Origin of the sequence: Blautia sp. HCN-20427, assembly GCF_037890365.1 — a bacterium.
Lineage (GTDB): Bacteria > Bacillota > Clostridia > Lachnospirales > Lachnospiraceae > Blautia.
Window position 1 is genome coordinate 1 of sequence record NZ_JBBKBX010000001.1, and the last position, 115,343, is coordinate 115,343.

The window sequence follows — 115,343 nt, forward strand, 5'->3', positions numbered from 1 at the left end:
AGAAAAAGCCGCCGCATTACTGCGACAGCTCCTTCATTTCCTCAATCTTCTCTTTGTTATTCCGTAAATGTTCAATCATGGCTTCTCTGGCTTTTTGAGAATCATGAGCACGAATGGCATCCACAATCATCTGGTGGGTTCGGATAGTGTCCAGGGCCAGCGACAGGTCTGTAACATGAATAAACACAGACACACCTGCCTGAATCACCGGAATCAGCTTTGGCGTTACAGAATTTTTGCTGTATTTTGCTACTTTTTCATGGAACTCAATATCCTTTTCCATGTGCTGCTTTCTCTGTCTGCAAAGCACTGCCACCTCATCCGCTGTTTTCTGCAGTTCCTCTACTTCTTCTTCTGTGGCTCTCTCTGCCGCCAGCGCAGCAATCTCAGGCTCAATAATCATACGGATTTCGCATAAATCCATAGCCAGCTTCTTTTTGTCTTTTACAAAAGCAAAACCAAAAGGATCATCGACCACACCCGGATGATGGCACACGAAAGTACCTCTTCCTCTTTTTATCTCTACTACATTTCTGGATACCAGAATTTTTACCGCTTCCCGGATAGTGCCTCTTCCCACACCAAGCTGTTCTGCCATTTCAAATTCATTTGGCAGTTTATCACCAGCGTGCAGAGCCCTGTCGGTAATCAGATTAGCAATCTGCTCAGATACCTGCTCCGGCAACAGTTTGTTATTATTTTTCACTGACTCTAACATATATTTTTCCTCAATTTCCTATAACTGCATACCTATGCAAGTTCTTATTATATCAGTCTGCCAATGAAAAGTCTACTTTTACTCTGCAAAAACAGGAAAGAAACGATTTACATCATCAATCCCGGAAGGAACCCCTGGAACAAGGATAAAATGGACACAAAAATCAAAATAGCCACACCCGCTATAAACCCGCCGATACTCCAACCTCGGATTGTATCCGGTACGGAAATCCGGAAGAATCTGCTAATAGCCCAGAAACCGGAATCATTTGGCAAAGATAAACCGATACCGCCTGCACAAATGGCAATTGCACACAGAATAGGAGAAACTCCGCATGTGGCAATGGTACTGGATAAAATCGCTGCGGTTGTCATAAGGGCTACCGTTGTAGAACCCTGTGCGCAGCGGATAATTTGTGCAATCAGGAAACAGAGCACCAGAATCGGAATATTGAACTGAGACAAGGAACCGGCCACATAGTCTGCGATTCCCGTAGCCTGAAGAATTTTACCAAAAGCTCCGCCTGCACCTGTAATCAGAAGAATCAAACCTACCTGATCAGCTGCTTCTGTCATAATATCCGTAGCTGATTTTTCAATATATTTCCGGGAAATCAATGCTGCATATACAACACCTGCCATCATAGCAAAGTTTTTGTCGCCGATAAATTTTACAACAGGCGTTATCGCTGCGTCGTCTCCAAGCGCCAACGGCACAAAACTTCCCAGCAGAATCAGGATAATGGGAACCAGTAAAATGGACAATGCTTTTCCTGCGCCCATTTTCTTTCTGCCTGCAGCTTTGTTCATCTCTGCTTCTTCTTCGTCCAAATCTTCAAAGGTATAAAAATGATTGTTTTTGTGATCCTGCTTGTTCAGAAGCATACCATAGAAAATACCGCCGGCCAGCATACCTACAAAGGCAGAAATCAGAGCATAAAAGAAAAAGATACCAATTTCCACGCCCAGCTCTCCAGCCACAGCTAAAGGCGGGGCTGTCGGAAGTACCAGCGCAAAAGTACAGGTCGTTGCCACCGAAATCGCACAGGAAAAGGTAACCATGGAAATGCCTGTTTTTTTGGACAATACCCGAAGCATCGGTGCAAACATAATGTACACCACATCTCCAAACACCGGAATACCGGTAATAAATCCTGAAATTGCCACAGCAACCGGTGATTTTTTCTCTCCGAATATACCTAAAATTCCGTTGGAAATAGATTCGATACCGCCGGATTCAAACATGAATTTTCCCAGCATAACACCTAAGCCGGTTACCATACCAATACTGCCCAGAGTGCTTCCGAATCCGTCCGTAACTGTACTTGCCACATCCGGCAGCGGCATGTTCACCAATACCCCTGTACCAAATGCCGTCAGCAAAAGTGCAACAAACGCATTGAGTTTAAATTTAATAATCAGCAGCAGCAATACCACAATGGCAAGAATAAAAATGCCGATTAACAGTGGCCCTGATACCATTCCTCCTGAAAACATAATCGTTTCCTCCTTTTTCTTTTCCTTTTGATTGTTAATAGTAAGACGTATGACCTCTTTATTCCATACAAAGAATGTAGCATATAAGACGTCATACGTCAATAAGGAAACGAAATTATGTTGAATAATCATAAATTTATCGTTTAATTTTTATATATTTTGCACAACTATTTACGCAAAGTATTCCGGATACTTTTCAAAAATTTCTGAAAATCCTTTTCGGTAAGTTCCCAGATGTCGGTCGTAAAAATTTTTCCATTCAAAATCCGGTGCCATACCCAGAAGCAAAATCTGAAAAATTTTCTTATGCTCTTCATAAATATTTTTCAATTCGGTATGGTACATAATGGCATCCAGATACCGAATCCGGTCATAATGGGTACTGACTTTTTTCACTGCATACCAGGTGCGGGGTTTTCCTGCCATCTGGTACAGCAGATGGTGGAAAGAATCATCCAGTTTAAAAAAAGTATCTATCTTATCCTTCTGATGAAGGGCCGCTTTCTGTCTGTCCAGATTCTCTCTGAGTTCTGCCGCCTGCCCGGAAGAAATATTTCCCGCCATATGGGCTATAAGCTCCGGCTCTATAAGTGAGCGCAAAAAATATCCCTCCTTTAAAATGTCCAGTTGTATTCTGGAAATTTTAGAACCGCTTTGAGGATACACATCTACCAGATATTCCTCTTTCAGCATTAATACCGCTTCATGTATGGGTGTTCTGCTGGTATGAAAAAGTTCGGCTAATTCTCCTTCATTAATGGTTGTCCCCGGCAAAAGCTGCAGAGTCATAATATTATCCCTTAAAACACGGTACGCATACTCCCGGTTATTTTCTTTTTCTATTCTTTTTGACAGTATTATGGGCATATTTCTTCTTCTCCTGTTTTCCTTTCTTTCAGAATCGTAGCACAGGCCTCTTCTTCCGTCAATGGTCCGGTTGGAAGTATCTTTTTATCATAATACGTCATATGTTTTGTGTAGATTCTACAAGATATTCCCCTTTTTCTTGTAGGGATTTCATATTGCACTTTTTATGAGACTCTGCTATAGTGACTGCACAAACTGATATATCAGTTATCTGACCATCTTTATTCCAATTTCTTCTATATGGTACATATTTTATTTTAGTACTATAGATTATCGCAGCAAACTAATATATTAATATTATTTATGATGAAGGAGTATGGAATTATGAAAGCTATCAAAGTAACCGAACCATTTAAAGTAGAAATCGTAGATGTACCAAAACCAACTATCCAAAAGAAAGATGATGTCCTTGTACGGATTACCTCCGGGGGCATCTGCGGCTCTGATATTGGTATTTACAATGGAACCAATTCTCTGGCTACTTATCCCCGGCTCATTGGACATGAATTTGGCGGCATTGTTACCGAAATAGGCGAAAACGTAACTTCTGTAAAAGTCGGAGACAAAGTTGCCGTAGACCCGGTAAGAAGCTGCGGTCACTGTTACGCCTGCCGTATCGGAAGACACAATGTCTGCTCTTCTCTTGAAGTCATGGGCGTTCACAGAGATGGGGGCTTTGCCGAATATGTAACTGCACCTGAATCAAACATTCATCTCTTCCACAAGGATTTTGACGAATCTCTCCTTGGTCTTGTGGAGCCGTTTACCATTGGAGTGGAAATCAACCGCAGAGGACAGATTTCAAAAGGAGACAAGGTATTGATTATGGGATCCGGTCCCATTGGGATCTGTGCCATGCAGGTGGCTAAGAGAAACGGCGCTCAGGTTATTATGACAGATTTAGTCAAAGAACGTCTGGAAAAGGCAGAATCCATGGGCGCAGATGAAACGGTTCTGGTTTCCAATGAAAACCTGGAAGAACGGCTGATGAAATTTACAGATGGAGAAGGAATTCCCGTTGTTGTGGATACCGTATGTATTCCTTCCTCTTTTGAGCAGGCCGTCCAGCTGGCCTGCCCTGCCGGACGCGTGGTTTGTATCGGTCTGAAAAACCAGCCCTCCCAGATTACCATGGCAGAAATCACGAAAAAAGAACTGACTATTGTGGGTTCCCGCTTAAATAACAACTGCTTTGATGAAGTGATTGCCGGATTTGAAGACGGAACTCTGAAGCCAGAGCAGCTGATGACCAAGGCGTACAACTATAAAGATATTATGGAGGCCCTGACTATGATTCAGGAACATCCCCAGGATGTATTAAAAATCGTATTAAAATTTGAAGACCGATAAGAAAATGCCTTTTACGGCAGATTGGAGTTTCTATGAAAGAAATCTACTTAACCGATGAAACAAAGGGGCTTTCCCCAAAAGAAGTGAACCAGGCTTTAGAAGCATTGCTGGCACAGTTTCCCCATGTAAAAAAAGTACTGATTATTCCTCCGGATTTTACCCGCTGCTACTCTTATGCCGGAGAACTTACCCGGATGCTCTATGAAAAGCTGTCGCCGAGAGCCGTGGTTCATATTATGCCTGCTCTTGGCACACATATGGAAATGGATAAAGAAGAAAAAGAAAAAATGTTTGGAAAAGACATTCCTGACGGAGCCTTTCTGGTTCACCACTGGCAAACCGATACAATTTCTATTGGAACCGTTCCAAAAGAAGTGATTGAAGAAATTTCCCAGGGACTATATTCTACAGAAATCGAAGTGGAGGTCAATGAAAAACTTATAAACGGCAGCTATGATCTCATTCTCTCCGTAGGCCAGGTTGTTCCCCATGAGGTCGTAGGTATGGCAAATTACAGCAAAAATATTTTCGTAGGTGTAGGCGGACGGCAGATGATTAACAAATCCCATATGCTTAGTGCCATCTGCGGTATGGAAAAAGCTCTGGGCGTAGCAGATTCTCCCGCCCGGAAAGTCTTTGATTACGCACAGCAGCATTTTCTGGACGGCAGGCTTCCTCTGGTCTATTTGCAGACGGTAACCACTTTAAAGAAAGAGGAGGTCTGCTTAAACGGACTTTATATCGGTTCATCCAGAAAGCCTTTTGAACACGGTGTAGCATTGTCCACAAAGCTGAACATCTGCCATGTAGCGCGCAGAGCCAAAAAACTGGTTACTTATTTAGACCCCTGTGAACTGAAAACCACCTGGGTGGGAAACAAAGGAATTTACCGCACCCGCATGGCTGTAGCAGACGGTGGAGATTTGATAATTCTCGCACCCGGGGTCAAGTCCTTTGGTGAAAACGAGGAAATGGACCAAATGACCAGAACATATGGATATAAAGGACGGGACTATGTATTAGAACTGTTCCGAAAAGGTGTCTTTGAAAACCGTATTATGGCGGCTGCCCACTTAATCCAAGGTTCATCCGACGGCAGATTCCGTATCACTTACTGTACCAGACCGGAAAATCTCAGCAAAGAAGACATCAACCGCGTTGGTTACGACTGGATGGATTATGAAGAAGCGGCAAAGCTATACAATCCGGAGACACTTAAGGAGGGGTGGAATACCCTGGAAAACGGAGAAGAAATCTACTTTGTGAAAACACCTGCATTGGGGCTTTGGAAAGCAGACGGTGTCTCTCCAAAATGTCTGTAAAAAACCCTGATAAAATAACTGGTGTCCTGAAAACCACATCGGTTTCCAACCTCTTTTACGGAAAGTTCAGACTTTAACAGCCACACCCTTGCCTGCTCCAGACAATCTCGCACAACATTCCCGAAGTACCATACCTCAAAAGAGAAAACAGGTGAAATTCCTGTTTTCTCACTGAAAAGCCAGCCAAACCGTTCCAAAAACCATACAGCCCAGGCCAACCCCCGCTTTCTTTGACAATTTTTCCCCAAATACCACTGCGGAAAACAAAATAGTAACCAGAATACTCAGTTTATCAATGGGCACCACCACACTGGCAGGCCCTTCCTGCAAAGCCCGGTAATAGCACAGCCAGGAAGCCCCTGTAGCCAGACCGGACAGAAGCAGAAATCCAAACTCCCCTTTCTCTATCTGCTTAACCTCCCTCTGTTTTCCGGCAGCAAACACCATAATCCACGCCATAAACAGCACTACTGTGGTTCGGATGGCTGTGCCCAGATTGGAATCTACATGCTGAATTCCAATTTTCCCAAGAATGGCTGTCAAACTGGCAAATACTGCGGACAGAACAGCATATACCAGCCACTCTCTGCCCTTTGTATGATTTTCCTGCCCTTCTGCTGCCTTTGGTGCAATCATCAGCAGCGTTCCTGCGCCAATCAAAATTACGGACAGCGCTTTCTTCCAACTCATCCCTTCTCCCAGAAATATCAGAGCCAGCACAATGGTCAGCACCGTGCTGGATTTGTCAATGGGAACCACCCGGTTTATATCCCCTTTTTGCAGTGCATGGAAATAGCACAGCCAGGAGGCCCCCGTGGCCAGACCGGACAGAATCAGAAACAAAAATGTTCTGCCGCTGATTTGTGCCATTCCTGTTTCTGCCCCTGTAAGAAAAACCATAAGCCAGGAAAACAGCAGTACCACGATCGTACGAATGGCCGTTGCCACATCGCTATCCGTCTTTCGGATTCCGCATTTGGCAAGAACGGCTGTCACTCCGGCAAAAAAGGAAGAACCTATTGCATAAAATATCCACATATTCCTGTCCTCCAAAACAGTTTTTAACAGTTTCTTTGTCCTTCTCATTATAACGCAGCCTGCCGTATGTGCAACAGCCTTTTCCTAACTACTCTGCCCGCAGCAGCTCCACCACGCTTCTCTTGTTCCATATTTTATCCGTCATGGCGGAAATGCACACAGACAAGAAAAGGGAAATCCCAAACACTACCAGCGCAGGAACCAGAGTAAAATGGTATTTCATATACCAGATTCCTGCAGTAATTCCTTTTACCAGGGTCATGGACAAAATCGCGCTGATAAAAAGCCCCATCATTCCTGCCAGCACTGCATAAAGCACTCCTTCACAAATCATCAGCTTTCTGAGCTGCTTTTTCGTCATGCCGATGCTTCTCATGGCAGCAAATTCTCTCTGTCTGGCAATTACACCTGTCAAAATCACGTTGACAAGATTTAAAGTTCCGATACTGCCCAGAATGACAGAAACCACAATTCCTACCATACTAAACGTAGTCTTTATTTCCTTAAATTCTGCTTCCGCCGTCAATCGGGTAAGTACCGACAGATTGTTTCCCTCGGCAATCTTCTCCACCTTCTCATAAAGGGTATCAAAGGAACCTTCTTTTGCGTCAAAGAGGCAGTGAATCGGATTCTGCATTTCCGGAAACATCTGCAAAAATACCGACTCCGGAAAGGCTATGGCTTCATAACCACCGCTGCTGTAGCTCATCTCCTGTGCCTGCTCCACTCCTACCACTGCCAGAACCGTATATTCCTTTACTGTTCCTTTGATTTCAGCTTCAATAATATCACCTGCGTGAAATTCCTGTGCCTCATAATTATATTCTCCCGAATCTCCCAGACTGCCCGCCATCACTACATAATCTCCGCTGCAAAGTTTTTCATAATCCATCGTTCCCTCTATTACAGCTGCTCTGGCCAATGCATTTTCATTGTATCCATATAACATGCGATTTCGTTCAAAAACCTGGCTGTTTTCTGATGTTTCTTTTCCGTTCACACGGAGGATCTTTCCCAAATCCTCTCTTTTTTCCGTCCTCTTTTCTTCCGGAAGCATATATGTATACACTTTTCCAAAATCCTGTACGCCTTCCAGATTTTCCAGTTCTCTTACAGCACTCCCCTTCACCACTTTTTTGTACTCCTCTGTACCAGGCTTCAGAAAGTCCCTGCTGCGAACATCAATATCAGAAATTACCATTCCCTCCACAAACGTTTTCTCATCCATATTGCCGGTATAATTTAAAGCGCAGTTTAAAAGTACGGCGCTGAAAGAAAGGGATAATACTACCAACAGCGTCTTTCCCTTATTTCTGCTTAAATTGGCCACCGCCATGGCCCCCAGCGGAAAACGGGTTTCTTTTCCTCTTCTGTGGGTCTGCTTATTTTGCACACCGCTCTGATATTTCAATGCTTCCACAGGAGAAATTCTTCCTGCAATCTTTCCCGGTCTGCTGCAGCTGATACGCACCGTTACAAAAGTAAACAGCGCGGCCAGCAGCCATATCCACCAGGAGGGAACGATAAACTCTGTTTCCGCAAAATTTGTACTTGCCATAACCAGGGGCAGCAGTCCATTTCCCAAAAGCCATCCAAGTACCAGTCCTGCGGGAATTCCCACCAGAGAGAGGATACTTCCCTGCCGGATAATCATGTAACGAATCTGTTTCGGCGAAGTTCCAATGGTTTTTAACTGTCCATACAAGCGAATGTCTTTCTCCACAGAAATTTTAAAAATATTGTAAATGACCAGATAACCGGCAAACAAAATCAGCAGAATCCCGATTCCTATCAATATTATAGTCTGGGGAGACTGTTGTGTAGACTGCTCGTAAGCCGGGCTTACATGGTGAATCAGATATCCCTCCTCGCCTTGTTTGGCTTCCGGGTCATATCCCATTTTCTCAATCAGGTTATCCAGCCGCTCCTGTATATTTTTATCACTGTGAAAACTCCCCCTTACACTGTAGCTTTCCCCTTTTGTCTCCATCTTTTCAGCCAGTCCTTTGGAAATCAGCAGGGAGGCGTTCTGCTCATGACTCCTTCCTTCCCAGACACCGCAAAGGGTCATTTTCTTTTCCAGCTTTTCCTCTCCTATAGAATACTGCAAAGTAACGGTGCTGCCCGGTTTGGGGGAAACTCCCAACAGCTTAAGAATTTCCGTATCACAGGCAATTTCATTCTCCTTTTTAGGATAATGCCCCTCTGTTAACTCCATAAAACTGTTTTTTGCCGTAGTTTCATCTACCCATCCTGCCAATGCGTGAATGTTTCTCAGTTCCTGGTTATTTACATTAGCCACATAGTGCTCTACTCCGGCTTCTGAAAACACGGAATCCTTTGCCAGAGTCTCTGCTTCTTCTTTTGACAGACCTTTTAAGGACACCATAAAACGGCTTCCTGCCTGACGAAGCATCTGATTTTTCATGGATACCTGCGTACCTTCCATAACCGTAGTCAGCCCCATAAAAAGAACCGCCGTCAAAATAATGGCAAGTACCGCAATCCCATTTCTGCTTTTATTGGCTTTCAGGCAGCTTCCCGACAAGTTTTTCATAAACTTCCGATTGTTATTTTCCAACAGCTTCATACTTCCTGCCCCCTTATTCTGTAATCTTTCCGTCTTCAATATGAAGCATTCTGTCCGCTATCTGAGCCAATTCCGGATTGTGGGTAATCATCACCAGCGTCTGCCCAAACTCCGTTGTAGTCATTTTTAAAAGCTGCATGACCTCCAAGGAGGTGCGGGTATCCAGATTACCGGTAGGTTCATCTGCTAACAAAATAGCTGGTTTTGCCGCTAACGCTCTGGCAATGGCTACTCTCTGCTGCTGTCCTCCGGAAAGATTATTCGGCAGATTATCCAGTTTTTCCTCCAAATGCAGAACCCTGATAATTTCCTTTACATAGGTTCTGTCTACCTTGTTCCCATCCAGTTCTATCGGCAGCACAATGTTCTGATATACATTCAGAATGGGCACCAGATTGTAATTTTGAAATACAAAACCAATATTCCTTCTGCGAAAAACCGTAAGCTGCTCATCATTCATTTTTGCAATTTCTTTTCCTCTGATTTTCACACTTCCCGAGGTGGGAACGTCCAAACCGCCCAGCATATTAAGCATAGTAGATTTTCCGCTGCCTGATGTACCAATTACAGATACAAATTCCCCTTTTTCCACTGCAACGCTTACTCCATCCAGGGCTTTTGTCACATTTGTCCCCTGTCCGTAATATTTTTTCAAATCCTTTGTTTCTAAAATATAATCCATCTTAGTACCTTCCTTTCCTTTGATGCTATCAGCATACAAAAAAATTATCTCAAACTGTTCTCAAAAAAGTAACAGAATTGAGATAATTTCTTTTTCTGCTTTCACTGCTCTACAGGCAGGTGGATACAAATAGCCGTTCCTTCTCCAACTCTGGAGTGGGCTTCCACAAAACCTTTCTGGAGCATGACAATCTCTCTGGTCAGATAAAGCCCAATGCCTATACCTTCTGTCTCTGCAGACTCCGGTTCCCTGTAAAAACGTTTAAAAATATGGGGAAGTCTGTCTTCCGGAATACCTCTTCCATTGTCCCGGATTTTTATTCTCACGAAAAAATCTGTCTTTTCCGCTGAAATCCACAATTTTCCTCCCTGTCCGGTGTACTTAATGGCATTGTCCAGCACATTAAACACGGCTTCCTGTGTCCATCTTTTATCAAAATACGCCCGAAGGCTTTCCTCACAGGAAACTTGGATTTCAATTCCTTTTTCCTCTGCCTTTAAGGCAGCATCACAGATAGCCCTTGCCAGAAGTTCATAGACAGAATGTTCTTTTGGCTGCACCTTAATCAGTCCTGTTTCCATTCGGGACATTCGAATCATGCTCTGCATAAAAAACTCCAGCTTATCAACCTGATGTTCCGAGGCCTGGAGAAATCTCTCCCTCTGGTCTTCAGAAATCCCCCTTCTCTCCAGAAGATTGTGATACATACGAATACCTGCGATAGGAGTCTTTACCTGATGGGAAATGTCGGAAATCATGGATTCCAGTTGTTCTCTCTGGCGAAGGTTTTCCTCCGATTTCATTTCTATGATTTCATAAAGGCGACGCATTCTCATCTGAATTTTACCCATCAGCGTTTCCTGACTTTCCTGGAATACAATATTCCTCTTGCCTGCAATCATGGCTTCCAGGCATTCCATGATTTGTGAAGTATACGAAAGAACTCCCCTTCTGGCATAAAACACCAGAAACAGCCCAAAGAGAAAAAAGAAAAAAGAAAACGCCAGCAAAATAATTTCCACTTTTATTTCCCGCCTTTCCACTGATACCCCATTCCATACAAAGTTTTAATGTAAGAGCGCACAGGGGTTTCTATCTTCTTTCTTAAACGGTTGATATTGACAGCCACTGTATGTTCATCCACAAAGCTCCCGCCCTGGTCCCAGATTTTTTCCAGCAGCAGCCCTTTTGTCATCACCCGGTCTGCATTGGCAATAAGAAGCCGTAAAATCCGATATTCCGTGGGCGTCATAGAAAGGCTTTCTTCGCCTTTTACAGCCGTCATTTTATCAAAATCTATTTTCAGATATCCATCGTCATACACAGCCCTGTCTGCCGTCTTTCCACTTTTCCGCAGAGCTGCCTGAATTCTCCTGTGCAGAATGGGCATTTTAAAAGGTTTTGTGATATAATCATCCGCACCGCAGTCAAAGCCCTTCATCTCGTCCCGTTCCATATCCCTGGCTGTGAGAAAAATAACGGGAATATCCTGTTCTGCCTTTACGGCCCTGCAGAAATCAAAGCCGTCCCCATCGGGCAGATTCCCGTCCAGCAAAATCAAATCCACTTCTTCCCGTGTAAGAATCTCCATGCCCTCTCCCAATGTAAATGCAGAACAGACCCGGTAATTTTCCAATTCCAAGTCACAGGTGAGCCCGGTATTTAAGTCTCTGTCATCCTCAATCAGCAATATCTTTTTCATGTTCCTCCGTTCCCTTTTTCATCCTGTTTTTTCTATATTACATCATAGCATTTATGTTTTTCCCGGTCAAAGGGTAAAAGTCGTTAAAATTTAAACAATTTTTATAAAATCTATATTTTTTTTATTGATTTATTGAGGTAAATATGTATAATAGAAAAGAGAACCAGGTTACTGGTTTCTCTGAAAAGGAATATCACGGAAGCCTGTTTTTCAGGCTGAATTCCGGTGATTATTATGAAAGAAAAGAGAGGTACATGTAAGATGGCAGAATTGAATTTAAGCAAGTACGGCATCACAGGAACGACTGAAATCGTTCACAATCCTTCTTATGAATTATTATTCGCTGAAGAAACAAAACCGGAACTGGAAGGTTTTGAAAAAGGTCAGGAAAGTGAACTTGGCGCAGTGAACGTAATGACAGGTGTATACACCGGACGTTCTCCTAAAGACAAATATATTGTTATGGATGAGAACTCCAAAGATACTGTATGGTGGACTTCTGACGAATACAAAAATGATAACCATCCGGCTTCACAGGAAGCATGGGCTACTGTAAAAGACCTGGCTATCAAAGAACTTTCCAATAAAAAACTGTACGTTGTAGACGCTTTCTGCGGCGCAAACAAAGATACCCGTATGGCTATCCGTTTCATCGTAGAAGTTGCTTGGCAGGCTCACTTTGTTACAAATATGTTTATCCAGCCTACAGCAGAAGAACTGGAAAACTTTGAGCCTGATTTCATCGTATACAACGCTTCCAAAGCAAAAGTAGAAAACTACAAAGAATTAGGATTAAACTCCGAAACAGCTGTTATGTTTAACATTACAAGCCGTGAGCAGGTTATCGTAAATACATGGTACGGCGGAGAAATGAAAAAAGGTATGTTCTCTATGATGAACTACTACCTGCCGTTAAAGGGTATCGCTTCCATGCACTGCTCTGCAAACACAGACTTAAACGGTGAAAACACAGCTATCTTCTTCGGTCTTTCCGGAACAGGTAAAACAACTCTGTCCACAGACCCGAAACGTCTTCTTATCGGTGATGACGAACACGGCTGGGATGACAACGGCGTATTCAACTTTGAAGGCGGCTGCTACGCAAAAGTTATCGATCTGGATAAAGAATCCGAACCAGATATCTACAACGCAATCAAACGTAACGCTCTTCTTGAAAACGTTACTCTGGATTCCGAAGGAAAAATCGACTTCACAGATAAGAGCGTAACAGAAAATACTCGTGTATCTTATCCGATTAACCATATTGAAAACATTGTTCGCCCTGTTTCTTCCGCACCGGCAGCAAAAGAAGTTATCTTCCTGTCTGCAGATGCATTTGGCGTACTGCCTCCAGTATCTATCCTGACACCGGAACAGACTCAGTACTACTTCCTGTCTGGATTTACAGCAAAACTGGCTGGTACAGAACGTGGAATCACAGAGCCTACACCAACTTTCTCAGCTTGCTTCGGCCAGGCTTTCCTGGAACTGCACCCAACAAAATATGCAGAAGAGCTTGTTAAGAAAATGGAACAGAGCGGCGCAAAAGCATACCTGGTAAATACAGGATGGAACGGAACAGGAAAACGTATCTCCATCAAAGATACCCGTGGTATCATCGATGCTATCTTAAACGGAGATATCTTAAACGCTCCTACTAAGAAGATTCCTCACTTCAACTTTGAAGTACCTACAGAACTTCCTGGTGTAGATTCTAACATCCTTGACCCACGCGATACTTATGCTGACGCTTCCGAATGGGAAACAAAAGCAAAAGACCTGGCTCAGAGATTCGTTAAGAACTTCGCTAAATACGAAGGAAACGAAGCTGGTAAAGCATTAGTTGCTGCTGGTCCTCAGGAATAATTTCTGAATAATTTAAAATTCTTAGAAAAAGGCTGCTGCGGCAGTCTTTTTCTGTTTGTGTAAACGGCCTGTTCAAAAAAGGAATCCATAGACAGCTTCTGTTCTCCTGCTGTCTTGGATTCCTCGTTCTTTTTCCATAACCTGAGATTATTTCATAAGCACTTCTCTATATTTTTCCACCATATCCGCATACTCTGTTTCTGTCAGAGTTTTTTCAGCAGGATTCATGGCAAAGGTTCCGCCCCATTCATACTGGTCTTTATATTTCGGTACCAGATGAAAGTGCAGGTGATGCCCTGTATCTCCGTACGCTCCGTAATTCACTTTATCCGGGTGGAACAGCTGATGTACCGCCTGGGCTACTTTGTTAATATCTTCCATATAAGCTGCTCTCTCTTGTGCTGTCAGCTCTGTAATTTCGCTCACATGTTTCTTGTGGGCTACAATCACTCTTCCCGGATGGCTCTGTTCTTTGAACAAATATACTTTAGAAGTCTCGAGTTCACATATTTTAATTCCGAAGGCATCTACCAGTGTTCCCTCCATGCAGTACGCGCAATTTGTATCTTTCATACTTGTCTCCTTTTCTCCTTACATTCTCTCCGGGGCGTCAAATCCCAGCAAATCAATACAGGTTTCCAGGACTTTCTCTGTCAAGGCCAGCAGACGAATCCAGGAAGTCTGTTTGCTTTGGTCTTCCTCTGCCAGAATTCTGGTGTTGTGATAAAAGCTGTTAAAAGCATTTGCCAAATCATAAATATAGGAGCAGATTCTATGAGGCGCTTTTTCTTCAAAAGCAGGTTCAATAATGGAATTGAATCTGGAAAGTTCCAGCATCAATGTCTTTTCACTGTCGCTGACTGCATCCTGAATGCTTCCCTGTTCCGGATTTTTGCCTTCTTCTGCGTAACGGTTTAAGATAGACTTGATACGCACAATGGTATACAAAATATACGGACCCGTATTTCCTTCAAAAGAAGTGAAACGGTCAATATCAAATACATAATCCTTGGAAGCCTGGTTAGACAAGTCTCCATATTTAATGGCAGATAAGCCAACCAGCTGCGCCGTATGCTCTGCATTTTCGTCTTTTACACTGCGGTTTTCCACAATTTTTTTGTACATTTCTTCATTGATTTCCGCAATGAGACGTTCCAGACGCATAACACCGCCTTCTCTTGTCTTGAAAGGCTTTCCGTCTTTTCCATTCATGGTACCAAATCCCACAAAGGAAAGCTTTGTATCTTCATCCACCATGTTCGCTTTCTTTGCACAGCGGAACACCTGTACAAAATGCAGTTCCTGACGTTTATCCACCACATAAATAATTTCATCCGGATGAAAATCTTCCATACGCTGCACAATCGTGGCCAAATCGGTGGTATTGTACAGAGACGCACCGTCTGATTTTAAAATCATACACGGCGGGATTTCTTTTGTGTCAGACTCCTCTTTCACATCTACCACCAGGGCGCCCTGGTCCATATACGCATATCCGTTGTCCTTCAGGTATTTTACCATATCCGGAATGTAGGCGTCTGCGTCAGCCTCACCTTTCCAGAGGTCAAAATCTACTTTTAATTTGGCATAGTTCTTCTTCAAATCTGCCACAGACACTTCCATAATGTGTTTCCACAGGGCACGATACCCTCTTCTGCCCTGCTGCAGCTGCAGAGTCGCTTCTAAGGCTTCACTTTTATAAGCTTCATCTTCTTTGGATTTGCCGCTGGCTGTTGGATAGATTTCCTCCAGTTCGCTTACGGTAAATGGTGGTTCTTTAGGATATTCTCCTTCATAGCTTTCATCAAAGTACACCAAATCCGGCTGTCTTTTGGACAGTTCTGTAATAATCAGCCCCATCTGCAGACCCCAGTCTCCCAGATGTACATCACCAATCACTTTATGTCCCAGAAAACGTCCCATTCTCTTAATACTTTCACCAATAATTGCGGAACGCAGATGTCCTACATGAAGCGGTTTTGCCACGTTTGGTCCGCCGTAGTCGATGACAATGGTTTTGGGCTCTTTACTCTCTTCTACAGACAGTTTGTTATCTTCCAGCATGTCATTTAAATACCCTGCCAGATAGTTTTTGCTTATCTTGATATTGATAAATCCCGGATTGACAGCCTCTATGGTTTCAAAGATTTCACTGTTCTGCAGTTTTTCCACCACATCGTTTGCAATCATAATGGGGGCTTTTTTATATGTTTTCGCTGCCGCCATGGCGCCGTTGCACTGGTATTCACAGAGGTCCGGACGATTGGAAACCGTTGCCTTTGCAAATTTTTCATCATATCCGGCTGCCAGAAATGCCTCTTTTAATACTGCTTCTATATGTTCAACAATTCTCTTCATGTACTTTTACTCCACTTCCACTTTTTTTGAAACTGCTACCGCAAGAGCGCCCTGTCCAATATGGCAGGCTACGCTTAAAGACAGAGGGTCCATATGCACAGGCATACCGGGGAACTGCTTTTCCAGCTCTTCCTTCCACTCCAGCGCTTCCTCGGGATTTCCCGCATAAGCCGCTTCCAGACACATCAGCCCTTTTTCCGTATATTGGCGGAATCTGCCTTCCAGGTCTGCCTTCATAGCCTGCAGCATGGTACGCTTCGCCTGCTTCTTTCCTCTGGCTTTTGAAAACGCATCCAGCTTATCCCCCTGAATCTGCAGAACCGGCTTTAAATTCAGCACGGTACCAAGGGCTGCCGCCGCAGGTGTGATTCTGCCGCCTTTTTTCAAATATTTCAACGTTTCCAGGGTAATATAAATACTGGATTCTCCCGCTTCCCTTTCCAGAACTTCCTTAATCTCTGCCGCACATTTTCCGGCCTTTGCCAGAGCCATGGCGTCCATAACCGACTGTCTCTGGGTTACAGAAATGCGCTGATTATCCACCACCTGCACTTTTCCGTTAAATTCCTTTGCCAGAACAAAAGCGGTCTGACAGGAATTGCTCAGCCCGCTGGACATGGGAATATGCACGATTTCTTCACAGTCTTTCAGCAGTTTTTCCCATGTTTCCATAACATCTGCAGGAGAAGGCTGAGAGGTAGAAATAGCCGCATCCTTCTCCAGATGTCTGTAAAATTCCTCCTGGGTAAGTGTGATATCTTCAAAATATAATTGTTCATCAATATAAAATGGCATGGCAAGCACGGTAATTCCCAGTTCCTCTGCCTGTTTCTGGGTAATGCCGCTGTTGCTGTCCGTTACAATTTTGACTCTTGTTTTCTCCATGGTTTTGAGCTCCTTTTCTATTTTAAGTCGCTAGTTCTAATGATACCATAGAGCCTGTTTAAATACAATCCTTTTTTACATTCTCCGCAGGGCTTCAATAGGACTTAAATTCGCCGCTTTAATGGAGGGAAGCAGTCCGAATACGATTCCGATAACCGTGGAGAACACCACGGCACCTACGGCTGCCGGAATACTGATAACCATGGGAGTTCCGGACATTTTAGCAATTCCTGCCGCCAGAATAATTCCCGCAAACACGCCTAAAATTCCACCGATACTGGTCAGCACCGAGGCTTCTGTAAGAAACTGCCCCAAAATTCTGCATTTATTGGCTCCAATAGCCTTTTTCAAACCGATTTCACCCGTCCGCTCCGTCACAGACACCAACATAATATTCATAACGCCGATTCCTCCTACCAGAAGGGAAATGCTGGCAATCCACAAAAGCTGACGATTGGTGCTCTCGCTAATCTGCTGCAGGCCTTTGGCCTTTTCCATCATATCCTTTGCTTCGTACTTTATGGTACCTGTGGACGAGGTAATCGATTCATTTAAAATTTTAGCTGTTTTCTTTCCGGCTGCGCTCATCTCTTCCGGAGAAGGCGCTTTAACGGAAACTATCTGCGGCTCATCATACTGATATACCACCGGCCAGGCTGCAGACGGCATAAGAACCACGCCGCCGCTGCTGCTGTAATAGGTATTATATTCTTCTATACTGTTAATCACAGGCTCAAATTCTTCCACTTTCTTAATAATGCCTGTTACCGTAAAGGGTTCTCCCTGAATTTCCACGGTTTTCCCTACTTCTTCTCCCTTTTCAAAGAGACTGCCTGCTGCGGTTTCATCCATGAGAATCACTTTGCTGTATTTTTCATAATCCTTATCTGAAAATCCCCGTCCGCGAATCACCTGATACCCACAGGTATCCAGATAGTCTTTGTCAATGCCCAGTACATTTCCGCCATTGATGCTTTTATCCTTATAATAAATCCCGCTGGCATACTGCCTTGACTGATAAAGCGTTGCATTTTCCACTTCTTTTAAATCCAGAATTTTTTCCTTTTGTTCCTGCGAAATCACAGGCACGCCTTCCGGGATTCCCTGATATTCAATCTGATATTCACTTCCGTTATCACTCAGATAAATATCAACCACATTATCCCCTTCACCGATAAGATTTTTCTTAATCTGCTCATTGGTTCCTTTGATGGTAGACACAATGGATATCAAAGAGGCAATGCCGATAATAATACCCAGCATGGTCAAAAAGGAACGCATTTTATGTGCCCAGATTCCCTGGAACGACAATCTTATATTTTCAATCATGTATCTGCTTTCCTTTCTTAATACATATTATAAAGCTCTGAAATTTCACTTCTCTTTACTTTTGCCCCGTCTTTTACCTTTTTCCCATAGGGAAATGCCAGATAGTCTTCTTCGGTAATGCCTTCTTTGATTTCCACCAATTCTCCATAGAAAATCTGGCCGGTTTTCACTGTCTGCTTTTCCAGTTTTCCGTTTTTCCCTTCTTTGTATACAAAGTCTTTTCCGTCTTTGTTTCGGATAAACTGTTTACTGATAAAAATCCCCTGAATACTGTTGTCTTCCTGAGGAACATCCAGGCTTACCATTTCGTTATCCTTTAACCCTGTGCTGTCCTTGATAAACGCTGTAAATGGATAATAAGACATTTCCCTGTCGCCGCCCATAGAATAATTATCCTGGGGATAAGGAGAAACTTCTTTCACTTCTGCCTCAAATCCCATCATGGATTCATATCCCATTCCGGTCAGTATCTGCCCCGCTTTTACCTTATCCAGTACATTTTCGGCCACCACACCCTGTATGTAAACGCCGCCGCTGCTTTCTACTACCATAAAGGGTTCTCCGTCAATTTCCCCCTTTGCAGGGTCTCCTACTGTTTTTACCACACCGTTTACCGTACTTTTCACGGTTTCTTCCTGAAGCTGCTGTTCCACCTTCTGAATTTTCAGTTGGGCTTCTTTAATATCCAGCGCTGCTGTGGAAATTTCTCTTTCTTTTTCTCCAATGGCTTTTTCCAGTTCTTCTTTGGAATAACCGCCGATAATGTCTTCTTCCGGCATCATATTTCCCATACCATCAGGCAGTTCTTCCCAGGTATCATCCTGGGGCTCCTGCGGAAGCAATTCTTCCCACTGATTCCTCCCAAGGCTGGTAGCAAACCAGGCAGACGGCTCTACACTGTTTTCCAAAACGCTTCCATCCAGTGTCATAGAAGCCAGCAGCACACCATCTGTACAATCCTCACTGCGCACTTCTAAAATACAGGAATACGGGTCTCTCACCCGTTCTCCGGATTCATCAAAGCCTGCAAGCTGATTGAGAAAAGCTCCCTGAATCAGCACATTCTGTTTACACAGATAAACGTCATAAGCGCTGTTTTCTCCCATTCTTTTATAGGGAATGGCATTTTCTATAATGGCATCGTCATCGGGAAATTCGGTGCTGGGAAGTGTCACATCACGATAAAGCCGCTGGTAAGCACCGGAAGGTTTTTCTGTATCCGGCGTTTCCTGGTTCGCTCCGTTATCCGGAGTCTCTTCCCCATTTGGAGGTGTGACGGTTTCTCCGCTTCCCTCTTCTCCCTGCTCCCCAGGCGGATTCTCTCCCGGGGGTGTGGCCGTGCCGTTATCTGTTCCATTTCCTGCCCCGGTATCTTCCCCTTCCGAATTTTCCGGGTTGGAAGGCTGCTCTGAAGTCTGGTTCAGAGGCTGCAATTCATAACTTTTCTTTGTGGATGCCATCTGGCTTTTATCTTCTTTTAACTTCTGCAGTTCCTGCTCCAGACCCTTTTTCTTAATTTCCAACTGCTGTTTATTTAACTTTTCCATTTCCAAGTCCAGATTTACCAGCGTCATATCATAAGATAAAAGAGGGTCGCCTTCTTTTACCTCCTGCCCTTCTTTCACAAAAACCTGGGATACAATCTGTTTGTCTGCAAGATGCACCTGCTGGGATACGTTGGAGGAAACAGAGCCTTCCAGACTGGGCATATCTCCGAATACAGACTGAGAAAGCTCATTCATAGAATACACACTGACCGTTGCTTTCTGCAGCTTTGTCACTCCAAACCAGATACCTGTCCCGGCTAACAAAATACCTGCCGTACTGATGACCGCTATTTTTATTTTCTTTTTATCCATAGCTTTCCCCTTTCTTTCAGATTCCCGGAAGGAAATTTGATTCCTTTTGTAAGCCACCTAATGCTACATCGTTTCCTTCCTCTGAAGTTTCTGCCGGCTGTTCTTCACCCTCCGGTACTGTTTCGCCTTCCGGAACCATTTCGCCTTCCGGCAATACTTCTCCCTCCGGAACGGATTCTCCCTCCGGCAGAACTTCTCCGCCCGTATCGCCGCCCATGGTGCTGTTTTCTATCTCATGGGTGGTTTTCATACCTTCTTTTAAAAATTCCTGGGGATAAGCCACATAATCTGAACTTTTCAGACCTTTTTCAATCTTATACTGCATCATATTCTCATCATAGGTTCCAAGCACCACGGTTCTTTTCTCCAGTGTGCCTTTCCCGGTCTCTGCCCATACATAAGGCTTCTTATCTATATCCGCAATAAAAGCTTCATCCAGCCAAATGCCTTTTTCCCTTTCTTCCAGTCCGTTGTCCTGCTCAATATACACATGCTGTCCCAAAAGCAGTCCTTCCGAAGATTCCAGTTCTACATAGAAGGGATAGGAGGTTGAGGTATTCTGGGAGGCTTCCTCTGAAGACATTCCATACATCATGTTATTGCTGCTGTTATTGGGATTTTTCGTATCCACCGCTGTGTATGTCCCTCTCCAGGTCATATTTTCATCCACACGGGAACGGATAATGGCCGGCTGTCCCTCTACAACCTGAGAAACATTCTGCTCATTGACCTTTCCTTTGATACGGTATTGTCCCGTAGCCAGAATTGTCATAAAAGCCTGGCTGGAATCGCTGTACATGTTGCTGTTGGAACTATTTTCATTGTTTACAGATTTTACAACGCCTTTCATATCACTTTTCACGGTAGAATTCTGTATCTGGCTCTGGAGGCGGTTGATTTCTACCTCTTTTGCTTTTCTCTCATATTCGCTTTTTTTCAAGTCCATTTCCCCGGATTGTATCTGGGTCGTATAAGAAAGCTGTTCATCCTCTGACGCATTTTCTTTATCTTTTTGCAGTTGGGCAATCTGGGCTTTCAGATTTGCCATATCATTATCTGCTCTTTCCAAATCCAACTGGGCCTGCTGCAAATCAGCTTCCAGTTTTTCTGTATCATATGTAAACAATGCGGTTCCTACATCCACCTCATCTCCTGCCTTTACCAGGACTTCTTTTACTTCTCTTTCCGAATCTTTTTGAATATCCTGGGTTTTCTGGGATTCTACCACGCCGGACATCCGCTGGATTCCCGCCATTTCATTCATAGAGGAAACGCTCATGACATAAGCCAGTTCTTTCCCGTCTTTTTCTTTCTTATTGTGGCTGAAAAAAATTCCTGCTGCCAGCCCTCCGATGCATACTGCTGCACAGACACCTGCTATGATTTTCTGTTTTTTCTTCATATGCTACCTCTTTTCTTTTTCAGATTTTTTATTGCATATCGTTAATTTTGTCCGTTTATACCCCTAGTATATCAAAAAATAGCCGGGATGTCCCCGGTTTTTTTCTTAAAATTTACGCATTATTTTACATTTTTCTTACGATTCTATGGATTTCTGTTCCTGCATTGTGTTGCAAGTTATACACAATTTTGATAAACTAATGAAATACACTTGAAACATCCTATTTCAGGTTATACTACAAAAGAAAAAGAAAACATGGAGAACTGATATGACCCCCAGAAAAACAACGCTTTTTTTATGCGTCTGCTGCTGCCTGATTCTATTCTTCCTTTCCGGCTGTGATTCCAAAGAGGAAAAAAATGTGAGAAAAGCCTTGGAAACAGAATTGAACCAGTTGAAGGACTCTGATTCGGAGATGGCCCGGCAGTATATGCAGACAGAAGATATGGCTTTGGTCTTCCAGAATAAGGACGGCCTTTCGGAAGACATTGCGTATATTTTCCAGCTCTTTTATAAAGACTTCTCTTATAAAATCGGGAAAATTTCCATTACAGAAAATAAAGCCGTTGTTCATACAAAATTAAAGATTATGAACAGCCAAAAACTGGCCAAAGATTTTGCCCGGCTTTCTCTGGAAAAGAATATCGAACAAGAGGCCAGCCCCAGTGAAGTACAAACTTCTGCTGCAGATTCCTACACGCTTTTAAGAGAATTATTGGAATCCAAAGATTATAAAACCCAGTCTGTTTCCGCAGACATTTCTCTGAAAAAAAAAGGAGACACCTGGAAGGTTATCCATACCGCCAAGTTAGATGAAACTCTGACGGGAAATTTCTTTTCCTATGTCACCAGTTCCAATCTCCTCTCTCCTTCTGAAATTGTAGAAACACATTTCCATACAATGAAGGAGTTTGATTCGGAACAATTAAAACATTATCTGTCTCTTGACACTCTGACAGACACAGAAGATTCTGAGAAGAACACCTTGATACAGGCTGTCACGGAACAAATTCATCAGTCTTTTGACTTTAAAATCAAAAAAGAAACCATTGACGGTACTTCTGCGGTTGTACAGACTGCCATTACCAGTGCGGACTTTGAACAGATTCTGCAGACTTATCAGGAAGAACTTTCCAAGTGGCTGAAAACTTCTGCAGCTCTTGCAGGCGGTTCTGAGGGAAGAAGACAGAAAGAATACGAACTTTTGCTTTCCTGTATGGAACAAAATAAGGCCGTAGTTTCTCACGATGTAGAAATTCCTTTGGTAAATGATGGAGTAAACTGGAAAATTCAAATGACTCCTGAGGTTTCTCAGGCTGTTTTTGGAGATGTACAGAACGCACTGAATACGGTTTCGGAAAGCAAAAACTAATTGCCCAAAATGAAAAACATAAGAAGAGAGTCCCGCCAGGCGCGGCCATCATGGCCACATCCAGAGGGACTCTCTTTTTCTGTTCTTTTATTCTGCTGTTTCTTCTTCCTGTACACGAATGGCAATGCCCAGTTCTTCCAACTGCTTTTCGTCTACCATATCCGGCGCCTCTGACATGAGGCAGGAAGCGTCTTTCACCTTCGGGAAGGCAATGACGTCACGAATGGAATCTACCTTTGCCATAAGCATAACCAGACGGTCCAGACCATAAGCCAGTCCTGCGTGAGGCGGAACGCCATATTTAAAGGCATCTAACAGGAAACCGAACTGCTTCTGCGCTTCTTCCTTTGTAAAGCCCAGAGCTTCAAACATTTTTTCCTGAATGTCGTCCTGATGGATACGCACAGAACCGCCGCCGATTTCATTGCCGTTCAAGACAATGTCATAGGCTTTTGCACGAACTCTGCCAGGGTCTGTATCAATATACTGCAAATCCTCTTCCATAGGCATAGTAAACGGATGGTGCATAGCAGTAAATCTCTGGTCGTCCTCTGACCACTCTAAAAGTGGGAATTCTGTAATCCATACGAAACGATATTCGTTTTTATCCAGAAGGTTCATCTGTTTTGCCAGTTCCAGACGCAGTGCGCCTAAAACATCCCATACCAGCTTTGTCTTATCTGCGGCAAAGAGCAGAAGGTCGCCGTTTTCTCCCTGCATAGCAGAAATCAAGGCTGCCATTTCCTCTTCCTTCATGAATTTGGCAAAAGAAGATTTCACTGTGCCGTCTTCTCCAATGGCAATATAAGCCAGACCTTTGGCTCCGTAGCCTTTGGCAAATTCTACCAGCTTATCAATTTTCTTACGAGGCATAGCTCCCTGTCCCTTGGCATTGATACCACGCACACTGCCGCCATTTTCCAAAGCGCCTTTAAACACTGCAAATTCACAGTCTTTTACCACTTCGGAAACATCGGTCAGTTCCATGCCAAACCGCAAATCCGGCTTGTCAGAACCAAAGCGGTTCATGGCTTCCTGCCAGGTCATTCTCTGAATAGGCAGCTGTACTTCTATATCCAGAACCTCTTTAAACAGGAACGCCAACATTCTTTCGTTTACGTCCAGAACATCTTCCACATCTACAAAAGACAGTTCCATATCAATCTGGGTAAATTCCGGCTGGCGGTCCGCACGCAAATCTTCGTCACGATAACATCTGGCCAGCTGGAAATAACGGTCATAACCGGAGCACATCAAAAGCTGTTTAAAAATCTGGGGAGACTGCGGAAGCGCATAAAAACTTCCCGGGTGCACACGGCTCGGCACCAGATAATCTCTGGCTCCCTCCGGCGTACTCTTAATCAGAGTCGGTGTCTCAATTTCCAGAAACCCTTCTTTTGCCAGGAACTGACGAACCAGGGTAGACACCTGAGAGCGCAGCATCATATTTCTCTGCAAATCAGGTCTTCTCAAATCCAGATAACGGTATTTTAAGCGCACTTCATCTCTGGTTTTGCTGTTTTCTTCAATAGGAAACGGTGGTGTCTCCGCTTCAGATAAAACACGAAGTTCCGTAGCCCGCACTTCAATTTCTCCGGTAGCCAGATTGGTATTTACCGCACCGGAACGTGCCTCTACATGGCCTTTTACCGCAATCACAAACTCACTTTTCAAGCGTCCTGCCTTTTCAAAGCCCTGCTCGTCAATATCTTCGTTTTCAAAAATAATCTGCATGATACCGGAACGGTCTCTTAAATCTACAAACACAATTCCGCCTTTATTCCGGCTTTTCTGCACCCAGCCCATTAAGGTTACGGTGCTTCCGATATCCGCTTTCGTCACTTCTGCACATCTATGGCTTCTTTTCAGCCCATTCATTGATTCTGCCATGATAGTATCTACTCCTTCTGCTGTTTCCGATTCTTATAATTCGGAATCGTTGTATACTTCTTCTATAATAGAATATCCTTCTTTTTCCAGCTGCTCTTTCTGGAATTTCTTATTCTTCTTTGCATAGACAATATTCACGCTCTGTCCGGCAGCACGCTCTTCTCCGGCTTTTTTCATCACTGCCAGAATCTTGTCAGAGGACAGCTTTTTGTCCAGAAGGTAAACCTTCTTCTCTTTTGTTCCCGGAACTTTAAAGCCTTTCTCCATCAGCAGCATAACAATACGCTCAAATCCAATGGAAAATCCCGTTGCCGGTGTTGGTGTTCCTGTGAACTTGCCAATCATCTCATCGTAACGGCCGCCGCCGCCTACGCTGCCTGCAAAACCGTCAATGGAAATTTCAAAAATCGGTCCGGTATAATAGGACATACCGCGTACCAGCGTGGGGTCGAATTCCAGATTAAAGTTGGCTGTCTTAGCCTGCATGACACTCTCGATAATCGTGGTCAAATCCTCTGCCACCTTCGGATCTAAAAATCCTTCCAGCTTTTCCTTGCAGTAAGCCACACCGTCAACGCCGGCACCCATAGCCTTGAACAAATCCATATATTTTTCTACGCCTGCCTGGTCAAAACCGGATTCCACCAGCTCTGCTGCCACGCCGTCCATGCCGATTTTATCCATTTTATCCAGAATGATAAATACCTGGGTAAAGGATTCCTCCGGAAAACCGCTGTAAGCTGCCATGGCCTTTAAAATTCTTCTGTCGTTGATACGAATGGTAAAGCTGTCGAAATCCAGCTTTCCTACCAAAGTGGAAGTTGCCAGAATAACATCAATTTCAGCCAGGAAAGTCGGCTCGCCCAGAATATCAATATCACACTGCATAAACTGACGGAAACGGCCTCTCTGAGGACGGTCTGCACGGAATACATTTCCGATGTGCAGAGCCTTGAATGGCTGCGGCAGTTCATTGGCATTGTTGGAATAGAAACGGCACAGTGGAACGGTAAGGTCATAGCGCAGACCACTGTCCACCAAATCATTTTCTTCCTTGGCCTCACTGATTTTCAGCTTTTCTCCTCTTTTCAGAATACGGAAAATCAGTTTTTCATTGTCCCCACCCTGCTTACTGGTCAGATTCTCAATGTGTTCTACGCAGGGTGCTTCCATGGAGGTAAAACCAAACTGTTTGTAAGTTTCCTTAATCAGTCCGATAACATAATCGCGGATTTCCATTTCCTGAGGTAAAATATCTTTCATTCCTGTTACTGGTTTTTTCTTTAACTGCATCTCTTTTTCTCCTCTCTTTTATGATTCATGGACGACTCTCTGAAATGCAAGAAATATCTGCATATCAAAATTTTTCACTTCATCTATCATCATCCTGACAGCCGTCTGGCTGTCAAAGGCGTCCCGGTAAGGGCGTTTCTCCGTAAGGGCTGCATAAGTGTCGCATACCCGCAGAATCCGGCTTCCCAAAGGGATTTCCTCTCCCCGCAGATTTTCCGGATAACCGCTGCCGTCAAAATTCTCATGGTGGTAATAAACTGCTTCCAGAACAAAGGAAGAATATCCTTTGTTTTTCAGTGCTTCATATCCCAGCTGGGTATGTCTGCGGACATATTTGATTTCTTCAATTACCAGGGGATTTTTATCTCCGGACACATACCGGGAAAGCCGCAGCTTTCCGATGTCATGAAGCATGCCTGCCACAGCCAGTTCATAGCACACATCTTCTGCAAGGCTCATCTGCCTTCCCGTCTTATAAGCCAGATTGCTGACCTGTATCCCATGATTGATTTCTGTCTCCAGGTCATAGCGGATAATCTTTTCACTCATTTCAGCCATGTCTCGATTCCGACTCTTTTCCGTTCTATCATTTCATCGATGCGGCTGATGTAGCCTGCCACATCTTTTACATTTTCCGTCCGTTCAATACGCGCTCCGTGCTGGAATACATATTTGGTAGACGCACCGGCACCGGCCGCCAGAATCGATTGTTTCTCCTCCATTATAAGTATATTGTAAATTCCGGCTTTGTCAACTTTTGCATAGCCGGTATTTTCCAGATTTCCGCACATATTTTTCTGACGGTACAGATAATAGGGAGACATCTCACAGGATCTGGCGTATTCCATAGTCATATCCATGATTTCCTGATTGTTCTCCAGTCCCATTTCCCGGTACTGCTCCTGAAACAGCTTCAGCCGTGCCGCTCGTTTTACTGCCAGTGAATGGACGGTAAGACTGTCCGGATTCAGCTTTTTCACTTCTTCCAGTGTATGCCGTACGTCTTCCTTCTGTTCTCCCGGAAGACCGACAATTAAATCCATATTGATGTTATCAAATCCACATTCCCTCGCCAAAGCGAAGGCGTGTCGCGTATCCTCCACCGTATGCTTTCTTCCGATAATATCCAAAGTCACCTGGTTCATGGTCTGGGGATTTACGGAAATTCTGGTGATGGGAAACTTCCGGATGGCCTCCAGTTTCTCTCTGGTAATGCTGTCCGGACGCCCGGCTTCAATGGTGTATTCTTTTACCTGATGTACCGGAAATTTTGCCTGAATATGTCCGAGCAGCCTGGTCAGCTGATAAGGCTCTAAGGTTGTTGGCGTTCCTCCTCCGATATAAATGGTATCCAGCACTCTGTCCTTCATGGCTTCGGCAATAAAGTCCAACTCTTTCAAAAGAGCATCCAGATAACTGTCTACTTTTTCCCGCCATCGCTCTAATGGAGAGGAACTGAAAGAACAGTACAGGCAGATACTGGGGCAGAAAGGAATCCCCACATACAGACTGTAGCCCTTTTCATAGTCAATATCCTTCAAAATATCACGTTCCCGATTGGCAATGGCAATGGCCAGCGCTGTCTTTTCGTTGCTGGTAAAATAGGTATTTCTCATATATTCTGCGGTCTGTGCATTGCTCATACCGGACTCTATCAGCCCCATAGCAATCTTCGTGGGACGGATTCCTGTCAGATTTCCCCAGGGAAGCGCCTGTCCCGTTTCCTGCACCAACAGCTTATAGAGCACCTGTTTTAATTTATTTTTTCTTGTTTTTCTGTCTTCTGTTTCATCGTAAGGCAAAAAATCTTCCTGCTCTTTTCCGGCAAACTTCAGACGGATTTTCACCTTTTCTCCATATTCTATGGAAATCAACCTGTCATATGCCCTGGTTTCCTCCTCCGCGGTACAATACATCTCTATGTCTTCCTGGGGATAAAAGGCCTTCACCAGGGTATAGGCATCATATTCAAATTCTCTTTGATTAAACGCAATTCCAATCATATACGTTGGTCTCTTTCTCTCTATTTTCTACAGATAAGGATTATTCTTTCTCTCAAATTCTGCATCTGTAGCTTCTCCGTGTCCCGGATAAATTTCTGTGCTGCCCGGAAGAAGATGAAGCAGACGGTTTAAACTCTGCCGCATGCTGCTCATACTGCCTCCCGGCAAATCGGTTCTGCCGCAGCTTCCGCAAAAAACAGTATCACCGCTAAGACAGACACCCTCGTCTTCTATCCAGTAACAGCAGGAACCCGGTGTATGTCCCGGAGTCAGCAGCATTTTTACAGAAAAGCCGCCTGCCTCAAAAACAGCGCTGTCCTCCAGGTACACATCCGCCTTTACCGTATACGGCACGCCTGACCAGTCTGCAGACAGATTGCTGTATGTATCTGCCAACAGCCCTTCCTCTGCCTTCGCTGCATAAACCGGAATTCCGTAATGCTCTCTCAGTTCATTAGCTGCACAGATATGGTCATAATGACCATGGGTAAGCAATATGGCCGCTGGCTTTCCCTGCAGTTTTTCCAGCGCATAAATAATTCTCTCAGCTTCGGCTCCCGGGTCTGCGATAACAAGTTCCCCTGTTTCTTTATGTTTCAGAAAATAACAGTTGGTCTGTACCGGCCCAACCACGATTCCTCTCAATATCAGATTCTTCATACAAAACTCCTTAACCGGCAGTACGCTCAATATCCTTAACGCTGTCTATCTGCCTGATTTTCTCAATCAAACTGTTCAGCTCTTCCTTGCTTTTGACTTCAAAACAAATATTAATCGTTGCCACTCCCTGTTTGCTGGTTCTGGTATTCAGTGCCGAAATATCAATTTTCCGCTCTGTAAAAATCTTGGAAATATCCACAATCAATCCGGTGCGGTTATAGGCAAACACATTTAAATCTGCCATGTAACGCTCTTCCGTCTCTTGTTCCGGCACCTGCCATTCCGCATCAATCAGACGGTTCCTATCCTCTGCAGACATATTCATCACATTGATACAATCGGTTCGGTGAATGGTTACCCCACGGCCTCTGGTTACATATCCCACAATTTCATCTCCCGGAATGGGATTGCAGCATTTGGAAAACCGCACAGCCACATCGTGAATACCTTTTACCACAATACCGCCTTTGGCCTTTCCGATATGCAGCTTCTCTTTATGCTCTGCCGTAGCCTCCAGCACCTTTTCGTCCGTCAGCTCTGCCTTATGGTCCTTATTATAGACTTCCAGCAGCTTGTTGATAATCTGACCTTCCTTTAAGCCTCCATGGCCTAAGGCTGCCAGCACAGAATCCCAGTCTCTGAAACCGTATTTCTTCATAACCGCTTCCTGGTATTTGGGTTTTTGAATTTCCCCCAGAGCAACTGCTTTTACTTTTGCGTACTGTATCAGCATTTCCTTGCCCTTCAGGATATTATCTTCTTTTAATTCCTGCTTGAACCACTGGTTAATCTTATTCTTGGCCTGGGTGCTTTTTACTACTTTCAGCCAGTCCCGGCTGGGACCTTTGGAATTCTGGGAAGTGATAACTTCCACCCGGTCTCCGTTCTTAATCACATATTCAATGGGTACCAGTTTGCCGTTCACTCTCGCCCCTACCATCTTATTGCCCACTGCGCTGTGGACACTGTAGGCAAAGTCAATAGGCGTAGAGCCATTTGGCAGAGTCTTTACATCCCCTGCAGGGGTGAAGCAATACACACTTTCGGAAAATAAATCCAAATCACTCTTTAACAGACTTAAAAACTCCTTATTGTCAGACATATCTCTCTGCCATTCCAGAATCTGCCGAAGCCAGCTCATTTTTTCTTCTTCCGACTGTGTAACACTGACTTTTCCGTTATTGGAAACCTCTTTATATTTCCAGTGGGCCGCGATACCGTATTCTGCAGTCCGGTGCATTTCAAAGGTCCGAATCTGAATCTCAAAAGGCTGTCCCGTAGGACCGATAAGTGTGGTATGCAAAGACTGGTACATATTGGGCTTCGGCATGGCAATATAGTCTTTAAACCGGCCGGGAATAGGCTTATACATTTCATGGATAAGCCCCAGCGCTGCATAACAGTCCCTCACCGTGTCCACAATAATGCGGACCGCAAACAAATCGTATATCTGGTCCAGGGTTTTATCCTGATTCACCATCTTCTTATAAATACTGAAAAAATGTTTGATTCTGCCATCTATCTGCGCATGAATACCCGCGTGGTCAATATGGCTGCGTACATCGCCCACAATCTGGTCAATAAAAGCCTGCCGTTCGCTCTTCTTCAGATTGATTTTTTCCACCAGTTCATAATAGACTTCCGGGTGCAGGTATTTTAAAGACAAATCATCCAGTTCGATTTTCACCTTGGAAATACCCAGCCGCTGAGCAATGGGTGCATAGATATCCATGGTCTCTCTGGCTTTTTCCTTCTGCTTATGAGGCGGCATATATTTCAACGTCCGCATATTGTGCAGACGGTCTGCCAGCTTAATCAGGATAACGCGGATATCCTTTGCCATGGCTAAAAACATCTTACGCAGATTTTCCGCCTGTACTTCCACCTTATCTGCTGAATAATTCAACTGTCCCAGTTTTGTAACGCCATCCACCAGAAGTTCCACCTCTGCACTGAATTCTTCTCGTATCTGCTCAGAAGTCATAACCGTATCTTCTACTACATCGTGGAGAAGGCCCGCCACAATGGTTTCTTTATCCAGTTCCAAATCTGCCAGGATAATTCCCACACAGAGCGGATGAATGATATAAGGTTCTCCGGATTTACGCACCTGTCCTGTATGGGCATTATTGGCAATGTTAAAGGCTTTTTCTATCATGGAAATGTCCGTAGACGGATGGTATTTCCTGACACTGGAAATCAGTTCTTTATACAGAACCTCCGGACTGGTAAAATCCTCCATTGTCTTTACATTGGCGTCTGCCTGTCTGATTTTTTCTACTTCCTCTTCTCCCAGGGTGGACTCTCTTTTCTCTTCCATCACGCAACCATCACCTCTCGTTCATCACCTGATTTTATTTTCCTTCATAACGAATAACTGATGCAACATTATATTTGCTCAGACGTTCTCTTCCCTTTAATCCTGCCAGTTCCATAAGGAAGACAATTTTCACAACTTCGCCGCCCAGTTCTTCTACCATGTGCGCTGCTGCTTCAATGGTTCCGCCTGTGGCAATCAAATCATCTACAATGGCTACCTTCTGTCCCGGTTTGATGGAATCCTTATGCATCTCCACCACGGCGCTGCCGTATTCCAGTTCATAACTCTGCTCAATCGTTTCACAGGGCAGTTTTCCTTTCTTCCGAACCAGCACCAGAGGCTTATGTAAATTATACGCAATGGGTGCTCCAAAAATAAATCCTCTGGACTCCGTTCCCACAATGACATCCACTTTGCTGTCCTCCAGCAGCTTCTGCATGGAATCCACAGCCAGAGCAAAACCGTCTGCGTCCTGCAAAATACTGGTAACATCCCGGAATATCACACCTTCCTCCGGAAAATCCGGAATACTTCTTACATACTCTTCTATTTTCTTTTCTTTACAATTTTCCATGTTCTCTCCCTGCCCTTTATATCGAATCCTGTCATATATCAGATTTTTATGTGGTTTAGTATATCATCTTTTTCTGGCAGAATCAAATTTTATTTTTACCGAATATTCTGAATCACCATTTCTATACTTTCCCGTCCCCGAAATACATTCACAGACGGATAATAAATCACATCCCAGCACTCTTTTTCCCGGAGTTTTTCCAGAAAGCCATCCCCATCGCCAAACCAGATACACTCTGCTGTAAATCCAAATTCGTCTTTCCCCTGCATCTTTACCACATTTCTGTTTTTCCCGAATACTCTGCAATCTGCAAAACGCAGCTTCTTCTGTGCGAACACCGGCTTTGTATTGCCTTTTCCAAAAGGCTCCAGCTGGGAAAGCTGACGAATCAGAGGAATCGTCACATAAGACATGGGCATAGGCACGTCAATGACAATTTTTTCTATCATATCCTCCTGGGTCAGCACACAGTTTTCATTTAATTTTCTGCGAAAGGCTTCCACATTCTCTTCCGGCAGGGAAAGGCCTGCAGCCATAGGGTGTCCTCCGAATTTTGTCAGCAGTTCTTTACACTTTACCATTTCCTGAAACATGTGATACGCTTCAATGGAACGCCCGGAGCCTTTCACCCCCTCTTCCGCCCGTGTCAGTACAAATACCGGCCGTGTGTATCTCTCCCGGATTCTCCCGGCAATAATCCCGGCCAGGCTTTCATGACAATCCGGCAGATAGATAACCAGCACCCGGTCATAAAGCAAATCCGTAGTTTCCACCAGTTCCACTGCCTGTTCAACCCCTTTTGCCGTCATATCCTTCCGGCTGTCGTTGAGATTCTTCAAATCTTCCGCCAGTACAGAGGCTTCTTTGACATCCTGAGAAAGCAGAAGCTGCAATGCCCTTTTTGCTGTGCTCAGCCGGCCGCTGGCATTCATACAGGGGCCCAGAATAAATCCGATGTGATATGCCGTGATTTCTCTGTTTTCCAGATTATTGACCCGTATCAGAGCTTTTAAACCTTCATTTTCCGGATTCTGCAGTCTTCTGAGTCCATCCTTCACCAAAATCCTGTTTTCATCCACCAAATCCATCACATCCCCTACCGTGGCAATGGCTGCAAAAGGAATCAGTTCTTCCGCTTCTTTAAAAGGAATTCCCAGTTTTTCATAAAGGCCGCAAATGACTTTAAAAGCTACCATGCCCCCGCAGATTCCCTTAAAAGGATAACCGCAGTCCTCCTGTTTGGGATTGACAATGGCATCTGCATCCGGCAGAAACGTACGGATACTTCCGTCTTCCTGTTCTTCATAAGGTACCTCATGATGGTCCGTCACCAGCACCGTCATGCCCAGCTCTTTTGCATAGGCAATCTGCTCTATGGCGCTGATGCCGTTGTCGCAGGTAATAATCGTATCTGTTCCGACTTCTTTTGCCAAATCAATCAGTTCCCGGCTGATACCGTAGCCGTCTTTCATCCGGTCCGGTATATCCACATCCACTGCTGCCCCGGCCCGCTTCAGCCCCTTTAGAAGAATATAAGTAGAACAAACACCATCAATATCATAATCTCCGATAATCCTGATTTTTTTCTGCTCTTTGATTTTTTCTGTCAGGATGTCCAGAAGAGACTCCATTCCTTTCAACAGCTTCCAGGAATGAAGCTCCGTTATTTTCCCGTGCAGATAAGTATCGATTTCCTCATCGGTAATCTGTTCTCTGTTCCGGATAAGTCTGGCCACCACCGGGTCTATCCCAAATTTATTTGCAATCTGCTGAAAGTCTGCCTTCTTGGCAGACACTACCCATTTTTCCATAAATTCCTCCGCTTCTGTATTTTCTAAACAGGAAAGAGACTGCCGCATTTCCTGCAGCAGCCTCCCGTCTGAAATTCTATTTCTGTTTCTTTATTTTTGTCTTCATCACATACCACAGGGCTCCTGTAATACATACGGAAGAGTAACCGCCGCATACAATGCCTACCATCAGAGGCAGGGCAAATTCGCGGATAGAAGAAACTCCCACAATAAACAGCAGGAATACCATAATAAACGTGGTCAGTGAAGTGTAAATACTTCTGGTAAGCGTCTGTGTAATGCTGGCGTTTACCAGGGTTTCCAAATCTTCTTTCTTTCTTCCTGCAGCCAGATTTTCCCGGATACGGTCAAAGATAACAATCGTTGCATTGATAGAGTAACCCACAATGGTCAGCATACATGCAATAAAAGTATTGCCCACGGATACTCTGGCAATGGCATAAAATGCAAACACAACCAATACGTCATGTATCAGGGCAAGAACCGCACTGCTGGCAAAACGGATATCCTTGAAACGGAACCAGATATACAGCAGCATCAGCACCGTTGCCATAATTACCGCTTTTGCCGCATCTGTACGCATTTCGCTGCTGACCGTAGAAGAAATACTCTCTGATGTAATCTTTTTGGCGTCTACGCCAAATTCATCTACCAACGCATTTTCCAGACGTTCTCTCTGTTCTACGTTCAAAGTCGTTGTTTTGATAATGACCTGATTGCTGTCCACGACTTTTGTAGCCTGTACATTTTTGTCTCCCGTTATTTCTTCTACCAGAGGCGTTACCTGGGAATCAATGTCCGCAATAGACATATTCTCATTAAAGGTTATGTTTGTAGAGGTACCGCCCTTAAATTCCAGGCTGTATTTCAGCGCTTCTCCTGTGCTTCCCTTAAAGGCCATCATAGCAATGGGACCGCTTACAATCATGAGGATTGAGATTGCAAAAAAAACTTTCTTTTTCTGCAGGAAGCGGATAGGCGTTCTCTCTTTTCTCTTTCCGTAGAATTTCTCATCTTTGATTCCTACTGCATAAGCCGCGTACATCACATACCTGGAAATCACCAGTGCAGTAAACATGGACAGTACAATACCAAGAGCCAATGTCTGTGCAAATCCCTTGACAGAGCCGGAGCCCATCCAGTTTAAGACAAAAGCAGCGATTAATGTAGTAATGTTTCCATCAAAAATAGCAGAAAATGCCTTTTTGAAACCGTTCTGCAGCGCGGTTCTCACACTTTTCCCCGCTGCAATTTCTTCCTGGATACGGGCATAGATGATAACGTTTGCATCCACAGCCATACCAATGGAAAGAATAATACCCGCAATGCCCTGCAGCGTCAGTGTCAGGTCAAAGGCATTTAAAGCAATCAAATCCAGACACACATAAATAATCAGGGCAATACCGGACACCAGACCCGGAATCCGATACACAACAATCATAAAGAGAATAATCAAAGCAAGACCAATGGCTGCCGCAAGCAAACTGGTGGAAATAGCTTCTTCCCCCAACTGTGCTGCAACCACACTGGAACGCAGTTCCGTCAGTTCCAGTTTCAGACCGCCGATACGAATGGTAGAAGCCAGATTTTCTGCTTCCTCTGCACTGGCCATACCATCAATCTGTGCATTTCCGTCTTTGATTTCAGACTGTACATTAGGAACGCTGACAAAACTTCCGTCATAATAAATACCAATACTGTCTTTTCCCGCTTCATATGCACTTTTCGTAGCTTCGGCAAATTTCTTTGTTCCCTCTTTTGTAAAAGAAAGACTGACCACATTCACCTTATTGCTCAGGTCATCCTGAGATACAGCTGCTTTAGCGTCCTTTACATCTGTACCGGTCAGAACAATACCGCCGTCTGCCTCAATCTCTTCGATGGTTTTGTTCAGCTTATATTCTCCCGTTGCAGTGTCATAACTATAGTTTTCGTTGCCCTCAGAATCCTTGTGGGCAATAAAATACAGGGAACCTGGTTTCCCAAGTTCTTCCAGAATCTTATTGGCATCGGTTACACCGGGAATTTCCACGATAATGCGGTTATCCCCTTCTTTGTAAACCTGCGCCTCTGTACTGTACTGCTCCACACGCTTCTGGAGTTTATAAATAGTATCTGACATTTCGTCTTCCGTAGGTGATTCTTTTGACGCCTGATAAGTAATGCTGACACCGCCGGACAAATCCAGACCTGTCTTAATATTCTTTGCGGCACCTGTACCCGTAGGACCAAAGCCCACTGCAGTGGTAAAAATCAGAAGCGCCGTAACGATAACAGTCAGCACCAATACCAGTACTCCTCTGCTTTTCTTCATTGTTTTTCCCTTCTTTTTCTTAGATTTTATTCTGCTTCTTCTGCCTCTGCCGCTTTCAGCATAATGGCGCATTCCACTCGTTTTCTCTGTAATTCACAGCCCAGTTCATAGACGTCATTGATGGAACCGTGGAAATTGTAGGAGTTTGCCGCACAGCCGCCGCTGCAGTAGAATTTTGCAAAACAATTCTGGCATTTTTCCTTTGCGTATACATTGCAGTCTTTAAACTCACTGCAGATATCCGTGCGCTTTACACCATCCCACACATTGCCCATAAGGAATTTTTCTTCTCCTACGAACTGATGGCAGGGATAAAGATCACCCCACGGAGTGACAGCCAGGTATTCCGTACCGGAACCACAGCCGGATAAACGCTTGTACACACAGGGACCGCCTGTTAAATCTATCATAAAGTGGAAGAAATTAAATCCTTTGCCTTCTTTCTTCCGTTTTATCATTTCTTTTGCCAGCTTGTCATACTCTTCACAGATTTTCGGTACATCTTCCCACTGCAGAGCATATGCTTCTTTCTCGTCTGCCACCACCGGTTCCACAGAAATCTGGTCAAATCCCAAATCTGCCAGGTGCAGCACGTCTTCTGAAAAATCCAGGTTATGACGGGTAAAGGTTCCTCTTGCGTAATAACTCTTTTCCCCTCTGCTCTTGGCAAATTCCTGAAATTTCGGCACCACTAAATCATAGCTGCCTGCCCCTTTGCGGAACGGACGCATGAAATCGTGAACCTCTTTTCTTCCGTCAATACTCAAAACCACATTGGCCATTTCTTTATTGGCAAATTCCATAATTTCGTCATTTAAAAGGACGCCGTTGGTTGTCAGTGTAAAACGGAATTTTTTATTGTGAAGTTCTTCCTGTTCTCTTCCGTATTCTACCAGCCGCTTTACCACATCCCAATTCATCAGCGGCTCTCCGCCAAAGAAATCAACTTCCAGGTTCTTTCTGTTCCCGGAATTGGCAATCAGGAAATCCAGAGCCTGTTTTCCTACTTCATAGGACATCATAGCTCTGCGTCCGTGGTATTCCCCTTCTTCCGCAAAGCAGTATCTGCAGGCCAGATTGCAGTCATGGGCAATGTGCAGGCACAGGGCCTTTACCACCGTTTCTCTTTCCTTGAAATGTTCAATGGCGTTTCTGTAAATATCCTCTGTAAAAAGCATACCTGCGTCTTTCAGCTCCCGAATCTCGCCGCAGGCTGTGCGGATGTCTTCTTCCTTATACGTGCTTTTTAAGGCTTCTAAAATTTCTGTTTCCTGTTTTCCCTGGTCTAACAATCCGATTATCTCATAGACCAACTCATCTACTACGTGTACGGAGCCGCTGTTGACGTCCAGTACAAGATTGTAGCCATTATTTTTATAACGATGAATCACCGTGTTTCCCCTTTCTCTTGTCTTCTGCTCTTAAAATTTTGTCCCTGCAAAAAATGAGCAGCGGCTTTTATACCGCTGCCCTCATTCGCTCCTCGCATGTAAAAGCTGCCTGAGTCCTCTGATTATTTGTGTTCGCAGCTCTGGTTTCCTACTGTACAGGATGTCTTGCATGCGGACTGGCAAGATGTCTGACATTCTCCGCATCCACCTTTTTTCACGGTGTTCTGTAAGCTTTTTGTATTTAATGTTTTGATATGTTTCATCACATATTCCTCCATATGTATTAGATTTTAAGATATAATATACATCTGGCAGTATTATAGCATAGCTGGTATCGCCAGGCAAGTGTTTCTTTCCCGGATTCTTTCAGGCCTTTCAGGAAAGCATACCGCCCAGAGCTCCCCCAATGGTGCAGAGAAAAAACAGCAGCGCCATTTCTTTCATGTCGCCCCGCATCTGGTGCTCTGTGAGAAAAGTTACAGCTGTCAAAAGACAGGCATATCCCACGCCCAGACCCATGCCCCATAAAAATCTTCGGATTTTCACCTTTTTTCCCATATAAAAGCCGCCCAACAGGCTGGACAATATGTATATCACCATAATTCCCAGGTTTACCTGGCTCTCTCCAAGCCCCAGCTTATACAGGAGAAAAGCCAGCACAAGCAGCAGTATCCCTGTTACAGCATAAGCCAGCACAAGAGCCTTCATCATCAGCAGAGGTTTTGCATTTTTTGACATTGTCTGTTCCATAGAGAAACCCTCCCATATGTTAAATATATGGAAGGGTTTGAAAAACATGACTCTTTGTCACACTCTATTTTTTCTTTTTTCCCAGAATAATAGCTATCACTGCCAGTACAACTGCCGCTCCTCCTGCCAGGAGATATGTCATAATGTTATTTTCATCGCCTGTTTTTACCGTACGGATAACCTTAGTATTGCTCTTCTTTGCAGTAGAAGCTGAAGACTGTGTATTTGTATTTGCAGCCGTGCCCGTTGTTCCGGAATTCTGCGTTGTCTGGGTTGTCGTTGTCCCTCCTGCAGTACTTCCGGAAGAGCCTGCAGCAGTACCTGTGGAAGGCTTGTGATTATTGCTGCTGGTTCCCGGACCTACAATCTGATGTCCCCCTACATTAAAGGGGCTGAAAGAGGCCGTCTCAAAGGAAAGGTACTCTTTTCCATCCACTTCCTCCACAGACATATTTCCCACTTTTCCGTCACGGTCAAATACGAAATATTCGTATTCGTTATTCCCCAGATAATGGGCAATAGACAACTCTGAATAGCAATTTGCATTTTCCGGAAGCGGAATCAGCACTTTTACTTTTTCGCCTTCCGGAAGTTTATACTCTTCGTTTTCCTTTAAATCCCAGAGTTTTAATTCATATGCGGAAAGAATTTCTCCGATTCCCGCATCCGGCAGCTCACTGACTGCGTCATTATAGGAAACCTGCAAATCCACATAAAACGGAAGGAAATCTCCGGATACCTGTACCCCTGTGGCTTCATCTATCAGACTTCCCACCGGAACTGCCTCCGGTGCTTTATCGGCTACTTCTCCTGTCTTGCCCTGTTCTGCGCTGTAGTCCACGTTTTCTTCGGTTGTTTCCTCTTTCTCCGGTGCTTTTTCCTCTTCTACAGGAGTAATGACAACCTTGTCAGAATCTTCTTTGCCTTCCTGTTTATCCTCACTGTCTGTCTTATCTGTTTCGTCTTTTTCCCCGTTGTCCTGGGGAGTTTCCGGCTTTTGAACCTCATCTTCTTTATCTGTGCTGTCTTCCGGTTTTTCGGTGTTTCCTTCATCGGTACCGCTCTCCGGATTTTCGGTATCCTCTTTGTTAGCACTGTCTCCCGGCTTCTCTGTATTGTCCTCAGGCTTGGTTTCCGATTCCGGATTTTTCAGTTCCTCGGTTACCACCTTCACGGTTCTGACAACGGTCTTTGTCTCTTCATTCCAGCCGGATACCTGGCTGTAATCTTTTTCCTCTGTATCGGAAGGGGTAAATACAACTTTTCTCTCTGTCTCATAAGCTTCCGGTTCCGCCTGATTTTCCCAGGCAAAGCTTCCGGTTCCCGTAAAGCCGGCTGCTGCAAAATCAAAGGCTGTCCACTCTGCCTTTTTCTGCAGATTCACCTGCGCCGGTATGGTAACCGCCCCCTCCTGTTTTTCCTGGGGCTTCAGTTCCTCTATTGTTACTTTTACGGTTTTGACCACTGTCTTTGTATCTTTATCCCACCCGGATACCTGCGTATAGTCATACTGCTCTGTGTCCTTTGGCGTAAAAACCACCTGCAGGGAAGATTCATAAGCAGAAGGTTCTGCTTTATCCTGCCATGCAAAGGTTCCCTCTCCTGAAAATCCGGCTACAGAAAACTGAAAGTTTTTCCATTCTTCCAAAGAAGCCACCGTTACCTGAGATGGTATCTCCACAGTACCTTTCTTCTTTGTCTCTTCTGCCTGTCCCGTCACAAAGGCATTTTTGCCGGCTTCTGCTGCGGAAGTATCTACATCAGAAGCTGAGAGCTGATTTCCCACAACCGTCAATCTGCCCTTTCCGGTTACTTTCACCAGTGCGCCGGTAAAGCCCTCTGCGCGCTTGATGGAAACACCTGCCGGAATGATAAGTTTTTGCTCCGTATTGACCGTTACGGTACCGCACACCAGAACAGTGCCTTTGTCCCCCGCAAGGCTCAAAGCTTTTTCCAACGAGGAAACTGCATTTTTCTTTGTACTGCCGTCTGCTTTCTCATCTGCCGCTGCCTCTCCGTTTACATATACGGAAGCTGCTGCTGTTTTTTCCTTTTCCTGTGTCTGCTGGGCAGCAAATACCGGCACTGTCACATCCGTTACCGCACCTGCCGCTACTACAGAAGCCAACGTAAGTCCCAGTACATTGGCTGTTACTTTTTTATGTAAATTCTTTTTATTTCTGTTCATTTACCTGTTCCCTTCTGCTTCTCTGTTTTCATGATTCTGAAGGCATTTCCTGTTTTTTTCCTTATTTTGATAAGTATAGCACAGTTTTTCCTTTTCCGACACCCCCTAAAAGTAACTTTTTTCTCCCTTTTCTTGCATTCTATTTTAAAATCATGTATATTAGTTTTAATAGCTGGTTAAGCTGTAATTTATTTTAAAAGGAGTTGAAACTATTGGATTCCAGTGACGCCATACAGTTTCTGATTCTGATTCTTTTGATTTGCCTTTCGGCATTCTTTTCATCAGCAGAAACTTCTATGACAACCGTAAACAAAATTCGTATTCAGTCTCTTGCTGAGCAGGGTGACAAAAAAGCCCAAACACTTCTCAAGGTGATAGAAGATTCCGGCAAGCTCCTGAGTTCAATCTTAATCGGAAACAATATCGTAAACATCACAGCCTCCTCTCTGGCCACGACCATTACCATGCGTCTGTTCGGCAATGCGGCAGTGAGTATCAGTACCGGTATTATTACTCTTCTGGTTTTGATTTTCGGAGAGATTACGCCCAAAACTCTCGCCACCCTTCATGCAGAAAAAATGGCTCTTGCCTATGCCAGAATCATTCGTCTGCTTATGATTATTCTCACACCCGTGATTTTTATTATAAACGGCCTGGCCCACGGTGTATTGACGCTGATGCGGGTAGATGACAGTGTAAAAGGAAACACCATTACGGAACACGAACTTCGTACGCTGGTAAATGTAGGCCATGAAGAAGGTGTCATTGAAAGCGAAGAACGACGCATGATTTACAATGTATTCGACTTTGGTGACTCTCAGGCCCAGGACGTTATGATTCCCCGTATTGATGTAACTTTTGCGGATGTTAACAGCAGCTATGAAGATTTAATTCAGCTGTTCCGTGAAGAAAAACATACCCGTTTTCCTGTTTTTGAGGACACCACGGACAATATTATCGGTATCATTAATATGAAAGACCTTCTGCTTACAGAAAAAAAGGGATTTTCTGTCCGAAAACTTTTAAGAGAAGCTTATTTCACCTATGAATATAAGAAGACATCCGAACTTCTGATGGATATGAAGGCCAATTCCGTATCCTTTGCCGTAGTTCTGGACGAATATGGTGCAACCTCCGGTATTGTTACGCTGGAGGACCTCATTGAAGAAATCGTAGGAGATATTCACGATGAATACGATACAGAAGAGGAAGAGGATTTAACAGAAATTATTCCTCATCAGGAATATGTGGCTCTTGGCTCTGCAAGGCTGGATGATTTAAATGAAACTCTGCACCTGGACATCGAATCCGAAGATTACGATTCCATAGGCGGCTACATAATTGAACAACTGGACCGTTTCCCCGAACAGGGAGAATCTCTTACTACAGAATCCGGCATACGACTGGTAGTGGACAAAGCGGAACGAAACAGAATTGAATCCGTTCATATTTATCTTCCGCCCAAAAAAGAACAGGTTTCTGAATCTGACAACAATTTAAGAAAGGATTGACATTATGAGCAGTTTTTTTAACATGGACAGCCCGATTATGCGGTTTTTGTCCCGTATATGTGACTTGATGATTTTAAATATTTTATGCATTATCTGCTGCCTTCCTGTGGTGACAGCAGGCGCTTCTATCACCGCCCTTTACACCATTACACTGAAAATGGTACGCGGAGAAGAATCCTATATTTTCAAAGGATTTCTCAAAGCTTTTAAGGAAAACTTTAAACAGTCTACCATTCTGTGGCTAATTATGGCTGTTTTGGGACTGTTTATTTTTGTAGATTACCGTGCAGCTTCTTTTTTGCCTGAAAACATGAGTACTATTTTCCGTATTCTCATTGGGGCCCTTCTGGTTTTATATCTGATGGTGCTGACTTATGTTTTCCCCTACACGGCAAGATTTGAAAATAATATCAAAAACACTTTCAAAAATGCTCTGCTGATTTCTATTTTGAATCTGCCCTGGACACTGGTTCTGGTTGTCTGTCCGGCAGCCCTTGTATTTGTAACCTTCCTTACACCTTCCACTCTGGTGTACGGCAGTATGCTGTGGATGCTTCTGGGATTTGCTGCAGTTGCGTATGTTTCTTCCATTATTTTCCGCAAAATATTTGCAAAATATGAGCCGCAGGAAGAAGAGAACACATCCAATCCAGATGCTTTCAGTCTGCCTGAAGAACCTGCAGATTCTGAAGAAAATTAAATTATCTTGATACTGGAAAAACAATGAAAATGCCGCATGAAAAGCAATCCGGAATATGCAGATATTCCCGGTGTGCACGAAATGCGGCATTCTTTTTTTGCTCATATTTTTCCGATTGTATGGAATAATAAACATGGTATTACCTTGACTTTTTAAGTCCAATATTATAGAATCCACATATAACAGAAAAGTTATTTACAACTAACTACAAGATATAGGAGGTTATACTATGCTCAAAGAATGGGAGTCTTTCCAGGGAGGCATCTGGGAAAAGGAAATCAATGTTCGGGATTTTATCCAGAAGAACTATGTGCCTTATGACGGAGATGATACTTTCCTGCAGGGACCTACACAGGCAACACAGGATTTATGGCAGCAGGTTATGGACTTAACAAAGCAGGAGCGGGAAAAAGGCGGTGTCCTGGATATGGATACCAAAGTAATCTCCACCATTACTTCTCATGGTCCCGGTTATCTTGACAAAGCAAAAGAAACCATTGTGGGATTCCAGACCGACAAACCTTTTAAACGTTCTCTGCAGCCATACGGCGGTATCCGCATGGCTATGAAAGCCTGCGAGGACAATGGATATAAAGTAGACCCGGAAGTGGTAGAATTTTTCACCAAACACCGCAAAACACACAACGACGGTGTTTTCGATGCCTACACACCGGAAATGCGCGCCTGCCGTTCCAGCCACATCATCACAGGTCTTCCCGATGCATACGGAAGAGGCCGCATTATTGGTGATTACAGACGTGTGGCCCTTTACGGCGTAGACCGTCTGATTGAAGACAAACAGAATCAGAAGGACAGCACCAGAACCATTATGTACTCTGATGTAACCAGAGAAAGAGAAGAACTTTCCGAACAGATTAAGGCTTTAAAGGAATTAAAAGAGCTTGGCCATATTTACGGCTACGATATTTCCCGTCCGGCACAGAATGTCCAGGAAGCAATCCAGTGGCTGTATTTCGGCTATCTGGCTGCCATCAAAGAGCAGAACGGCGCTGCCATGTCCCTTGGACGTACTTCTACTTTCCTGGATATTTATGCAGAAAGAGACTTGAAAAACGGCACTTTCACAGAAGAACAGATTCAGGAGTTTATTGATCACTTTATCATGAAGCTGCGCCTTGTAAAATTTGCCAGAACACCGGAATACAATGCCCTTTTCTCAGGTGACCCCACCTGGGTTACCGAGTCCATTGCCGGTATGGGAATTGACGGACGCCACATGGTAACCAAAATGTCCTACCGTTATCTCCATACACTGGAAAATCTGGGCACAGCGCCGGAACCAAACCTGACTGTACTCTGGTCCACCAGACTGCCGCAGAACTTCAAACGTTTCTGTGCAAAAACTTCCATTGCATCTTCTTCCATCCAGTACGAAAATGATGACTTGATGCGTGTTACACACGGAGATGACTATGCAATTGCCTGCTGCGTGTCTTCCATGAAAGTGGGAAAAGAAATGCAGTTCTTCGGTGCAAGAGCAAACCTGGCCAAGTGCCTGCTCTACGCCATCAACGGCGGTGTAGACGAAATTTCCAAAAAACAGGTAGGACCGAAATACCGCCCCATCACTTCCGAATATTTGGACTACGAGGAAGTCATGGAACGTTTCCAGGATATGATGAAATGGCTGGCCTGCGTATATGTGAACACTTTAAATATCATCCACTATATGCATGATAAATACAGCTATGAAAGACTGCAGATGGCTCTCCACGACAAAAAAGTAACCCGTTGGTTTGCCACAGGAATTGCCGGACTTTCCGTTGTTGCCGATTCTCTTTCCGCAATCAAGTATGCCAAGGTAAAACCAATTCGTGACGAAAACGGTATTGCCATTGATTACGAAATTGAAGGAGATTTCCCAAAATACGGAAACGACGATGACCGTGTAGACGATATTGCATACGATATCGTGCACCAGTTTATGCAGTATATCAAAGGAAATCACACTTACCGAAACGGAATTCCAACAACTTCTATCCTGACCATTACCTCCAATGTGGTATATGGAAAGGCAACCGGTTCTACTCCGGATGGAAGAAAAGCGGGACAGGCCTTTGCTCCGGGTGCAAACCCGATGCACCACAGAGACCGTCACGGCGCTGTGGCCTCTTTAAATTCTGTTTCCAAGCTTCCTTTTAAGGACGCACAGGACGGTATTTCCAATACCTTCTCCATTATCCCCGGTGCGCTGGGAAAAGATGATGCTATCCTGTTTGATGACATTACTTTCGAGCTGGAACCGGATTGCGCCTGCTGTGAACCTAATGCACAGCTTGATTAATCTCTGAAGACAAAAACTTTTCATAAAAAATTTAACGGAGGTAAAAATTATGAATATCAGTGACGCTCAGATTGACAACCTTGTAGGTTTATTAGACGGTTATGCCGAAAAAGGCGGCCACCACTTAAATGTAAATGTATTTACAAAAGAAACTCTTTTAGATGCACAGGAACACCCGGAAAAATATCCTCAGCTGACTGTTCGTGTATCCGGATATGCAGTAAACTTCAATAAGCTGACAAAAGAACAGCAGGACGAGGTTATTTCCAGAACTTTCCATGATGGAATGTAAAGAAACCGGTTATATCCATTCTCTGGAAACCTTTGGCACGGTAGACGGTCCCGGAATACGCCTTGTGGTGTTTTTCCAGGGCTGCCCTATGCGGTGCCTGTACTGCCACAATCCGGATACCTGGGCACCGAAAAAGGGCCAGACAATGACCGTAGATGAGATTCTGGATATCTATGAAAAAAATAAAGGCTTCTATTCCAAGGGTGGTATCACAGCTACAGGGGGGGAACCTCTTATGCAGCTGGATTTTCTCATTGCCCTCTTTGAAGGTGCAAAAAAACGGAAGATTCATACCTGTCTGGATACATCGGGAATTCTCTATCGGAAAGAAAAAGACGAAGCGTACAGACGGCTTTTTGCCTCTACAGACCTTCTTCTCCTGGATTTAAAACACAGTCAGGCAGATACCCATAAAACCCTTACCGGGCAAGCCCTGCAGTCTGTTCTGGAGTTTCTCGACGCTGCTGACAGGTCTGGGGTTTCTGCAATTATCCGTCATGTAGTGGTCAAAGGCTACACCGATACCCCAAAAGAATGGGACGGCATCGGAAAAATCATTGCAGAGCATAAAAATGTCAAAGGTCTGGAAGTGCTCCCTTATCACAATATGGGAGAAATCAAGTATAAAGAACTGGGACTTTCCTATCCTCTTCAGGGAATGGAAAATCTTTCAAAAGAACTGGCACAGAAAGCCCGGCAGACCATTTTACAAAGTATCCGAAAATACCGCAGCCAGAATCATCTCTCCTAAAGCCTTTTCAACCGGAAAACAGAGGATTCGTCTCTGTCTTCCGGTTCATTTATCTATTGGCTCTTCTTTTCGTATTTCCCCTATGATTTCATGAAACTGTATGCCAATGCGTTCCATTTCTCCCAAAACCACCTTTGTCCCCTGCTCGGTCTGATACCAGTTGTCCTTTCGGATACTGCTTTCTTTTACCGGACAAACCAGAAAACGGGTATCCGGGTACAAAAGCTGATAATACAAAAGACTTCTTCTGGCATGATAAGGCTTGCAGCAAAGAATGGCCTGCCGAATATCCAGACGAGCCTTGTCTGTTACTTTTCTGGAATAAGTCGCATTTTCATAGGTATACGTGGCTTTTTCTTCCTTTAAAACAGCTTCTTTGGGAACCCCGTTTTCTACCAAAACACGGCTGAGAAATTCCCATTCCGTATGGTACTTTCCCGGATAAAGCGCTTCCTTTTCCTGTACACCACCAAAGTGTCCCTGTGTAATACTATAACGCCCGGACGGAAGAATATAGGGCGCAAAACCTTTCTTATAAAGCTGTGCCGCCTCTTCTGCAAGCTGCGGAAAGCCGCTGCCGGGGATGAAAATAATATCCGCTTTTTCCGGTTCATTCTCCACAAAAACAAAATCTGTAATCTGCTTCAAAAATGCTGCATGTTTCATAAGTTTCTGTCTTCCTTTTCCAAACGTTCTTTTATTCCTGTATGATGTGCTGAAATTCCTTATGACGCGCAAACCAGCCTTTTGCATACGAGCAGGTAAGCACTGCCTTCTTCCCCTGTCTGGAAATTTCTTCTGCCGCAGCCTGCATCAGTTTCCCTGCCATACCGGTTCCCCGGAGAGAGGGAGAAACAAAGGTATGATTAATCTCCACGGTATGCTCATCCAGTTTCGGAAATGTTACCTCTGCGTTTTTTTCCCGGTTTTCATCCATATAATAAATGGCATTTTCTTCCACGATAAAATTCATATTTCCATTCTCCTTTTTGCAAGTTTTTTTCATGCCTGTTGTTCATCCTTCATGGATTCTAAACGTTTGATTTTTTCCTGAAGCTCTGCAATTTGCCTTTCCCGTTCTTCCATTTCCTTCTTTACTCTTTCCTCCGCTGCTTTTCTCTCCTGTTTCTCCTGTTCTGCCCTTTCCTCCGCTGCCTTTACTTCTGCCTCCAACTCTTCAATCATATAACTCACTGTGTTCCGGTCCATTTCCTCCAGTTCTTTTGAAAATAAACTCATAATACCCTCCACATTTCTGCACATCTGGTACACTTCTTCATATATTTCACGAAACTCAGGATACTTTTCCAAAAGTTCCATGATTCTTTCCGGCTCATCGCTGCTGAGTAAAAACAGCCAAGCCTCCAGTTTGTTTTCTATAGACCTATTTTCTATATTTTTCCGAAAAATGTCAAGAGCTACCAATACACTTTTCTGAAGTGTTTCCAGCTTTAGTCCCGTATCATAGATGTGCTCCCCATAATGGAGATACTTATCTGGAATCTCATGAAATTCTCTTGTACTTTTCTCAAATAAAACAATTGTATATACTTTCTTTAAATCCCTGTAATTAAACTTTTTATTTTCGCTCCTCTTCCTGTCCTTCACTCTCTTGTATTGTCTGAGCAACAAATCTGCGGAGTAGCACGCTGTCCTCTGGCCAGGAAAAGCATAACCTATCTTCTGTATTTCCAAATTTGCAATTCTTCCATCCTCGGTCTCTATTACAATATCTGTAATGAGCAGGGTATATTCATCTGCCAGACGAACGGAATCATTGGGCAAAATTTGTTTAATACGGATTTTTGTCTCCAGCAAAAGACTTAACAGCTCTTCCAGTCTTTCTGCATGATATTCCGGATTGAAAATTTCTTTAAAAAAAGAATCATACAGAATCTTTACTCCTGTACAAAAATCCAGAAACTCCTCCTGCTGTTCTTCGCTCCAGCTCTCAAACAAATTTGTCAGTTTCTCTTTCTCCCCAATCAGGTTCAGCACTTCTTCTCTTGTGCGGATGATTGGAAAATACGTTTTCAGTAAAGTGTCCATAAACATCTACCTCCCTGTTTGCTTTATTTTACATTTTTGAAATACCGCTTCAGAAAAGAAGCTATAGAAAAAAGACGTTTAGACATAAGATGATATAAGTTTTCTTAGTCTGAATGAATGATGTATAAAGATATGTTATCATCTTTGTTTTACAGATACAAGCACTATTTTCCGCATAAAGGAAATCCGTTTATCTGATTCGCATGATATCTTCTTTGTTATGACTCGCCATCAAAATAGTTTTTCCATAATCGCCTGGGCAATTGCAAGTCTTTTCCGCATACCCAAAGAATAATTACAAACCCGCTTTCCAGACTTAGGAGGATGCCTCAATCTATAGAGAAAGTCCAGGTTTTGGTATCCCGTATAACTCCACAGAAATGCCGGTTCCTCTATAATGATTCCTGCTTCTGTCAGCATATCTATATCTTTTTTTCATCTGCTTGCCCTGTATCCATATTTGTCCCTCGTCAAGATAATATAATCCACAGATACACTTGAAAAGCACAGTTTTTCCGGAACCATTATATCCTACAATTCCATATATTTTGCCTTTTTGACAGCTTAATGAAACATCATTTAATACCTTGTGCTCATGAAAACTCTTTGACGCATTTCTTACTCTGATAACTTCCATACCATCCTCCAATTTTACTAATTTTCCTTCGTCAATTCAAAATCCACTCTTGTTATTTTCCATATAATAGCTATCGACAATATTACACAGGCCAAAAGCAGTACCACTATTTTTCTAGAGTGAACATAAATTGTTCCTGCTGCACTAAAGCTTGTAGCCTTTGCATAATATCTCTGTTCATTATCCGCTTTCATCGTCCTTTTAGACATTGTGTCAGTGTTTAATGATGGTTTAGAACTAACTGTAAATGTAAAATCGGTTGTTGTTGCATGAACCATTGGTGCTGTAGTTCCCGTTACACAAGCTGCCACTGCTAAAGCACAACCTAATTTTTTTAATGTATTTTTTGCCTTCATAATAATCCTCCCAATCTTTAAAATATTGAAAATCAATGACAATTTTTATTATCTTTATTTTTCTTATGATTTCAATCCCTTTTGCACTAAACGACATTTACCCGTCTTTTCTGGTCATTCTCCATATCCTTTTTGCAATGCAGGGAATCTGTAGTCCTGCTGCCAGCAATATTCCTATAAAAAAACTGACAGCAGCTTTTCTGTTTATAATAACAACTCTGATTATCTCAAAAAATCCCGGAAATACGGGCATTTCACGGGATATAAGAACTGAATTTACTACTGATTTACTACTTTCGGGTTGAGCTTTGACACGCTTCTACTTTCCCGTGAAGCCCACCGCCCAAATAGCGACACATCGAAAATTGAATACGACACCGCAAACGGCGGCGTTCTCTTTTCCCCTTTGGGGAGATCAGGACGCCGCTTTTTTGCGCCCAAAAACAGAAAGGAGGCGACCGCCTATATACTTTACTTCCGGCAGCGACCGGGCCTTTGAACAGCTCATGCAGACAAGACCGGGCGCAGACCATTTTGACAGCGGCGAGGCCGGAGCGCCGGAGGACTGCGGCACTTGCCGTTTCTACCGCCCGCACTGGAAGTACCAGTTTTGTGTGTATGAGGAATGTCCCTACCAGCCGGGCAAGTGTACCGCCCTTGACGGCGCGGTGAAATTTCAAGTGAAAGGAGCGGAGAAAAACCGGGGCTACACGGTGATATCCAACCACCACCTGCGGAACAAGGACTTGTCCCTGAAAGCCAAGGGCCTGCTGTCGCAAATGCTGTCCTTGCCGGAGGATTGGGACTTTACGCTGAAAGGCTTGTCCCTTATCAACCGGGAGCAGATTGACGCGATCCGGGCGGCAGTTAAGGAGCTGGAACAGGCGGGCTATATCGTGCGTTCCCGTGAGCGTGACAGCCAAGGCCGCCTGTGTGGGGCGGATTACATCATTTACGAACAGCCCCAGCCTGTGCCGGATTCACCTACATTGGATAATCCAGCATTGGATAATCCAACGCAGGAAAAGCCTACGCAGGAAAAACCAACGCAATTAAATAAAGATATATCAAGTAAAGAGAAATCAATTATGGATGGATCAAATACCGATTCCATTCCTATCCTTTCCCCTCCCTCTCCTTTGGGGGAAGAAGCGGCTGCGCCGCCGGAACGGAAAGGAACAGGAGCGAAATCACAGAGCGCCGTAGAGATTTATCGGGAGATCATCAAGGACAATATCGAGTATGCCGGAAATGCCAGCATGGGTGCAGACAGAGCTTCCGGGCGGTTGTGGTTGACTGCCCCCATTATTTATCCAAACGAGCAAAGAAAAAGGAGGGACACACTCAATGAATTTTGAATTTATGACCATAGACACACCATTGCCGCCCTGTATGCCCTTTCCCAGAGCGTTGACAGGATTTCCAGTCAGCAGCACCGCAAAGGTCATGTACTGCCGGATGTTGGACGCTATGCTATCCAAAGGACAGGAGGACGAGAACGGAATCCTGTTTGTCTGCTTCCCTATCACAGCCATTGCCGCAGTCCTGTCCCGCAGCCCCATGACGGTCAAGCGTTCTCTGAATGAATTGGAAACTGCCGGACTTATCATGCGGGTGCGTCAGGGTGTAGGAGAACCGAACCGGATTTATGTGCTGATACCGGGATAGGAGGACGCCGCCCTTGCCTGATACCTCAAAGCTGGAAAAGCTCAACCGGGAGCTGGAGAAAAGCGAAAAGAAACTGCGGAAAGCCATCAATGATGAAAAGGCATTGCAGCACCAGTTGAAGCAGCTTACCCGAAAGGAACGGACGCACCGGCTCTGTACTCGTGGCGGTATGCTGGAAAGTTTTCTGCAAGAACCGGAACGCCTGACAGCTGATGATGTCATGCTGTTGTTGAAACTCATTTTTCACAGACAGGACACGCAGGAACTATTGAAAAAACTGCTGGAACGGGAGAAGCCGGAAACCCCTTGGTTTACTAAGGGCACAATTATACACCACCTAGAGGTTGGTGCATTGCGTTCTCCGAAGGCTCCTCGCCGGAGGGCTGTGATTTTCCGCAGTCATGGTCTGTTCCAAATCAAACAGGGGACGCTACACTTCCCCTGCGCTGGCTGCCGCCAGCTACCCTTTTGTAAACTTGTCGGCTGGGGACACCTTGCTTTGCAAGCTGTTCCCAGCCGACAAGTTTCATAAAATATGCTATCTTTTCGATAGGCGATGAAGTATAATGAAGATGACGACAAATAAGAAGTTGTCAAACTGAAATGTAAATGAAGGAGTATGTGAATGAAAAAAATTGGAATAGTTTTGCTCATACTTATTTTTCTAACAAGTACATTGTTAGCATGCGGAAAACGAGATGTGAATATCAATTTAGAAAATATTGCTGTGTCAGAAATTAAAAAAATTGAACATATAGGAACTACAGGTGGGATAGACGGTGATTATTCGTATTCTTTTTCAGATAATGAAGTTGTTGAGTTTATAGATTTATTAAATCAAGTGAAACTTGGTGACAAAGTAGATGAAAACAAAGCATTATCAAATGGAGCTGTTTCTTATTATACAATCTATTTTGCAACCGATGAAACACTGACAATTAGTCCGGGGAAATATTTTAAAATTGAGGACACATTTTATGAGTTTGATAATTATGATGAATTGTGGGATGAATTTATAGTATTTAACAGTATAAAGTAAGCTTCGAAAAATTCCAGTTTGCTATTCCACACACATCGGGTCAACTTGCCCCGAACTTACAACCAAATACCCGTCGCCCACACAGCGGCACACCAAGCAGGAAATCTGAAAAAGGTCTCCTGCTTTTTTTCTGCCCAAAATGAGGTGGTAAAACGCCACCCCATCTACTAATTACCGAAAGGAGAAACACGAAATGCCCTGTCCACACAACGAAATCTCTATTGTGCAGCGAAGCCAACAGCAGTCTGCGGTTGCCGCCGCTGCTTACCAGAGCGGCGAAAAACTGTTCTGTGAATATGACCAGCAAGTGAAGCACTACCCGGAAAAGCGTGGTATCGTCCACAATGAAATCCTGCTCCCTTACAAGGGACGAGGAACGGATTGAGGTTCTGGACAAAATGGTCATGCGGCTTTATGAGGATATGATTGCAGGGCGTATCAGTGAGCAGAATTTCAATACCATACTGGAAAAGACACAGACCGAGCAGACGGAGCTTAAAACAAGAATATCCGAGGGCAGAAAGCGGCTGTCCGATGAAGTCCAGCTTGCCAATGACGCAAAACAATGGGTGGAAGCCATTCAGGAATACGCCAACATCACAGAGCTGAACGCAGCCACCCTCAACCGCTTAATCAAAGAAATCAGTGCAGTTCTTCTTCTATTAATAAACCTACTGGTATTTGGAATTACACAATATAATCAGAAAAAAAGCCGTGAATTTACAGAAATGCAGTTGTTGCTTCAAAAAGAATCCGATTCTGCTGAATATTATAAAATGCTGCTGTCTCAAAATGAAAACCGGAGTATTTTAATTCATGATATCAAAAAGCACCTGCAGTCCATCAAACTACTAAATGAAAAGGGGGAAAGTGAGAAAATAGATGCTTATATCCTCCAGCTTATGGATGCTTCTGATTTAAAGGAAACAGCAAGAATCTGCTCCACCATCTGCACCAGAATGACCTGACCTCCCTGTTCTGCAACTTGCTGGACAATGCAATGGAAGCTGCGGAACACATCCCGGATTCTTTTATTGACCTTATGGTTCAAAAGAAAGAGAACACTCCTTTTGTTGTAATTGTCCTTGTAAATTCATGCAGAAGTATGCCGGATTTTGACCAAAACGGATTTCCCGTTTCGCATAAATCCGGCAAAGGAAGACATGGCTTTGGAATCAAAAGTATTCGAAAAGTAGTAGAGCAGTATCAGGGCAATCTACGGATGTATTATGATGACACCACTGCTACTTTCCATACGATTATAACCTTGAAGCAGTAAAGAGCATAAATACCAAAAGCAGCCCGCAGTCAGGTTTTATTACCGCAGTGAAATTCTTACCTTGTATTTTTCCAGCCAGTCATTCACCTGCAGCATATAAGCCAGCATCTGCGGTCCTGCCATAAGCTGTCCGTACCAGGGTTTCCCATAATCCGAAGGACTTGCAAGAAAGCGTTCCACTTTCCCCTTATCCAGAAACTGTCCCACAGGGGCATTGGAGTCTGCCAGCACCTCACGCAGCCTGTCGCCAAGCATTTTTTCGTATTCGGGATGGTAAGTTTTGGGGTACGGGCTTTTCTTTCTCCACAGTACTTCTTTCGGCAGCTTTCCTGCCCCTGCATGGCGCAGCAATCCTTTTACCACACCGTCCCGGCATTTCATTTCCCACGGCACATTCCACACATATTCTACAATCCGGTGGTCTGCAAAAGGAACTCTGGCCTCCAGACCACAGTACATTCCGGTTCGGTCCATTCTGTCCAGAAGCGTAGCCATAAACCATTTCAGGTTCAGATAGGCAATCTCTCTTCTTCTCTTTTCCGTACCTGTCTCCCCTTCCAAAAGCGGAGTCTCTTTTATGGTCTTCTCGTAGGCGCTGTGTGCATATTCTTCCATAGGCAGCATGTGTATCCACTCTTCTGATAAGAGTGTCTGCCGTACCTTCATATCCGAAGACCAGGGAAAGTCCTGGGTTTCAAACGCTTTTGGATTGTGAAACCAGGGATATCCTCCGAAAATTTCATCGGCACATTCTCCGGTAAGGGCTACTTTGTTTTTCTCTGCTACCTTGGAGCAAAAGTACAGCATGGAAGACTCCACATCTGCCATACAGGGCAAATCCCTGGCATCTACGGCCTTGTAGAGATAATCCAACAGCTGTATATTGTCACACTCCAGGAACGTATGCTCACTTTGACAGAACTTCACCATTTTCTCAACCCAGGGACGATCCTGGCTGGGCTGAAAACGATTGGCTTTAAAATATTTCCGGTTTCCCTCAAAATCAAAAGAAAAGGTGCGCAGAGTTTTTCCCTGTTTTTTCAGCTCTTTGGCACAGATTGCCGTCACAAGGCTGCTGTCTACCCCTCCGGACAAAAAGGTGCTGACAGGCACATCCGACAACATCTGCAGTTTTACCGCATCCTCTATAAGCCATGAGGTCTTTTCCACAGTTTCTTCAAAAGACGCTTCCTGTACATGGCTTTCCAGCTTCCAATAGCAGATATCCCTTATTTTCCCCTTATGAAAAACCAGATAATGGCCCGGCAGAACCTCATAAATGTCTTTCAAAACTCCTTTTCCGTATGTTTTTGCCGGCCCCAGGGCAAAAATTTCACACAGCGTATCCGCATCTGCCACGGCTTCCATGCCGGGATAGGCCAGAATTCCCTTTAATTCCGAGGCATAAACCAGGGTTTCTCTGTATTTTGTGTAGAAAAGCGGCTTTACCCCTGCTCTGTCCCGGAAAAGAAAAAGAGTTTCCTTATCCGAATCCCAAAGAGCCGCTCCAAAAACGCCGTTTATCCGCTTTACAAAGTTTTCCCCATGAAGCATATAGCCCACCAGAAACACCTCTGTATCACTGTCTGACTGAAAAATTGCTCCTTCTGCCTCCAATTCTTTTCGCAGTGCTTTCATATTGTAAATTTCTCCGTTGAAGCAAATGGTACAGGTTCGTCCCTGGCTGTGCCGGGACATGGGCTGCTGCCCTCTCTTTAAATCCAAGATACACAGACGCACATGAGCCATGCCACAGTGAGCATCCAGAAAAATTCCGTCTTCGTCAGGTCCTCTTCGTTTCTGCACCTGATTCATGGTTTCCAGGATTTCCTCCCATTTTCCCCGGCATATGCCATAGTCTTCTTCGTAACTGCTAAATCCTGCAATTCCACACATAGTTTTCCTCCCTACTGAATAATCGGCTGATATTGTTTTCCTTCCAGAGCAGCTTCTGCCGCCGGTACCAAAAGCCCTGTATGGGCTACCATGGAATTCGGCTTTTTCTGTGCATTGTCCTGTCCGAAAGGCACGAAAAAGACATGCTTGGCATTCAAAAGCAACCCGATATTTTTCATATTCATTCCCAGAGCATCGTTGGTGGAAATAGACAGCAGCAGCGGCTTTTCATTCCGCAGATGGGCTTTTGCCGCCATTAAAACCGGAGTATCGGTAATCCCGTTTGCCAGTTTTGCAATGGTATTTCCCGTGCAGGGGAGAATAATCAGCAAATCCAGAAGGCTTTGCGGGCCAATGGGCTCCGCCTGTGCAATGGTTCCCATAATCTTTTCTCCTGTAATCTGTTCTGCCCTTTTTACAAAATCCTCTGCATTTCCGAAACGGCTGTCAATGCTCTTTGCCGCCTCCGAAAAAATGGGCTGTACCTTTGCCCCTTCCCCCACCAGCTTTTCCAATGCCAAAAAGGCTTTTTCATAGGTACAGAACGAGCCTGTAAAAGCCACTCCGATTTTCTTTCCCTTTAAATTCATGATAAACTCCTTCCCAAATCTTTTCTTTTACTCCATATATCGAAAGATGAATTTTGCCAGAATTTCAGCCGAAGAATACGGCGCATACCGCCCCGGCAGCCCCGGCAGCAGCACAGCCTGCAGTTTCTTCTCTTCCGCGGCCTGATAATCCACCCCTCCCGGCGCAGACGCCATATCCAGAATCAGCGCATCTGCAGACACATATTCCAACAATGCTCTGGGCAGCACCATAGCAGGAGCCGTATTAAAAATATACTGCACAGACCCCAAATAAAGGGGCAGCTTAGAGGGCGCTATCACCCGGTCTGCCAAAAGCCCTGCCCTGGCTCTGACCTTTTCCTCCTTTTCTGCCACTGTCACATGGCAGGAAAATTTTTTCAGATAAGATACCAGTGTGCTTCCACATCTTCCATATCCCAGCACCAGACAGGAACTTCCAAAAAGATTCCTGGAACTGCGGCAAATGGCTTCCGCAAGAAGCCCTTCTGCAGCCGCAACCGTGTTCTCCATTGCCGTGTATTCATCTTTTAAATAATCCACACAGACAATGCCCTTCTTTGCCGCCTTTTTCTCATACTCTGCAGGGATTCCTCCGGCAAACAGCACACTGCCTGGCCGCACCAGCTTCAGGATATTTTCTCCCTGAAGCTCTGTCTGAAACTTTTCCTGGGGATTTTTGCAGAAAACCACATCCTTTTTCAAAAAAGGAACCGGCGCCGCAATGACATCCGCAGTTTCCAATACCTCTTTCAGACTGGCAGAGGACTCCGTTTCCGTCTCTAAGCCATAGCGTTTTACCTCCTGTCCCTTTTCCTCCAGAATATCTGCCAGATACACCTGACGCATATCTCCGCCCAGAACCGCAAATCTATAGAAACTTTTCTTCAATTTTTTCACTTAAACCTTTTTCTTATATGGTATGCAAAACAGAGCCAATGGAAACTGTCTTTCCAAAAAGAAAAACCTCTCCGCCTGCTGCCCGGAATATTTCTTTCCAAAACACAGACGAAAAGGTCTCTTTTCTCTATTTTTTCCTTTTTTCCGCCAGAAAAATACTTTCAGCCATGATACTGCCCACAGCCGCCATTGCAGTCCTTCTAAGGTTTTCCAGCATATTGGCATCCTTCGGACAGCGAACAAACTTCTGCACTTCGTCAAAAGCCTGCTGCTTTTCCTGCATCAGTCTTGGGAAGAAATCCATATCAGACCACATAGACGGCAGATAATCTCCGGAAAACCGAAGCGTCATCCACAGCCCTGCCGCAAACAGAAAACAAAATGCAGCGGCCGCCACAAGCTTGATAAAAAGGCGAAAGGCAAAAACTGCACATCTGTTTGTCTGCCGGTATCCTCTGCCAAAGCAGACCAGGACAAAGACCCACACCGGAAGCGCTGCCAAAACTCTGGCCAGACTACTGTAAAGATTTCCTTCCCAGAATCCATCCGGCGCACTGCCCGTTATCTGAGTCAAAAGACTCTCTGCCAAAGAGCCGGGCTGCCTGTGGTCTGTATACTGCAAAGAAATTCCCTCCAGCCCGTCTTCTGTTTCTGCAAAGACAGCAGCAAAAGAGTCTCTGCTTTTTATGCAGCCGCGGACAATGTAGGTTTTCCCAAAAATCTGCACTTGGTTGCCTTGTATACGCTCTGTTCCGAAAAGCTTTTCTGCCAGACCGCTGCTAATCAGACAGCCTTCCTCATCTTCTTCCCAGGGATAATTTCCCTCCTTCAGCTGTCCCGCAAAAAACATTTCCATACTTCCTGCGATTTTCCACAAAGTTCCCGAAACGGCCTCCCGCACCTCTCCCTTTATGGGAATCTTATCTTCCTTTGACCAGCCCGTTATCTGCGGCAGTTGATCCGGCTGTTCCGCCTGGGAGAGAAAGGCAGACAACTCTGCCTCTGTAAGAACCGGCATATCGTAATAACCGTTAAAGCTGCCCGCCTGTTCCTCCGTCTTTTTATAGAAAAAGAAAGAGAGGCACCAAAGCGCCAAGCTGAGAAAACCTACCCCTGCTCTTATCCATATTTTTTTCATTCTTCCAGCCTCACCTTATCTTCCGGAGCAATGTCCTTGCTGCTGCCTGTAATAATTTTATCCTCCTGCCCGAGAGAGGAGGTAATCGCTGCGCTGGTACTGTCTTTTTCCACCACAGTCACAGCTACCCGTTTTGCCCTGTATTCATTTCCCAGTACGGTTTTCTCCTCTTCTGCCACCAGACAGAACGTTCCGTCAGAATCCTTTCTTACGGCTGAAAGAGGAATCACCTGCTTATAGGAAGAATCTGTCTGTCTGCTGATTTCATAGGAAATTTCGCTTCCATACACAGCCTCCTTTTCCTCCATTTCCGCATAAAACACTCCTGCTGCAGTCTGACCCTCCCCCTGCTGATTGGTATTTCCGGAGATTTCTCCAATATTCTTTTTCAAAGTTTTCCCCTGCCCGGGAACCATAATTTTTACCTCATCTCCGGTCTCTGCCTTAGACAGGTCTTCTGCTGTCAGATTGCCTTTGACCCGGTATCCGCCCCAGCCAAACATCAGAGATGCCGTATCGTCTGTCACCCCACCGGCTGCTATGGTACTGCTTTTTAAGACCCCGTCCTCCGGGGCTTTCACCTCTCCGTTTTCTGACTGTACCTTCTGCAGCTTTTCCAGTTCCTTTTTTGCCAATTCTAAATCCACCTGGGCAGACTGTGTGGTGTAGCTGCCTGCCTCTGCTGTCTTCTTATCATTTTCTGCCGCAGCCGCATCCTGCTCTTTTGCACTTTCATAGGCATTATACGCCTGAGCTCTGGCCGAATCCTGAGCCTGCAGACTTTCCTCGGCCTGGCTCTTCTGAAGTTCCAGTTCCTGAATGGCACTGTCATAAGCAGACTGGGCCTGTGCCTTTCTCTGCTCTGCATTCTCCTCTGCCTGCTGACGCAGCTTTTCTGCTTCCTCTGCCTCTCCTGCAGCTTCCAGTTCCTGTGCCTGCTGCAGTACACGCTCTTTTTCTTCCTCTGCTGCCTGCAGCTCCTGGTCTAAATTCTGCTGCTGCCCGGCGGCGCCTGTCTCATAAGCTTCCGCTGCTGCATTGTAATCCTCCCACGCTTTTGCATAATTATCCTCTGAAAGCTGTACATCCCGCTGTGCGCTCTCGGCGGCCTCCACTCTGGCTTGAGGCTGTCCCGTAAGTTTTGCCTGTTCTACCGCCAGTTCCAGCTTTTTGATTTCTGCCTGTTTCTCTTCTATCCTTTCCTGCAGATAGTTCTGATCATACTGCAGCAAAACATCTCCCTTTTTCACCACCGTGCCTGTCTGAAGAATTTTTTCTACACGCAGTCCTGTCTGAAGGGAAAGCAGGCTTTCTTCTCTGGTCTCCACCGTTCCTTTTCCCTGTATGAGAATGCTCAGCTTTCCTTCCTGTACTTTTCCGGTAGTGACTTTCGGCACTACCATAGAGGCTGCGGCTCTGGAAACCGCCGTACAGACCGCCATAATCAGGAAAAATACAGCAAACGCTGCTGCTGCCAGTTGTTTTTTATTGACTTTCTCTCTCTTCATGCTCTTACTCCTTTAGTCCTGACGCAAGAATTCCCTGCTCCAGATAATTCTGCCCGCAGGCAAATAAAAACACCGACGGCGCCATAATTAAAATGGAAGCCGCAAAAGCGGTCCCCATATCATGAATTGTGATATTAGACAGATACAGGGAAACGGGAAACAGGCTCTTGTTCTTTAAAAATGTCATAGGCGCCTCAATGGCATTCCAGTATTCCAGAAAATTCAGAATCAGAGAAGATACCACGCCCGGAATTCCCAGGGGCAGACCAATGTAAAAAAAGGAGGCTGCCACTCCTGCACCGTCCACCTTTGCCGCCTCTAAAAGGGTGTCCGGTATCTGCTGAAAAAATTTTGTCATAAGAAATACCGGGAAAGTAGAGAAAATGCCCGGCAGTATGACAGACCAGTGGGTATCCAGTACACGCAGAAAAGACAGCACCGTATAACCGGACACCATGGTTACCTGAAAAGGCAGAATCATCAGAATCATATACAGATAAAGAATCATCTTTCTTCCCCGAAACCGGAATCTGCCCAGTGCCCAGGCTGCAGGCAGTCCTAAAAGCAGTTGTCCGCCCAGTATGGGAAACACCTGCCTGCAGGAATTCCAAAACATCACAAAGAAATCCGGACTGTCTAAGAGAAGCTGCAGATAGGCTTTTAAGGTAGGATACAGAGGAAACAGTTTCCACTGCAAATTTCCGGAGTCCCCATAAAGGACACTGCCATAGCTTTCTCTCAATTCTTCCGTTCCCATAAAAGAGCCTGCCGTCAAAAGCAGAACGGGAAAAATCAGAGCCAGAACAAACAGGGTGATCAGTATCCAAATCACGGCTTTCTTTCTTCTCACATTCCCTGCCCCCATTTCTCTTCTATTTTCTGGCTTCCGATGAGAATACACCCCAGAACCACTGCAAGCATTACGGCCGCTGCTGTCATTTTCTGCATATCCAGCTTCAAAAACCAGTTGTTAAACAAATTCTGCAGCATGTAAATACTGTCATGAGGATAATTTCCCGCAATCATCCATGCTTCCCGAAATACCTTAAAGGCATTGACCAGAGATAAAATACCGGTCAGAAAGGCTGTGGGAAGCAGCAGGGGGCAGGTAATATGAAGAAAGCATTTCCAGCCCCCTGCCCCATCCATTTTCGCTGCCTCATAAAGGCTGTCGGGAATCCCCATAAGACCGGAAAGCCACAAAATCATGTCATATCCCAGATTTTTCCACAGATAAACCGCCACCAGTACGCCAAAAGCTTTTGGCGTATTCATATAATCCACTCCTTTGCCGCCAAAATGCTGCAGCGCTTCGTTTAAAATTCCGTTTTTATCAAAAAACAGCTGCCAGAACAACACCACAGACCCGGCCGGCACCGCCATGGGCAGCAAAAATCCGGACTTTAAAAGACTGCTTCTCTTCCCTGCCTGCAAAAGCAAAATTCCAAAAAGCAGAGAAAGTCCCAGAAGCAGAGGGAGGCACACGGCCAGAAATCTGACCGTATTCCCCGCTGCCAACCGAAAAGCAGTATTTTCCAGAACATTTTTATAATTTTCCAAACCCACAAATCTGCCGCCTACTGCCTGCAAAAAAGACCTCCGTACCACATCGGCAAAGGGAATCAGAATAAACACACTCACTCCCGTAAGACTGGGGGCCAGCAAAATCCAGGGAATCAACTTTTCCCTTTTATTCGGAAAGGTAAAGCTGCATTTTTTCACCCAAAGTCTGCGCTGCTTCTTCTGCACTGATACTTCCTCCAAAATACTGTTCTGCACAGTCGATAAATGTTTCTCTTACAGACAGGTCAATAACCAGAGGCGTCTCTGCCTTTTTCGCCAGGGCTAGAATCGGCTCCAGCTGTTCTCTGGACGGATAGCCGTAGGAATGCGTTTCTCCTCCGCCATAGCTGATGCTGAACATCTCCTCCTGTCCGGATTTTTCTGCAATATCGGCCTGTTTCTCCAAACTTTCCGTACGAACCGGAAGTCCCTCCACGAACTCCTGCTGCTGAATCTCATCGCTTAACATAGTCTGTATAAATTCTTCTGCCAGTTCCTTCTCCCTGGAAGAAGCATTGATACCCATACGATTCATGGACAGGTACATATTATGGGGATTCTCTACAGAAAGTTCCGGCTGCTTTTTCAAAATATCACACAGCAGAGAAATTTCTGCCAATCCGGTCAAATCGTCCACACCTGCAATATCTGTTTCCTCATACAACTCCAGCATACCGATACCGGAAAATGCAGACATGGTATTTCCGGATAAAATGCGGCCTTTAAAGTAACTTCCCCAGCTCTCTTCCATATCTTCGGATGGATTGTTGTCCACAAGCTGCTTAGACATTTCCAATAATTCCTGTATCTTTTCTTCCGAAAAGCTGCCGTCTTCCTGACGAAGTTCTTCATAATTTGACGCAAACAAAAGGTATGCCATTTGTCCGTAAGACGCGGCTCCTATGATTTTTCCTTCAGGCTGTTCCTGTAAAAATTTCTTTACGGAATCCAGGCTGTCCAGTCTTGCCATGGCTTCTTTTGTACCATAAAATACCGGAAGACGGAAGGACGCCGGTATTTCATAATTTTTCCCGTCCTTTTTTGCGCCGTCCACAATTCCCTTTAACAGTGTGTTATCATTCTCGCCTTTGTCCGCCAAATCGGTTAAATCCTCCAGAATTCCTTTTTCAATATAAGAATCTACAGGCAGGTCATCCAGGAAAAGCACGTCGGCCCCTTCCTTATTCAAAAGACTGGTATTCAGTGCATCAATATAATCCTCCGGTTTTCCTTCTGCATCCTGCTTCAGGGCATATTGATAATCCACATCTACTTCCGGATGTTTCTTCTCAAAAGCCCTTACGGCTGCTTCCACCATACGGCTTTCATAAAGCCCGTACAGGGACAGGGTTTTCTCTGTCTTGGTGCTTGCGGCAGCATTGTAATAATAATGGCAGATGTGAAAAGTTCCGGTCTGATAATTGTCATAAGCTGCATAGAAATTCTTTTCACCGCCTGCCATGAAATTTTTCATTGTCAGACTATTTTTCATTTCTCCCATATTTCCCCGGCTGCCATCATAAATCTGTTCGCCGATACTGCCATTCTCCTTATATACAGAAATTCCTTTTTCCGTTGCAATATAATAAGTTCCATCCCCTGTAGCAGCCAGAAATCCGGTTCCTGCCTCCATATTTTCCACCTTGATTTTTCCCGTTTCTTTTCCTGTAGTCCCGTCATACAGAAGAAGATTTTTCTGGTCTTCACTGATGGTTGCAATGGTATTCCCGGTAATGTTTATCATACCGTCATTGTTGGTGACTATCTGATGACTGGGCAAGGTGTATTTTTCCTTTCCCGTGGTTCCATCATATAAGACAATGTTAGAGGATGCCACTCCTACCAGAGCAATATCACCGTTTTGTGCGGCTCCCAGATAATACGGGGCAAAACCGCCGTTTTGCTGTTGGTATTCCATATCCAGGCACTCCACCGGAATTTCCTGGGTCTCTCCCTCCTGGGTGTGACGGTAAAGATACCAGGGCTGGGGCGGAAGACTGATTTCTCCCTCCTCTGTAGTAGTCACACCAGACTCAGAGGTATCGGTAATTCCACAGGTCATAAGGTAGAGATTTTTATCGGCTCCCTGAAGGAGATAGTACACATAGGTACTGTCGTTGATTTTCTCCTCCACCCAGTTTTCTTCCTTTTTTTCCCAGTCGCTGCCGCCCTGATGTGTATAGGAAAATACCTGCGGGCTGACCTCTCCCGTCTGGGTATAGACCTCCAGTTTCCCATCCTCATTCAGATAACTTCCAAGATAGGATTCCTTCTCTCCCCAGGGGCCTTCCATTTCCTCTTCCACATAACCCCCTTTGGCTTCTTTTTCAGAATCTTTTCCGTCTTTCTTTTCTTTCTGGGAACATCCTCCCAGCATTCCAAGGGTAACTGCCCCGCAAAGTGCAAGGGCAAGCGCTTTTTTGAATTTCATCTGTCAATCTCCTCTCTGTACCCTAATCGTTGTTTCTGTATCTATCATAACAGGGAAATCTCTAAAAATCTTTAAAGAATCCCAGATGTTTTTGGAGATTTTTTAGAGATTTGTATGATACAATACAAAAGAAGAAAACGAAAGGATTTATCTATATGCGAATTTTATTAATCGAAGACGACGTTTCTCTATGTAAGGCACTGCTGATTCACCTTGGCAGCCAGGGGTATGAAACGGATGTGTGCCACAATGGTACCGATGGGCTCTCCTATGCCTTGCAGAATACCTATGATTTGATTATTTTGGACCGCATGCTGCCGGAACTGGACGGAATGACGCTGTTAGGTGCAATCCGGAAAAAAAATATTTCTACTCCTGTGATTATGGCAACTGCCATGGATTCTCTCCGGGATAAAATCAGCGGACTGGACTGCGGCGCAGATGACTATATTACCAAACCTTTTGATGCGGAGGAACTGCTTGCCCGTATCCGCGCCCTTACCAGACGCCCGGCCGTTCTGAAAGAATCTCCCCTGCTTTGTTTCAGGGACTTATGCTTCGACCCGGAAAATCTGGAATTATCTGCCAATGGAAAATCTCTGTCTCTCTCAAAAAAAGAGGCTGGACTTATGGAATACTTTCTGAAAAATAAGGAGCAAAATCTGCGCCGGGGACTGATTCTCTCTTATGTCTGGGGGGCTGACGCGGAAATTGAGGAGGGAAATCTGGACAACTATATTTATTTTCTCAGGCGGCGGCTGCGCACCTTAAAAAGCCGGGTGCAGATTAAAACCATTCATGGTGTGGGATATCGTCTGGAAGGAATACAGGAGGACACCTGATGTTTCAAAACCTTCAAAAAAAACTTACTTTTTTATATACGCTGACTACCGGAGCCATTCTCACAGTGATTCTCATTATCTGCTTTTTCTACATGAAAAGTTCTATGGAGGCCCGGTATAAAGCACAGTTTTCCAGTGTTTTTCTCAATATTTCCAACCGGTTTCAAACAGAAGCCTTTTTCACAGATTCCTGGCTGTCCCAGATGGAAATGGATAACAGCCTGCTCATTCATATTGAAGAAAATGACACCCCTCTGTTTTTCCGGGGCGCTTTCCAGCCTGAGACCAGCCGGGAAACCCTTTTAAAAAAGGCCCGGAAAAAGGCAGTAAAAGAAGGCATTACTTCACAAAAAGCGGCTCTGTCCTCTCCCCTGCAGTCTTCTGTCTTTACCGTCAAAGGCACCCAGGGGGATTCTTATCTTGGCATGTGTTTCCTGGTGTCCACAACGTTTGGTTACAAGTCTCTTTTTGTCTTACAGGATATTACGGCTTTCTCCAGACAGCTTTTATGGCAGGGCGTATTCTTCCTGTTCACAGGTCTTTCCGGTATCTTTCTGCTGTATCTGGCAAGCTGGCGGACCGTTGGAAAAACCTTGCTGCCTCTGAAAGAAAACCAGAAAAAACAGGCGGAATTTATTGCTGCCGCCTCTCATGAGCTGCGCTCTCCCCTTGCGGTGATTCAGGCCAGCGCATCTGCTGTCCGGACCTCTCCTGAAAATACAGATTTCATGCTTATCAACATTGAAAAAGAGTGCACCCGCATGGGAAATCTGATTAAAGACCTTCTGATTCTGGCTGCTTCAGATTCTAAAAAGTGGCATCTGACCCTGGGAAACCATGACAGCGATACCCTGCTTCTGGATGTATATGAAACCTTTGAACCTGTCTGCCGCCACAACGGCATAACGCTGAATCTGATGCTGCCGGATATGGAACTGCCCCGGATTCACTGCGACAAAAGCCGGGTAATTCAGATTCTCACCATTCTTCTGGACAACGCCATAACCTATACCTTACCTGATGGAATGATTGACCTGGAAATTTTTATTAAGAAAAGAAATGTCTGCTATCTGGTTGCAGACCATGGAAATGGAATCCCCGATGAAGAGAAAGAACGGATATTTGACCGCTTTTATCAAAGTGACAAATCCCGGAAAGAAAAAGAGCATTTCGGTCTGGGACTTTCCATTGCCAGAGAACTTACAGAACTGCAAAAAGGAAAGCTGACGCTGACAGACACCCCAGGAGGCGGGTGTACGTTCTGTCTGATGCTACCAGCCGCAGAGGAAGGGAATGTCACATAAAGGCATCCCTTCCTTTCCATTCCATAGTAAACTCTTCTTCCCCGGTGTCCTCATCCTGTCCTTGCTGCAGCACAAGAAAGTCTTCCCGCAGATAAAAATTCACTGCTGCTTCATTCTTTTTATATACCTTTAGCTTCAGTTCTGGTTTGGCTGCCTTGGCAAAATCCAAAAACTGCCTGCCAATCCCTCTTGAACGATATTCCTGTCTCACAAAAATTCCGGCTATATAGGATTCCATTATGCCTATAAATCCTTCCAGAACCCCGGTATCTGTATTTTCTGATACCATAATTTCCGCCTGAGGCAGCAGCGCCCTCACTTCTTCAAAATGGCTTTTCCAATAGCTGCTGTCTATAAAGTCATGAGCCTCCATATTGGCGGTGAGCCAGATTTGCATTACTTCTTCCAAATCAGACGCCTGCATTGCTCTAATCATCTGTTTACTCCTCTCTCATCTTTCTGTCTCTTTACCCAAAAGACTGCTGCGCCTCTGTCCTCTTAAAGACAAAGCCCGCAGCAGTCTTCTCTATACTTAGGAAAGCCGGTTTTTAAAGTCCTCATATCCGAACCTCTTTACCAGTTTTCTTTTCCCATCTATCCCTTCCCAGACTATATCCGGCAAAGGCATACCGTTAAAAGTATTGGTTTTCACCATGGTATAAAGCGCCATATCCTCCAATACCACCTGGTCGCCCGGCTTCAGCGGTGTGTCAAAGGAATAATCTCCTATGACGTCTCCGGCCAGGCAGGTTGGTCCTGCAAGTCTTACTGTGCAGGCTTTTTCTCCCGGCAGCCCGCTGTCTTTCACAGGGGGACGGTAAGGCATTTCCAGCACGTCCGGCATATGACAGGCAGCGGAAGTATCCAAAATAGCAATATCCATGCCATTGTGAACCACTTCCAAAACTTCTGATACCAGAAATCCTGCCTGCAGCACAACTGCCTCCCCCGGCTCCAGATAAACCTCTACTCCGTAAGTTTCTTTCAGCCGCTTCACCATCTCTGCAAGAGCCTCCACATCATAATCCTCTCTTGTAATATGATGTCCTCCTCCCAGATTCAGCCATTTCATCCGGGAAAGGTACCTTCCAAACTTCTCTTCCACAGCTTTTAAGGTAATTTCCAAAGCATCTGCTCCCTGCTCACACAAAGTATGAAAATGCAGCCCGTCCAAAAGCGGCAGCAATGCCTCATCAAAATTTTCCAGCGTAGTTCCCAGCCTGGAAAAAGAGGCGCACGGGTCATAGATAGCATGTCCCTCCTGGGTAGAACATTCGGGATTTATCCGCAGTCCCACGGATTTCCCCGCCAGTTTTGCCTTTTTTGCATACTTTCGCACCTGCCCCGGGGAATTAAACACCACATCATCTGCATACTGCAGCAATTCTTCAAATTCCTCTTCCCTGTATGCAGGGGAAAACACATGGGTTTCCCCGCCGAAGTTTTCATGCCCCAGCTTTGCCTCATACAGACCGCTGGCTGTAGTTCCCGCCAGATATTTTCTCAGCAGCGGATAGGCATAAAACATAGAAAATGCCTTTTGTGCCAGCAGAATTTTACAGCCCGTCCGGTCAGAAACCTGCTTTAAAATCTCCAGATTTTTCACAAGTTTCTTTTCGTCCACCAGAAAATACGGTGTGGAAAAGGAATTTTTTTCTCCCCCTGCCATTAATCCACCAGTACCGGATTATGGTCTTCCTGCCATGGAAGCCCCCAGGTATTCAAAGCATCCATAAATGGATCCGGATCAAACTCTTCAATATTGTGTACACCCGGTTTATTCCACTTTCCGGTCATGACCATCATAGCTCCAATCATAGCCGGCACACCTGTGGTATAGGCAACCGCCTGAGAGCCGGTTTCTTTGTAAGCCTCTTCGTGGTCACAGATATTATACAGATAGTAGGTTTTCTCTTTTCCGTCTTTTTTGCCGCGGAAAATACAGCCAATGTTGGTTTTTCCCTTGGTGCGCGGTCCCAGAGAGGCCGGGTCCGGAAGCACTGCTTTCAAGAACTGCAGCGGTACGATTTCCTTTCCCTCAAACAAAATCGGTTCAATGGAAGTCATTCCCACATTTTCCAGACACTTTAAATGTGTCAGATAGCTCTGTCCAAAGGTCATAAAGAAACGGATTCTCTTAATCCCCGGAATATTCAGTGCCAGACTTTCAATTTCCTCATGATGAAGAAGGTACATATCCTTCTGTCCTACTTCTTTGAAATTGTATTCTTTCTTAATTTCCATAGGTTCTGTCTCTACCCAGTGACCGTCTTCCCAGTAAGAGCCCTTTGCAGAAACCTCCCGGATGTTGATTTCCGGATTAAAATTGGTGGCAAACGGATATCCGTGGTCACCGCCGTTGCAGTCCAGAATATCAATATAATTGATTTCGTCGAATTCATGTTTCAGGGCATAGGCGCTGAACACCCCTGTTACTCCCGGGTCAAATCCACTGCCCAAAAGCGCCGTAATGCCTGCTTTTTCAAAGCGTTCTCTATATGCCCACTGCCAGCTGTACTCAAACTTTGCCGTATCTTCCGGCTCATAGTTTGCAGTATCAATGTAATGGGTTTTCGTAGCCAGGCAGGCATCCATGATAGTCAAATCCTGATACGGAAGAGCCAGATTCAGAACCACATCCGGTTTTTCCTTTTCGATTAAAGCAATCAGTTCCTCCACCTGGTCTGCATCTACCTGCGCAGTTGTAATTTTTGTCTTTGTCGTACCTTCCAGCTTTGCCTTTAACGCGTCACATTTGGATACTGTACGGCTGGCAATACAGATTTCCTCAAATACCTCACTGTTCTGACAGCATTTGTGAATTGCTACAGAGGCTACGCCTCCACATCCGATAATCAACGCTTTTCCCATATTTGTTTCCTCCTGTTTTCTTGGTTTTATGTATGTTATAAATAAATTGGTATTATGCCTTCTTCGTAAGAGCCAGCAGCATTTCCCGGATAATCTTTCCTGCTGCTGCCGTAGAACTTCCGCTGGCGTCATAGTGCGGACTTAACTCATTCACATCACAGCCCACTACCCTGGCTCTTTCACATACCAGCGTCACAGCCCGGCGAAGCCTGTCAAAGCTCACCCCTCCCGGTTCCGGCGTTCCGGTTCCCGGAAAGACGGACGGGTCCATCACATCCAAATCCACGGTAAAATAAACCGGTCTGTCTTCCAGGGCAGCAAGGGTCTCTTCCAGCCCTTCAAAATCAAACTTCTGCATACAGGTGTGTTCCCTGGCCCAGGAAAACTCTTCCCGGTCCCCGGAGCGGATACCAAACTGGTAAATTTTTCCGTCTCCAATCAAGTCCCAGCAGCGGCGCAGTACGCAGGCATGAGACAGCTTTTCTCCCAGATAATCCTCACGCAAATCTGCATGGGCGTCAAAATGAATGATACAAATCTCCGGGTATTTCTCCTGCACAGCCTCAAAGGCTCCAAGCGTCACCAGGTGCTCTCCCCCTACCATAAAAGGCAGTTTTTCATCCCGTAAAATTTCCCCGGCTCTCTCCCGGATGGCAGACAGAACATCTCTGGTATTTCCAAAGCAAAGCTCCAAATCCCCCGCATCCATTACCAGACTGTCGATTAAATCCCGGTCCTGGTAAGGGCTGTAGCTTTCCAGTCCAAAAGACTCATGACGGACGGCGCTGCTGCCAAACCTGGTTCCCGGACGAAAGGAGGTGGTAGAATCAAACGGTGCACCAAAAAGAATGACCTCAGCCTCCTCATAATCCTTATCACATTCCAGAAAAGTTTCAACATTCTTTCTCAACATTTTTCAAAAGTTCCTCCACATACGCAGGCAGATAAAATGCCCCTTTATGCAACGTTGTCGTATAGTAACGTGTCTGAATCCCCCGGGTATTCCATTCTTTTTCCCTCAAATGCTTCAGCGGATGATACTTCTTGGAAGCAAATCCAAAAAGCCAGTGTCCGGAAGGATATGTAGGAATATGGGCCTGGTACACCCGGCTGACCGGAAAGGTTTCCGTAATATTCCGGTGTGCTCTCTGGCAGGCTCTGGCATCCTCCTCATAGAAAGGACTTTCATGCTGATTCACCATAATGCCGTCTTCCTTCAGCGCTTTATAGCAGTTTCCGTAAAATTCTCTGGTAAAAAGCCCCTCCCCCGGGCCAAAGGGATCTGTGGAATCCACAATAATCAAGTCATACTTATTTTCACATCTGCGGATGTATTTCAGGCCGTCCTCATAGCGGATGTTTACCCGCTCATCATCCAGACAGCAGGCGGTTTTAGGCAGGTATTTGCGGCAGACCTCCACCACCATATCATCAATCTCCACCAAATCAATCTGCTTTATTTCCGGATAACGAACCAGTTCCCGGATGACACCTCCGTCTCCCGCGCCGATAACCAATACCTTTTCCGCTTTAGGATGTACTGCCATGGGGATATGGGTAATCATTTCGTGATAAATAAACTCGTCCTTCTCCGTCAGCATCATGTAGCCGTCCAAAGTGAGAAATCTTCCGAATTCCGGCGATTCAAAAATATCAATCCTCTGAAATTCACTCTGACCGCTGTAAAGCTGCCGGTCTACACGAATGGAAAATTTCACATCCTTTGTCTGTTTTTCCGAAAACCAAAATTCCATACTACACTCCTTTCAGTACGTTGAGCTGGCGAATTTCCTCATCCTCCGGCCCGGTAAGGGTACAGCCCTTTTCTTTTGCATATACAATATGTTCCACAATGGCCTGTGTCACCTGTTCTCCCGGTGCAAGAAGAGGAATCCCCGGCGGATAGCACATGACAAATTCACTGCATATCCGTCCCACACAGTGCTCCAGAGGCAGTGCCTCTTTGGGCGCATAAAACGCATCCTGGGGAGATACCGCTACCAGGGGCGGTATATACTCCTGTTCCAGCAAATCCACCTTTTCCTTCCCGAATCTGCGGGAAATCTCTGAAAGAGCAGAAACCAGACGCTCAACGTCCCGCTTTCTGTCTCCAATGGAAAGGTATGCCAGCACATTGCCGAAATCTCCGAATTCTATCTGAATGTCATACTCATCCCGGAGCAGATCATAGACTTCAATGCCTGCCAGCCCTACTTCCAGCGTATGTACAGAAAGCTTGGTCACATCAAAATCGAAAACACTGTCACCGTTTATCAGTTCTTTGGAAAAGGCATAAAAGCCTGGAATCTCATTGATTTCGCTTCTGGCGTATTCGGCCAGTTCCATGACTTTTTCAAAGGTTTCTCTTCCCCGCAGAGCCAGATTTCTTCTGGAAATATCCAGACTGGACATGAGAAGATACGAACCGCTGGTAGTCTGGGTCAGATTGATAATCTGGCGGACATGTCCCGGCGAAATTCCCGGTCCTGTCAGCAAAAGGGAACTCTGGGTCAGACTTCCCCCGGACTTGTGCATGGATACCGCTGCCATATCCGCTCCGGCCTCCATCGCCGATACCGGCAGCTTATCCGAAAAATAAAAGTGCGTTCCATGGGCCTCGTCAGACAGACAGTACATGCCATGCTCATGTGCCAGCTTCACAATAGAGCGGATATCCGAACAGACCCCATAGTAGGTGGGATTGTTCACCAGCACGGCCTTTGCATCCGGATTTTCCTCTATAGCCCGTCTCACATCTTCCACAGACATACCAAGAGGAATCCCAAGCCTCTGGCTGCACTGGGGATTCACATAAACCGGAACTGCCCCGCACAGCACCATGGCCCCAATCACACTTCTATGTACGTTTCTAGGCAGGATGATTTTTTCCCCTCTTTTGGCTACCGAGAGAATCATACTCTGCACCGAGGAGGTCGTGCCTCCCACCATAAGAAAAGCATGGGCTGCATGAAAGGCCTCTGCCGCCAGTTCCTCCGCCTCCTTAATCACGGATACGGGATGGCAGAGATTGTCCAGAGGCTTCATGGAATTTACATCCATGTTCATGCACTGCTCTCCCAAAAGCTGTGTCAGTTCCGGATTTCCCCGGCCTCTTTTGTGTCCCGGCACATCAAAAGGCACCACCCGCATCTTTCTTAAATTTTCCAACGCCTCATAAATAGGGGCATTCTCCTGAGATAATTTTCCCATTTTCCCATCTCCCCTGTCAGTAAATATTTCTTCCGCTGAAGACCTCTATCATTTCCCGCCGCAGGCTGTTCATAATATCCAGCCGTTTCTTGGGCGGCAGTTCGTAAATATCTGTATTAAAAAGATAATTCTGCAAATCAATTTCCTTTAACATCATTTTCGTGTGGAAAAGGTTTGCCTCATACACATTGATGTCTACCGCATCATACCGCTGCAGGGTTTCTGCTGCAATATAATCCTGAATAGATGTAATCTTATGATCCATAAACAGCTTCCTGCCGTTTACACTGCGGGTAAAGCCCCGTACCCGGTAATCCATGGTAATAATATCCGAATCAAAAGAGCCTATGAGGTAATCCAGTGTAGACAGCGGTGTAATTTCTCCGCAGGTTGCCACATCAATGTCCACCCGAAAAGTGGCCAGACAGGTTTCCGGATGGTATTCCGGGTAAGTATGCACTGTCACATGGCTTTTGTCCAGATGAGCCACCTGAGTGCTGCCTGCGGGAATCATAGACCCTTCTGCAATCAGCAAAGTCACGGACGCCCCCTGGGGTTCATAATCCTGCTGGGAAACATGCAGTACCTGGGCTCCTATCATGTCCGTCAGATTGGTTAAAATCCCCGTCAGTCTTTCGGAATTGTACTGCTCGTCAATATAGGCAATATAGTCTTTCTGCTCTCTGGCCGTCTTTGCATAACAGACATCATAAATATTAAAGCTCAGGGCTTTCGTCAAATTATTAAATCCATACAATTTCATTTTCTCGCCCACAACGGATAACTCCTTTTTCTTCCTGAAATATGGCTTTTTCGCAGGCTTAAAGCAAACGTAAAAAGCCGCAAATGACGTATATTTCTACACATCACCTGCGGCTGACCATTTCTTATCCATGTTTTTAAATTCTGCACAAGGCAGAAAATAAAGGTTTGATTATGGAATTACTCAAGTTCAGAGTCTATATAGCAAATATCTTACTTTTACTACTCTTATTGACCGTTTCACAAGTTGATGTGCATCTGTACGCACTGGTTGTAAAGTTACCAACTTATAAAATTTGAGCTTTTAACTCAATCAATAAGGCAACTTCCGTTGCCAATCGGCAGTTGACCCGGCTGTCCGTATGGCCTTAATCCCTTCCGGGATGGTCACATAAATATTTGCATGGAATCTGTCGAACTTTGTATCCCATAGCATTTCTACTATATCTGATTTTTTTCTTCCTGTCAATTCCTTTGTGAGACAAATTGCAAAACAAAACTATAAGACTACAATCACGCCTCCGTCATTGGCATACATGGTGCTGACACCTGCCGTATCCAGAATCACCACATCTTTTACGGAAACTCTCTGCAAAATCGCCTCTTTTACAATTTCCGCTCTGGCCGGACAGTTGCAGTGGCTGATAGCCAGCACCTTTTCCTCGCTGTCCTTTGCCCTCTGGGCAACATAATCCACCATTTTCATCATGGCCTTATTAATGCCCCTGGCCTGGTCCAGCTGCACAATGGTACCTTCCGGGGTGGACCCCATCACCGGCTTGATTTTCAGCGCAGATGCCACAAAGGCTTTCAGATTGCTGAGTCTTCCGTTTTTGCGCAGAGTCTCCAGATTCTCCAGGACAAAGTATGTGTTCTGGGAATCAATGTACGCCTCCACCGTTTCAACGACCTGCTCAAACGCCATGCCCTGCTCCTCGCACTCCCGAATCTTCATGGCAATGAGCGTTTCCCCTACCGAAGCAGAACGGGAATCAAAGACATATATTTTCTGCTCTGGCCGGTTCTCCAGAAGAAGATTTTTTCCCAGCACGGCGCTGTTGTAAGAACCGCTCAGATTAGAAGACAGGGTGACTGCATATACACGCTCTGCACTGCAGTCATAAGCCTGCATATACCGCTCCGGAGAAGGGCAGGAAGATTTCGGACACTCCGGACTCTGTGCGGTCTTTTTCAAAAAAGCGCTTTGGTCAAAGGTTTCATCATCTATAATATCCTCTCCTTCTACCGTAAGCGTCAGGGGGATACTTTCTATATTTTCATCTGTTTTCCAGCTTTCGGGCAGTTCGCCGCAGCTGTCTATCACTATTTTATAACTCATTTTCAACAACCTCTTTATGTAGTTTTTAATACCATGTCTTATAATAACACAAAGCCTGCTATTTGAAAAGGTTTTTTCCGGGAAAACTCTAGGATTTTTTCTGATTTTCGTTTATACTGTTCTTATCTGTGTTTCATGCAGTAATTTTTAGAGAAACGAGGGATTCTTACTATGATTGCTCTGCAGATTGTGGACTTAAAGGATTTCATGTCCAAGCTTCTTATCGGCAGTACCTTTGACAGCTTCTGGCTGTGCGAGGCCTCTGTCACCACCTTTGCAACCTTTACCATTGACGGTACTCTGCATACAGACTTTTACGATACACAGGAGGCCCAACTCCTCCAGACGCAAAAGCAGACTTATTCGCTCTGGCGGGATATTAAACCCTTTTGCTTTTCCATGATGAAAGGAAAGAAAACACCTCTTCACTTTAAGATTGTATTCCGTCTTTCCGAAAAAAATACGGAAAAACTTCTTTTGGGAAATCATCTGAACTTTTCCTCTGATGATGTTTTCGGGTTATTTGTCAATTTCCAGTATGACGGAAAGACACTGACCTGTACCACTGGTACTTCCCTAAAGACCTTTACCCTGGATAAATCCCTTGACCACGTCTGGGACGATTTGATTCAGAAATTTTTCAGACAGCAGCAAATCCCCTGCGAAAAACTGTAACTGATTTGTCTTACTTTATTTTACATTCGGAGGTAATCAACATGATTCAGGACCTTGATTTTCATTGCTATCACAACGAATACACCCACGCACAGCCTGAGAACGGAGATTTCATTCTCTCCTTCCGCAGCCGGGAAATCCTTGGCGCCATAAGAGACGGGCTTCTCACCTTCCCCACCTGGGAAACGCTCTCTGGCAGCCAGAACCTTTCTCCCAGTGCCTGTATTTATCTTTTTTCCATTGACGAACAAAGATATTTCCTGCTTTTTGATTATGAGGCAGAAGAATTTGCAGACTTTACATATCAGGATATTTCCATTTTCCGCAGTATGCAGCCTAAGGAGCAGTGTTTCGGACTTGTCACCGGCTTTCATCTCTACAACTGGTATAAAGGACGCCGGTTCTGCGGAACCTGCGGACACAAACTCATCCATGACGAAAAAGAGCGCATGATGTACTGTCCTCAGTGCCAATCCACAGAATATCCTAAAATTTCTCCAGCCGTCATTGTGGCGGTTACCAACGGGAACAAAATTCTCATGTCAAAATATGCGGGAAGAAACGCCAAACGCTATGCCCTTATTGCGGGATTTGCAGAAATCGGAGAAACCCTGGAGGAAACCGTAAAAAGAGAGGTCATGGAAGAGGTTGGTTTAAAAGTGAAGAATATCCGCTACTACAAGAGCCAGCCCTGGGGACTTTCCGGCAGCCTTCTGGCCGGCTTTGTCTGCGATTTGGAGGGAGAAGATACCATCACCTTAGACAAAAACGAACTGGCTGTGGCACAGTGGTTTGAACGGGAAGAAATCCCCTATGACGACTATGATGTCAGCCTTACCCGTGAAATGATGATACAGTTTAAAAAAGGACTCCTTTAAACCAAAGGAGCCTTTTTTCTACATATATTTTTCCGTAAATTCAGCGGCACAAAGAGGTTTGCTGTAATAATACCCCTGTCCGTAATCACAGCCTGCTTTCAGAATAAAGGCTTCGTCTTCCCAGGTTTCCACGCCTTCTGCCACAGTCGTCATGTTCATTTTCTTTGCCAGCTGTGCAATCTGTTCCATCACAATCTGCTGCTGCCATTTTTTATGACCCGGCATTTCCATCAGAAACGCTCTGTCCAGCTTCAATTCATCAATTTCCAGACTGCACAGAATGTTCAGAGAAGAGTAGCCGCTGCCGAAATCATCCATGGAAATCTGGAAGCCCTTTTCTTTCAGTTCCCGGATTCTGCTGTTTAATCCTTCTGCATCCCCAAGAGCCAGGCCCTCCAGAATTTCCAGGGTAATCATCTTAGCCGGCACATGGTACCGTTCCATGATTTCACACAGATTTTCCACATATCCGTCCTTGTAAAACAACAGTTTGGACTGATTGACCGAAATGGGAATGGCTTCCTTTCCTTCATCCATCCACTGGCGAATCTGACGGCATGCCAGCTCTACCATATACAAATCCAGTTCTGTACAGAAACCATTCTGCTCAAACAGCGGAATAAACTGATCCGGAAAAATCATCCTGCTGCCGCTTCTTCGCTCTGTCCAATGCAAACATGACATGACTCATAAGTTCTTCCCGCTTCACAAAACTGCCGTTTATCTCTGCCCCGGTCACCACCCCTGCATAAATCATCATGCGGTACTGCCGGTTGTAGTGCAGAAAGAAATCACGAATGTGCTCTGTAATCTCCTCCAGACGCCTCTGCACAAGGTTTTCATCTGAAGTTCTCATGAGTATGTAAAACTTATCCGCAGTTTCCCGGCAGAAGAACTCTCCCTCAAAAACTGCCTCATCCAGCACCTTTTTCACATAGCACAGCAGCTGGTTAGCCACTTCATCTCCAAAAGTCTCATTGATAAACTTAAACTTGCGGATGTTCATGGCCACCAGACTGAAATCCCGGGTACTGGCAATGGTTTCTTCCAGCATGTGGGAGAACTTCACCATATTATAACTGCCTGTCAGCTGGTCATAATAGGCAAACCGCAGAAGTGCTCTGCTGTTTCGCTTCATCAGACGGGCGCCATACAGGATACACATACCGGAAAGAGCCAGAAGCAGGAAGAAAATAATCCTCGTAATCAGAAGGTTCTGGTACAGTGGCTCGCTGATTCCCCGTTCTGTGGCAGTCAGCACCAGATACCAGTCATGAACCCCTACCGGCTCTGCAAACATCCGGCAAGTCTGCCCATTCTCATTGACCTCCATAAATTTACTTTTTCCCTGTTCCAACATGTTCTGAAATGCTGTCCGCTCTTTTTCAGAGAGAAGAATATCAGAAACAGAGTCTGCCTGATCTCCGGACTGGGCAGGCAGAAAAAATTTTCCGTCTGTCCCCATAACCCGAACCTTTGTCTGTTCACTGAAACCACTTTTAATACTTAATACATCAAAAAACACCGACGTGCTTTCACAGGCCGTCAAGGCGCCTACCACCGTTCCATTTTTCTGTACAGGAACTGCATACGCAATGAAATCTTCATCTGCTGCGCTGTCATGATAGACATCGGAAACCACGCTTTTCCCGTCCCAGGCTTTCTGAATGCTCTCATAGAAAGTGGAATCCGTCTCTTCTGCCTTCATATTTTCTTCCATGGCGCCATTGACGGTTACGCGGATTCCTGTTCCGCCCTTTTCAAAGTATCCCATCTGCAGGAAGCTGTTCTCATTGTTGGATTCATACAATCCCTTTGCAAACTGGCTGCTGTCTATGGTTCCGCTGAACTCCATAAAACTTGACAGGGTATAAAGAGTTTGCAGGTCTGTGTCAATTTTTCTGTTGATATTGGTTCTATGCCTGTTTGTCTCTGTCACAATCTGATCTTCGATTTCATTCTGAAACGTATGATTCAGCAGGATGGAAATGCCTCCGCTTCCCATTAAGAGCACAAGACTCACCAGAGTAAAGAAAAGTGTTATCTTTCTCAGACGCTTCTGCATTCCTCTTTCATCCATTTTTATATCCCCTCTCTTATGCAATCCAATATTGATTCCTGTGTTTGTTTTTCACCTCATAAAGCGCTCTGTCAGCCCTTTCATAAAGGCTTTCAAACGTAATTCCTTCTTCCACAAGGGCAATGCCTATGGAAGCGCTGACTGTCACTTCTTTTCCGTCTTTTTCGTAGGTTTTTACCAAAATTCTGTTTATCTTCTCCGCGCAGAAACGAATATCCGCTACGCTCTCCGCATCCTTGATAAACAGCATAAACTCGTCCCCTCCGATTCTGCATATCAAATCCTTGGCTCGGATAACGGATTTCAGGCTGGCTGCTGCTTCATGCAAGGCCTTATCTCCTACTATATGACCCAACGTATCATTCACTTCTTTGAAATGATCCAAGTCCAAAAGAAACAGAGCACATAGGTCGGAAGTATTTTCTTTTTCCTGTTCTAAATATGCTTCTACTTCTGGTTCTTCAAGGCTGCTCTGGCCTGATCCTGAATCACCGTTACATCCGTTTCAGAACTGTCGCCAAAGCTGATACCTCTGCGAAACCGAATCTTATATTTCGGTAAATCCATCCCCTGAAAGGTATTAATCTCCCTTACTATGGCATTTAACCGCTCCTGGATAACCTGAAAATTCGTTTCCTTCATACATAAAAAGAAATGATCCATTTCTGTCCGGGTAACAAACTCTCTGTCTTCTTCTTTTAACGCCTCCGCCATTACAGCATAAAAATAGCGAAGCAGTTTATCTCCGTTTTTTGCGCCCAGATTTCTGTTCACAATCTTAAAGTCCACCGAATCCATCATAACAATGGCATACTGTTCTGCAATATGCTTTCTGCAAAGCTGCCGATATTTTATCTGAAACTCCAGCTTATTGATTCCTCCGGTCACCTCATCGGAAAAAGCCAGGTGTTCCAGTTTCTTTTCCCCCTCGCTGTAGCTTTTAAACAGCAGGAAAAATAAGCGCCGAACACCAGCATAACCACAACCAGATTTCCCATCATTTTCACTACGTAAGAATCAGAAAAACCGGAAAACAAATCCGCAGAAACAATGGTTACAGCTGTCCATCCTCTTCTTTCCAGAGGCTCGTAAGCCAGGTAATACCTCTTATAGCCGGGCAGAAGGATACGGAAAACGCCGCCCTTGTGGTTGCTGATATTTTCTTTCATACGTTCTGCATTTTCCAGAATCTCTTTATCTTCCTTCTGTCCTACGACAAGATTCCAAAACGCCATGCTCTCTTCTTCCCCGGAAGACAGAAGTACCTGCTCCGTTTTATCTACCACATAAGTACTGCTTTTTTCCTGGAACGTTTTAGACATCATAATACTTGTTATTTCTTCTGACGAAGCTGCTGCCCACAAAGTTTTTTCTTCACTGGCGCTGCCTGTCTTTACGGCATAGACCATTCGTTCCTCTTCCATACAGGACGCACAATGTCCTTCTCTTAATTCCTGCCCAAACACATCGTTTTCTGTCAGTTCTTCCCTGTTTACATCCTCAAAACCTTTTCCAGCAAGCTGTACCTCTCCTGTTTTATCATCATATAGCGCAATAAAATCAAAACCATACAGCTTCCTCTTAGTCTCCAGGTAACTTTCTATATCCATCCCGGGGTTTTTCTTCTGTCAGAGTCTCGGCCAGTCCCGTCATCATGGCTGTATTGCTGCTGATTTCCATGTCTATCATATCAGCCCGCTGCTCCACATAATTCCTTACATATTCTTTTGTGGTTTTGGCATCCTTTGATTTCATTTGAATGGTACAAACTACAGAATATATAACAATTCCCAGGGAAAGCATCCCCAGCAGCAGCATGTGAACCCGCACTTTCAGCCTTCTGCCGCCCATACTGTTCAGATACTTCTTTTTCTCTTTTTTGTATGCTTTCATATTCTTCATTTCTCCCTTGCCGGCTCTGTTTCCTTCCGGGACATTTTCTCTATGCGTCATTTTCTCTCATACTTACCCATTTTCGAGCATTATTCTAATACACTCCGCATTATTTGTCTATATGTTTCTCCAAATTTTTACAGTACCATCCTCCTAAATCCAACAGGCTGTACCTGTCTTCAAAAAGGAAAGAGCAGAAACTCCCATACGGATTTTTCTGCTCTTTCCTTTTGTTATTTTTTCTCGTAACTGCCTGGTTTATTTTGCCAGCAACAGCATAATCTCATTGCTTCGGGCTACAAATTTTGTCATTTCCTCCGGTGTCAGCTGTCTGTGGCTGATTAACGCCAAATCATAGAGCTGTTCACAGAGAATCTGTGTCTGTTCTCCTTCTTTGTGCTCCAGTACATACTGCACCAGTTTATTGTTGGCATTTAATACCAGAGTTTCCTGTCCGCCGAACATAGACGGGTCCATACCATACATATTGTACATTTTCATCATTTCCTGCATACGGCGGTTTTCTTCTGAAATCGTCATCATGGAAGATACCTTCTCGTTTTTCAGGCTTTCCACTTTCACGGTCAGATTCTCTTTTTTCAAAGCTTTTTTGAAAACTTCTGACAACTCTTTTGTCTCGTCTTCCAGATTCTTTCCTTCCTCTTTCACTGCTTCTGTCAAATCTGCATCAATGCGAAGGAATCTGACTGTTTCCTTTGCCTGCTCTACATGAGAGATAAATGCAGAGTCAATGTTGTGCTTCAGAATCACAGCATCCTGTCCCTGTTCTTTAAACAGATTGATGTACTGGCTCTGCTGTACTTCATCTGTGACATAGTAGATATTGGTCTTCTCCGGCTCTTTCTGTGCCTCGTCTTTGGTTTCCTCCAGAACTTCTTCCTTTGTATCTTCCGGTGTTTCTTTTGCATTCTCTTTGATACAGTCTTCCAAAGTCAGATATTTTCCGTCAATGTTCTTATACAGAATGTAGTCCATCATTCTTTCAGAGAACTTCGTATCTTTTAAGCAGCCGAATTTGATAAACGGATTGATGTCATCCCAGTATTTTTCATAGTTTTCTCTGTCTGTCTTGCACATACCGGTCAGCTTGTCTGCTACCTTTTTGCTGATATAGTCAGAAATTTTCTTCACGAATCCATCGTTCTGAAGGGCGCTTCTGGATACGTTCAGCGGTAAGTCCGGACAGTCAATCACACCCTTTAAAAGCATCAAAAACTCCGGAATCACTTCCTTAATGTTGTCTGCAATAAATACCTGGTTGTTGTATAATTTAATGGTTCCCTCAATGGATTCATATTCCATGTTGATTTTCGGGAAGTACAAAATACCTTTCAAGTTAAACGGATAATCCATATTCAGATGAATCCAGAACAGCGGCTCTTTGTAATCCATAAAGACTTTGCGGTAAAAAGCCTTATAGTCCTCGTCTGTACATTCATTTGGGTGCTTCATCCATAACGGGTTGGTATCGCTTAAAGAAACCGGACGCTTGTGGATTTTTACCATTTCCTTTGCAGGGGAAACTTCTACCACTTCTTTTTCGCCGTTTTCGTTCTCTTTTTCTTCGGTTTTGGCCTCTTCGTGAATGTGCTCTACAACTACATCGTCTTCTCTGACTTCGGATTCTTCTACCGTTTCATATTCCTGCGGCGCATTCGCCTTGGACAGGAATATTTCCGTCGGCATGAAGGAACAGTATTTCTCAATGACTTCTCTTGCACGGTATTCGTTGGCAAACTCCAGGCTGTCTTCATTTAAAAACAGGGTAATTTCAGTACCCACTTCTGTCTTATTTCCCTCACCGATTTCGTATTCGGTGCCGCCGTCGCAGGACCAGTGTACCGGCACAGCGCCTTCCTTATAAGAAAGCGTATCAATCTGCACTTCATCTGCCACCATAAATGCAGAATAGAATCCCAAACCAAAGTGTCCGATAATCTGGTCTTCGTTTGTCTTGTCTTTGTATTTCTCCAGGAACTGGGTTGCACCTGAAAAGGCAATCTGGGTGATATACTCTTCTACTTCTTCCGCTGTCATACCAAGACCGGTATCAATAAATTTCAGGGTTTTCTCTTCCGGATTTACGATAACCTGGATTTTGTTTTTATGATTTTCCGGGAAAGTATACTCGCCCATGACTTCCAGCTTTTTCAGCTTTGTGATAGCGTCGCAGCCGTTGGAAATCAGTTCACGGAAAAAAATGTCATGGTCTGAGTAGAGCCATTTCTTAATAATCGGAAAAATATTGTCACTATTAATTGATAAAGTACCACGCTTATTAGCCATGATAATGCATCTCCTTTTTCTTCATTTCTAAAAAACATATTAATACGCAGGGGAATAAAAGTCAAGAGAAAATTAGCACTCATTTTCAGTGAGTGCTAATAATTTATAAATTTTATATTTTGTTTAGATTTTCATTTTTCCACTTTCTGCCCTACGATAAAAATATTGGGCGGACTTTTATGCAGATTCACAATCTCCAGCACTAAAAAACCGTGCTTTTGTATTCTCCGCATAAGCCCAATAGGGGTATCAAAGGCCACATACGGCATAAGATGCAGTTTGCTTTTCCAGAACTTCTTTATGGCTTCTTTTGACAGACTTCTGCCAAGGCAGTCCGTAGCCGAAATAAAAAGGCCGCCCGGCTTTAAGACTTCATAAATTTGCTCCAGCACTTCCTCCTGATTTTCCATATAAAGCAGCACATTATAGGCGGTCACCACGTCAAAGGATTTCGCCGGAAACTTCCTATCCTTAAGGGTTCCGCAGTGAAAGGAAATATTCTGTTTTCCCAGTTCTCTGGCTTTTTGCTCTGCACGCAAAAGCATTTCCCTTGAACTATCTATTGCGGTAATTTCCTTCACGCAATCTGCCAGCTGCATGGTCACAATTCCGGTGCCGCAGCCGATTTCCAATACAGTATTTTCCTGATTCAGAAATGCCGCAGACCGCTTTACTGTCTTTTTGTAGGCATTTTTATAAACCTCCAGAACCTGGCTGTCAAACATCCGGGAGCGCTTGTCCCAGAATCCGGATCCTTGTTTTTCTTTCATATTCTCCACGCTCCTTTCCGGTCATCTTAAAAACATACGCAAAAGCTGCTTTTTCCCTTTGGTATAAGGCTGATAGCGAATGGGCAAATCCAGCCAGCCGGCTTTCTTTACCATACTCTTGGTATGGCTGAAAGTGTCAAAGCTCTTCTTTCCGTGGTAACTTCCCATACCGCTGGCTCCTACTCCTCCAAAGCCCATGCGGGAAGTAGCCAGATGAATAATGGTGTCATTCACACAACCGCCGCCAAAGGAAAGATTCCTCAAAATCCTCTGCTCTGTGTCCGGATTTTTCGTAAAAAGGTAAAGAGCCAAGGGCTTTTCTCTGTCACGGATAAAGGTTTCTGCTTCTTCTATGGTGTCATAAGTCAGCACCGGAAGCACCGGACCGAAAATTTCTTCCTGCATAACCGGGGAATCCGGAGAAACATAATCCAGTACAGTAGGGGCAATCCGCAGACGCGCTTCCTCGCCAAATCCCCCTTCCAGAATTGCCTCGCCTTTGATAAGTTCCAACACTCTGTGGTAATGCTTTTTGTTTATCATTTTGGGATAATTGGGATTCTCCAGTGGATTTTTTCCCAGCATTTTATGAATCCACATTTTTACATAGTTCAGGAAAGGCTCTTTCACACTTTTCTGCACCAGAAGATAATCGGGAGCCACACAAGTCTGACCGCTGTTCAAATATTTCCCGAATACCAGACGCCTGGCCGCCAGTTTCAAATCCGCCGTTTCGTCTACGATACAGGGACTTTTTCCACCCAGTTCCAAGGTCACCGGCGTCAGATGGACAGCTGCTTTTTCCAGTACCAGCTGTCCCACCGCTTTTCCGCCTGTGAAGAAAATATAGTCAAAACGCTGCTCTAAAAGGCGGCTGTTCTCTTCCCTTCCCCCCTCTACCACGGCTGCAAACTCCGGTGGAAACACTGCCGAAAGCATTTTTTTCAGCACTGCCGATACATGGGGCGCATAGGCAGACGGCTTCACAATACAGCAGTTTCCTGCGGCAATGGCGCCAATCAGCGGTTCCATACACAGCATAAACGGATAATTCCAGGGAGACATAATCAGTACCACCCCGTATGGTTCTGTCATTTCAAAACTTTTTGCCGGAAACTGGGCCAGAGGAGTCGGCACCCCATTTGGCCGCATCCAGGCGGAAAGGTGTTTTTTCACATAAGTCAGTTCGGAAAGCGTCAGTCCCACTTCGGTCATATAGGCCTCAAACTCTGATTTCCCCAGGTCTTTTCGGAGAGCCTGATGAATTTCCTTCTCATACCGTCTGATTCCTTTTTCCAGCCTTTCCAGTGCTTTCTGACGAAATTGCGGGGTTTTTGTAATGCCTTTTTGAAAAAAGGCGCTCTGTTTTTCTACCAGACTGCTGATTTCCATCTTGCTATCACACTCCTGTTCTCTTATTCTTCTGCCGGATATCTGTCTTTATTTTACCACAAATACAAGGGAAAAAACAGCCGGAGAATTCTTTCTCACTTTCCGGCTGCCATGTCCCGGTACATAACCACAACATCCTGCTCCTTTAACACCGTTTTTCCATCCGGAATAATGGCCTCCTCCCCACGAATAACCATGGCAATCAGTTCGTTTCTGGACAAATGCAGCTGGGCTATGCTTTTGTTGCACCATTTATCCCCTGAAAGAATACGCTTCTCCTGGAGCTGCTCCGTCTCATTGGTATTATAAGGCGGCACACTGAGAATCACACTGTCCCCGGCACAGATTTCTGTATTTCCTTTTGTCAGTATCATTTCCTCTCCCCGTTTAATCATCAAAGCCAGAGAGCCCGTGGGAATGTTCACCTCTTTTATTTTCTTTCCATCCCACTCATGCCCCTGGGGAATATACATGCGCATAAGCTGCAGCGAAGTTTCTTCCTGATAATCGTTAAAGGTTTTGCTTACATCCGCGGTATCATCAATCATAGACAGCTTCTGCGCCACCTTGGGCAGAAACGTTCCCTGAATGGCTATAGAGAAAAGAGAAACCATAAACACAATGTGGAACAAATCCTGCTTCATAGAAATCCCTGCCGCTACGGCGGTAATGGCAAATACTGAAGAAGAGGCACCGCGAAGCCCTGCCCAGGAAATCAGCCAGCACTGCCGGTTGCTGCATTTCATAGGCTTTAAAAGTAAAAAGACAGCCACCGGCCTGCTGATAATTGTCAGAAAAGCCACAATAGCAAGCGCTGTGGGAATGATTTCCGGCATCTGATGCGGAAAGGTTAAAAGTCCGATTAAAAAGAAAATCAATATCTGAGCCAGGCTGGTAACGCCGTCAAAAAACGGAATCAGTATCTCCTTCTTTTTGATTTTGCTGTTTCCCATAAGAATACCGAAAAGATACACACTCAGAAAAGCATTGCCCCCCACAAAAGAAGTCAGACCATAGCAGCCCAGCACCATGGCAATCACAAAAACCATCTCCAGCCCTTCCGCAATCAGACTAGTCTTTGCCATAATAAAGACGCAAAGCTTCGCCAGCACCAGTCCTACCAGAACACCGAAGATAATCTGCATGGCAATCACAGCCGCAATATTTCCGGATTTTCCATTTGTCATAATTCCAATGGCTATAATCGTGAGAAGATAGGAAATGGGGTCATTGCTTCCGCTTTCCACCTCCAGAAGTGACGCTGTCCCATCCTTTAGGTTCAGCTTCTTTTTTCGCAGAATGGCAAACACACTGGCTGCATCTGTAGAAGACAGCACGGCGCCAATCAGAAAACTCTCTTCAAAAGAAAACTTTAAAACTACATTGCAAAGCAAAGCCGTAATTCCGGCCGTAATGAAAACACCTGCTGTAGACAGGGTAACGGCCTTTCCTGCAATACTCTTCGCCGCCTCCCACTTGGTATTGAATCCGCCATAAAACATAATAAATACAAAAGCCACCGAACAGATTCTTTCTGCCAGTTCAAAATTTTCAAAAGGTACTTTAAAAATACCGTCACTTCCGAAAAGCATGCCGATAAACATAAACAGTATCAGCGCAGGCATACCCAGCCTGTCCGAAAACTTTTCTGCAAGCACGCAAAGCAGCATAATCAAGGTGATTCCCAATATAATTCCTGTCATCTCATCTCTCCCATCTGTAAATCATTCAGAAAAAGGCTGCTGCATGTCTTCTATGAACCTTTCATCAGAAATCATGCAGCAGCCTCTTTTTTCCTTTTTATTTATCCTTCTACAATCAAATACTGACCGTTTGGCAGTGGGAAAACTTCACTGGCGTCCTCCAGTTCTTCCAGGGACATATCCTCTACGTCCATGCCGTTTTCCTCAAAGTACACTCTCACTTCTTCCAGTGAATCCACCACAGCGGCCATGCAGTCCTCTAAAAAGGCCTCCGCCTCTTCCTCTGTCTCTGCCACAGGCTCTGTAAAAAGCTGCTCCTGATTTCTTAAAAATGTTAAAATACACTCTTCGCTGTACTCATTCATACCAATTTCCTCCCTGTTTTATCACTTTTTCCAGTACCGTTTCCACTCTGTCGGTTACTCTTCCGGCGGTTTCCCGCACTTCCTTCCTGGCCTCTCCCACGGCAAAGCCATAGGTCACTTCCTGCAGCATTTCCAAATCATTGAAATTGTCGCCAAAAGCCGCGCAGTTCTCATCAGACAAAAGAAGGTGTTTCTTCAGCACCCGAAGCCCGTTTCCCTTATCTGCGCTTAAAGGCATCATATCCAGCCAGGAAATCCCGGAAGTCACTACCGTGGCTCTGCTGCCAAAGGCCTTTTTCCAGTAAGGCGCAATGGCCTCCGCGCCGTTTTCCTCATATACGGAAATCTTAATGATTTCCTCCGGCACCTGAAAAATATCCGGCAGCACCGTAGTGTCGTTTTTCACAAAATTTATCATGTATTCCCGAAAAGCCTCTGTCTTAGGCTGCAGATAAACCGTCCTTTCCCCGGAAACCACCAGTTCCGCACGGTCTTTCTTCAATATGCTATGCAGCATTTCTTCTGCCAATTCCCTTTCAAAGACATTTTTATGTAAAATTTTTCCTTTGTAAACTACCAGGGCACCGTTTTCACAGACATAGGCAATATCCTCACAGACAGGTGCAAACAGTCTTTGCAGATTGGTATACTGTCTTCCGCTGGCGGCTACAAATAAAATACCCATTTCTTTTAACTGCTTTATCTGCTCTATGACAGTGTCAGACAACGTCCTGACTCCGTTTTGCAGAAGGGTTCCGTCTAAGTCACTGGCTATCAGCTTCAGCATTTTTCTGCTTCTCCTTTTCTCTTTTTGCAAGAGTCAGAATTTCTTCCGGCCGGTCCACAATTTTATCCGCATGGTGTTCTTCCAATTCTGTTCTTGGGCGGAATCCCCAGGTCACCCCTACGGTAAACATGCCTGCCGCTTTCCCGGTATCCATATCTGTGTTGGTATCTCCGCAGTAAATGCACTCCTTTGGAGAAATCTGAAATTCCTCTGCAATAGCCAGGGCGCCTATGGGAGAAGGCTTTCTGGGAATCTTCTCAGTCTGTCCCTGCACCTTATGGAACACGTCTCTGCCGAAAATCTTTTCCACAACTTCCACAGCCGCCCCGTGAGGTTTATTGGAAAAGACAGCAATTTTCAGACCTTCCTTTTTCAGTCCTTCCAGAAGTTCCAGAATTCCTTCAAAAGGCTTTACATGGTAAAAAGGATTTTCTCCAAACCACTTCCGGTACAAAACCCGCACTTCCTCATAATCCACTTTATCGCCGCCGGGAACTGCCTGCAGCATTCTTCTTACCAGTTCATCTGCACCGTCTCCTGCATAAAAATTATAATTTTCCACCGGAAGTTCCGGCAGGTGAAAATGACGCAGTGTCTGATTTCCCACATAGGCAATGGATTCCACGGTATCTGCAATGGTTCCGTCCAGGTCAAAAATACAAGCTTTATACATGTCTACCACTCCTTTATTTCCAATCCCATTTTTCTGCATTCCTGATAGAGTCTTGCCAGAGGCAGCCCCACAACCGTATTATAATCCCCCCGGATTTCCCGGATAAAGACTGCGGATTTCCCCTGGATTCCGTAAGCACCTGCCTTATCCATAGGTTCTTCGGTCTCCACATATCCCCTGATTTCTTCTTCTGTCATGGGATAAAAATACACTTCTGTCTTTTCATGGAAGGTGCGGATATTTTCTTTTCCCTCTTCCCTCACCATAACCGTTACACCGGTATAGACTTCGTGCTGTTTTCCCTGAAGCATGGTGAGCATGCTCACAGCCTCCTCCTTATCAGCCGGCTTTCCTAAAATTCTGCCTTCTGCGGCCACTACAGTATCCGCACCGATAACTGCCACGTCTCCTGTTGTCTGTGCATAAATATCACGGCATTTTAACAGGGACAGCTCCTCCACAGCCTGCCCCGGCTCTTTGACGGTTATCTTTTCTTCTGCCTGGCTGGGCTTTACCACAAAAGGAATCCCTGCCTGGGATAACAATTCCCGCCGTCTCGGTGATGCACTTGCAAGTATGATTTGTTTCATTGTCTGCTCCTTTTTGCAGTATGAAATATCTTCTGGTGTACTGCATAGTAAGAGTATAGCCCGACTTTTCCTCTGACGCAACCTCTTTTTAAAAGGGACGGCCAGAATCCGGACTCTCCCGTCCTTCGTGGCCGTCCCTTTTTATCAGAAGGTTCGTATGGAAATTTCCTGTTTTACGCTGCTACAATCAACTTTTTGACCGGTCTTCCTCCCAAAAACAGACGGGTATAAACCAGTTCGCACTTTTTAAATTTATGAAAGGTTTTTCTTGCTTCACATTCGTTGCAGTACACTTTCCAGCAGCCGCAGCATTTGCAGTTTTTCCCTTCATTTTCTATAAATCCCTTCACATCCTCCTGGGGATATCCCAGAAACAGTCCGATTTCGTGAGGGAACTTTGCACAGCTTTGAATTCTCTGCCGCAGACAGACCAAAGCCTCTTTCGCTTTTTCATATGCATAGCCCTCTGCTGCTAACATCTGTCTGGTTTCCCTGCGGTTTAAATCCTGCTCAAGGCGGCTGATTCTATATACATACAAAAGAGCCCTTTGCCCGTGCAGGCGCATAACCATCAGACCCAATCCCTTTTCCTGAAACACCTTCTGCCATTCTTCCAGAACTGCCTTCAATTCTTCCCGGTTTTCCCAGGGATACCAGAAAAGATTGGCTGTCTTCAGTCCGGCCAGCGTGGGAGCGCTGTGACGGATTAAAAATTCATCAAGCATAAACCGCTCCTCCTTTGATATCCTCCAGTACAGACTGCAGCGCTGCTGTGCTGGCTCTGTGAATCCGCACAATAGGAATGTTGTTCCTCTTGGCCTCTTGGGAAGCATTCATAACCATTTTGTGGGAAACCGTATTGGTAAACATCAAAAGCAAATCCGGGCAGCCCATTTTTTTCTTAATGGAACCATGTTCTTTGACAAAGACTTTCGCCTTACATCCATAATCCTGACACAGATTCTCATATCTGGTGACCATTCTCTCGTTTCCTCCGATAATTACAATACTCATATGCAAAACTCCTTTCCATTGTTGTTATCATTTCCTTTTTTCTTCCATTCATACGCTCACTAAGTTAGTTATTTCTAACCTGTCTGTAAAAAGAAAAGACATAGGGTAAAACTGCCTCTCCTCTGTTAAATTAGCTACAACTAACTCTTATGCTACTATCATACTGATTTTTCTATTTTTGTCAATAGTTTTTTTGAAATTCATAGAAAATTAATGAAAATACCTCTTCCTTCTCCTCATAAAAAGGATTATAATGGAGAACATATAAGAGTATGGGAGTGAGACTCAGAAAGGATAATGATATGGGAAATTTTGGAAAAAAACTTTTAGGGATGGGCGCTTTAGGCGCAGCGGCAGGTGCTGCAGCTTACTATTTTGTTAAGAAGAAAAATGAAAATCCGGACTTACAGGAAGAGTTTGCTGACTTTCAGGATAATTTAAAAGAAACTGCTGTTTCTGCTGCAGGCGTTGCTTCTAAATTTAAAAAAGTCATGGAAAAATCCGTAGATGACGCAGTAAGCAAAGTCAAAGAACACACCGACGATTTTCTGGACGACGACATCTTTGAAGAAGAGGATTTTACCGAAGCAGTCAAAGAAACCGCAGAAGATATGGCCGAAGAAGCTGCCGAAAAAGCAGAGGATATCAAAGAGGAAGCAGAAGAAAAAGTACAGACTGCCGCTGAAACCGTCAAAGATATAAAAGACGAAATAAAAGAAGAAGTGAAAGAAGAAGAAAAAGAGAGCGAAGCGTAAATTCGCAGACAAAAGAGGGAGGATAAACCAATGAACAACCAGTTATTCGAGCAGGCAAAAAATGATGATATTCTGTCAAAGGAATTGATTTCTTTTCTTTTGGAAACCATGGAATACAACCGTCTGAGTTTCATCAATGACGCAGTGGAAATTCTGAAGGTCCTGAAAATCCGTATTGAGCGCGGCGACAAAATCACAGACGCAGTTTCTCATCGGATTTACAACCTGCCGGACTTCAAAAACTTTGTCCGCGAGCATTTTTCATCCTACATTTACAGCCAGGTATTTACGGCCTTAAAGGACGAGAAAAGTTATTTCTCCTTAGAGCCCTGTGAAGGCGGTTACGAACTGGTGCTCTCAGACAAAGACCAAAAAGTATACAAATGGATTTCCAGTTTGAACGAAAAGTTTTCTCTGGTTTACATGGCAGCCACTAAGGTCGTATACATAAAAAATGTAAGAACCAAAACCTACACCCCTTTTCTTTCTGCGAACGGCAAATACTGCCGATATGACGAAAGTGTAGGAAAACTTCTGGAAATTTAAGGGGCTATCGGGAAATACCGTTTTTAGCTTCTAAATCTTAAAATAAGAATCTCCCGTAGAAATCAGTGTTTTTTATACCTAATCTTCTATGGGGAATTCTTATTTTTTCTTTTCTGTATGTATTTTAGGGCACAAAGACCCCTCAACTGCATTTTTGAAAGCCTATATGAATAAAGATAAAGTTATATCCTATAAACCTTATATTTCTGCTTGAACAATACGTCCAAAGTTTATCTCATCTTTAAAAAGATCATACACATATTCTGAGCTTTCCATATATAAACCGGTTTCTTTATCCTGAAGTTTTTCAAAGACTTTTGAGTTATAAAACTTATCCATATTAATTTCCTACCTTTCGTAAAAGTTTTATACTTTTTTCTGTATGAAAAGAATACTGCGATGATGTCTTTTTATATATCATTCCTTTCAATAAGGTTTCAAAATCAATAATTTCATTTTCATACTGACGAAATAATAATGCCATATTATCATCCGCAACAGGTCCTATAACCATATCATATTTGTAAATGTTCGATTTCTATTATTCATGACAAATTTTGCACATTCTTCCGTTGTTTCTAAACCGAAATCTTTATATGGTCTGCACATTGCCAAATTTATACTATCAATTACAATATTACTTCCATGATATAATCTCATAACACGCCTCCGTTTTTTCGGCACAATATCCCCAAGTCTTCTATTATTGTTTCAAAATCTAAAGTATGCTCAACTTCATAGTTTTCTTTTATAAACGCAATACCTTTAAACTGAAAAGGGTAACGAAATGCTTCCTGTATACTGAGATTATGATGTTGTGCAAATTCGTTTACACATGCAACAGTAAAACCTATTTTCTTTTTCTTTTCACTCATCCAAAACCTCCATTTACTCTTATCTATTGAACTATAGTATTATAGTCCAAACAACGATGACGCGTCAAAAAGTACAGCATTCGGTAAGCACAGCCCATACGTATCTGCAAATATTCTTATTAAATTCACCTGATGGTTCTTTATTTTCTTCATAATCCTTTTGTAAAACCTGCTTAATTTCCTCAAACTTCTCATAAGCTTCTTCTTTTTGAAGTCTGTTCCAGTAATGCGGCACAATCTTCTTCATAATACATGATTGTCACATTCTCCCAACATGTCCCTCTGCTTTCTACACTTTATTTTAACTGATTTTTATCTGCAACTCAAGAAGATGAAGAAACAAAAAGAAAAAGCCGCATTTCTGCGACCTTCTCATACCTTTTCCCATCTCTACCTCACCACATACAAACCCTTCACAAAAACACCTCACAGCTGCGTTATCATGTTGTAATACTTTCCGATATCTCCAAATGCATTTTTATAATAGTTCTCCACTGCTATCTGAATATTATATGCGGCTTTTAATTTTCCCCTATCTTCTCCAGAATATACCGTTTATACTCCAGAAACTCTGGCGTCAGATTAAAATCCGCCGCTCTGGGCTTTTTCTCTTTTATCACAATTTCTTCTGTGATGGTTCCCGGACTCCCTGTTAAAAGATAAATCCGGTCCGCCAGAAGAATGGCCTCGTCTATATCATGTGTAATAAAAATTGTAGACAGGTGAATCTGCTCCATGACGTTTAAATACCACTTATGCATGGCACTTTTTGTCAGGGTATCAAGGGCGGAAAACGGCTCGTCCAAAAGGGCAATTTTCTGAGAAAACATATACGTCCGCAGAAGCGCTGCTCTCTGGCGCATACCCCCGGAAAGCTGAGCCGGGTACTTTTTCTGAGTCCCTTCCAGCCCAAATTCCTGAAAATAGGGCTGCACCTGACTTCTCGCCGCCTTCTTTTTCTCCCCCCTGATAATCAGAGGCAGGGCCACATTGTCCTCAATGGTGCGGTAAGGCAGAAGCAAATCCTTCTGAAGCATATAGCTGACCTTCCCCGGACTGCCTGTAATCTCCTCCCCGTCTAAAAACACCTGTCCGCTGTCCGGCTTTAAGATACCGGAAATCACATTAAAAAGTGTTGTTTTTCCGCCGCCGCTGACGCCTAAAAGAGCCACCAGTTCTTTCTCCCCCAGACGGATGGACACGTCCTCCAGAACCTTCCTGCCGTCAAAGGATTTTGTCACATGGGAAACTTCAAGCTGTGCCATTTTTTTGCCGCCTTTCTTATTCCGGAAGATACTCATTGGAAAATCCTGTATTTTCCGGTATTTCTGTTTCTGACAGGCCGTTTTCATTCAGCCAGTTATAAAAAGCGTTCCACCGCTCGGGGCTGATATATCCCCAGCGTTCTTCCTCCGCCTTATACTGGTCAGCCAAATATTTCTGGCTGGCTTTTACCAGTTCCACATCCAGTTCCGGTGAAGCCTCACAGAGAATGTCTGCTGCCGCATCCGGGTCTTCAATGGCAAATTCATACCCCTTTTTCAACGCTCTCAAAAAAGCTTTTGCCGTTTCCGGCTCTTTTTCCAGAAATTCGTTATTTCCTATAATTACAGGTGTATAATAGTCAAATACCGGATTGATATCTTTAAACGCAAAGTAGTCTGTATCCAGACCTGCCACTTCTGTAGCTACACCAGCCCAGGCATAAAACACCCAGATAGCGTCCACGGACTTTGTCTTCAGTGCGGATACCTCGTCCGTCACTGTGCTTGGAATCAGTTCCACTTTACTGAAATCCCCTCCGTCTTCCTCCACCACGTTTTTCATCATGGCTTTTTCAATGGGAGCGTCCCAGGTGGCATACTTTTTCCCTTCCAGTCCCTTGGGACGGTCCATGCCCTCCCCTTTTCTGGAAATAATACCGGAAGTGTTGTGCTGTACAACAGCAGCTATGGCTGTATTGGGAAGTGCGTCTTCTCCCGCTACCGCCGGTGCCATCGTATCCTGAAAGGAAACACCCAACTGGGCTTTTCCCGACGCCACCAGGGCGTCTGCACCGTCCTCCGGCGGCTGTACGATTTCCACTTCCAGCCCCTCATCTTCAAAGTATCCCTTTTCCTTGGCCACATACAGACCGGTATGGTTTGTATTCGGTGTCCAGTCCAGTACAAAAGTCAGATTTTCTGTTTTATTTTCTGCTTTCTTCTCTTCTTTCAGATCGCCGGATTCCCCGCAGCCTGTAAAAGCTGTGAGAACTGCCGCGCACAAAAGCGTCGCAAAATATTTCTTTTTCATGTATCTTTTCTCCTCTGTCTTATTTCACATTTTCCCAGGGCATGGCCTTTTTCTGCAGAATTTCCACCAGCTTCATAAGAAGCAGGCTGATAATGGAAATGAGAAAAATCACGGCAAACATTTTGTCATAAGCAAATGCTTTTTTTACCCGTGTCATGTAAACCCCAAGACCGCTGAAGCCTCCCAGCCATTCAGAAATCACAGCGCCTACTACGGAATACGACACGGAAATTCTAAGACTGGCAAAAAAGTGACTCATGGCTCCCGGCAGCTTAATATAACGAAAAATCTGAAACTCTCCTGCCCCCATGGAACGCATGAGATTGATCATATCTTTATCCGCAGACCCAAAACCGTCCAAAAGTCCTACGGTAATAGGAAAAAAAGTCACCACCACAATGAGAATCACCTTTGGCAGCATTTCATATCCAAACCACAGCACCAAAAGGGGCGCAATGGCCACCGTAGGGATGGTCTGGGTCAGAACAATTAAAGGATAAAAGGCTTTGTACAGCTTTTCAAACCGCTCCATGATTACCGCCATGAGAAAACCCACGGCAATACCGCAGGCCAGTCCCAGAGCCGCCTCCAAAAGCGTTACCTTTGCATTTTCCATTAAAAGCCCGAAATCCCCCACAAAAGCCTTCCCCACATCCACCGGGGAGGGCAGCATAAAGTTGGGAATCAGCCCGGCCATGGAAACCGCCTGCCAAAGCACCAGCAGTACAGCCAGAGCCGACACGGTCCAGATTTTACTGGTGGTGTTTTGAGACTTTTCTTTCAATGGTAAGCACATCTCCTTCCGGCTTGTAGCTGACCTTAATATAAGCAGCTACAGACGGCGCTCCTGCCTTCACTGCAATATGCTGACATTCCTTTACAATGTCCATGAGTTCGTCATAGTCTCCCTCAATGGTTGTCTCAAAAGGGCCTACATAATAATTATTTCCCGTACTTTTAATATAGGCAATCACCTCGTCTACAATACGGATTAATTCCTCGTCGTCTTTTGCCTCCGGCAAAGTCTGGATAGCTACGCTTGCGTTCATGTTTCCTTCCTCCTTATTCTCTTTCTGTATAAAAAATCCCACCAGGGAGTACCTGATGGGATTCATGTCTGTATCTGAACCTGCAGATTTTACAAAATGCTTCCTACGCCGGCATTATCCGAATCAGGTATGAGGGTCTAAAACGAATGTGGTTTTATTCTCAGCCGGACTTGCTCCAGCTCCCCTTGCAACGTTCAGTTTACTGTATTTATAATTTTCTGTCAATACTTATTCCCAGGCCTCTTTCAATTTCCTCATGGCTTTTTCGATTTCTTCTTCGGTCATGCAGGCATAGCCCAGAAGTACCTTTCTTTCCGGTTCTTTTTTTATCTTGCTGCTTTCTATGCCGTATTCCGAGTATCCGTAGACCTGAACACCGGCCGCTTCTGCCCGCAAAACTGCCTCCTCTTCTGTCAGCCCGTTTGTGAATTCCAGTACCAGATGAAGTCCCGCATATTCTCCCGAAAAAGTACAGATATCCCCCATATCCCGCAGAACTTTCACCATTTTGTCATGCTTGCTTTTATAGACAGCCCGCATACGGTTCAAATGCCGCTCATATCCTCCTTCTTTTAAGAATAACTCCAGTATCTTCTGGTCTGCTCTGGACACGGTTACTGAAAAAGGACTTTTCCGCTCTGCATACTGCTCTGCCAGAAACTCCGGCAAAACCATATAGCTGACACGAATGGACGGGGCAATGGATTTGGAAAAAGTTCCCATATAAATCACACGCCCGCCCCTGTCAAATCCCTGCAGAGCCGGAATAGGCTTTCCGCGGTAACGGAACTCGCTGTCGTAATCATCCTCAATGATGTAGCGATTTTCCGCTTCCTCTGCCCAGTCCAGAAGTGCCATACGGCGTTTCAGGGGCATAACCGTGCCTGCGGGAAACTGGTGAGAGGGCATCACATAGGCAATCTGTGCACCGGAATCTTTCAAAGAGGAGATACACATACCGCTTTCGTCCTGCTTCACCGCTTTTACCTCATACCCAATGTGCAGAAAATCGTAATATGCAGTCAGGTAGGTATGGTCTTCCATGGCAATCACACGGTTTTTCCCCAGAATGGTTCCCAGGAGCATCAGCAGATAATCGTTTCCTGCTCCAATTAAAATCTGCTCCGGGCGGCACCGCATGCCTCTGGCCTGATACAGATATTCCGCTACTGCGCTGCGAAATCCATATTCTCCCCAGGGATTTCCCAGCTGAAACAAGGTATCGTCATCCTCTGAGAGCACCTGCCTTGCCAGCTTTTTCCAGATATTGTGAGGAAAACCGCCGGGCGCTATGCCGTTTAAAGAAAAATCATAGGCACAGGTTTTCTGTTCTCCCGCTGCCCTTTTAGAGGGATTCTCTTTTTCTGTTTTCCACTCTTCTGTCCTCTTCCTGCCGGGAACGTAGAGACTGTCTATTTCGCAGATATAGTAGCCTTTGCAGGGAATGGACTCAATATACCCTTCGGATACCAGCTGGTCATAAGCCAAATCTACGGTGCTTCGGCTCACAGCCAGACATCTGGCAAAGGCTCTGGACGAAGGCAGCTTTTCTCCCGGCATTAAATGCTTCTGCTGCACAGCCCTTTTGATATAGTCACAAATCTGCTCGTAAATCGGCACTTTGCTTTTTGTATCCAGAGGAATTAGTAATTCGTTCACAGGCTCCTCTTTTCGTATAACATCTTAATCATTACTGATTCAGTTTAAAAGAACTCTTCAGAGACACAATGCGGTTAAATACCGGCGCTCCCGGTTTGCTGTCATGGCAGTCCGCACAGAAAAATCCGTTTCTCACAAACTGGAACCGGTCGTAAGCCTCTGCTTTTCCAAGTTCCGGCTCTACCAGACAGCCTTTGACTACCGTAAGAGAATTCGGATTCAGGTTCAAACTTCCGTCTTCCTTATTGTATACGCCTTTTTCTTCATCTACGATATTCTCATACAGACGGCACTCCGCCTCTACGGCTGTCTCAGCGCAAATCCAGTGAATCGTTCCTTTGACTTTTCTTCCGTCCGGGGAATTTCCGCCTTTGGAGGCCGGGTCATACGTACAGTGGATAACCGTTACATTTCCCTCTTCATCCTTTTCGCAGCCTGTACAGGTCACAAAGTACGCATTCATGAGGCGCACTTCATTGTCCGGATAGAGACGTTTGTATTTCTTTACCGGAACTTCCATAAAGTCTTCTCTTTCAATGTAAAGTTCTCTTCCGAAAGGCACTTTTCTGCTGCCCAGTTCCGGATTTTCCATGTTATTGGGCACTTCCAGGTACTCGATTTCGCCTTCCGGATAGTTATCAATAACCAGTTTTACCGGGTCTAAAACAGCCATCATACGAGGCACTTTCATCTTCAAATCTTCGCGGATACAGTATTCCAGCATAGCGTAATCCACAGAACTGTTCGCCTTTGAGACACCGCAGAGCTCTACGAATTTCTGAATGGATTCCGGTGTAAAGCCCCGTCTTCTAAGAGCCGCAATGGATACCAGACGAGGGTCATCCCAGCCGTCTACAATGCCGTCTTCTACCAGCTTTTTGATATAACGTTTTCCTGTCACTACATTGGTCAGATACAGCTTTGCAAATTCAATCTGCTTTGGCGGATGCGGATATTCCAGTTCTGTTACTACCCAGTCATACAAAGGTCTGTGGTCTTCAAATTCCAGGGTACAGATGGAATGGGTCACACCTTCAATGGCATCTTCGATAGGATGTGCAAAATCATACATAGGGTAAATGCACCATTTGTCCCCGGTGTTGTGGTGTGTCATATGCGCCACACGGTAGATAACCGGATCACGCATATTGATATTAGGAGAAGCCATGTCGATTTTGGCGCGAAGTACCTTGCTGCCGTCCTCAAATTCTCCGTTTCTCATTTTTTCGAATAATTCCAGATTTTCCTCCACACTGCGGTTTCTGTAGGGACTTTCCTTGCCCGGCTCTGTCAGGGTTCCTCTGTATTCCCGGATTTCCTCTGCCGTCAAATCGCAGACAAAGGCTTTTCCTTTCTTAATCAATTTTACAGCCGCTTCGTACATCTGCTCAAAGTAGTCAGAAGCAAAGTACAGACGGTCTTCCCAGTCTGCACCCAGCCATTTGATATCTTCCTTGATGGACTCCACAAACTCTACCTTTTCCTTAGTCGGATTGGTGTCGTCAAAACGCATGTTGAACTTTCCGTGGTATTTCTGTGCAAGACCATAGTTTAATAAAATAGACTTTGCATGTCCGATATGCAGATAACCATTTGGCTCCGGCGGAAACCTGGTACAAATTTCCTCGTATTTGCCCTCTGCCAGGTCTTTTTCAATCATCTGTTCAATAAAGTTTTTAGAAACGGTTTCTTTTGCTGTTTCTTTTTCCACTTTTTTCTTCCTCCATCTATCGTAATTTCTTCCTTTACAGTCTAAGGACTATAGTACCATAAATTCCCGCTTTTTCAAAGGCTTTGCTTTTATTTTTTTATTTGCATTCAAAATTTCACTCCAGAATCATGAAATTTGCCGTGGCAGTGGCTATGAGATTCCCCGTTTTTTCAGACCGGCATGCTGCAGATACACTGCAGATTCTCCGTCCGGCCCGGTCTGCTTTTGCCGTTACCAGCAGGGCGTCCTGAGCCATGGCAGGGGAGAGATAATTCAGGTTCAGGTTAATGGTAGGAATTTTTTCACTTCCGCTGACGCTGCGCACCGTAACGCCGCAGGTGGTGTCAATAGCCGTGGCTATGAGACCTCCGTGCATGGTTGCCATGTGATTTAATTCCCATCTCTGTACCGGAAAACGAAGGGTTACACTTTTTTTCTCGTAATTGCAGGCATAAAATTCCACCTGCATCCGGCTGTACAAATGATCCGGGTCCTTAGGATAAAGCTGTTCCATGCTCTTACGAATTTCCTGTTCCATTTCCCGGTTTCTGCTGTTTTCCATACTGTCTTCCTCCTAATACCGCACTTCCAGCAGGGTCAATCCCCTGGCCGGCGCTGTAAATCCCGCCGCGCCTCTGTCGCAGCGTTCCAGAATTTCCATCATTTCCTCTGGCTTTCTCTCTCCTCTTCCCACTTCAATCAGAGTTCCGGTGAGAATTCTTACCATATTATAGAGAAATCCGTCGCCGGTATAGGTCATGCGGATTTCCTGCCCCTCTTCCCGGATTTCGATGTCATATATGGTTCTGACCGAAGACTTTTTCATCTTTTTATTGGAACAAAAACTTTTAAAATCATGAGTTCCCGTCAAAAATTCCGCCGCCTCTCTCATGGCCGGTACATCCAGATTTTCATGAAGCGGGCACTGGTATTTCCGCTCAAACACATTCTTATGAGAACCTGCAGCAACGCGGTACTGGTACACCTTTTCTCTGGCGTTTAAGCGGCTGTGGAAACGGTCTGCCGCCTGCTTCACCCGGACAATCTCAATATCCTCCGGAAGATACCGGTTGAGATATTCGCAGATTTCCTCACAAGTCTTTTCCGTCTCCATATGCGCATTTGCCACCTGCCCTGCCGCGTGCACCCCTGCATCGGTCCTGCCTGCGCCCTGTATCGTCACCGGAGTCTGGCACATACGTGATAATACCTCTTCGATTTTCCCCTGTATGGTGTTGTCTGTATCTTTCTGCTTCTGCCACCCGCCGTACCGGGTTCCGTCATACTGTATATCCAAACGATAATTCAAGGTTTTTTCTCCCCCTTCTGAATAGCAACTTTCTTTTGCAAAGAATCTGTGTGAACCGGAATGTTTAAGGACTGCATAATATTTTCCGTTGCCGTAAAAATCCGGTCATGGTTTCCCTGACCCTCCTTTTCCAGCGCCTCCAAAATCTCATCCTCCAGTACGAAAAGAGCGTCCAACAACATGGGATTAAACGCCCCGCACTCCCCGTTTGCAATCATCTGTATGGCCTCATGGCTGGAATAGGCTTTTTTATACACTCTCTCACTGGTAAGCGCATCATATACATCTGCAATGGCTACAATCTGAGCATGGAGCGGAATTTCCCCGCCTTTCAAACCGTCCGGATACCCCTTTCCGTCCCAGCGCTCATGATGCCATCTGCAGATATCATAAGCAAATTTTACCAGAGGTTCCTCCTGATACGGTTCTAATCTGCTTACAATATCTGCACCAATAGCCGAATGCGTCTTCATAATCTCATATTCCTCTTCTGTCAGCTTGCCCGGTTTATTCAGTATTTTTTCTGAAATTGCAATTTTTCCCACATCATGCAGCGCCGAGGCCAACGCAATATTGCTGATGTCTTTGCCGGACAAGTTCACCTGATGGGTGGTTTCCGATAAATAACGGCACAAAATTTCCGTAATAATCCGGATATGCAGCACATGCAGCCCACTCTCTCCATTCCGAAACTCTACAATGTTGCTGAAAATGGTCATCATCATATCGCTGTTCTTTTTCCGCTCATAGACCTGCTCTGCCACCATTTCTTCCAGCCGCCGCTTCTTGGCGTAGAGCATCAGTGTATTTTTAATGCGCTGCTGTACCACATAACGGTCAAACGGACGGTGTATATACTCTGTTCCTCCCAGTTCATACACCTTATGCATAAAAGCCAGAGAATCCTCCGATGTAATCATAATGACCGGAATCCTTTTTATCCACTGCTTTTCCTTCATCTCTCTTAAGACTTCCAGGCCATCCTTTTGGGGCATAATAAAATCCAGCAGGATTAACTGAATCTCCAAGTGGTGTTTTTCCAATAAATCAATCGCTTCCTGACCGTCATAAGCTTTTATCAGATTGTAATCTTCTTTCAGCATTTCTGTCAGGATTTCCTGATTGATTTCCATATCATCTACAATCAATATGGTCTCTTTGTATTTCGTTGCCTGTTCTCTTTTCATATTCCTTAAACTGTCCTTTTTCATCCTTTTTCACTGTATACATTGCTTTATCTGCCCGTTCCAGTAATTCTTCACAACTCCGTCCGTCTTCAGGATACCATGCAATTCCACCGGAAATACAAATGGAGTACTCCTGGTTTTCCTGTAACCGAATCGTTGTATGTTTCAGCCGAACCTGCAGGCGTTCTATATAATGGCGAATTTCTTCTTTGCCGGAACAGCCATAGAAGAAAATACAGAATTCATCGCCCGCAAGACGGCATACCACCGCTGACTGGGGCACGCCCCGTTTCAGACATTCCGCCGCCGTTTGAATATACTGGTCTCCGCAGCCATGCCCGAAGGTATCGTTTATATGTTTCAAGTTGTCCAGGTCAATCATCACAAAAGCTGCTGTCTTTAATTGTTTTGGATTCTCAAACAGAACCCGGAGCCGTTCAAAGAAAGCCCGCCGGTTGTTCAGACCAGTCAGTACATCATGATTTCTTTCGTATTCCATGCGTTTCAAGTCTAAAGTCTGCTTCGTCACATCTTCTACGAATCCGATGTAATAATTTTCACTGTCCTTTACCATAGTACGGACAAAGCGATATTCTCCAGGGTGTTTTCCCGGAATCTGATACAGGGTTACTTCCCCTTCGGATTCCTTATAAACCTCCAGTTCCTGAAAAATCTGCCAGAAATCTTCCATGCAAAGCTCTGTGGAATCCTTTGGAGGCAGCCCGAAGATTTCAAAAAACTTATCTGTTATAAATACGGTCTTGTCCTTCCGGTTCACTTCAAATGCTGCAAGAGGAACATCAGCCATGTGAATAATATTAGAAAATTTATTCATAACCTGATTTAACCGTATGCTTTGCTGTACCAATGCATTGGATAATTTGTCAATTTCCAGAATTCCCGTCTGCGTCAGAGTGAAGGGCTTCGTCAGCTTTATGGCCTCTACTTCATGCACTAATTTCAGCACAAGTCTGGATATATAGATAATACCAATCACACCGCCAAGACCGCCAATCGCCACAGCCAGAACTGCAATCCAGGAAAACATCTTAAGCAGTCTGTCTGTAAACTGGAACAGGTCCTCTTCCCGGGCAATCCCCGCCAGAACCCATTTCTGTTCGTAAAACGGGCTGCTTTCATTGTACAGTTCCAGATAGGTAATTTCCGCACACAACTGCTCTGACTGGCTATCTATATAGATTTGTCCGTCTTTTTTTTGAAAATACGGTTTCTCCCCCCTGAGAAAAGGCGGACATGTAAGTATTTCCGGATAGCAGCACATTTTCTGCAGTGCTTTCATCTCCTTTTTGAATTCCTATAAAATAAGAACCGTCCTTATTATCATCAATTAATTCCAGATAGGGAAGCAGCTTTTTAACGTATTCAGACATTAAGTCAATGCCCAGAACACCATAAACCGTCCCATCTTCTAAAACCAGGGGAACTGAATACATTATGGCTTCTTTTTGCGCACAGTCATTTATCCCGGTATATCCCCAGTAACCAAAGTCCAGAATATCCCTCTCTTTTACATTTTCCGTATTTTTTGCAGCCTTATATGGCTCATACAAATAGGGCAGATAATCTCCGCACTGGGAAAAGTTAAATTTTGTTTTCCATCCTTCATCCGTAGAAAATTCCTGCTGCCGTATGAACTCAGCCGGCGCATAACTCCACAACAAATCCTGATTGCGCTCCCACGCTCTAGATGCCGGGTCATAATCATGCAGATACAGCCCGGGTTTGTCTTCGTATAGACCCTCCTGCTTCTTTTCTTCCAGATTTTCTGTATTCAAAACCAAAAACGCACCTGTCACGCCATTGGAACGAACAAGAGAAATCAGCACATCACTGGCTTCTTTCAGCAAAGGCATACTGCTCTCAGAACTTTTGTCCAGACTGTCCAGTGAAATGGTTCCCTCATCCACCAGTTTCTGGGTCATATTGTTGATTTTCGTGGTGGAATCTTCTATATCTGCCCACCGCACACGCATTTTTTCTTCCAGATAATTTTTTCGGTTTACCACGCGTTCATGAAAAATGTTTCTCTCATTGGTTTGCATATACTCCAAAACATCTCCATGAATGACGTTATATCCGATTAACATTCCTTCAAAAACAAAAATCACCAGAAGTAATGCCACCATTTTAACCGCAATCGAAACCCCTCTTTTCTTCATGAGACGCCTCCTACAAAACCTCTTCCAGAGCCTGCTTTGTCTCTGTATACCATTCCTCAAATGCTTCTTCACTGATAAAATCCGCTACGGCTTCTTCCAATGTCTTTCCTTCCTCCAGACGCTGTACTACAACCTGCCGGGCTTCTTTGGCCGAATCGCCTAATGCATACTCCAAAACACTGCGGGCATCTGTTCCATGCTCAAAGGCCTTTGTTGTATACAATTCATTATCCAGAATTTCTCCAATGGCTGTTTTCACAATGTCCATATTCACGTCTGGATTTTCCCGTTCCTGTTTTTGAATTGTGCCCAGATTGTTGGCGCTTTTTTTCACCGGAAGATAGCCGGAAGAAAGCACAAACTGAAGGTTTTGTTCCTCCTGGGTAAACCATTTTAAAAATTCTACAGAAGCATACACTTCTTTTTCTCCGGTATCTGTCACTACCATGCCGGCGCCCTGCTGAACGGCCACGGAACCTCCGCCTTCAAATTCCGGCGCCTGCAGCACTTCCAAATCAATGGGGTATGTCAAAGTATCGCTGATTGTCACCTCTTCCGGGAAAAACATAGCCCCTGAAGAAGAGCCTACAAACGCTAAAATATTTCCGGTCTTCACATCATCGCTGCGAAAACTTCCTGACGCTGCAAAATAGCCCTTCACAAAAGGAACGTAATAGTTTTCCCACAGCTTTTTCATCACATCTTTATCAAAATTCAAGGTAACTGTTCCGTTTTCTACGGAAAAAATCTCCACGCCCTGCTGCATGGCGTCTATAATCATATAATTCGCCATGGCATCGCGGCCAAAAAACGCTTTTCCGTCATTCTTTTCAGGCGTCAGGCCGTCCGTCCATTCATAATAATCCTGTGCCGTTTTTGTAACGCCTTCCATGGTAGCTAACTGACTCTCGTCAGCGCCTGTTGCCTCTGCAAACTTCTACCAGTCTGTCTTATTCATCACAAATACTTCCGTGGATTTTGCTATGGGAAAGATTTTTAATGCATCTTTTCCCGAAAGAACTCCTTCTTCTATGTAACTTTCCACATAGGTATCCAATTCCTGCTGTGTAAAATACGGCTTTAGATCCACAACCAGGCCCATTTTGTCAATTTCATATGCTGTATCCGCATATGCTGCAAAAATGTTGGGCATGGAACCTGCGCCCGCCTTTCGTTCCGCTGCATCCAGTACTGCCTGTTCCAGACTGCTGACATTTCCCTGACTCTTGCCTTCCACCACAATTCCTTTTTCCTGTCCTATTGTTTCATTAAACCCCTGAACCAGTTTGTCAAAGGCTTTTAGCTGCGGACCGTTGTAATAATGCCATATGGTTACGGTAACCGGCTCTTTGGGATTTAACGGACTTTCTTCCTCTTTCGCCTTGCCGCAGCCGCTAAGCAGCAAGCAGACAGCCAGTCCGCAGCCTATTCCTTTATGCATTCTTTTCATTGTCACTTTCCCTCTCTGTATTTTTCAATCGTACGGATAGCAGTTGTATATTCTGACTTTACCTGTTCAAATTGTACATATGCTGTGGAATCCAATGCCTTGCGCAAAGAATCCGTCAGTTCTGCACTTGCTTCCCCCAGCTTTGTAAACCCCAGATTCTGACTGATTCCTTTTAATGTGTGCGCTGCCTGAAAAGCCTGCTGGTGATTGTGCATCTCCAGCCCTTCCTGCAGTTGTCCAAAGGAAGGATCTTCCAAAAACTTCAGCACAATTCTTTCTATCAGTTTTTCACTGCACAGCCGCTGCATGGTTCCCTGATAATCTGCCCCCATTTCTCCATAACACTCTGCTAAATTCATACGCTTTCCTCTTTTCCATATGATTTAAAATTATAGTATAACCAGCTTTTATTGTCTACTTCTTACACCCTGTGCAAAGAAATGTTTCCGCAAAAATACAATTCTCCCGACAGACCTTATTTTCACTGCTTTCCATTGTCTGTCAGGAGAATCTTTTTATTTCTGCTTTTTATATTGAGTTAAAATTGCAAACAGCTGATTGGCATCCAGTGGCTTGGATACATGCTGATTCATGCCTGCTTCTCTTGTCTTTTTCCGGTCCTCCTCAAAGGCATTGGCAGATAAAGCAATCATGGGAATGGTTTTTGCATCTTCTCTTGAAAGCTTCCGGATTTCTTTTGCTGCCTGCAGTCCATCCATCACAGGCATCATGACATCCATGATAATGCAGTCCATCTCCCCTGGTTCTGATTTTTCAAAAATTTCCAACGCTTCCGCCCCGTTTGCCGCACAGGTAACTTCCACCTTTCCTTCCTCCAGCACATACTGGGCAATTTCCCGATTCAATTCATTGTCCTCTGCCAACAATACATGCATACCGGCCACGTCAAAGGACTGGCCCTCCTCCACAGATTCTTTGTTTTCCTGCCTGTTTATCTCAAAAGGCAGCCGTACAAAAAAGCAGCTTCCCTCGCCTATCTGACTGCTCAAATGGATGGTGCCGCCCATCTGGTCTACCAGTTTTTTTGTAATCGCCATACCAAGCCCGGTTCCCGCATAAGAAGTTCTGGCGCCCTGGGTTTCCTGGGTAAAGGCCTCGAAAATATGCTTCTGAAACTCTTCTTTCATGCCGATTCCCGTATCTTTGATTTCAAATTCCAGCCAGACTGTGTTCTCACATCCCTGTGTCTCTTTTGTCAGGATTTGAACACTTCCGCATTCTTTGTTATATTTGATGGCATTTCCTATAATATTGATTAATATCTGCCTCAGCTGCAGCGGACAGCCCCTGAGTCTGGCATATCCAATTTCTTCCCGGCGGTCCTGGATTTTTATCTGCTGGAGCTGTGCCTGTGGAAGCAGGATGGACATACAATGATCCAGTACTTCGTGAATATCGAAGGTTTCCTCCACTCTGGTCTGCTTCCCGCTTTCCAGTCTGGACAAGTCCAGCACATCATTGACCAGGGAAAGGAGATGCTCTGCTGACTGGCGAATTTTCCGGCGGCACTCCTTCTGTCTGCTGATGTCTTCTTCCTCGTTTTCCGCAATCGTCAAAAGCCCCAGAATTCCATTAATGGGTGTACGGATATCATGGGACATATGAGACAGAAATTCCGTCTTAACCTTGTTGGCCTGCTGTGCCTCCTGCAAAGCCTCTTTTAAAAGTTCTTCCCGGTCCTGCTTGTCTTTAACCGTATCCGTTACATCCTGCCAGTATCCGCTGAGACGATAGCCGCTGCCCGGAAAATTTTTCTTGCTGGAAACACCCAGCCGAAAATACATCTGTTCTTTTTTTCCATAGCTGCAGGGATAGACAATTTCCTGAAAACCGTTGGCAATGCTGCGTTTCAGCACTTCCATGACTTCCCCTCTATATTTTTCATCAATTCCGGACACCCAATCCCTAAAACAGTTGAAAGAAAGCTCTTCTTCGGGAATTCCCATCAGTTTATGCAGCGTCCTGTCTCCATGCATAACCGGCGCTTTTCCCTCTTCCCAGAGAAGACTCCAAAGCCCGGTCTGGGAGCCGGCCAAAGTTTCCTGCACCTGCTCCAGCGTCTCCCGGCGAGAATCTTCTTTTTCATCCATCAAAGCATCAATATTTCTCGCCCCCATAACGACAACGGTTTCATCCAGGGTTTTGCTTATATCACAAAAGCAAAATTCAAAATGCCTCTGTCTATCTGCTCTCTCCTTAATACAATACCGGAACGACACTCTTCCTGTTTCTCTCACCAGCCGTTTCAGCCGCTTTCTCTCTGTCATATAGCGAACAAATCCCGCATCGTTTTCTGAAACCCAGCGTTCTATGTACTGGCTGATAGCCACATCATATATTTGATTGGTGAACGAAATTTCCGATACCGTTTTCGGCAAGGTATCCGTCATTCGGTAAATGTCGTATTTTCCCGTATCCAGATTTACAATATAAATGGAGTTATAATCTTCGCAGAGTGCATTTAAAATTTCATTGTTCATCTCCAATTCATGGCTCATTTCATTTAACTGCTCCTGCATTCCCAAACGGGCCTGTATGTTTTCTTTCTGTTCCTTTTCCCTGGTAATATCAATAAAAACACCAGTAAACAGACGGGGGTTTCCTTTCTCCCACCGCAGTGTTTCTCCAATGGCATGAAACCAGCGATACCCCTGATACCTTGTCTTCAGACGGTAAATGACGTCATATTTCCCTCCGCATTTTACCGCATGCCAGTAAGCCTCCAATGTAGATTCCCGGTCCTCCGGATGCAGCAATTCAGTCCAGGAATCCAGTCTATCGGGAAAATCCATCCTATTCTCATATCCAAGCATAAAGCGGAATTCCTGACTCCACACAACTTTTGTTATTTCCCCCTGATGATTAAAATGCATCGTCCACATACCCGAAGAAATCAGCTGATGCACCATTTTGGCCTTTCGCTCTTCCTCCATAATTAACGTATTAATTTCCTCTATTAATTGCTGACAGTCTCCCTCTCCCCGAAAAGGAATGGGGGCTATCACCGAAGTCTCTCTCATATTCTGCAGGCATCTGATAATCTCTTTTAACTCCATAGCAGTCCCTTTCCTAAAAACTTGTTTCTCAAAATATCACGGTTCGGTTGCCATTTTACGTCATAGCCTGTCCTTATGCAAGAAAAATCTTTCTACAGGTATTCCACTGCAAATCCGCTGTCCAAAGCATATTTCTCCACGCTTCCGCCCTTTCTGCAGCGGATGGTGGTACTTTTATTTACAATCCACTCTCCGATTTCCTCCGGCTCACCTAAAATCTCCAATACCTTTAGTCTGCCGCAGCCGTGAAAGGCCCATTTTCCTATTTTCTTTACCGAAGATGGAATCCTTGCTTTTTCCAGTGTTTTGCTTTTCAAAAAAGCGCTGTCTCCGATTTCTTCCAGGGAATCCGGAAATTCTACTTTATCCATTCCGGTCCAGTAAAAGGCTTCCCTGCCGATTTTTTTCAGTCCCTGTGCCGGAAATACCACTTCTTTTAAGTTAACGCAGCGGTAAAAGGCCCTGTCTTCTATGATTTCCATACCTTCCGGAAGACAGATTTTCTCCATACTTTCACATTCCTGAAAGGTTCCTGCCTCCAGCTTTCGGAGTCTTCCGCTTTCCAGTTCCACTTTTTCCAGACGTTTGCACTGGGCAAAAGACGACTTTCCAAGAATCTCCAGCTTATCCGAAAACACGGCTTCTTTTAAGCGGATACAGCCGGAAAAGGCTTCTTTTCGGATTTGGGCAACTTCTCCCAGATTAATATTTTTAAGTCCGGTACAGTGATAAAAACTCTGATTTCCAATTACAGCCAGGGTATCCGGAATTTCCGCCTGTTTCACCTTTACATTATTCTTCATGGCCTGGTCCTGAATACTGCGGTAGCAATCGTCCAGTATCAGCACCTTTCCCTTAAAATTTTTCCCCGATTCTCTGTCGAAAACATCCTTTTCTCTTGCTCTCCATGTCAGTGTCCTTCCCATTGTACCTTCCCCTGCTTTCTTTTTCATTTTCCCATTCTCTATTTAAAACTTTAGCACAAAAATATGCTGCACTCAATGACTTTCACACCCCTTTACACTTCTAAAATTCCATACTTCTTTCGGATTCTGTCCAATTTCCGTTCCATGGGAATGGTTAGAAAGAACAGAAAAATCACGGTAGATGTTCCATGTATCACATTAAACGGAAATCCGGTGGCATAAGAGGCTGCAAAAGCCTGCCAGGACAAATCCTGTCCCACCATAGTCACAGATGCCGTATCCATGAAAAATCCGTAAATAACCAGCGTAGACAGCCCGCCGTAAATGCAGAGCAGAATTTTATGTCTCCACTCCTTTTTCCGGCTGCCGCTTCTTTTTCCGGGACTGCGAAACAAAAGACCTGCCAGAAACCCTATGATTCCAAAGGAAAACATCTGCCAGGGCGTCCACGGTCCCTGCCCGAAAAAGAAGTTGGACACAAACCCCGCCATAGCCCCTGTGAGAAATCCGGCTTCTGCCCCAAGTCCCACACCGGCCAGAATCACAATGGCCGCCACAGGTTTAAATTGGGGCAGCATAAAAAACGCCATGCGCCCTGCCACGGCAATAGCTGCCATCACCGCAATGAGCAGGATTTCCCTGGCCTGGGGCTTTCGCTCTTCAAATACCATGAAAAAAGGTATCATAGCCAGTCCGATGATACACAGGGAAATAAAAATTTCACTTCTGTCATTGAGGAAAAAAATCCCGAAAAAGATGACAAAAGGAATGGCTACAAGAATCAGCACCATGGCAGTCAGCGTTCTTTTCCCCATTCCCCGGTCTTTCTTCACACTGCGCTCTATGTACTTCTGGACTTCATATTCCGCCTGGGTATCCAGAAGCTTTCCTGCCCAGATGAGCATAAGCACAGACAGAATCAGCTGCGCATACTGCCAGGCCGTCAGTTGAATATAACTGTGTATCGTCAGATTGATGAAATTGCTCTCTCTTCCCATTCTTTCGTTGATAAAAAGATTGGCCGCTCCTATGCAGCAAAAAGCCGCCACGGCCATAAGACTGCTCCAGACAAAGGCAAATCTTACATACCCCAGGCTCTTTTTCTTCATTGTATAAGAAAGAACCCCGCACAGAACCATGAAAAGAATCAAAAGCCCTGCCGCGCCCTTCAGTCCCATGCTGATTTTATGCAGCATTTCCAGTTCTCCTGCCTCAAACAATTCCATGCGCATCCTGCCGCCCATTTCAATACTGGTTTGTATGTTTTTTACACACTGCTCCATCTCCCAGAAGGTATACGTCACCGGAAGCTGGGAATATTTCAGCACAGGTATGGAAATCCACGGAAAAAAGGAGGCGCACAGACTTACAAAAAGACTGACGTATAAGGGCAGCATAGCCCTGGTATCTACTCCGGTTGCCTGCTTCTTTGACATGCTTCTATCACATCCTTTACTGTTACTGCATCCGGGAAAATCTGCCTGGCCATGCGGTTTGCCGCTGTGGTATAAAAGCTGTTTCCCGTAAAAAATTCCTTAGCGGTGCAGGCCGTCACAATCCCTCCGTCAAAAAACATGGCGCAGGTATCCCCATAGGCAGCACAAAATTCAATGTCATGGGAAACCATGACTATGGTAATCCCCTGTTCTTTCAGTTTCTGGAAAATCTCCGCCAGTCTGCTTTTATAAAATCCATCCAGCCCCTTTGTAGGCTCGTCCAAAAGCAGAATTTCCGGCTCCAGAAGCAGTACCTTGGCAAGCGCCGCCCTCTGCTGCTCCCCGCCGCTTAAATCATAGGGGTGCATGTGCAGTAAATGCCCAATTTGCGTACCCCCAACGACTTTTTCTATCTTTTCCCTGTCTTCCTTTCGCCTGATGGGGGAACGTTCCGAAAACATTTCCCACAAATCCTCTTCCACTGTGTTTCCCACAAACAGCGTCTGGGGATTCTGGGGCAGAACTCCCAGAAAACGATGAAACAATTCTTTATCCCGGATTTTGCGGATTTCTTTTCCTTTTAAAAGGATTTTCCCACGGTAGGGCCGGTGAATTCCGCTAAGAAGAGACAGCGTGGTGCTCTTTCCCGTACCGTTTCCGCCCAGAATACAGAAAAGTTCGCCTTTGGGAACCTGCAGAGATAAATCCTTTACAATGTCCCGCCCATCCTTTTCATAGCGAAACCAGACTTCTTTTGCCTCAACCACATAGTCCCTTTCCTGTTTTCTGTGCCGGAAACATTCCCTGTGCTGCATATTTTTGCAGCTTCCATAGTGCTGCTCCAGCCAGTTTCTGCCCTCGCATACCGTCAGGGGACAGACGCCTTCCTGACCGGTTCCATTGTAAATCTGCACCGGACTTGGCATGGCCAGAAACAAATCATTGTCTGCCAAATCCTTTCCCACCATCCGGGGCGTATCAAAATAAATCTGCTTTCCCTCTTCCAGTACCAGCACCTGATCTGCCATGGGAAAGACCTCTTCCAGTCTGTGCTCAATGAGAATCACGGTAACGCCCAAATCCAGATTAATCTTCCGTATCGTAGAAAGAAATTCTCCTGCGGCAATGGGGTCAAGCTGGGAAGTGGGTTCGTCCAGCACCAGTACCTTTGGCTGCATAGCCATAACAGAAGCCAGATTCAAAAGCTGCTTCTGCCCGCCGGACAGTTCTTCCACATTCTTGTCGAACCAGTTCTGAATCCCAAAAAAGCTGGCCATTTCCGCCACCCGAAGGCGTATGGTCTGCTGGTCATATCCTAAGTTTTCCACACCAAAGGCCAGTTCATGCCAGACCTTATCCGTGACAATCTGGTTGTCCGGACTCTGAAGTACATAGCCAATCTGTGCAGACTGCCTGCGCACAGACACCTCCTCCAGCTTTTCTCCCTCAAAAAGGATTTCGCCCTCCCGCTTTCCATAAGGACTCAGAACGGTTTTAAAATGCCGCAGAAGGGTGGTTTTTCCACAGCCGGATTTTCCGCAGATAACCACAAATTCTCCCGGTTCAATGGAAAAATTCAAGTTTTGTATCGCCGGACGTTCTGTGTCCGGATAAGTAAAATTCAAATTTTTGATTTCATATAATGCCATTTTATATCCTCTGTCACATCTATGATTATAGGGAGAAAACACAAAATCCCATAGCACACATACACCAGCATGGCCCACAGGGTATTTGTATTCATCCGCAACATGGGGTAATACAAAAAATGCACCCTCTTTGTCAAAATTCCTGCAAAAATATTTCCGCCCAGCAAAAGCAGAATCCCCAAAAACAGCTTATCTCTGGTATCAAAACGGTAAATAGAAAAATTATTCCGGCCTCTGAGCCCGTATCCTCTGGACTTCATGGAATCTGCAGTTTCCACCGAATTTTCCAGCGCCCAGGTCGTCATGACAGAAAGGATTTTCATGCCGTGCTTTGCCCTTGCAAGCACATTGCCGTTTGTCACATCACGGCCAATGCATTTCTGGGAATCGGAAATTTTCTCAATCTGATTTTTAAACCTTGGCACAAAACGAAGCACCATGGATAAAATCAGGGACACAGCAGGAATGGCCTTCCCAAACAGATAAATGAATTTGTCGGAAGTCATAACCACCTGATAGCAGGAAAACCAGTTCAGCACACTGACCAGCATAACACCAGCCGCCAGACCGTAGAGAATCGACTCCAGTGTCAGAGGATTTCCGTTTTTCAGGTATAAAATCAGAGTAATCCCCTGGTGGTTAAACAGGGGATTTACAGCTGCCGAAATCAGAAAGACCGGCAGCATCAGCCATAATGCTGTTTTTAATGCTTTCCAGTGTTTTAAATAGATGTAGTACGCCATTCCACCCAGGCAGGAAAGTCCCAGAAAGACCGGGTGCATCAGAAACATAGAGCACCCGATAACCAGTACAAAATAAAGAAAGTTATTGACCGGATGGAAGGTAGAAAAAGTATCCTGTCTCATATCACTCTTCCCAATACTGTCCTAAATCGCGTCCCAGATCACAGGTATAATTCCAGTGAATCACATCCCCTTCTTTTACCTGATAACGGCTGCAGCCATAGTTGGGATACCAGCCATTGACCTCATACATCCAGCCGGAATATCTTCCGCAGTCAAATTCATACAGGTTGTTGATACCTTCCACATAAGCGCTGTTGTACTTTGGGGTGAAACTGGCTTCCATGTGAATACGGTTGTTCTGGGTTTCTCTCAGCAATACATCATACACAGATTCTCCCTGATAGAAAGTCACTTCCCGCTCACTGAAAATAACACCATCCTCCGGCACCAGTACATCCTTTCCCTCTGTCAAATCTGACATATTGTCCAGTATGGTGTCACAGGAAATGCTCAGATAACAGGTTCCCGGCTTACTCTTGTCGATTTCCACGCTCCCCGGTTCTACGGGGTTCGGCTTTCCTTCCGGAATGGGGTCTGTCAGATACTGGTCTTGCTCTGTAGACGTACCGTCACTGTAGGTTACCGTTCCATTGCTCCCCGTACTCCCTTCGTCAGAACTGTCCTCCCCCTTCTCTGTATGGCTGTCTGCATTTCCTGCTGCACTTTGTTCCGAGGATTTTTTCTCCTGGTATTTCGTATAATCTGCCTCTCTGTCTTCCGCAGACTCGACATCCAGGTACTCGTCTTCCCCAGCTTCCAACGCTTCCTCTTTTTCTGCGCTGTCCGTCTTTTTCTCTTCTGCTTTTTTCCCGGTATCTTTTTTCTTGATTCCTTCTGTCTCCGTCCAGGCATCGCTGTCCGCGGTTTTCTCCTGCCCCGGCACAGCCAGTTTCTCCGTACCGCAGCCAACTGTTGTAAAAGCAAGTGCTGCAGCCAGCGCCAGAATTCCCATTGTTTTTCTGATTGTTTTTCTCATGTATTCCACCTACTGTCTTTTCCTTTTGATATACCAGATAATGCCGCCTGCAATTCCGGCCAGCGCCACCACAGTACCTGTTAAAACTGCCGGTAATGCACTTTTTTCCTCTGCCGCTTCTGCGCTGGTTTTTTTACTGTTTTCAGCGTCTGCTCCTGTACTTTTTTTTGCTGTAACCGTTTTCTCTGTATTGGCTGCCGCAGAAGCAGCCTCCTTTTCCTCCAGTTCGTTTAAAGATTTTGTCTTTGCTTTCTTTGCAATGAAATACTCGCCGCCTGTCTTCACAAGAAATTTCGTCTGTTTATCTTTTACCGTAACCTTCTGGATGTACTCTGCTTTTCGCTCTTTTTCCTTGTATTTCATCAAAAGGTATTTGCCGTCCTCCTGACCGGTGGTAAGCTCCACCTGCATTTCTCCCGGAAGTTCGCCCTTCTCATCAAAGGAGAAAATATAGGGGTTTTCAGACAATTTCTGAATATCTTCTGCATAATCACTGCCTTCCCGGATACCGACTTTCATATCTTTCACTGTCTTGATATCCTTGCCGTTGACCGTCAGGGTATACGGTTTATCCTTGCCCGTTTCTCCCTTGATTTTCAGGTTTTTATCCTTTCCCTTCACGGCTTCAAAAGCCGCCTTTTCCACTACACCGTTCTTCACCTCAGCTTCTGTGGTGTTGGATTCGGTTTTCTTTTTCGCTGCAGATTTCTTCGCACTGCCTGCAGACGTACTCTTTTTCGCGGTATTTGCAGATTTCTTCGTACCTTTCAGAACGCTTTCATCTGTCGTAACGTCACTGGTGCCGGAAAGGGCTTCTGTCTCATCTTCAAATCCCATATTCCCCTTTTTCAGGGTGTAAATTCCGCCTGCGGATACATCACAGGTCAGCACACCGTCCACAGCGCCGGTCCACTGCATCTCATTCCCGTTGATGTTATACAGCATAAACACACCGTCTTTAAACGTACAGGGCATGGAAATTTCCACTTCACCGGGAAGCTCGCCTTCGTGTTTCAGCGCAAACTGCAGGGCGTCTTCTTTCTGCTGAATTTCCACCTCTGCATTCATATCCGCCGGTTCTGCTATCTTCTTTCCTTTTACGCGAATGGTGTAGCCTTCTCCTTCATAAATATAATCCATTCTGGAAGCCTGGGCTTTCTCAAAAATTTCCTTTCCAATAATGCCTCTCTCCAGCTTGTCCACAATGCTTTCTGCAATTCTCAAGTCATCGATTCTTGTGACAAAAGACTTATTATTTTCGGGAAGCGTATGATAAATAGAAAGCAGTTCTTCCACGGTATCTTTTTCTTTTAAAGTAATCTTCAAAGGATTTAACTCATTCCAGATGCGATGATCCAACGCTTCTACTTCTGCTTCCTGTCTGTCTATTTCTTCTCCCTTTGCCTGCAAAATGTTGCGGAAACTTTCTTTTTCTTCAAAGTCTTTCAAAAGTTCCAGTTCAACTTTGAGATTATAAACCCTTTGTTTTTCTGCAAGTGTAATCTGTTCCGGCAGCGCATTCAGTTTACTGCGGAAGGCCTCTATATTTTCTTCCGATTCCGTTCCCTCATCGGGGGTCTCTGTATCTGTCATGTCGTACAGACTGGTCTGCCCGTTTACCGCCCTGGACCAGGCCAGAAGGGCTAAAGTTCCCTGGTCGGTTGCCATGGCATCACTGCCGCCGCCTTTTATATGCTCAAAAGAACCGTCTTCTTTTTGGAATCTCAGGATTTCATCCAGCAGGGTTTTTCCGTTTTTCATAAATTTATCCTGTTCCAAAAGAGATACATCAATGGCTGACAGAGCAATCACGACCTGTGCCGTACTCTCCAGATTTTTTACCGGTTCTTCCCCTTCAGAAATGTAAGAACTGCCGTATCCGCCGTCTGCGTCCTGCATGGAAGCCAGCTTATCCAATCCCCGGTTTAAAGCCGCACCAACGTCTGCCCGTTCTTTATACGGCGCCAGCGCCTGCATAGCCATAGCAGTAATATCCGGGTCTGCCACTTTCCCCTGCAAAGCCCAGCCGCCGCCGGAAAGTTCCTGTGAAAGGATTTTCTGAATCAGATTTTCCCGGGTAGTCTGGGTTCCTTCTCCTTCTCGCTCAGGAATTTCGTAATCTTTCGTATCCAGCGCAATCAGGGCAAAAATAGTTCCGTTAATGCCCTGTTGATTCACCTTCTCAAATTTTGCTAATGGCTTCAGCAGATTATAGCCATTTATCCGGGAAGGGTCTGTTCCAATAGAGGACAGCGCCATGATGACTCTGGAATATTCCGTATATTTTGCGTTGTGAAGCACTCCGTTTGTGTCATCTAGTTTCATATATAAATTTGCCAGATAATTTGCTTTTGCCGTGTCGCTCAAGTATCCGGCTCTGGCCATGGCCATCACAGACCATTCGCCTCCAATAGTATCCACCACCGGAGAAGTCACCGCAGACTGCAGATACTTTTCCGCCTTATCAAGAGCTTCCTGGACGGTAGGATTTTGGGTCTCGGCAATGTCTGCAGTCCCCCGCAAAATCTGACTTTCCTCTTCTCCGGTTCCCGGCAGCACCTCATCCGCAGTTCCCGGAAGGATTTCCTCCTGATAACCTTCAGACTCCTGTGCCTCCACAGCTGTCTCCTGTCCTGTTCCCTGTACTGTATCTGCCAGAACTGCCCCCGGAGACTGCACTGCCAGCAGAATGGACATGGCTGACACTACAAGCTTTAATTTTTTTCTGTTCATGCTCTCATCCTTCCTCTATCTTTCCTGATACACATAAAAAAGAGCCCCCTCACCATTTTCCGGTAAAGGAACTCTGTTCTTTTGAATTATGAAATTTTAAAATGCATACAACAACAAAATCTCCTCCGCCCGGAAATATTTTTAAAATAATGGCAGATATTCTGACTTAGTCTCACCCTCGGAAACGCCTTCTCAAACTTCTTGTAAGTTCAATGGCAACTGTTTCTTCGTCAACATCACAGCAGAGGCAACTGTATCGGACTTCCACCGATTTCCCTTTTAACTCTGCATTTTCTGCGTGCAGAGACCATCATGTGTATGCAGTTATGAATCTATTACCATACTACACAAACAGGCAGAAAATGTCAAGGAATTTGTAAAAAACAGCAAAGTCCCGAAGAACTTTGCCGTTTTTGCTGTCCTTATTTCATCTGCTGTCTATTTTTCTTATAAACAGCTGTTCCAAAAGCTGCCGCGGATACTGCCAGCATGAGCAGCAGAACGCTGATTGGTGCTTCATCACCTGTCTTGGCACCTGTGCCTTTTAATGTACCGCTTCCACTGTTTCCGCTTCCATTGTTTCCACTTCCATTGCTGCCGTTATTTCCATGGTTTCCGGAACCATTGTT

The 115,343-nt window shown here is 44.8% G+C and carries 106 protein-coding genes, 6 pseudogenes and 2 riboswitches (1 of these 114 running past the window's edge); of the genes and pseudogenes, 22 read left to right on the plus strand and 90 right to left on the minus strand.

Translation table 11 applies throughout. The annotated features are described in order from the left end of the window. Positions 1 to 16 precede the first annotated feature (16 nt). The 3 genes from WKT17_RS00005 to WKT17_RS00015 all read right to left on the minus strand — a co-directional run bounded on the left by WKT17_RS00005 (position 17) and on the right by WKT17_RS00015 (position 3,081). A complete protein-coding gene (locus tag WKT17_RS00005; protein ID WP_291683538.1) occupies positions 17 to 718 on the minus strand; it encodes a FadR/GntR family transcriptional regulator in 702 nt (233 codons plus the stop codon). 107 nt (positions 719 to 825) lie between these two features. Then, entirely contained in the window at positions 826 to 2,214 is a 1,389-nt protein-coding gene (locus WKT17_RS00010) for a GntP family permease (RefSeq protein ID WP_173748737.1), read from the minus strand. Positions 2,215 to 2,385: 171 nt separating this feature from the next. After that, positions 2,386 to 3,081, minus strand: a complete 696-nt coding sequence (locus WKT17_RS00015) for a GntR family transcriptional regulator (RefSeq protein WP_173748738.1) — start codon at positions 3,079 to 3,081, stop codon at positions 2,386 to 2,388. A 324-nt stretch (positions 3,082 to 3,405) separates the two neighbouring features. Here WKT17_RS00015 and WKT17_RS00020 point away from each other — a divergent pair, with 324 nt between their 5' ends. Then, positions 3,406 to 4,431, plus strand: a complete 1,026-nt coding sequence (locus WKT17_RS00020; RefSeq protein ID WP_173748739.1) for a zinc-binding alcohol dehydrogenase family protein — start codon at positions 3,406 to 3,408, stop codon at positions 4,429 to 4,431. 32 nt (positions 4,432 to 4,463) lie between these two features. After that, positions 4,464 to 5,753, plus strand: a complete 1,290-nt coding sequence (locus tag WKT17_RS00025) for a lactate racemase domain-containing protein (RefSeq protein ID WP_173748740.1) — start codon at positions 4,464 to 4,466, stop codon at positions 5,751 to 5,753. On the opposite strand, the gene WKT17_RS16270 is transcribed toward WKT17_RS00025, so the two are convergent. From WKT17_RS16270 to WKT17_RS00050, 6 genes are all read right to left on the minus strand, one after another. Continuing rightward, on the minus strand, positions 5,687 to 5,866 hold the full coding sequence (locus WKT17_RS16270) for a helix-turn-helix transcriptional regulator (RefSeq protein WP_419525796.1): 180 nt from the start codon (positions 5,864 to 5,866) through the stop codon (positions 5,687 to 5,689). The genes WKT17_RS00025 and WKT17_RS16270 overlap by 67 nt on opposite strands. A gap of 55 nt (positions 5,867 to 5,921) precedes the next feature. Next, on the minus strand, positions 5,922 to 6,791 hold the full coding sequence (locus tag WKT17_RS00030; protein WP_173748742.1) for an EamA family transporter: 870 nt from the start codon (positions 6,789 to 6,791) through the stop codon (positions 5,922 to 5,924). An 88-nt stretch (positions 6,792 to 6,879) separates the two neighbouring features. Beyond that, positions 6,880 to 9,381 carry an ABC transporter permease gene (locus tag WKT17_RS00035; RefSeq protein WP_291683537.1) on the minus strand — a complete coding sequence of 834 codons (2,502 nt, stop codon included), beginning with the start codon at positions 9,379 to 9,381 and terminating at the stop codon, positions 6,880 to 6,882. Between the two features lie 13 nt (positions 9,382 to 9,394). Then, positions 9,395 to 10,063, minus strand: a complete 669-nt coding sequence (locus tag WKT17_RS00040) for an ABC transporter ATP-binding protein (protein WP_173748744.1) — start codon at positions 10,061 to 10,063, stop codon at positions 9,395 to 9,397. A 101-nt stretch (positions 10,064 to 10,164) separates the two neighbouring features. Beyond that, a complete protein-coding gene (locus WKT17_RS00045; RefSeq protein WP_291681180.1) occupies positions 10,165 to 11,085 on the minus strand; it encodes a sensor histidine kinase in 921 nt (306 codons plus the stop codon). A 2-nt stretch (positions 11,086 to 11,087) separates the two neighbouring features. Then, positions 11,088 to 11,765: a response regulator transcription factor gene (locus tag WKT17_RS00050; protein WP_173748746.1), complete on the minus strand. Its 678-nt coding sequence runs from the start codon at positions 11,763 to 11,765 to the stop codon at positions 11,088 to 11,090. Positions 11,766 to 12,026: 261 nt separating this feature from the next. Between WKT17_RS00050 and pckA the strand changes: the two genes are divergently transcribed. Next, positions 12,027 to 13,631 (plus strand): phosphoenolpyruvate carboxykinase (ATP), encoded by a 1,605-nt coding sequence (gene pckA / locus WKT17_RS00055; RefSeq protein ID WP_173748747.1) that lies wholly within the window; start codon positions 12,027 to 12,029, stop codon positions 13,629 to 13,631. A gap of 147 nt (positions 13,632 to 13,778) precedes the next feature. Here the strand turns inward: pckA and WKT17_RS00060 are convergent, their stop codons facing one another. From WKT17_RS00060 to WKT17_RS00085, 6 genes are all read right to left on the minus strand, one after another. Then, on the minus strand, positions 13,779 to 14,204 hold the full coding sequence (locus WKT17_RS00060) for an HIT family protein (protein ID WP_173748748.1): 426 nt from the start codon (positions 14,202 to 14,204) through the stop codon (positions 13,779 to 13,781). Between the two features lie 18 nt (positions 14,205 to 14,222). After that, the gene (argS, locus tag WKT17_RS00065) at positions 14,223 to 15,989 is read right to left on the minus strand and encodes an arginine--tRNA ligase (RefSeq protein ID WP_291681181.1); all 1,767 of its coding nucleotides are present in this window, start codon (positions 15,987 to 15,989) and stop codon (positions 14,223 to 14,225) included. A gap of 6 nt (positions 15,990 to 15,995) precedes the next feature. Beyond that, positions 15,996 to 16,874 carry a DegV family protein gene (locus tag WKT17_RS00070; protein WP_173748750.1) on the minus strand — a complete coding sequence of 293 codons (879 nt, stop codon included), beginning with the start codon at positions 16,872 to 16,874 and terminating at the stop codon, positions 15,996 to 15,998. A gap of 75 nt (positions 16,875 to 16,949) precedes the next feature. Continuing rightward, positions 16,950 to 18,203, minus strand: coding sequence for an ABC transporter permease (locus WKT17_RS00075; RefSeq protein WP_173748751.1), 1,254 nt, complete (start codon positions 18,201 to 18,203; stop codon positions 16,950 to 16,952). A 17-nt stretch (positions 18,204 to 18,220) separates the two neighbouring features. Further along, the gene (locus WKT17_RS00080; RefSeq protein WP_291681182.1) at positions 18,221 to 20,062 is read right to left on the minus strand and encodes a biotin/lipoyl-binding protein; all 1,842 of its coding nucleotides are present in this window, start codon (positions 20,060 to 20,062) and stop codon (positions 18,221 to 18,223) included. 16 nt (positions 20,063 to 20,078) lie between these two features. Further along, on the minus strand, positions 20,079 to 21,464 hold the full coding sequence (locus WKT17_RS00085) for an efflux RND transporter periplasmic adaptor subunit (protein ID WP_173748753.1): 1,386 nt from the start codon (positions 21,462 to 21,464) through the stop codon (positions 20,079 to 20,081). Between the two features lie 268 nt (positions 21,465 to 21,732). On the opposite strand from WKT17_RS00085, the gene WKT17_RS00090 reads away from it, so the two are divergent. Beyond that, a complete protein-coding gene (locus tag WKT17_RS00090; protein WP_291681183.1) occupies positions 21,733 to 22,836 on the plus strand; it encodes a hypothetical protein in 1,104 nt (367 codons plus the stop codon). Positions 22,837 to 22,923: 87 nt separating this feature from the next. On the opposite strand, the gene aspS is transcribed toward WKT17_RS00090, so the two are convergent. The 13 genes from aspS to WKT17_RS00155 all read right to left on the minus strand — a co-directional run bounded on the left by aspS (position 22,924) and on the right by WKT17_RS00155 (position 40,030). Continuing rightward, a complete protein-coding gene (aspS, locus tag WKT17_RS00095; RefSeq protein ID WP_291681184.1) occupies positions 22,924 to 24,726 on the minus strand; it encodes an aspartate--tRNA ligase in 1,803 nt (600 codons plus the stop codon). A gap of 33 nt (positions 24,727 to 24,759) precedes the next feature. After that, positions 24,760 to 26,019: a histidine--tRNA ligase gene (gene hisS, locus WKT17_RS00100; protein ID WP_173748756.1), complete on the minus strand. Its 1,260-nt coding sequence runs from the start codon at positions 26,017 to 26,019 to the stop codon at positions 24,760 to 24,762. A gap of 18 nt (positions 26,020 to 26,037) precedes the next feature. After that, a complete protein-coding gene (locus WKT17_RS00105; RefSeq protein ID WP_173748757.1) occupies positions 26,038 to 26,577 on the minus strand; it encodes an HD-GYP domain-containing protein in 540 nt (179 codons plus the stop codon). After that, entirely contained in the window at positions 26,565 to 28,022 is a 1,458-nt protein-coding gene (gene hemZ, locus WKT17_RS00110; protein WP_173748758.1) for a coproporphyrinogen dehydrogenase HemZ, read from the minus strand. Before hemZ ends, WKT17_RS00105 begins: the two co-directional genes overlap by 13 nt. Positions 28,023 to 28,049: 27 nt before the next feature. After that, a complete protein-coding gene (locus WKT17_RS00115; protein ID WP_173748759.1) occupies positions 28,050 to 28,682 on the minus strand; it encodes an MBL fold metallo-hydrolase in 633 nt (210 codons plus the stop codon). A gap of 10 nt (positions 28,683 to 28,692) precedes the next feature. After that, on the minus strand, positions 28,693 to 31,002 hold the full coding sequence (locus tag WKT17_RS00120; RefSeq protein ID WP_173748760.1) for a RelA/SpoT family protein: 2,310 nt from the start codon (positions 31,000 to 31,002) through the stop codon (positions 28,693 to 28,695). Positions 31,003 to 31,036: 34 nt separating this feature from the next. Then, positions 31,037 to 31,576 carry an adenine phosphoribosyltransferase gene (locus WKT17_RS00125; RefSeq protein WP_291681185.1) on the minus strand — a complete coding sequence of 180 codons (540 nt, stop codon included), beginning with the start codon at positions 31,574 to 31,576 and terminating at the stop codon, positions 31,037 to 31,039. 95 nt (positions 31,577 to 31,671) lie between these two features. After that, a complete protein-coding gene (gene recJ / locus WKT17_RS00130; protein WP_340271772.1) occupies positions 31,672 to 33,387 on the minus strand; it encodes a single-stranded-DNA-specific exonuclease RecJ in 1,716 nt (571 codons plus the stop codon). A gap of 76 nt (positions 33,388 to 33,463) precedes the next feature. Continuing rightward, on the minus strand, positions 33,464 to 35,701 hold the full coding sequence (secD, locus tag WKT17_RS00135) for a protein translocase subunit SecD (RefSeq protein WP_330027124.1): 2,238 nt from the start codon (positions 35,699 to 35,701) through the stop codon (positions 33,464 to 33,466). 26 nt (positions 35,702 to 35,727) lie between these two features. Beyond that, positions 35,728 to 37,092 carry a thioether cross-link-forming SCIFF peptide maturase gene (scfB, locus tag WKT17_RS00140; protein WP_291681188.1) on the minus strand — a complete coding sequence of 455 codons (1,365 nt, stop codon included), beginning with the start codon at positions 37,090 to 37,092 and terminating at the stop codon, positions 35,728 to 35,730. Between the two features lie 122 nt (positions 37,093 to 37,214). Next, positions 37,215 to 37,355, minus strand: coding sequence for a six-cysteine ranthipeptide SCIFF (gene scfA, locus WKT17_RS00145; RefSeq protein WP_022461131.1), 141 nt, complete (start codon positions 37,353 to 37,355; stop codon positions 37,215 to 37,217). A 112-nt stretch (positions 37,356 to 37,467) separates the two neighbouring features. Beyond that, positions 37,468 to 37,842 carry a TIGR04086 family membrane protein gene (locus tag WKT17_RS00150; RefSeq protein ID WP_173748765.1) on the minus strand — a complete coding sequence of 125 codons (375 nt, stop codon included), beginning with the start codon at positions 37,840 to 37,842 and terminating at the stop codon, positions 37,468 to 37,470. 64 nt (positions 37,843 to 37,906) lie between these two features. Beyond that, positions 37,907 to 40,030: an LPXTG cell wall anchor domain-containing protein gene (locus WKT17_RS00155; RefSeq protein WP_291681189.1), complete on the minus strand. Its 2,124-nt coding sequence runs from the start codon at positions 40,028 to 40,030 to the stop codon at positions 37,907 to 37,909. 212 nt (positions 40,031 to 40,242) lie between these two features. Between WKT17_RS00155 and WKT17_RS00160 the strand changes: the two genes are divergently transcribed. The 5 genes from WKT17_RS00160 to pflA all read left to right on the plus strand — a co-directional run bounded on the left by WKT17_RS00160 (position 40,243) and on the right by pflA (position 45,589). Beyond that, positions 40,243 to 41,541 (plus strand): HlyC/CorC family transporter, encoded by a 1,299-nt coding sequence (locus tag WKT17_RS00160; protein WP_173748767.1) that lies wholly within the window; start codon positions 40,243 to 40,245, stop codon positions 41,539 to 41,541. Between the two features lie 4 nt (positions 41,542 to 41,545). Then, positions 41,546 to 42,241 carry a YesL family protein gene (locus WKT17_RS00165; protein ID WP_173748768.1) on the plus strand — a complete coding sequence of 232 codons (696 nt, stop codon included), beginning with the start codon at positions 41,546 to 41,548 and terminating at the stop codon, positions 42,239 to 42,241. A gap of 229 nt (positions 42,242 to 42,470) precedes the next feature. Beyond that, positions 42,471 to 44,546 carry a formate C-acetyltransferase gene (pflB, locus tag WKT17_RS00170; RefSeq protein ID WP_173748769.1) on the plus strand — a complete coding sequence of 692 codons (2,076 nt, stop codon included), beginning with the start codon at positions 42,471 to 42,473 and terminating at the stop codon, positions 44,544 to 44,546. Between the two features lie 49 nt (positions 44,547 to 44,595). Beyond that, positions 44,596 to 44,838: an autonomous glycyl radical cofactor GrcA3 gene (gene grcA3 / locus WKT17_RS00175; RefSeq protein WP_173748770.1), complete on the plus strand. Its 243-nt coding sequence runs from the start codon at positions 44,596 to 44,598 to the stop codon at positions 44,836 to 44,838. After that, positions 44,825 to 45,589, plus strand: coding sequence for a pyruvate formate-lyase-activating protein (gene pflA, locus WKT17_RS00180; protein WP_291681190.1), 765 nt, complete (start codon positions 44,825 to 44,827; stop codon positions 45,587 to 45,589). Before grcA3 ends, pflA begins: the two co-directional genes overlap by 14 nt. Before the next feature lie 45 nt (positions 45,590 to 45,634). Here the strand turns inward: pflA and WKT17_RS00185 are convergent, their stop codons facing one another. The 5 genes from WKT17_RS00185 to WKT17_RS00205 form a co-directional block, all read right to left on the minus strand. Then, positions 45,635 to 46,255 (minus strand): YdcF family protein, encoded by a 621-nt coding sequence (locus WKT17_RS00185; RefSeq protein WP_291681191.1) that lies wholly within the window; start codon positions 46,253 to 46,255, stop codon positions 45,635 to 45,637. 31 nt (positions 46,256 to 46,286) lie between these two features. Continuing rightward, the gene (locus WKT17_RS00190; RefSeq protein WP_291681192.1) at positions 46,287 to 46,562 is read right to left on the minus strand and encodes a GNAT family N-acetyltransferase; all 276 of its coding nucleotides are present in this window, start codon (positions 46,560 to 46,562) and stop codon (positions 46,287 to 46,289) included. Between the two features lie 29 nt (positions 46,563 to 46,591). Further along, positions 46,592 to 47,638 carry a PD-(D/E)XK nuclease family transposase gene (locus tag WKT17_RS00195; protein WP_291681193.1) on the minus strand — a complete coding sequence of 349 codons (1,047 nt, stop codon included), beginning with the start codon at positions 47,636 to 47,638 and terminating at the stop codon, positions 46,592 to 46,594. Positions 47,639 to 47,972: 334 nt separating this feature from the next. After that, positions 47,973 to 48,275, minus strand: coding sequence for an ATP-binding cassette domain-containing protein (locus WKT17_RS00200; protein ID WP_291681194.1), 303 nt, complete (start codon positions 48,273 to 48,275; stop codon positions 47,973 to 47,975). Between the two features lie 17 nt (positions 48,276 to 48,292). Continuing rightward, positions 48,293 to 48,631, minus strand: a complete 339-nt coding sequence (locus tag WKT17_RS00205; protein WP_291681195.1) for a hypothetical protein — start codon at positions 48,629 to 48,631, stop codon at positions 48,293 to 48,295. Between the two features lie 464 nt (positions 48,632 to 49,095). Between WKT17_RS00205 and WKT17_RS00210 the strand changes: the two are divergent. The 7 genes and pseudogenes from WKT17_RS00210 to WKT17_RS00240 all read left to right on the plus strand — a co-directional run. Continuing rightward, positions 49,096 to 49,875, plus strand: a pseudogene (locus WKT17_RS00210) (DUF6017 domain-containing protein); the annotation flags it as partial. A 103-nt stretch (positions 49,876 to 49,978) separates the two neighbouring features. Further along, positions 49,979 to 50,299: a DeoR family transcriptional regulator gene (locus WKT17_RS00215; RefSeq protein WP_291681196.1), complete on the plus strand. Its 321-nt coding sequence runs from the start codon at positions 49,979 to 49,981 to the stop codon at positions 50,297 to 50,299. A 13-nt stretch (positions 50,300 to 50,312) separates the two neighbouring features. Next, positions 50,313 to 50,606, plus strand: a pseudogene (locus WKT17_RS00220) (DUF3847 domain-containing protein); the annotation flags it as partial. A 318-nt stretch (positions 50,607 to 50,924) separates the two neighbouring features. Further along, entirely contained in the window at positions 50,925 to 51,338 is a 414-nt protein-coding gene (locus WKT17_RS00225) for a hypothetical protein (protein WP_291681197.1), read from the plus strand. Between the two features lie 193 nt (positions 51,339 to 51,531). Then, a pseudogene (locus tag WKT17_RS00230) lies at positions 51,532 to 51,699 on the plus strand (MobA/MobL family protein); the annotation flags it as partial. After that, positions 51,695 to 51,982 (plus strand): annotated as a pseudogene (locus WKT17_RS00235) (DUF4368 domain-containing protein); the annotation flags it as partial. The pseudogenes WKT17_RS00230 and WKT17_RS00235, both read left to right, overlap by 5 nt. Before the next feature lie 356 nt (positions 51,983 to 52,338). After that, the gene (locus WKT17_RS00240; RefSeq protein ID WP_244092031.1) at positions 52,339 to 52,617 is read left to right on the plus strand and encodes a GHKL domain-containing protein; all 279 of its coding nucleotides are present in this window, start codon (positions 52,339 to 52,341) and stop codon (positions 52,615 to 52,617) included. 39 nt (positions 52,618 to 52,656) lie between these two features. On the opposite strand, the gene asnB is transcribed toward WKT17_RS00240, so the two are convergent. From asnB to WKT17_RS00280, 8 genes are all read right to left on the minus strand, one after another. Further along, positions 52,657 to 54,513: an asparagine synthase (glutamine-hydrolyzing) gene (gene asnB, locus WKT17_RS00245; RefSeq protein WP_291681198.1), complete on the minus strand. Its 1,857-nt coding sequence runs from the start codon at positions 54,511 to 54,513 to the stop codon at positions 52,657 to 52,659. 11 nt (positions 54,514 to 54,524) lie between these two features. Next, positions 54,525 to 55,103 carry a dipicolinate synthase subunit B gene (locus tag WKT17_RS00250; RefSeq protein ID WP_173748777.1) on the minus strand — a complete coding sequence of 193 codons (579 nt, stop codon included), beginning with the start codon at positions 55,101 to 55,103 and terminating at the stop codon, positions 54,525 to 54,527. A gap of 27 nt (positions 55,104 to 55,130) precedes the next feature. Continuing rightward, entirely contained in the window at positions 55,131 to 56,000 is an 870-nt protein-coding gene (locus tag WKT17_RS00255; RefSeq protein ID WP_291681199.1) for a dipicolinate synthase subunit DpsA, read from the minus strand. A 127-nt stretch (positions 56,001 to 56,127) separates the two neighbouring features. Further along, the gene (locus WKT17_RS00260; RefSeq protein WP_291681200.1) at positions 56,128 to 57,138 is read right to left on the minus strand and encodes an ABC transporter permease; all 1,011 of its coding nucleotides are present in this window, start codon (positions 57,136 to 57,138) and stop codon (positions 56,128 to 56,130) included. Beyond that, entirely contained in the window at positions 57,135 to 58,646 is a 1,512-nt protein-coding gene (locus WKT17_RS00265) for a hypothetical protein (protein ID WP_226853639.1), read from the minus strand. Before WKT17_RS00265 ends, WKT17_RS00260 begins: the two co-directional genes overlap by 4 nt. Positions 58,647 to 58,650: 4 nt before the next feature. Continuing rightward, on the minus strand, positions 58,651 to 59,511 hold the full coding sequence (locus WKT17_RS00270) for a carbohydrate ABC transporter permease (protein WP_173748779.1): 861 nt from the start codon (positions 59,509 to 59,511) through the stop codon (positions 58,651 to 58,653). After that, positions 59,493 to 60,395, minus strand: a complete 903-nt coding sequence (locus WKT17_RS00275) for a carbohydrate ABC transporter permease (protein WP_173748780.1) — start codon at positions 60,393 to 60,395, stop codon at positions 59,493 to 59,495. The genes WKT17_RS00270 and WKT17_RS00275 overlap by 19 nt, the downstream gene beginning before the upstream one ends. After that, positions 60,337 to 62,640 carry an ABC transporter substrate-binding protein gene (locus tag WKT17_RS00280; protein ID WP_291681201.1) on the minus strand — a complete coding sequence of 768 codons (2,304 nt, stop codon included), beginning with the start codon at positions 62,638 to 62,640 and terminating at the stop codon, positions 60,337 to 60,339. The genes WKT17_RS00275 and WKT17_RS00280 overlap by 59 nt, the downstream gene beginning before the upstream one ends. 155 nt (positions 62,641 to 62,795) lie before the next feature. On the opposite strand from WKT17_RS00280, the gene WKT17_RS00285 reads away from it, so the two are divergent. Then, a complete protein-coding gene (locus WKT17_RS00285) occupies positions 62,796 to 63,482 on the plus strand; it encodes a response regulator transcription factor (RefSeq protein ID WP_291681202.1) in 687 nt (228 codons plus the stop codon). Then, positions 63,482 to 64,786, plus strand: a complete 1,305-nt coding sequence (locus WKT17_RS00290) for a sensor histidine kinase (RefSeq protein ID WP_173748783.1) — start codon at positions 63,482 to 63,484, stop codon at positions 64,784 to 64,786. Before WKT17_RS00285 ends, WKT17_RS00290 begins: the two co-directional genes overlap by 1 nt. On the opposite strand, the gene WKT17_RS00295 is transcribed toward WKT17_RS00290, so the two are convergent. The 8 genes from WKT17_RS00295 to WKT17_RS00330 all read right to left on the minus strand — a co-directional run bounded on the left by WKT17_RS00295 (position 64,779) and on the right by WKT17_RS00330 (position 72,968). Further along, on the minus strand, positions 64,779 to 65,222 hold the full coding sequence (locus tag WKT17_RS00295) for a GNAT family N-acetyltransferase (RefSeq protein WP_173748784.1): 444 nt from the start codon (positions 65,220 to 65,222) through the stop codon (positions 64,779 to 64,781). The genes WKT17_RS00290 and WKT17_RS00295 overlap by 8 nt on opposite strands. Positions 65,223 to 65,318: 96 nt before the next feature. After that, positions 65,319 to 66,455, minus strand: coding sequence for a carboxynorspermidine decarboxylase (nspC, locus tag WKT17_RS00300; protein ID WP_291681204.1), 1,137 nt, complete (start codon positions 66,453 to 66,455; stop codon positions 65,319 to 65,321). Next, complete coding sequence (locus WKT17_RS00305) at positions 66,455 to 67,657, minus strand: saccharopine dehydrogenase family protein (RefSeq protein ID WP_173748787.1); 1,203 nt, start codon at positions 67,655 to 67,657, stop codon at positions 66,455 to 66,457. The genes nspC and WKT17_RS00305 overlap by 1 nt, the downstream gene beginning before the upstream one ends. 52 nt (positions 67,658 to 67,709) lie before the next feature. Continuing rightward, positions 67,710 to 68,570 (minus strand): agmatinase, encoded by an 861-nt coding sequence (gene speB, locus WKT17_RS00310; protein WP_291681205.1) that lies wholly within the window; start codon positions 68,568 to 68,570, stop codon positions 67,710 to 67,712. Then, positions 68,551 to 69,411: a polyamine aminopropyltransferase gene (gene speE, locus WKT17_RS00315; protein ID WP_173748789.1), complete on the minus strand. Its 861-nt coding sequence runs from the start codon at positions 69,409 to 69,411 to the stop codon at positions 68,551 to 68,553. Before speE ends, speB begins: the two co-directional genes overlap by 20 nt. 1 nt (position 69,412) lies before the next feature. Continuing rightward, entirely contained in the window at positions 69,413 to 70,867 is a 1,455-nt protein-coding gene (locus tag WKT17_RS00320) for an aminotransferase class I/II-fold pyridoxal phosphate-dependent enzyme (protein WP_291681206.1), read from the minus strand. Positions 70,868 to 70,883: 16 nt separating this feature from the next. Beyond that, positions 70,884 to 71,642 (minus strand): adenosylmethionine decarboxylase, encoded by a 759-nt coding sequence (gene speD, locus WKT17_RS00325; protein ID WP_173748791.1) that lies wholly within the window; start codon positions 71,640 to 71,642, stop codon positions 70,884 to 70,886. Positions 71,643 to 72,128: 486 nt separating this feature from the next. Further along, on the minus strand, positions 72,129 to 72,968 hold the full coding sequence (locus WKT17_RS00330; RefSeq protein ID WP_291681207.1) for a DegV family protein: 840 nt from the start codon (positions 72,966 to 72,968) through the stop codon (positions 72,129 to 72,131). A 171-nt stretch (positions 72,969 to 73,139) separates the two neighbouring features. Here WKT17_RS00330 and WKT17_RS00335 point away from each other — a divergent pair, with 171 nt between their 5' ends. After that, a complete protein-coding gene (locus WKT17_RS00335; protein ID WP_173748793.1) occupies positions 73,140 to 73,643 on the plus strand; it encodes a DUF5721 family protein in 504 nt (167 codons plus the stop codon). Between the two features lie 41 nt (positions 73,644 to 73,684). Continuing rightward, positions 73,685 to 74,521: an NAD(+) diphosphatase gene (nudC, locus tag WKT17_RS00340; protein WP_291681208.1), complete on the plus strand. Its 837-nt coding sequence runs from the start codon at positions 73,685 to 73,687 to the stop codon at positions 74,519 to 74,521. 18 nt (positions 74,522 to 74,539) lie between these two features. Here the strand turns inward: nudC and WKT17_RS00345 are convergent, their stop codons facing one another. The 16 genes and pseudogenes from WKT17_RS00345 to WKT17_RS00420 form a co-directional block, all read right to left on the minus strand. Further along, positions 74,540 to 75,163, minus strand: coding sequence for an EAL domain-containing protein (locus tag WKT17_RS00345; RefSeq protein WP_173748795.1), 624 nt, complete (start codon positions 75,161 to 75,163; stop codon positions 74,540 to 74,542). After that, entirely contained in the window at positions 75,129 to 76,601 is a 1,473-nt protein-coding gene (locus WKT17_RS00350) for a sensor domain-containing diguanylate cyclase (RefSeq protein WP_291681209.1), read from the minus strand. Before WKT17_RS00350 ends, WKT17_RS00345 begins: the two co-directional genes overlap by 35 nt. Before the next feature lie 16 nt (positions 76,602 to 76,617). Continuing rightward, a pseudogene (locus WKT17_RS00355) lies at positions 76,618 to 77,028 on the minus strand (GGDEF domain-containing protein); the annotation flags it as partial. A gap of 20 nt (positions 77,029 to 77,048) precedes the next feature. Continuing rightward, the gene (locus WKT17_RS00360) at positions 77,049 to 77,489 is read right to left on the minus strand and encodes a GGDEF domain-containing protein (RefSeq protein WP_298059916.1); all 441 of its coding nucleotides are present in this window, start codon (positions 77,487 to 77,489) and stop codon (positions 77,049 to 77,051) included. Beyond that, a complete protein-coding gene (locus WKT17_RS00365) occupies positions 77,486 to 78,211 on the minus strand; it encodes a hypothetical protein (RefSeq protein ID WP_294542580.1) in 726 nt (241 codons plus the stop codon). The genes WKT17_RS00360 and WKT17_RS00365 overlap by 4 nt, the downstream gene beginning before the upstream one ends. Continuing rightward, positions 78,183 to 78,494: a hypothetical protein gene (locus tag WKT17_RS00370; protein WP_291681211.1), complete on the minus strand. Its 312-nt coding sequence runs from the start codon at positions 78,492 to 78,494 to the stop codon at positions 78,183 to 78,185. The genes WKT17_RS00365 and WKT17_RS00370 overlap by 29 nt, the downstream gene beginning before the upstream one ends. A 258-nt stretch (positions 78,495 to 78,752) precedes the next feature. Then, positions 78,753 to 80,801 carry a molecular chaperone HtpG gene (htpG, locus tag WKT17_RS00375; RefSeq protein WP_173748800.1) on the minus strand — a complete coding sequence of 683 codons (2,049 nt, stop codon included), beginning with the start codon at positions 80,799 to 80,801 and terminating at the stop codon, positions 78,753 to 78,755. Between the two features lie 131 nt (positions 80,802 to 80,932). Next, a complete protein-coding gene (locus WKT17_RS00380) occupies positions 80,933 to 81,571 on the minus strand; it encodes a class I SAM-dependent methyltransferase (RefSeq protein ID WP_173748801.1) in 639 nt (212 codons plus the stop codon). A gap of 21 nt (positions 81,572 to 81,592) precedes the next feature. Beyond that, positions 81,593 to 82,963, minus strand: a complete 1,371-nt coding sequence (locus WKT17_RS00385; RefSeq protein WP_330027030.1) for an aldehyde dehydrogenase — start codon at positions 82,961 to 82,963, stop codon at positions 81,593 to 81,595. Between the two features lie 95 nt (positions 82,964 to 83,058). Further along, positions 83,059 to 84,666 carry a potassium/proton antiporter gene (locus tag WKT17_RS00390; protein ID WP_291681214.1) on the minus strand — a complete coding sequence of 536 codons (1,608 nt, stop codon included), beginning with the start codon at positions 84,664 to 84,666 and terminating at the stop codon, positions 83,059 to 83,061. 101 nt (positions 84,667 to 84,767) lie between these two features. Next, positions 84,768 to 85,031, minus strand: a complete 264-nt coding sequence (locus WKT17_RS00395) for a glyoxalase (RefSeq protein ID WP_173748803.1) — start codon at positions 85,029 to 85,031, stop codon at positions 84,768 to 84,770. After that, a complete protein-coding gene (locus tag WKT17_RS00400) occupies positions 85,024 to 85,818 on the minus strand; it encodes an HAD family hydrolase (RefSeq protein WP_173748804.1) in 795 nt (264 codons plus the stop codon). The genes WKT17_RS00395 and WKT17_RS00400 overlap by 8 nt, the downstream gene beginning before the upstream one ends. Next, positions 85,796 to 86,491 (minus strand): HAD family hydrolase, encoded by a 696-nt coding sequence (locus WKT17_RS00405; RefSeq protein WP_173748805.1) that lies wholly within the window; start codon positions 86,489 to 86,491, stop codon positions 85,796 to 85,798. The genes WKT17_RS00400 and WKT17_RS00405 overlap by 23 nt, the downstream gene beginning before the upstream one ends. A gap of 2 nt (positions 86,492 to 86,493) precedes the next feature. After that, positions 86,494 to 87,081, minus strand: coding sequence for a Maf family protein (locus tag WKT17_RS00410; RefSeq protein ID WP_173748806.1), 588 nt, complete (start codon positions 87,079 to 87,081; stop codon positions 86,494 to 86,496). Between the two features lie 173 nt (positions 87,082 to 87,254). Next, entirely contained in the window at positions 87,255 to 87,806 is a 552-nt protein-coding gene (locus WKT17_RS00415) for a DUF3793 family protein (RefSeq protein WP_173748807.1), read from the minus strand. Then, positions 87,799 to 88,095, minus strand: a complete 297-nt coding sequence (locus WKT17_RS00420) for a DUF2325 domain-containing protein (protein ID WP_173748808.1) — start codon at positions 88,093 to 88,095, stop codon at positions 87,799 to 87,801. Before WKT17_RS00420 ends, WKT17_RS00415 begins: the two co-directional genes overlap by 8 nt. A 302-nt stretch (positions 88,096 to 88,397) precedes the next feature. Here WKT17_RS00420 and WKT17_RS00425 point away from each other — a divergent pair, with 302 nt between their 5' ends. After that, complete coding sequence (locus WKT17_RS00425; protein WP_173748809.1) at positions 88,398 to 88,850, plus strand: hypothetical protein; 453 nt, start codon at positions 88,398 to 88,400, stop codon at positions 88,848 to 88,850. Between the two features lie 30 nt (positions 88,851 to 88,880). Beyond that, the gene (locus tag WKT17_RS00430; RefSeq protein WP_173748810.1) at positions 88,881 to 89,396 is read left to right on the plus strand and encodes a hypothetical protein; all 516 of its coding nucleotides are present in this window, start codon (positions 88,881 to 88,883) and stop codon (positions 89,394 to 89,396) included. A gap of 198 nt (positions 89,397 to 89,594) precedes the next feature. Here the strand turns inward: WKT17_RS00430 and WKT17_RS00435 are convergent, their stop codons facing one another. The 25 genes and pseudogenes from WKT17_RS00435 to WKT17_RS00555 all read right to left on the minus strand — a co-directional run. Continuing rightward, positions 89,595 to 89,735 carry a hypothetical protein gene (locus tag WKT17_RS00435; protein WP_173748811.1) on the minus strand — a complete coding sequence of 47 codons (141 nt, stop codon included), beginning with the start codon at positions 89,733 to 89,735 and terminating at the stop codon, positions 89,595 to 89,597. Between the two features lies 1 nt (position 89,736). Next, entirely contained in the window at positions 89,737 to 89,910 is a 174-nt protein-coding gene (locus tag WKT17_RS00440; RefSeq protein WP_226853631.1) for a DUF3990 domain-containing protein, read from the minus strand. Positions 89,911 to 90,052: 142 nt separating this feature from the next. Continuing rightward, on the minus strand, positions 90,053 to 90,271 hold the full coding sequence (locus tag WKT17_RS00445; protein ID WP_173748812.1) for a DUF3791 domain-containing protein: 219 nt from the start codon (positions 90,269 to 90,271) through the stop codon (positions 90,053 to 90,055). Between the two features lie 64 nt (positions 90,272 to 90,335). Beyond that, a complete protein-coding gene (locus WKT17_RS00450; RefSeq protein WP_173748813.1) occupies positions 90,336 to 90,518 on the minus strand; it encodes a hypothetical protein in 183 nt (60 codons plus the stop codon). 274 nt (positions 90,519 to 90,792) lie between these two features. Beyond that, the gene (locus WKT17_RS00455) at positions 90,793 to 91,536 is read right to left on the minus strand and encodes an ABC transporter ATP-binding protein (protein WP_291681220.1); all 744 of its coding nucleotides are present in this window, start codon (positions 91,534 to 91,536) and stop codon (positions 90,793 to 90,795) included. A 16-nt stretch (positions 91,537 to 91,552) separates the two neighbouring features. After that, on the minus strand, positions 91,553 to 92,566 hold the full coding sequence (locus tag WKT17_RS00460; RefSeq protein WP_291681222.1) for an ABC transporter substrate-binding protein: 1,014 nt from the start codon (positions 92,564 to 92,566) through the stop codon (positions 91,553 to 91,555). 19 nt (positions 92,567 to 92,585) lie between these two features. After that, a complete protein-coding gene (locus WKT17_RS00465) occupies positions 92,586 to 93,350 on the minus strand; it encodes an ABC transporter permease (RefSeq protein WP_291681224.1) in 765 nt (254 codons plus the stop codon). Beyond that, positions 93,319 to 93,615: a thiamine-binding protein gene (locus WKT17_RS00470; RefSeq protein WP_173748817.1), complete on the minus strand. Its 297-nt coding sequence runs from the start codon at positions 93,613 to 93,615 to the stop codon at positions 93,319 to 93,321. Before WKT17_RS00470 ends, WKT17_RS00465 begins: the two co-directional genes overlap by 32 nt. An 84-nt stretch (positions 93,616 to 93,699) precedes the next feature. After that, positions 93,700 to 93,811, minus strand: a riboswitch (TPP riboswitch). A 32-nt stretch (positions 93,812 to 93,843) separates the two neighbouring features. Further along, positions 93,844 to 95,274, minus strand: a complete 1,431-nt coding sequence (gene pdxR, locus WKT17_RS00475) for a MocR-like pyridoxine biosynthesis transcription factor PdxR (RefSeq protein ID WP_291681227.1) — start codon at positions 95,272 to 95,274, stop codon at positions 93,844 to 93,846. Positions 95,275 to 95,305: 31 nt separating this feature from the next. Then, a complete protein-coding gene (locus WKT17_RS00480; protein ID WP_291681229.1) occupies positions 95,306 to 96,985 on the minus strand; it encodes a glutamine--tRNA ligase/YqeY domain fusion protein in 1,680 nt (559 codons plus the stop codon). Between the two features lie 115 nt (positions 96,986 to 97,100). Further along, positions 97,101 to 97,547 carry a PaaI family thioesterase gene (locus WKT17_RS00485; protein WP_173748820.1) on the minus strand — a complete coding sequence of 149 codons (447 nt, stop codon included), beginning with the start codon at positions 97,545 to 97,547 and terminating at the stop codon, positions 97,101 to 97,103. Between the two features lie 12 nt (positions 97,548 to 97,559). After that, positions 97,560 to 98,294, minus strand: coding sequence for a tRNA pseudouridine(38-40) synthase TruA (gene truA, locus WKT17_RS00490; protein ID WP_340271776.1), 735 nt, complete (start codon positions 98,292 to 98,294; stop codon positions 97,560 to 97,562). Next, positions 98,291 to 99,481 (minus strand): HD-GYP domain-containing protein, encoded by a 1,191-nt coding sequence (locus tag WKT17_RS00495; RefSeq protein ID WP_173748822.1) that lies wholly within the window; start codon positions 99,479 to 99,481, stop codon positions 98,291 to 98,293. Before WKT17_RS00495 ends, truA begins: the two co-directional genes overlap by 4 nt. Then, on the minus strand, positions 99,429 to 100,781 hold the full coding sequence (locus tag WKT17_RS00500) for a sensor domain-containing diguanylate cyclase (protein WP_340271777.1): 1,353 nt from the start codon (positions 100,779 to 100,781) through the stop codon (positions 99,429 to 99,431). The genes WKT17_RS00495 and WKT17_RS00500 overlap by 53 nt, the downstream gene beginning before the upstream one ends. Further along, entirely contained in the window at positions 100,669 to 101,661 is a 993-nt protein-coding gene (locus WKT17_RS00505; protein ID WP_340271778.1) for a hypothetical protein, read from the minus strand. The genes WKT17_RS00500 and WKT17_RS00505 overlap by 113 nt, the downstream gene beginning before the upstream one ends. 10 nt (positions 101,662 to 101,671) lie before the next feature. Beyond that, positions 101,672 to 103,111 (minus strand): annotated as a pseudogene (locus tag WKT17_RS00510) (extracellular solute-binding protein). Positions 103,112 to 103,113: 2 nt separating this feature from the next. Continuing rightward, positions 103,114 to 103,470, minus strand: a complete 357-nt coding sequence (locus tag WKT17_RS00515) for an Hpt domain-containing protein (protein WP_291681237.1) — start codon at positions 103,468 to 103,470, stop codon at positions 103,114 to 103,116. Between the two features lie 156 nt (positions 103,471 to 103,626). Then, a complete protein-coding gene (locus WKT17_RS00520) occupies positions 103,627 to 106,188 on the minus strand; it encodes a PAS domain-containing hybrid sensor histidine kinase/response regulator (RefSeq protein ID WP_340271779.1) in 2,562 nt (853 codons plus the stop codon). Positions 106,189 to 106,280: 92 nt separating this feature from the next. Beyond that, on the minus strand, positions 106,281 to 107,141 hold the full coding sequence (locus WKT17_RS00525) for a leucine-rich repeat domain-containing protein (protein WP_291681241.1): 861 nt from the start codon (positions 107,139 to 107,141) through the stop codon (positions 106,281 to 106,283). A 65-nt stretch (positions 107,142 to 107,206) separates the two neighbouring features. Then, positions 107,207 to 108,550: an ECF transporter S component gene (locus WKT17_RS00530; RefSeq protein WP_340271780.1), complete on the minus strand. Its 1,344-nt coding sequence runs from the start codon at positions 108,548 to 108,550 to the stop codon at positions 107,207 to 107,209. After that, the gene (locus tag WKT17_RS00535; protein ID WP_340271781.1) at positions 108,523 to 110,199 is read right to left on the minus strand and encodes an ABC transporter ATP-binding protein; all 1,677 of its coding nucleotides are present in this window, start codon (positions 110,197 to 110,199) and stop codon (positions 108,523 to 108,525) included. The genes WKT17_RS00530 and WKT17_RS00535 overlap by 28 nt, the downstream gene beginning before the upstream one ends. Then, entirely contained in the window at positions 110,172 to 111,065 is an 894-nt protein-coding gene (locus WKT17_RS00540) for an energy-coupling factor transporter transmembrane component T (RefSeq protein WP_173748830.1), read from the minus strand. The genes WKT17_RS00535 and WKT17_RS00540 overlap by 28 nt, the downstream gene beginning before the upstream one ends. Position 111,066: 1 nt before the next feature. Continuing rightward, positions 111,067 to 111,981 (minus strand): DUF4430 domain-containing protein, encoded by a 915-nt coding sequence (locus WKT17_RS00545; RefSeq protein WP_173748831.1) that lies wholly within the window; start codon positions 111,979 to 111,981, stop codon positions 111,067 to 111,069. 9 nt (positions 111,982 to 111,990) lie between these two features. After that, positions 111,991 to 114,714 carry a prenyltransferase/squalene oxidase repeat-containing protein gene (locus WKT17_RS00550; RefSeq protein WP_340271782.1) on the minus strand — a complete coding sequence of 908 codons (2,724 nt, stop codon included), beginning with the start codon at positions 114,712 to 114,714 and terminating at the stop codon, positions 111,991 to 111,993. A gap of 134 nt (positions 114,715 to 114,848) precedes the next feature. Then, positions 114,849 to 115,041, minus strand: a riboswitch (cobalamin riboswitch). A gap of 95 nt (positions 115,042 to 115,136) precedes the next feature. Further along, on the minus strand, positions 115,137 to 115,343 hold the 3' end of the coding sequence (locus WKT17_RS00555) for a DUF4430 domain-containing protein (protein ID WP_340271783.1). It continues 4,770 nt past the right edge of the window; the window shows 207 of its 4,977 coding nt (coding positions 4,771–4,977); the start codon falls outside the window, past its right edge; its stop codon occupies positions 115,137 to 115,139.

Coding starts and splice junctions, on each gene's coding strand:
- WKT17_RS00415 (WP_173748807.1), bottom strand. CDS start 87,806: ATGCTTGATGAATTTTTAATCCGTCACAGCGCTCCCACGCTGGCCGGA.
- pckA (WP_173748747.1), top strand. CDS start 12,027: ATGGCAGAATTGAATTTAAGCAAGTACGGCATCACAGGAACGACTGAA.
- speB (WP_291681205.1), bottom strand. CDS start 68,570: ATGTTGAGAAAGAATGTTGAAACTTTTCTGGAATGTGATAAGGATTAT.
- WKT17_RS00380 (WP_173748801.1), bottom strand. CDS start 81,571: ATGAAAGAAAAACAAGGATCCGGATTCTGGGACAAGCGCTCCCGGATG.
- WKT17_RS00190 (WP_291681192.1), bottom strand. CDS start 46,562: ATGAATTTTATCGTGGAAGAAAATGCCATTTATTATATGGATGAAAAC.
- WKT17_RS00090 (WP_291681183.1), top strand. CDS start 21,733: ATGACCCCCAGAAAAACAACGCTTTTTTTATGCGTCTGCTGCTGCCTG.
- grcA3 (WP_173748770.1), top strand. CDS start 44,596: ATGAATATCAGTGACGCTCAGATTGACAACCTTGTAGGTTTATTAGAC.
- WKT17_RS00080 (WP_291681182.1), bottom strand. CDS start 20,062: ATGGATAAAAAGAAAATAAAAATAGCGGTCATCAGTACGGCAGGTATT.
- scfA (WP_022461131.1), bottom strand. CDS start 37,355: ATGAAACATATCAAAACATTAAATACAAAAAGCTTACAGAACACCGTG.
- WKT17_RS00155 (WP_291681189.1), bottom strand. CDS start 40,030: ATGAACAGAAATAAAAAGAATTTACATAAAAAAGTAACAGCCAATGTA.
- WKT17_RS00120 (WP_173748760.1), bottom strand. CDS start 31,002: ATGGAAGAGAAAAGAGAGTCCACCCTGGGAGAAGAGGAAGTAGAAAAA.
- WKT17_RS00010 (WP_173748737.1), bottom strand. CDS start 2,214: ATGTTTTCAGGAGGAATGGTATCAGGGCCACTGTTAATCGGCATTTTT.
- WKT17_RS00470 (WP_173748817.1), bottom strand. CDS start 93,615: ATGAACGCAAGCGTAGCTATCCAGACTTTGCCGGAGGCAAAAGACGAC.
- WKT17_RS00450 (WP_173748813.1), bottom strand. CDS start 90,518: ATGAAGAAGATTGTGCCGCATTACTGGAACAGACTTCAAAAAGAAGAA.
- WKT17_RS00395 (WP_173748803.1), bottom strand. CDS start 85,031: ATGAATGAGTACAGCGAAGAGTGTATTTTAACATTTTTAAGAAATCAG.
- WKT17_RS00410 (WP_173748806.1), bottom strand. CDS start 87,081: ATGAAACAAATCATACTTGCAAGTGCATCACCGAGACGGCGGGAATTG.
- WKT17_RS00425 (WP_173748809.1), top strand. CDS start 88,398: ATGGGAAATTTTGGAAAAAAACTTTTAGGGATGGGCGCTTTAGGCGCA.
- asnB (WP_291681198.1), bottom strand. CDS start 54,513: ATGTGTGGAATTGCAGGATTTAGCAGTTACGAAGAAGACTATGGCATA.
- hisS (WP_173748756.1), bottom strand. CDS start 26,019: ATGCAGTTAAAGAAAAAACCAGTAACAGGAATGAAAGATATTTTACCT.
- WKT17_RS00125 (WP_291681185.1), bottom strand. CDS start 31,576: ATGGAAAATTGTAAAGAAAAGAAAATAGAAGAGTATGTAAGAAGTATT.
- WKT17_RS00535 (WP_340271781.1), bottom strand. CDS start 110,199: ATGGCATTATATGAAATCAAAAATTTGAATTTTACTTATCCGGACACA.
- WKT17_RS00520 (WP_340271779.1), bottom strand. CDS start 106,188: ATGGAGTTAAAAGAGATTATCAGATGCCTGCAGAATATGAGAGAGACT.
- WKT17_RS00050 (WP_173748746.1), bottom strand. CDS start 11,765: ATGAAAAAGATATTGCTGATTGAGGATGACAGAGACTTAAATACCGGG.
- WKT17_RS00335 (WP_173748793.1), top strand. CDS start 73,140: ATGATTGCTCTGCAGATTGTGGACTTAAAGGATTTCATGTCCAAGCTT.
- WKT17_RS00035 (WP_291683537.1), bottom strand. CDS start 9,381: ATGAAGCTGTTGGAAAATAACAATCGGAAGTTTATGAAAAACTTGTCG.
- WKT17_RS00420 (WP_173748808.1), bottom strand. CDS start 88,095: ATGAGTATTGTAATTATCGGAGGAAACGAGAGAATGGTCACCAGATAT.
- recJ (WP_340271772.1), bottom strand. CDS start 33,387: ATGGAAAAATGGGTAGTGTCTGCCAAGAAGGCAGACTTTCAGCAGATT.
- WKT17_RS00200 (WP_291681194.1), bottom strand. CDS start 48,275: ATGGAAGTTATCAGAGTAAGAAATGCGTCAAAGAGTTTTCATGAGCAC.
- WKT17_RS00020 (WP_173748739.1), top strand. CDS start 3,406: ATGAAAGCTATCAAAGTAACCGAACCATTTAAAGTAGAAATCGTAGAT.
- WKT17_RS00150 (WP_173748765.1), bottom strand. CDS start 37,842: ATGGAACAGACAATGTCAAAAAATGCAAAACCTCTGCTGATGATGAAG.
- WKT17_RS00545 (WP_173748831.1), bottom strand. CDS start 111,981: ATGAGAAAAACAATCAGAAAAACAATGGGAATTCTGGCGCTGGCTGCA.
- WKT17_RS00370 (WP_291681211.1), bottom strand. CDS start 78,494: ATGAAAGCATACAAAAAAGAGAAAAAGAAGTATCTGAACAGTATGGGC.
- WKT17_RS00455 (WP_291681220.1), bottom strand. CDS start 91,536: ATGGCACAGCTTGAAGTTTCCCATGTGACAAAATCCTTTGACGGCAGG.
- WKT17_RS00240 (WP_244092031.1), top strand. CDS start 52,339: ATGGAAGCTGCGGAACACATCCCGGATTCTTTTATTGACCTTATGGTT.
- WKT17_RS00060 (WP_173748748.1), bottom strand. CDS start 14,204: ATGAAAGATACAAATTGCGCGTACTGCATGGAGGGAACACTGGTAGAT.
- WKT17_RS00400 (WP_173748804.1), bottom strand. CDS start 85,818: ATGCTGAAGCTGATAGCCAGTGACTTAGACGGAACCCTTCTGCAAAAC.
- pflA (WP_291681190.1), top strand. CDS start 44,825: ATGATGGAATGTAAAGAAACCGGTTATATCCATTCTCTGGAAACCTTT.
- WKT17_RS00390 (WP_291681214.1), bottom strand. CDS start 84,666: ATGACAGGAATTATATTGGGAATCACCTTGATTATGCTGCTTTGCGTG.
- nudC (WP_291681208.1), top strand. CDS start 73,685: ATGATTCAGGACCTTGATTTTCATTGCTATCACAACGAATACACCCAC.
- WKT17_RS00085 (WP_173748753.1), bottom strand. CDS start 21,464: ATGAAGAAAAAACAGAAAATCATAGCAGGTGTCTGTGCAGCAGTATGC.
- WKT17_RS00075 (WP_173748751.1), bottom strand. CDS start 18,203: ATGATTGAAAATATAAGATTGTCGTTCCAGGGAATCTGGGCACATAAA.
- WKT17_RS00215 (WP_291681196.1), top strand. CDS start 49,979: ATGAATTTTGAATTTATGACCATAGACACACCATTGCCGCCCTGTATG.
- WKT17_RS00500 (WP_340271777.1), bottom strand. CDS start 100,781: ATGAAAGCACTGCAGAAAATGTGCTGCTATCCGGAAATACTTACATGT.
- WKT17_RS00485 (WP_173748820.1), bottom strand. CDS start 97,547: ATGGAAAACAGCAGAAACCGGGAAATGGAACAGGAAATTCGTAAGAGC.
- WKT17_RS00005 (WP_291683538.1), bottom strand. CDS start 718: ATGTTAGAGTCAGTGAAAAATAATAACAAACTGTTGCCGGAGCAGGTA.
- WKT17_RS00285 (WP_291681202.1), top strand. CDS start 62,796: ATGCGAATTTTATTAATCGAAGACGACGTTTCTCTATGTAAGGCACTG.
- WKT17_RS00250 (WP_173748777.1), bottom strand. CDS start 55,103: ATGAATTTAAAGGGAAAGAAAATCGGAGTGGCTTTTACAGGCTCGTTC.
- WKT17_RS00405 (WP_173748805.1), bottom strand. CDS start 86,491: ATGTATAAAGCTTGTATTTTTGACCTGGACGGAACCATTGCAGATACC.
- WKT17_RS00270 (WP_173748779.1), bottom strand. CDS start 59,511: ATGGGGGCAGGGAATGTGAGAAGAAAGAAAGCCGTGATTTGGATACTG.
- WKT17_RS00345 (WP_173748795.1), bottom strand. CDS start 75,163: ATGATTTTTCCGGATCAGTTTATTCCGCTGTTTGAGCAGAATGGTTTC.
- WKT17_RS00305 (WP_173748787.1), bottom strand. CDS start 67,657: ATGGGAAAAGCGTTGATTATCGGATGTGGAGGCGTAGCCTCTGTAGCA.
- pflB (WP_173748769.1), top strand. CDS start 42,471: ATGCTCAAAGAATGGGAGTCTTTCCAGGGAGGCATCTGGGAAAAGGAA.
- secD (WP_330027124.1), bottom strand. CDS start 35,701: ATGAAGAAAAGCAGAGGAGTACTGGTATTGGTGCTGACTGTTATCGTT.
- WKT17_RS00205 (WP_291681195.1), bottom strand. CDS start 48,631: ATGAAGGCAAAAAATACATTAAAAAAATTAGGTTGTGCTTTAGCAGTG.
- WKT17_RS00280 (WP_291681201.1), bottom strand. CDS start 62,640: ATGAAATTCAAAAAAGCGCTTGCCCTTGCACTTTGCGGGGCAGTTACC.
- WKT17_RS00445 (WP_173748812.1), bottom strand. CDS start 90,271: ATGAGTGAAAAGAAAAAGAAAATAGGTTTTACTGTTGCATGTGTAAAC.
- WKT17_RS00070 (WP_173748750.1), bottom strand. CDS start 16,874: ATGGAGAAAACAAGAGTCAAAATTGTAACGGACAGCAACAGCGGCATT.
- WKT17_RS00030 (WP_173748742.1), bottom strand. CDS start 6,791: ATGTGGATATTTTATGCAATAGGTTCTTCCTTTTTTGCCGGAGTGACA.
- aspS (WP_291681184.1), bottom strand. CDS start 24,726: ATGGCAGAATCAATGAATGGGCTGAAAAGAAGCCATAGATGTGCAGAA.
- WKT17_RS00440 (WP_226853631.1), bottom strand. CDS start 89,910: ATGGTTATAGGACCTGTTGCGGATGATAATATGGCATTATTATTTCGT.
- WKT17_RS00430 (WP_173748810.1), top strand. CDS start 88,881: ATGAACAACCAGTTATTCGAGCAGGCAAAAAATGATGATATTCTGTCA.
- WKT17_RS00115 (WP_173748759.1), bottom strand. CDS start 28,682: ATGAAGAATCTGATATTGAGAGGAATCGTGGTTGGGCCGGTACAGACC.
- WKT17_RS00525 (WP_291681241.1), bottom strand. CDS start 107,141: ATGAAAAAGAAAGCAGGGGAAGGTACAATGGGAAGGACACTGACATGG.
- WKT17_RS00365 (WP_294542580.1), bottom strand. CDS start 78,211: ATGGATATAGAAAGTTACCTGGAGACTAAGAGGAAGCTGTATGGTTTT.
- speE (WP_173748789.1), bottom strand. CDS start 69,411: ATGGAATTTTGGTTTTCGGAAAAACAGACAAAGGATGTGAAATTTTCC.
- WKT17_RS00320 (WP_291681206.1), bottom strand. CDS start 70,867: ATGGGAAAATTATCTCAGGAGAATGCCCCTATTTATGAGGCGTTGGAA.
- WKT17_RS00505 (WP_340271778.1), bottom strand. CDS start 101,661: ATGAAGAAAAGAGGGGTTTCGATTGCGGTTAAAATGGTGGCATTACTT.
- WKT17_RS00040 (WP_173748744.1), bottom strand. CDS start 10,063: ATGGATTATATTTTAGAAACAAAGGATTTGAAAAAATATTACGGACAG.
- WKT17_RS00550 (WP_340271782.1), bottom strand. CDS start 114,714: ATGAACAGAAAAAAATTAAAGCTTGTAGTGTCAGCCATGTCCATTCTG.
- WKT17_RS00515 (WP_291681237.1), bottom strand. CDS start 103,470: ATGAATTTAGCAGAGTGTTATGGAGAAATGGGGGCAGATTATCAGGGA.
- WKT17_RS00460 (WP_291681222.1), bottom strand. CDS start 92,566: ATGAAAAAGAAATATTTTGCGACGCTTTTGTGCGCGGCAGTTCTCACA.
- WKT17_RS00025 (WP_173748740.1), top strand. CDS start 4,464: ATGAAAGAAATCTACTTAACCGATGAAACAAAGGGGCTTTCCCCAAAA.
- argS (WP_291681181.1), bottom strand. CDS start 15,989: ATGAAGAGAATTGTTGAACATATAGAAGCAGTATTAAAAGAGGCATTT.
- WKT17_RS00495 (WP_173748822.1), bottom strand. CDS start 99,481: ATGAAAAGAGAACAGGCAACGAAATACAAAGAGACCATATTGATTGTA.
- WKT17_RS00015 (WP_173748738.1), bottom strand. CDS start 3,081: ATGCCCATAATACTGTCAAAAAGAATAGAAAAAGAAAATAACCGGGAG.
- WKT17_RS00540 (WP_173748830.1), bottom strand. CDS start 111,065: ATGAGACAGGATACTTTTTCTACCTTCCATCCGGTCAATAACTTTCTT.
- WKT17_RS00260 (WP_291681200.1), bottom strand. CDS start 57,138: ATGAAAAAAATATGGATAAGAGCAGGGGTAGGTTTTCTCAGCTTGGCG.
- WKT17_RS00290 (WP_173748783.1), top strand. CDS start 63,482: ATGTTTCAAAACCTTCAAAAAAAACTTACTTTTTTATATACGCTGACT.
- WKT17_RS00185 (WP_291681191.1), bottom strand. CDS start 46,255: ATGAAACATGCAGCATTTTTGAAGCAGATTACAGATTTTGTTTTTGTG.
- WKT17_RS00295 (WP_173748784.1), bottom strand. CDS start 65,222: ATGATTAGAGCAATGCAGGCGTCTGATTTGGAAGAAGTAATGCAAATC.
- htpG (WP_173748800.1), bottom strand. CDS start 80,801: ATGGCTAATAAGCGTGGTACTTTATCAATTAATAGTGACAATATTTTT.
- WKT17_RS00165 (WP_173748768.1), top strand. CDS start 41,546: ATGAGCAGTTTTTTTAACATGGACAGCCCGATTATGCGGTTTTTGTCC.
- WKT17_RS00435 (WP_173748811.1), bottom strand. CDS start 89,735: ATGGATAAGTTTTATAACTCAAAAGTCTTTGAAAAACTTCAGGATAAA.
- nspC (WP_291681204.1), bottom strand. CDS start 66,455: ATGGCAGGGGGAGAAAAAAATTCCTTTTCCACACCGTATTTTCTGGTG.
- hemZ (WP_173748758.1), bottom strand. CDS start 28,022: ATGATTGGAATTGCGTTTAATCAAAGAGAATTTGAATATGATGCCTAT.
- WKT17_RS00330 (WP_291681207.1), bottom strand. CDS start 72,968: ATGAGTTATAAAATAGTGATAGACAGCTGCGGCGAACTGCCCGAAAGC.
- WKT17_RS00265 (WP_226853639.1), bottom strand. CDS start 58,646: ATGAAGAGAGAGAAAGTCAATAAAAAACAACTGGCAGCAGCAGCGTTT.
- WKT17_RS00350 (WP_291681209.1), bottom strand. CDS start 76,601: ATGGATGAAAGAGGAATGCAGAAGCGTCTGAGAAAGATAACACTTTTC.
- WKT17_RS00530 (WP_340271780.1), bottom strand. CDS start 108,550: ATGTCAAAGAAGCAGGCAACCGGAGTAGATACCAGGGCTATGCTGCCC.
- WKT17_RS00105 (WP_173748757.1), bottom strand. CDS start 26,577: ATGGCTGAAATGAGTGAAAAGATTATCCGCTATGACCTGGAGACAGAA.
- WKT17_RS00225 (WP_291681197.1), top strand. CDS start 50,925: ATGAAAAAAATTGGAATAGTTTTGCTCATACTTATTTTTCTAACAAGT.
- WKT17_RS00195 (WP_291681193.1), bottom strand. CDS start 47,638: ATGGACACTTTACTGAAAACGTATTTTCCAATCATCCGCACAAGAGAA.
- WKT17_RS00385 (WP_330027030.1), bottom strand. CDS start 82,963: ATGGAAATCAGCAGTCTGGTAGAAAAACAGAGCGCCTTTTTTCAAAAA.